The following is a 114,866-nucleotide window of genomic DNA, read 5'->3' on the forward strand; positions in this document are numbered from 1 at the left end:
GCTTCAGCCTCGCGGAGAATACTGATGATCTGTTGGTCGGAAAAACGCTTCTTCATGGGGATGTCCTCATGTGGCTTATGAAGACATTACTAACATCGGTGTGTACTAATCAACGGGGAGCAGGTCAATTAATATCACGTTCGACGGGCGAATCTTGAAGAACTAACGTAATTGCATAGTCTGACATTGGCTCGATGCTATGTAATTCTTCAAAATTAACGTAATATATTTCCCCCGAGTTTATTTGAAACTCGTCAATCAAGACGATATTTTTTACTTCCAGGTTTTGTACATTTGGCTCACAATGAGGTCCTGCAGCCATGAATGTTTGTCGATAATATTCTTCGCCATTCTCGTGTAGATTGAACCTCCTGGAAAGTAGAGTTCCATGCAGAACTCTGGAAGCAATAGAAGCAATATGGTCATGTACATCCTTTCCTATTTTACCTAGTTTCCAGAAATGTAGACGTATTCGGCGAGGATATGCCCCCGGGATCTCTGCAATTACAAATTTGTAAAAACCGAGTTGATGCTCATACCCTATAATATCCAAGTCATTCTGAGCTAACAGAGAATATATGTATTCCTGCATTTCTATTGGACTTACATAGTCTGTCAGTATATCAATAAGCCTTTTATCGCTTAGCTCTTCATTGTGCCATTTATTAAGTTCATTAATCAATCGCTTCATTATTTAACTCCAAATGATGAGGTATTGATATACCTGGCCTGCCGTTTGCAAAAATTCGTTGCTCTACATGTTCAATGACATCAAGGTTTCTTTCAAAAGTACGATTATCTTCTTTCAATTCGCCAATCGTCTTCCATGAATATTTCCCGCCGGGGAGGGTTAAGTCCATTGTTAGCATTTTTCTTGAAAGTTTTTCTGATATTTTTACAAAGAAAATGTCGAAATAGTACGTGGTAAGACTATTGCTTTTGTAAGATATTTTTGTACTAATCAAATCATCATTAACGGGTGTGACTGTGATATCTTCGCTAGAAGCACCCCATTTATCTGCTAATGCACTGCTTAGCTTATCAGTTGAGTCAAAATCAGCAGATCTACTCTTTCCAAAATTAGGGAGCAGCCAACAGTCCCATATTTTAGAATACTCTACTAACAATCTCAAAGAATCATCTTTATCAATTGCTAGTATCAAAAATGCAAATCGGCGTTCGTCTCGGGTTGTGGACTGTCCTGCTAATACCTGAAGGAATTTTTCGTAACTTGGCGTCACTAATATTTTATATACTATATATATAAACCATATTATTAAAGACGAAAAGACGAATATAGACAAAAACATCCAAATACCCTTGTCAATACCCCATTTAGAACTTATGTCAGATACAAGCATAGTGTACCCTATGGTAACAAGAATACTGATTTGCGATAGCAGAATCCCTATGTTGGCTGACTTGTTGTCGAAATAAGGACGAAGAAAACTTTTAAGATATTTTCGATCATAAAGTAACTTGTCAGGAGCTAAGTCATTTTTGCTATTACGAGAGATGCTAAATTTTATTTTCCAGATATTAAATTCCAATTAAGGCACCTTATATAATTTAACTTTTTGGGTTTAATAGAAACTAAACGATAGGATTTAGACATTGACTTTATCAGATAATAGATTGATTTAATATACACCTCCCCAATTTTTGAAATAATTCGGGTTTGAAGCTAGTTAGGGCTTTGTTGGATAAAGCCGGTATCGGGCGAGTATCTCTTTAGCTGGTTGATTTTTTAAGCTATACGCACGCTTTCAGACAGGCCTGTCTTCGTCATTTTTGTTCAACGCAGGCACCATATCCAAAGCCTTTGCACACGGCTCATCTTAATCACGCAGCGTCAGCGTGTAAGCATCCCGCTTAACCCAACCATTCACTTTTCGAGATCTTCAACATGAGTGCTATGCATAAGTTTCGATTCTAACACTCTGAACCCCTCTCAAATCCCCCAAAACATAAGATTAATAGCATCCTTGATCTCATCCGCGCAGTCGCCAAGATCCGCAATCACTTCACCAATGACCTCAACGGGAACGCTCGATAGTTCAGTCGTCATCAGCCGATAATCTTCGTCGTCGATGCGGATCAGCGGGAACAGTGTTTTATTCACTTTCTCAGAGAGGTGATGCGCTTCGATAATCGGAATGACCATGCGCCGCTTTGGTGTCTCGACAATATCGCTTTGCACATCGATAAACATTTTGTAGTGACTGGCTCTTTTGTATTCATAAACAATGAATTGCATGATCACCAGTTCCTGTTTTCATCCGCAAAGGAGCCATTCTGCGCGATAAATCTGGCGACTTCTTCCATCCCTTCACGGTTTTCCTTCTTCCACTCTTCAGCCTTGATACGGCGGGCTTCTTTGCCAATGGCATCGTTCACCAGACTGGAAATATTGACTCCGGCAGCACTCAGAACCTGATAATTGTCTTTGTCCACGGTAAGGCTGACACGGTGTTTCATGATAGTGATCCTCTTCTATGTATACTCTGAGTATATACTCAGCATGGTTGTTCAGCAATTAGCCAAGATTGAACTCCAACCTAACCAACTGTGCCAGATGTCGGGTCTCAATCAGAGCAATATCCATCGCGCCGATATCAGGGAAAACGTAGCGTTTCAGGCAGGTGAGGATCTTATCAGCGTGAACGCCCGACCAGAGCTTAAGACAACTGGTGTGCCATGCGGTGGCGATGTATTGAAAGGTGTGGGATTCATCAACTATGGTGTTATCCGTTTTGCGGATCAGGGCAGGGCTGATGCCGGACGCCAGCAGCTTACGCGCCGCGTCGCGCTTTTCGCGGGCTTCCGCCAGCGTAGTCTGAGGGTAAGGGCCAAAGGCCAGACGATTTTCTTTACCGGCGAAGCGATAGCGGAAATACCATAGCTTAGCGCCGCTGGCGGATACCGTCAGGTACAGACCTTGCGAATCGGAAAGTTTGTAGGATTTTGCGCGGGATTTGGCTGCGCGGATTTTACTGTCATTCAGGGCCATAGATGGGTCTCTCCGTTTCATCGAACTGAAAGACCCGCAATCTGACCCCAAATTTTCCAGATACGAAGGGATAAACCAAAACGCATCGGGAAAGATTTTTACGCCAACTTATTGAATTACATACAAATGGGGATTTATAAGGAGGCATAAAAAAGGAAAGATGGTGCCGGACTCGGAATCATACTCACGATTAACATACTGTTAATTATCTATTTTGTTGATATTTATCGTAAACAGCGCCCCCGCGAAAGCCCCCATAAAAAATCGTTTTGTTTTTGTGATGGTTGTCACGATGAATCGGTGTTTTAGCGGTTAATGGCGCTAAAAACGTGGTTTCATCTCCTGTGCAGGCAACAGCCGATACCTCTCTGTGTTGAATATCTTTTAAACGTAGACTTGATATGTAGGATTGGTAATTTTTGAGATAATAATAAATGATGTGATCTATAATATATGGATTATATTGGTATTTTTGCTATTATTTTGAGATGTTCTCATACTCTATTTGAGATAACTACATATCATGGCTCAATTTAATCACTTTGAACTTTCGCTTCTGAACCCCAACTTTGACTCCCCTTTGGTCGATGCGCTGACGGAACTGGAGATCCTCCGGCATCTGAGGCTGGAAACGGATGTTCACCCTATCCTGTTTGCGCAATTGAAAGCCGTTTTCCACATGCTGGAGAGTCTGGGTTCTGCGAGGATTGAGGGAAACCACACGACACTTGCCGACTATGTGGAAAGCAAAGTCGAAGGAACACAGAGTTCGACGGATCAGCTCAAAGAAATCAACAATATTGAAGCCGCGATGGAATTCATCGACGAGCATCTAAATAATGGTGATGAGATAACGGAATATTTTATCCGCGAGCTACATAGTCTGGCGGTTGTCGGGTTGCAACAGGAAGGCGACAGAACGCCCGGTGCCTATCGACAACATAACGTCAGCATCGCTCAGTCTGACCATTTACCGCCGGATCATATCCACGTTCCTGACTATATGTCAGAACTGACCAGCTTTATTAACCGTGCTGATAAACCAAAATATGATCTGATGAAAATTGCACTGGTGCATCACCGTTTTGGCTGGATACACCCATTCGGTAACGGTAATGGCAGAACGGTCAGACTGCTAACCTATGCGTTATTGATCAAGTATGGTTTTAATGTTCAGGCAGGTGGACGGGTTCTTAATCCGACAGCGGTATTCTGTAATGATCGTGAGCGTTATTATGCCATGCTTTCGTTAGCGGATAAGGGAACAGAGCGGGGCTTAGAAGAATGGTGTTTATATGTACTTTCGGGAATTTCATCTGAGTTGAAGAAAGTCGATCAACTGACAAACCATGCTTTTTTGAGTACGAAAATACTGTATCCGGCGATCGACTTTTCATCTGAAAGAGGGCTAATAAACCGGTTGGAATCTAAAGTTCTGAAACGCGTTGTCGAGTTGGGGACGATAAAAGCGGGTGATCTCCGTACCGCTTTACCTGATCTAAAACCAGCGCAGGTGACTTATCAGCTCGGTAAATTGATTGACCGGGGACTGCTCCAACCAGTGGAAGAGGGGGCTCGTACCTATACGGCGAAGTTTTCTAACTCATATCTGATCCGCGGGGTGATTAAGGTACTACGTGAAGAAGGGTTTATTCCTGATTTGTGATTTAAATATTTTCTGCTGTGGAGCAGGGGAAAATAGTTGATCTTAATGCACTATGTCATTTGTACCAGAAAGTAAATGTAGCTGTACTTAGTGTTTTAATGGTCTTAGTATGAAATGGAAAGATAGGTGGTAGCCTATTTTAAGGCTACCAAAAATATTATCTATATCATGCTTGTTCGGCTATTAAATTTGGTGAAACTTCAGTTATTCCTATCATGAGTTCATAATGGCCAATTTGTTTTGATTTTGTGAATATATCTTTGAATATACGTAAGTAAACCTCATTTGTTCTTTCTCCATGATTAATATATAAGTCATCATGTATTGAATGAGAACCATCATTTACCCAAGAGAATAATGACTGACAAATTAATTTATCTCTTCCCTGAAATAGTTCGCATATATTATCCTTTGACATGCCACCCCACATAGTGAAGTAATTTTCTAGAATTCTCCTCAAAGTATTTTGTAATGTTATACTGGATAGATTAGGTTTTTTTACTTCTTCCCAAAGTAATTCATAAGCAGATCTAATAGGATTGCTATCACATCTCTCTATATATGAGGTGTCTGCTTGTTTTTTTACCATCCAGAAAGTTTCCTCAGCCAGAACATTATCACGAGGGCGTTTAGGGTGATAGCTGATTTCTTTATGAAAATAGACATTGTGTGTCAATATGAAAACTTGCCTAATGTATCCTTTATTATTTCTTATCTCGTCAAAAATACCCTTAATTAAGCTGCTAACGATATATAGTATGTCGCTATCTAAACTGGATATTGGATCATCAAAAGCAACCACTCTTGGCTGAGTTATTCCAGATGATGCTTGCGCACCTTTAATTAGTGAGTAAAAATACAGAAATGTAATGAATGTTTTTTCACCTTCACTAAGTGAACGGCTGGCATCATCTCCGTTGCTGCGGCATATTTTATAATGACCTTTTTCATCTACAATGTCGATACTGAATGATGTGAATCCAAATGAATTTAGTAAAGCATTGATAGTATCTTTGGTAGGCAATATTGATGTTGAACTTTTTTCCTGCTCTTTAATCTGTCGATCAATATCATTCCGTCTGCGTTTTTTTTCTTCGAGACTGGATTGCATCCCATTTACTACATTCTGTAACTGTATCTTATTGGAATTATAGGTGTTTAAATGAGGATTAAGTTCTTCTAAAATAAATTTCCATACCTGATTTGTAAGCTTTTTTTTCTCTGTCTGTAGATTATCAACTGTGAGATTATGTTTGGTTATTGCTGCATTTGCAGCATCTATCTGTTCGCTTAATGGGTTAAAAAAATGGTCAAGAGGTTCTAACGTTATTTTCCTGCTGGGCTCCCGTTGCTTTTCGTGAATAAGTTTGAGATTGCTCTCCATTCGTTCTTTTAATGCTCTAACAGAAACGTCGAAAAGGGTATGATCTAAGTGAACGGATTGAATGGTAATGATAGTCTGAAGAGTAGATGAAATTTCTTCAATCGCTTTCTGATAACTATGAGCTAACTGTGTTATTACGCGTAATTCAGCTTCATAACTATCATTAAAGAAATCTTTAAGGCTTTGCGCGAATATTTTATCGGTTGGTTGCTGGCAGAAAGGGCAATGATTATCATTATGTTGATGGAAGTATATCCCCTGCTTGACCCAGTCACTATTACCTAACTTATTAATCATTGCTGCAATATCAATATCCTGACTGCCGACGATCGATTTTTTTAGAATATCTAATAATGCCATGTCCATTAATGGTTGTGCGTTAATTATTGGTAGTATCTCTCTTTTATCCGGATTTTCTGAGAAAATAGTTTCCGATTTCTCTTTAAGAATATCAAAACTAACAACCTCTGCATTATTTGATGATTTTTCTATTAGTACTTTTTGTTTAAATTTATCAGCACTACCACGAAAGCCAGTAAAAGCCTGTTGAAAGATAGTGTCGTATTTTTGTTTCATTTTCCAGCATTGATTTTGAAGGGAGTTTTCTAATTCGATGACTTCTTTTTTCTTTCCTCCAGACTGGTTTTCACCCTCAAGTTGAATATTAAGCTTGTTTATATCTTTATCTAATTTTTCCAATTCAGGCTTTAGTTTGGCTATTTCTTTTTCAGCTTCAACTTGATTGTCACCCAAAGTAAAAATACCTTTGATTGTATTTTCCTGATTGAAATTGCGATCCACGAAATCCTTGTTATATACCATCACCTCTAGAGGTGTTCCGCCAGTCCATTGACAGAAGCAATGTTCATGACCTGTAGCTTGCTCAATCACACGACTAATTGTTGTCTTTCCTGTACCATTTGCTCCAAATATGAAGTTAATTTTTCGTAGATCATTAAGTATGGAAGGCCTAGTATAAGTTGCGATATTCTGAATATTAATGCTCGTTATCATGTTAATACCTTCTAGTCAGCTACAGGAACGATGATCCATGTCATTTATTATACGATGGGGAATTCTGAGCGGGCAATGGTCGATAAAGCATAAATGAGATAATTATTTTACCATTATGTGTTATCTTAAATGTGACTTAAGACACATTTTTGTATGCGATAATTATATTGACTCGTCTCACTATAGATCTTGAGTGAGTCAAAATTTTTTGCCGTCAATTACTCGTAGCTTTAGGCATATCTGCCTGCCTGAAAATTCAGGTGCCAGGATTCGCCTCCCGAATACTACATTAGTGATATATGACTCGCCTTACGTATTTTTTATGTCGCAATGCTTAGCTATGCCGAATTATGGTGAGCTCGGGGGGAGTGTCGCAACCAGCTCTACCCGGTTCCACTACTCTTAAGATTTCTCCCCTAACTGGTTGTTAAAAAATTATTTATTATATTATTAGTTTAATTTTCAAAATAATCATATGGACTAATTTATTTTTCCCACTGAACTATTTCACCATTATGTAATTTTAAAATTATTTCAGCAAAATTATCATCAACCGTATAAAAATAACACTCCGGCACATTAAGCACTTTAGCAAACGCGCACATCATCTCAAATGTTGGGCGATGTATACCGCTTTCATATTGGGATATGCGTGATCGTGCAGTGGCTTCCTCAATGCCAGCCAGTACGCCTAGCTTTTCCTGAGTGAGATTGGCTTGTAAACGAGCCGTTTTAAGGCGAATGGGCAACATGATGGCACCATCAATAAGGATATTGATAGCATGTTTAGCACTACTTTACATGTAGGTTGCTTAGACTTCCTGAACAATAGGGGAGGGGATTTATTTGCATTCGTTAAGAATGACTCTGATGTTTAAGGTAAAGCTCCAGAACCATCTCAGCAAAATCATCGTTAACGGTGTAAAAGTAGCATTCCGGCACATTAAGTACCTTTGCAAATGCGCACATCATTTCAAATGTTGGACGATGTATCCCACCTTCATATTGAGACACGCGGGACCGCGCAGTTTCTTCTTCAATGCCAGCAAGAACTCCCAATTTTTCCTGAGTTAGATTAGCCCGTAGTCGGGCGGCTTTGAGACGAGTAGGCAGCATCCATTACACCATCAATGATCATACATTGACTTAGTGTTTAGCATTACTTAACATCGTAGTTGTTTAGACTATCTGAACAGATGATGTTTAATGTGAGGCCACAAAATAAGGATCATGGAGATGATTGATAAGGATTGGCACCCGGCAGATATCATCGCCGGGTTAAGAAAGAAGGGAACAACATTGGCAGCGGTTTCCCGAGAAGCGGGGTTAGCGTCTTCCACGCTGGCAAACGCGTTAACAAAACACTGGCCGAAAGGGGAAAAGCTGATTGCGGAAGCGCTGGGGGTTTCACCGGCGGAAATCTGGCCTTCCCGTTACCGCAAGTCAGAAGATCGTTAAAGTAAAACAGGATCTCCCGAACCGTTATCAACCTAGGTCGGTAACGGTTCGGGAGAAGGCAAGCGAAGCACGGCAGTTTACTTTTGTTGTTCGCCCCATGCTCTCACACCATGACTTCGCCCCATGGTATGGGGCAAGTATATGCGGCGAGCGTATGAGGCGAATGCAGTGGCAGCAATGCAGCCCTGTGCCGGAAAATATATTTCCCGGCACAAAACGGCGTGCTCCAGTTCATGCGGGCTGGACGCCCTTATTGCCTGGCACATGAGGGTAATGTCGCGGCTGGACGCCACGCCAAAACCCCCAACGTCAACGGCGGCACACCGTCGCGCGCTACGCGCGACCAACCCCTTTAAGACGCGCGTTTTAGCCTGTTATTTCTTTTCCTCGCTGGCTCGGTGCGAAATAACGGGAAACGCTGCTTTAAATGGGTTGGTCGCGCCTCGCTACCGGCTTGTGGCCGGAGACTTAGCGGCGACGGTGTGCGGGGCAAGCCCCCCAAATAAACCGACGCGTGGGCGCGTCTTTTTGCTCGCTGGGGCGGCAAAATTTATTCGGCTCCCCCCGGCCTGCTCGGTTTCCCTTGGGGGAAACGCTCGCGGGTGGGTTCGGACGACGCAAATTAGCCATTTCTGCGAAATGGAATTTACTCGCCTCACGCCACTTTTTAATTTCTGCTGTTCGCATCCATTAAAAAGCCATACAAGCGCAGCCTGTCATATCACTTGTCCCTGTAAACACGGGTAATTGCGATGGTGAAAAATCCGCTGTTGTATCAGGGATGTTCGGTGCTCGCTCTGCTGCGCTCCGCCTCAGCCCTGATACAACAGCGGCGTAGAGAAACAAGATAAGTCGCCTCTGTTCGATTAGAAGCGACTTATTCCATCGGTGTATCAGTCTGGCTCAGGCAACCTTAATCGACTTCTCAAAGCGATAAGCCGGGATGAATTGATGCTGGCAGGCATCGAGATAATCTGACCACCATTGCATCATCTGAGTCCGTTCGTCGAGGTGTTCCGCTTTGTGAATATAGGCGGCACGGACGTGATTGCGCTCCTGATGGCTCATCTGCCGCTCCACAGCATCTTTTGACCAGCGACCTGATTCGATCAACGCACTACACGCTATCGTGCGGAAGCCATGTCCGCAGATATCCACCTGTGTGTCATAACCCATTGTGCGCAGCGCCTTGTTGATGGTGTTCTCACTCATTGGCTTACGGGCATCGTGATCGCCGGGAAAGAGTAATTCCCCGTTGCCGGACAACAGTTTTAGCTGCTTCAGTATCGTTACCGCCTGTTTTGACAGCGGCACCAGATGCGGTGTTTTCATTTTTGCGCCGCGCTCTGAGTGACGCACGCCAGCGATAGCTTCCCGCTGTGCGGGAAGTGTCCACATGGCGTTATCCAGATCGATCTCCGTCCAACGGGCAAAACGCAATTCACTGGAGCGGATAAAGATCAGTAAATTAAGCTGTACCGCCAACCTTGTTAGCAGTCTGCCTGAATAGCCTTCTATTCTTTCCAGCAGTTCCGGCAACTTTTCCAGCGGCAGGGCAGGGTAATGGTTTTTCGGCGGCGGGGTGATAGCGCCGCAGAGATCATTGGCCGGATTGCTGGCAATCAGTCCTTCCTGTACGGCGTAACGCATGATGACTGTCGTACGTTGCTGTATTCGTGCAGCCGTTTCCAGACAACCCTTTTTCTCCGCTACCCGCAGCGGGATCAGCAGGTTGGCGGTTTTCAGGTCGGTGACAAGGACATTGCCGATGAGCGGAAAAGCGTGCAGTTCCAGTGAACGCAGGACTTTGGCAGCGTGTGCCTCACTCCAGCGAATATTAGCGCCCACCCACTGACGGGCAATGGCTTCAAAGGTATTGCCGTTTTTCTTCGCCTGTTTGTCGTGCTGTTTTTTTACGCCGGGATCGTCCCTAGCGCTGAGAATAGTCCGGGCTTCTTCACGCAGTTTACGGGCACTGGCAAGCGATACCGTCGGGTAAGCACCAAACGCCAGCTTCTTCTCCTTGCCGCCGAAGCGGTACTTAAGATGCCAGAGCTTGGAACCGTTAGGTTTAATCAGCAGGTACAGGCCCTGCGCGTCGCTGAGTTTGTAAGGTTTATCGAGCGGCTTGGCGTTGCGGATGGCGGTATCAGTCAGAGGCATGGTGGGGGCTCCGTAGTTTATCGAACCGACAGGCCCCCAATTAAGCCCCCAAAAACTATGGATGTCAAAAAATCTGGTAGTACCTTGAGGTACTCCAGATTTTCATCAACTCACTGATTTTTCTATGTTCCCGGACGCATAGGAACGTCCCAAAACAAAAATATGGTGCCCGGACTCGGAATCGAACCAAGGACACGAGGATTTTCAATCCTCTGCTCTACCGACTGAGCTATCCGGGCAACGGGGCGCATTAAACCGTATTGCCTGCGCGTCGTCAACGGGTTTATGCGCTAAAGCGCGGAAAACACTGCTGACTGCCGACTTTTCAGCCAAAGCACAAGCCGCGCATCACGCATTGTTGCCGATATCAGGTCAATGCGCCATTCTTGCGACATAATGAAAAGCGCAATACGTCTTCAGCCAGCCGCTGGGCTGTCTCTATGCTGGATATCTGACGCTTTACCAACAGTCTGCTCAGGCATCCTTCCAAAATAAGTTCCATCTGCTGCGCCACCATTTCCGGATCGTCCGTCTCCAACGCTTCCAGTAAATCGCGAGTATAGCGGTAAGAGGCCAGTTTTTGCTGTTCCGCAATCTGATGAATCGGATGAGTAATATCAGGAAAGAAGCTACAGGCGGCGATAAACAGGCAGCCGGGATAACGGCCCTGTTTTACCGAGTCATACAGAACCTGATATCGCGCCAGAAGTTTTTGCTCAATACTTTTCGCCTCGTCCAACAGCAGTTGCCGCCGCCAGGTATCCACCTGTTGGCCGTGATAGCGCAGGCTGTCATAAAGCAGGGCTTCGCGATCGGGCCAAAAAGGCTGTAACTCTGTTACCGATAGATCCAGTTTTTGCGCCAGCATCTCCAGAGTGGTCATGGCGAAACCGTGCTGCTCTAGCAGAGTGAGGGCATGTTCAAGAACTTCTTCCCGTTGCATGGGTTCTCCTTCAGAAGAGCGGTTATCAGATAAGAAGTGTCGTTTAAGGGACGAACTTCTGCAAATGCGCCCGAAATCTTTCCGCATCCATAAAGCCGGTCACGCGTGAGCCGGGGATCTCTTTCCCCTGCGCATCAAAAAATAAAATCGTCGGCAGCCCCAAAACCTGTAATTTTTTCAGCAGCGCATTTTGCTCCGCGCGGTTTGCGGTAACATCCGCCTGTAATAACCGCATGCGCGATAAATGACGTTGCACGTTACCGTCGCTGAACGTGTATTTTTCAAACTCTTTACAGGCAACGCACCAGTCAGCGTAAAGATCGAGCATGACGGGTTGATGGCTTTCCGTCAGCGCATTTTCCAGCCCGACAATCGTGGTTACCGGCATAAAATCCAAAGCGGAGGACGAATGTCGCTGTTCTGAACCCAGGGGAGGGAATACCCAGTCCTGTAAAGGGCGAGCGGCGATTAACGATCCCGCCAACAGCAATAACTGCACGCCGCGTATCCAGCCTTTATGGCTGCGCAAACTCAGCGTGAACGCCCAGCCGAAGAACGCGACGGCAAGCAGACTCCATAGCCGCATCCCCCAACTTTCACCCAGTATGCGCTCAAGAAGAAAGACGGGCAGTGCCAGAATGACGAAACCGAACGCTTCTTTGACGTATTGCATCCACGGGCCGCTACGCGGCAACAGGCGATTGCCGAACAAAGCGATCAGGATCAGAGGCAGCCCCATACCTGACGCGTACAGATACAGCGAGCCGCCGCCGGCCAGCAGATTACCGCTCTGGGCGATATAGAGCAGGATCGCGCTGAGCGGCGCGGTGGTGCAGGGGGAGCAAATTAACCCAGCCAGCGCGCCCATGCCGAACACGCCCGTCAGCGATCCTCCCTGTTGGCGATTGCTCCATTCAGTCAGCCGGGTTTGCATGGAAGAAGGCAGTTGCAACGTGTACAGACCAAACATCGACAGCGCCAGCGCGATGAACAGCACCGACAGGCCGATCAACACATAAGGATGTTGCAGCGCGGCCTGAAAACGCAGCCCGGCGGCGGCGACAATCAACCCCAGCAGCGTGTAGGTCAGCGCCATTCCCTGAACATAGGTCATGGCGAGCAGGAAAGTTCGGCGAAGCGTAAGTTGTTCTTTTCTGCCGAGCACCAGCGCGGAGATCAGCGGATACATCGGCAGTACGCAAGGGGTAAAGGCGACGCCGATACCCATTAACAACGCCCACCAGGGAGAGAAAGGCAATGGCGTTTCCCGCGGTGGTTGAGAGGGGCGCGCGCCGCCGTCAGATGCCGGTAAAATCTGGCTTATGGGGATAACCCGCGTTTCCGGCGGATAACAGAAACCCGCATCAGCGCAACCCTGATAGGTGACCTGAACCGTTGCGGCGTTATCCGCCCGAATCAGCGGAATATTCAGCGCCAGCTGGTGTTTAAAGATGAATACCTCACCGAAAAACGCATCCTGATGACTGAGGCCGGCAGGAACATCAAGCTGGCCGATAACCGCCCGGTTTCCTTCAATCTTGATCTGCTGCCGATACAGATAATAGCCCGGCTGGATATCCCAGCGGACAACCAGTTGGTTATCCCGCTGCTGGAAATCAAAGGCGAAAGCCCGATCGACAGGCAAAAACTGCGCAGGCGCGTTTTGCGCAAACGGCGCCGCCGTGATCGTGGCGCCAAATGTCGCCCAAATCAGGAAAATCAGCGTAAAGATGCGTTGAGCCATGTCAGATAATCGCTATCGCCACCCAATACCGGCAACACCAGCAGTTCCGGCGTCTGATAGGGATGGCGTTGTTTCAGATGAGCCAGCAAAGCCTGTTGATGTGACGTGTCGCTTTTGATCAGCATTTGTATTTCTGATTGCCGCTCAAGCTTGCCTTCCCAGTGATAAAACGAGCGGGCGCCGGGCAAGAGGGTGACGCAGGCGGCGAGCCGTTCTTCCAACAGCGATGCGGCAAGCCGTTGTGCGCAAGACTCGTCAGGCGCGGTGCAGAGTATGACGACGGCATCGCAGGCAGGGCGGTCGGACATCGTGGCCTCGGTTTCAGGTGAACGTGCGGACACTATACCTTGCTTTGTGACGTGAGGGGAATGGTGCGGATCGACGCGCCCGGCCGATCCGCCCAAGGGTTACAACAGAATATTGCCGAGGATAAACCCGAATATCACTGACAGCGAAATGGCCAGTACGCCCGGTATCAGGAAAGAGTGGTTAAACACATATTTTCCGATGCGGGTTGAACCGGTATCGTCCATTTCAACGGCGGCCAGCAGCGTCGGATAGGTCGGCAATACAAACAGCGCGGAAACCGCCGCAAACGATGCGACCGCGGTAACCGGCGATACGCCGAGCAACAACGCTGCGGGCATCAGCGCTTTTGCCGTCGCCGCCTGCGAATAAAGCAGGGTGGCGGCAAAGAACAGCACCACCGCAAGCATCCACGGATAGTTTTGCAACAATCCGCCGGCGGTTGCCTGAATATCGGAAATATGGGCCTTAACAAAGGTATCGCCCAGCCAGGCGACGCCCATGACGCAAATACATGCGCTCATGCCGGATTTAAACGTGCTGGCGGAAAGGATCCGTGTCGTATCTACCTTGCAGGTGATGCAAATCAGCGTGGCGACCGTCAGCATAAATACCACAATCGCTTCGTTACGCGGTAAAACCGGGTTCTGAATCAAGCCGACCGTATCGCTGATGGCGGTGGCGTACAGCACTACGGCGACGATGCCAAACAGGAACAACGCCACGGAACGTCTGGCGCCGGGTTTCACCTCCAGCTTGCTGGCGCCGCGCAGCACGGTTTCGCCTTTTTTCAGGCGTTCCTGATACACTTCGTCATGTTCGAGCTCTTTGCCCAGAAAGTTGCTCACGATAGCGGTCAACAGTACGGCCGTCAGCGTGGTGGGGATACAAATCCCCAGCAGCATCAGATAGCTGACGCCCACGGGTTCCAGGATGCCCGCCACGAACACCACCGCCGCTGAAATGGGGGAAGCGGTGATGGCAATTTGTGACGCCACGACGGCGATCGACAAAGGCCGGGAAGGGCGAATCCCCTGCTCTTTGGCGACTTCGGCGATAACGGGCAGGGTAGAGAAGGCGGTGTGGCCGGTTCCCGCCAGGATCGTCATGAAATAGGTTACCAGCGGAGCCAGAAAGGTCACGTACTTGGGCTGGCGACGCAGTAGTTTCTCAGCCAGGCCGACCAGATAATCCATTCCGCCGGCGACCTGCATGGCGGCAATCGCCGCGATAACCGCCATGATGATTTCAATCACATCAAAGGGAATAACGCCGGGTTTTATCTGTAACCCGAGGGTAAGTACCAACACGCCCAGACCGCCGGCAAAGCCAATACCGATGCCTCCGAGTCTCGCTCCCAGGTATATGGCGAGCAGAACGATAAGAAGTTCCAGGGTAAGCATAAAGATGCTCCTTTACTATTTGAATGTAATGTATTTGGTATAAGATTTTCTTATAGTTATACAAAGCATAAAACAAAGGCACGCAGCTTTTTAGAACAGGCGTGCCTGATGGGACTATCAGATTACGATTTTAGGGTTGTTCACTCTCGTCGGTGTAGCGTTTGGCTTTATATTCCGGGTGCATCAGGTTCTGAATAGAGAAAATATCATCCAGTTCGGCCTCCGTCAGCAGACCGCGTTCCAAGACAACTTCACGAACGCTTTTGCCGGTTTCCGCACAGATCTTGCCGATGATATCACCGTTATGGTGGCCGATGAACGGGTTAAGATACGTGACGATGCCGATAGAGTTAAAGACATAAGCTTCGCAGACTTCTTTGTTGGCGGTAATGCCGTTAACGCATTTTTCCAGCAGGTTGTAGCAGGCGCTGGTTAGAATATAGGTTGACTCGAACATCGCCTGGCCGATGACCGGTTCCATTACGTTGAGCTGAAGCTGCCCTGCTTCGGAAGCCATGGTGACGCAGGTATCGTTGCCGATGACTTTAAAGCACACCTGATTGACCACTTCCGGCACCACCGGGTTGACTTTGGCCGGCATGATGGAAGAACCGGCTTGCAACTGCGGCAGGTTGATTTCGTTAAGACCGGCGCGCGGCCCGGAAGAGAGCAAACGCAGGTCGTTACAGATTTTCGACATTTTCACCGCCAGCCGCTTCAGCGCGCTGTGCACCATCACGTAAGCGCCGCAGTCAGAGGTGGCTTCAATCAGATCTTCCGCCGGGACGCACGGCAGGCCGCTGACTTCCGCCAGGCGCTGTACCGCCAGTTGCTGGTAACCATCCGGCGTGTTTAGACGGGTGCCGATAGCCGTCGCCCCCAGATTAACTTCCAATAACAATTCAGCGGTGCGCAGCAGATTTTTGTTTTCTTCTTTCAGTAACACATTGAAAGCATGGAACTCCTGACCTAAAGTCATCGGAACCGCATCCTGCAACTGGGTTCGTCCCATTTTCAATACGCTTTCAAATTCTTTGGCTTTACGCTCGAAACCGTCGCCAAGTTGGGTCAGCGCATCAACCAATTTCAGAATGGCGGCATAAACGGCGATACGGAACCCGGTCGGGTAGGCGTCGTTAGTCGATTGGCACTTGTTCAGATGATCGTTCGGATTCAGGTACTGGTATTCGCCTTTGCGGTGCCCCATTAATTCCAGGCCGATGTTGGCTAACACCTCGTTGGTATTCATGTTTACCGAGGTGCCGGCGCCGCCCTGATAAACATCAATCGGAAATTGATCCATGCATTTGCCGTTGTTCAATACCTCATCACAGGCCTGGATGATGACATCGGCAATTTTACGGGGGATAGTTTGCAATTCTTTATTCGCCAGAGCGGCCGCCTTTTTGACCATCACCATGCCGCGCACAAACTCCGGGATATCGCTTATCCTGCTATTGCTGATATAAAAATTTTCGACAGCCCGTAACGTGTGAACGCCATAATACGCATCGGCGGGAACTTCTTTGCTACCTAACAGGTCTTCTTCAATACGAATGTTGTCTGACATGAGAGCCTTCTCTTATTCTGCTGCTGACTAGAACTTGTGTAAACTAATTGTATTACCAGAGGCAACAGTCGCAGAATGTTTAACCATAACTGCATCCGTTGTCATGATGATATTCTGTACGGCGAAAAAAAATCGTAGCCTGGATCACTATCTGATCTTTCCCTTATGTTCAGATAAATGAACTGTGATAGTCATCACGCGCGACTATTTTCGGATAATAAATGGTGCCGGCATAGCTTGAAAATAGCCGGTCGCGCTACCATCTCAGTATAATGTGCAGAGCAGTGATGCCTGGTCATATTTGTTTTCAATAACATAATTTGTTTACAACAATTGCGTTTGTTTTTAACAGCATGCGTTTTCAAAAACAGGAGAATCAGGTGCGCTGGTTGCCGTTACTATTAATCTTTCTTTTTGCCTACGTAGAGATATCGCTGTTCATTCAGGTGGCGGAGGTGCTCGGCGTGGCGATGACCCTGTTGTTGGTGGTCTTCACGTCTTGTGTCGGCGTGTCGCTGGTGCGTAACCAGGGCATGAAAACCATTGTCCAGATGCAGCAGAAAATGGCGTCGGGTGAAAGTCCGGCGGCGGAGATGGTGAAAAGCGTGTCGCTGGTGCTGGCGGGTTTTCTGCTGCTGATCCCGGGATTCTTTACGGATTTCCTCGGGTTGCTGCTCCTGTTGCCGCCGGTACAGAAGCGTTTAACGCTGAAACTGATGCCGCATTTACACATTTGGCGTTCCGGTCCCGGCGCTTCTTCCGACGGTAATACGTTCGAGGGCGAGTATCAGCGCAAAGACGGCGGCCATAGAAATATTGAGCATCGGGATGAAAAAGACGATCGCTGAACCCTGATCGAACAGCAAAATAAGCCGGTAATATTGTATTGATATTGCTGGCTTTTTATTTTCATTAGCACAAAAAAGCATCATCTGATGCAAAAAAAGTAAATTTCTTCCCTTGAAGGGATGAGAAACGCCCCCACTTAGAACACCACAAGGCCGGATATGAGGGCATATCTGGTGTTCATCCTAAAACTGATATGGACTTTCTCAAAGGAGAGCTATCAATGAAAATTCGTCCATTGCATGACCGCGTGATCGTCAAGCGCAAAGAAGTAGAATCCAAATCTGCTGGCGGCATCGTTCTGACCGGCTCCGCCGCAGGTAAATCTACCCGTGGCGAAGTTCTGGCCATCGGCCATGGGCGCATCCTGGAAAACGGCGAAGTGAAGCCGCTGGATGTGAAAGTAGGCGATATCGTCATTTTCAATGATGGCTATGGCGTGAAGGCGGAGAAGATCGATAACGAAGAAGTGTTGATCATGTCTGAAAGCGACATTCTGGCAATTGTTGAAGCGTAATAATTGCGCGTAATCATCTGAACTGAACGAATTTAAGGGAAATACACCAATGGCAGCTAAAGACGTAAAATTCGGTAATGACGCTCGCGTAAAAATGCTGCGCGGCGTAAACGTACTGGCCGATGCAGTGAAAGTTACCCTGGGTCCTAAAGGCCGTAACGTTGTATTGGATAAATCCTTCGGCGCTCCCACCATTACTAAAGACGGCGTGTCCGTTGCGCGTGAAATCGAGCTGGAAGACAAGTTCGAAAACATGGGCGCACAGATGGTGAAAGAAGTCGCCTCCAAAGCGAATGACGCAGCGGGCGACGGCACCACCACGGCCACCGTACTGGCTCAGTCCATCATCACTGAAGGCCTGAAAGCCGTAGCCGCGGGCATGAACCCGATGGATTTGAAACGCGGTATCGATAAAGCCGTTATCGCCGCGGTTGAAGAATTGAAAAAACAATCTGTCCCTTGTTCTGATTTCAAAGCTATCGCACAGGTTGGCACCATCTCCGCAAACTCCGACGAAACCGTGGGTAAACTGATTGCGGAAGCGATGGAAAAAGTCGGCAAAGAAGGTGTTATCACCGTTGAAGAAGGCACCGGTCTGCAAGACGAGCTGGACGTTGTTGAAGGTATGCAGTTCGATCGCGGTTACCTGTCCCCTTACTTCATCAACAAACCGGAAACCGGTTCTGTTGAGCTGGAAAGCCCGTTCATCCTGCTGGCTGACAAAAAGATCTCCAATATCCGCGAAATGCTGCCGGTGCTGGAAGCCGTTGCCAAAGCCGGTAAACCCCTGCTGATCATCGCCGAAGACGTTGAAGGCGAAGCGTTGGCGACGCTGGTGGTCAACACCATGCGCGGCATCGTGAAAGTGGCGGCGGTTAAAGCGCCGGGCTTCGGCGATCGTCGTAAAGCCATGCTGCAAGATATCGCCACCCTGACTGCGGGTACGGTGATTTCTGAAGAGATCGGTCTGGAGCTGGAAAAAGCGACGCTGGAAGATCTGGGTCAGGCCAAACGCGTGGTGATCAACAAAGACACCACCACCATCATTGATGGCGTGGGCGACGAAGGCGCAATCCAGGGCCGTGTGACCCAGATTCGTCAGCAGATTGAAGATGCGACGTCTGACTACGACAAAGAAAAACTGCAAGAGCGTGTGGCTAAACTGGCTGGCGGCGTAGCCGTTATCAAGGTTGGCGCGGCGACTGAAGTTGAAATGAAAGAGAAGAAAGCCCGCGTTGAAGATGCGCTGCACGCGACCCGCGCGGCAGTGGAAGAAGGCGTGGTTGCCGGCGGCGGCGTTGCGCTGATTCGCGCCGCTTCCTCCATCACGGCTTCCGGCCTGAAAGGCGATAACGAAGACCAGAACGTGGGTATCAAAGTTGCGCTGCGCGCAATGGAATCTCCGCTGCGTCAGATCGTAATTAACGCCGGTGAAGAAGCTTCCGTGATTGCCAATACCGTCAAAGGCGGTGAAGGCAGCTACGGCTATAACGCTTACACGGAAGAATACGGCGATATGATCGGCATGGGTATCCTGGATCCAACCAAAGTAACCCGTTCCGCTCTGCAATACGCCGCGTCTATCGCTGGTCTGATGATTACCACCGAATGCATGGTTACCGATCTGCCGAAAGAAGATAAGGTGGATTTAGGCGCCGCCGGCGGTATGGGCGGCATGGGTGGTATGGGCGGCATGATGTGATGAGCCGCGATCGTCATTCTGACGATCGCCGCATCCTGTGCATACCGGCGTAATGCAGGTATTCCATAGTACCTTGTAATCTCAAGTATTTTGTAATCTCAGCCGATGACCAAAGAATAAACGTTCTTGTCATCGGCTTTTTTCATCTGATAAACAGCTTACCGTTTCACTCCGCTTTTTTGTGCCCCGCATCTTTTTTTTCCGGACAACGGCATGGAACTTTTTGGCATAAATCTCCACTCATCGAAATTGTATTCACGGCCGACGCTGCGGTTCAGGCGCAGTTGCGAAAGCCGTTCACCTATGACGTCGCTCCGTATCCGCTGATGTATCGGCAGGTCATCAGCCAATAATCAATAAGGAAATCCATCGTGCGTATCACTTCCGTACCCCATATTCAGTCTCCGGTCGGATACAGCGGCGAATCGGCGCAGGCGGGTGGTTCTTCTCTGCGGGGAAGCCATCAGGCGGCCGGTAGTAGCAGCGCGGCGTCGGGCGCATCACCGGCGGCATTGGAACAACCTTCTGATCTACGGCACGCGCTTGCCGGGACAACGGCGTTTAATCGCTTGGAACAGATACCAAAGCATCAAGGTTTGCTCTCGTCGTCGCTCCACTGTTTTACTATTCCGCCGGAAGTTCCGCTACACGGGCCGGGGTTTGGGCGTTTTATGGCGAATGTCGCCGCTGATGTCGCAGGAGTGGCCCGTGATATGAACATCCCGAAAAGCGCGGCGGCAGAAACGATGCGCCAGGCTATCGTAGATGGCGAGTTTGGCGGTAGAGCCAGGGCGGAAAACAAAGCGCGCATGATGCTGGCGCTCTATTCGATCAGAGAAATGGAAGAGGCGAAAGGCGAGCTGCAATCCGTGATGTCCGAACATCCGGTGTTCAGGATGGTGGATATCAAAAACATTTGGCGAATGCTGCTTGATGGCAAGGCGCACGACGATGGAAAACATCAGGGTTTGCGTTTTGACAATGAGCCGGGATATATGGCCGGTATGTATCGCGGATTAACACAGGTGTTACGCAATGATTTGCAGCGTGATGACCGCGTATCGCCGGAAACGATGTTGGCGCAACTTCATGATAAAGCCATCGGCGGCGTAGTGGACATTAACAGTGTGAAATTGCTTACTGAAGAGCTGAAAATAAGCGATGAACCCCACACAAGCAGTTTATTGGTGAGCCTCGGGCGTGAAACCAGCCGGAACGATAGCGCCGAATCAGATGATGATTATAGTAATATTTTGAGTTTTATGGAAAAAGGTTACCGTTCTCAAGCAGTTTCCTTCGTTCTCCTTAAAAATGATAACCTGACTAAGGAGGGCTTTAATGAACTTAAGCAGCGTTATACAGGGAATGAGCCATTTCCGTTTATGCTGTTTTCATCGGCAACCGGAGAGGATGTGAATCCTCAAACCCGGTTTGGCGGAATTAGCTGGATAAGTCTTAACAGCTTGTCGCCAGCAATACTCCCAGAAGAACTGCATCCGGCGGCGTACGCCCAAACGCAGATAAGCCATTATCGTCAGAATATCGGCCAGATAAGCGATGAAAAAGGAAAGTTGACCGAAATTGCCAGGCTGTGCCAGACGTTGGAACAGGCGCATTGTTTTACTGATGGCAACGCGCGAACGCTCGGTTTTCTCTTCGTGAATCAGTTATTGCTGGAAAATAAGCTCAGTCCGTCGGTGATTTATGATCCTAACCGTTTTGACGGTTTTTCCCATCAGCAGCTGGTGGCGGAAATCCAGAAAGGGCAGCGGCTTTTTGAACGGCTTTAACCCGTCCGCGCGGGCGTTTACCGCGCCTGTTATCTGAACCGCGCCGAAAAATCTCTCACCTCTGGCCGCGCTTGGCGTCGGTCGGCACATCCTGATCGTATAAAAAGCCCCCTTATAGTTAACCACACGTTCAGAACGTGTTATCGGAGTGCGATTCTGCGCTACAATATGAGACGTTTACTTTATTTACAAATCAACCCCGAGTGGAGTAGGGATAATGTCTGATGATGCGCCAATTTCCCTGCGTGCTCTTGAATGGTTTACCGAAAAGCCCGCAATAATTCCTGCGCACATCGAGGACTGGCTGATGGAAACCGATTCAATGACGCAGCGCCTTGATGGCTATTGCGCTCAACTGACGGTGACTATCCGCAATGAACGTTTTCTCTCTCCTGAGGCGTTGACCGATGAACGCGCGCACCTGCCCGTCAGTGAGCGTTATTGGCTGCGTGAGGTTGTGTTGTATGGCGACGGGCGTCCCTGGTTATTCGGCCGCACCCTGATCCCCCAACAAACGCTGGATGGCGCAGGCGCGGCGCTGACGAAAATCGGTAATGTGCCGCTGGGGCGTTATCTGTTTCAACACGATGCCCTGACGCGTGACTATATCCGCATCGGCTGCGGTGAGAGTCTGTGGGCGCGTCGTTCCCGTTTGTGCCTTTCTGGTCATCCTTTGTTGTTGACCGAGCTTTTTTTACCTGAGGCACCGCTTTATTTTTCGGATAGCCGTGAAGGCTAGCCGGTAATTGAGGAGATCAGTCCGTTGGAAAGAAGTGTAACAGCGGGGAAATGGCTGGCTTACTGTCGGTTGATGCGTATTGATAAGCCGATAGGTTCTCTGCTGCTGCTGTGGCCGACCTTATGGGCATTATGGCTGGCAGGGCGAGGAGCGCCGGAACCGTGGATATTGTTTGTTTTCGTCGCGGGCGTCTTTTTGATGCGGGCGGCGGGGTGCGTCATCAATGATTACGCCGATCGGCATTTTGACGGACACGTAAAGCGCACGGCTTCGCGTCCGCTGCCCAGCGGGATGGTCAGCGAGCAATCGGCCAAAGTATTGTTTGTGGTGTTGGTTCTGCTGGCGTTTGGTCTGGTCCTGACGTTGAATAAAATGACCATCTGGCTTTCCGTCGCCGGGCTGGCGTTGGCATGGGTCTATCCGTTTATGAAGCGTGTCAGCCACTTGCCCCAGCTTGTTCTGGGGGCGGCGTTCGGCTGGTCGATACCCATGGCCTATGCGGCGGTGAGCGAGGCATTGCCGCTAACCTGCTGGATGATGTTTCTGGCTTATGTCTGCTGGACGGTGGCCTACGACACGCAATACGCCATGGTGGATCGGGATGACGATCTCAAGATCGGCATCAAATCCACCGCCATCTTGTTCGGGCGTTTTGATACGTTGATTATCGGCCTGCTGCAAGCGGGCGTTTTGCTGCTGCTGGCGGTACTGGGCTACATGTCATCGTTAGGCCCGGTATTCTACGTGTCGCTGTTGGTTGCCGCCGGGCTGTTTGCGTACCAGCAAACGTTGATTGCCGGGCGCGAGCGGGATGCCTGTTTCCGGGCATTCAGAAATAACAACTATGTTGGAATGGTGCTGTTTGCCGGTGTGCTGTTCAGCCTATAAGCCGATGAAATAAAGACCGGCGGCGAAAGATATCGCCGCCGGTCTTTTTCAAGCTCTACTCTTGCGAGGGAACGTCTGCTGCTTTCAGCGTTTCTTTTTCAGCCACCGCAGGCGAGCTGGCGCTTTCAATCGTCAGCCTGACCTCCGGGGTGATCAGGTCGGCCAGAATGTTATATATCTCCAGGATATTTCCCCGCGCCGCCTCGCTGGTATCCGAGATGTAGCCTTCGCTGCGTAACGTGGCCACCAGGGTTGAAAATACGGCTTTGTCAAAGAACTCCGGCGCGTTAATGCCGTGCAGCACCGATAGCCGTTGCGCCATATTTCGGCTCTCTTTTTCCAGCGTCCCGCGATTGATCCCCGGATTTGCGCCCAGCAACGACAGCGTAATGGCATAGCGTTGCAGCGTCTCACGTACGCCGGCCGCCAGCAGCTGTAGCGTGCGGATACGCGCCGGGTTGATAAGCAAGTTACCTTCTTTGGCGCACAGTAGCTGCTGCCGCGTCAGTTCTTCGGTCAGCGTGGATAACACGTCCGGCAGTTGCTCTTTGGTGTAATACAGAAACAGTTCCGCCTGAAGCAGGGGATAAAGCAGCGTAATCTGCCGCACCAGTTCGTGCAGGGTAATGCGCCGATGATGGATCACTATGCTGGCAATAAGTGAAGGCAGTATCAGCAGATGCTGAATGTTATTGCGGTAATAGGTCATCAGCACGGCCTGTTCCCGCGGCAGAATAATGATGTCGCCGATATTGTCTTTCTCGACTTCAAATTTATTCATCCCCAGCGCGTGTTCCAGCAATTCATCAGGCGTCTTTTTCGGCGCGGTGATGTCTTTATGGTAAGGCACGTTGCGCAGCAGTTGCAGGTAACAATCCAACTGTTCGCACATTTGTTCGCGGGTCAAAGAACGCTGACGCGAGGCCAGCAATGCCGTCGAACAGAGATTCATGGCGTTCGCCGCCGCGGAATTGTTGATGCGCACCATGATATCCGTCGCGATATCCTGCACGGTCGGCGTGAGCCAGCTTGGGCGCTGGGCTTCAATCGGGTCGATGGCGTCACGCCATTGCGGCACATGCTGATTCAGATAGGCGGTCAGCGGCAGCGGTTCCCCGAAGTTCACATAGCCTTGTCCCAGGTTACGCAACTTACGCAGGCCGCGCACCATCTGCATAAAGCCTTCTTTTTCTTTCGTCGCGCCGCGCAGCTCTTTGGCATAAGTCCCGACTTCCATGACGTGCTCATAACCGACATAAATCGGCACCAGCGTAATCGGGCGCGTACCGCCGCGCAGCATGGCCTGAATGGTCATCGCCAGCGTACCGGTTTTCGGCTCCAGCAAACGGCCGGTACGTGAGCGGCCGCCTTCCATGAAGTATTCGACGGAATAGCCGCGGGAAAATAGCTCGCCCAGGTATTCGCGAAAAATGGTGGAATAGAGTTTATTGCCTTTGAACGTGCGGCGGATGAAGAAGGCCCCCAGACGTCGGAAGATCGGGCCGGCAGGCCAGAAATTCAGGTTGATCCCGGCGGCGATGTGCGGCGGCACCAGCCCCTGATGATAGAGCACATAGGAAAGCAGAAGATAATCCATATGGCTGCGATGGCAGGGAACATAGACGATTTCGTGCCCGTCCTGCGCCAGTTGGCGTACACGTTCGGCATTGTGAACATTGATGCCCTGGTAGAGGCGGTTCCATGTCCAGCTCAATACGCGGTCTGACAGGCGCACGGCTTCATAGGAGAAATCGGCGGCGATCTCTTCCATTAGGGCAATCGCGTTTTGCTGCGCTTTCTCATGCGATATTTTTTTGCTGCGCGCTTCGTCGTCAACGGCTTTTTTGATCGCTTTCGAATCCAGCAGCTTATTAAACAACTCCTGACGCACCGGCAGTCGCGGACCGACTGCGGCCAGACGTTGACGCGAGAAGTGCATGCGTGCGACGCGGGCGAGCTTGTGCGCGATGGTTTTATCCGTGCCGTGTTCGGTTGCCATATAGCGTAATGACACCGGGCTGGAAAAACGCACGAAACTGTCGCGACCAAGCCACAGTACGGCAAAGAACTTCTCAATACCGTTGAGCAGACGCAAATGAGGCGTCGCCTGATGTTGCCCTTCACGACCGGGAGAACGTCCGAACATCACCGATACCGGCACCATTTGCACGTCAAGATCGGGATTGGCGCTATGCAAGTCCAGATAGTCGTGAAATAGCTTGACGGATTTTTGTTTCGGAACGTAATAGCGGAAGACGCGCGGGCCGTCATTGATAAAGACATGACTGGGCAACTGCGTTCCGCCGATATCTACCGGCTGTAGTGGATCCGGCAGACCTAACGCCTGACATTTTGTTCTTAGTGTCAGTAAATCTGCCTGAGAATTGTAAGGCAACACATAGAGAACCGGGCGCGAGGGATCTAACCCCAACTCAGCCACGGGATCTATGGGGATGACTTTACTTTTCACTAACAGTTTGAGTGGGAAATTCAATAAGTTATAGTAAATTTTACGCCAACCTGACATAACAACTTGAAGCCTCTTGTTAGCAATGCGTCGCAAGGATACCAGAAACTGCGCCGGAGATCTGTTGTGATGAGACAACGGTTAAGCGTTAAAATGCGGTCGATCGCTTATAAATAATGGTGAATGGAGGAATAAAACAATGGGGCTGACCCGGATAATCAAGGCAATGGGCTATTCTCTGCAAGGATTAAAGCAGGCATGGCTGCATGAGGCGGCGTTCCGTCAGGAAACCGGGTTGACCATTATTGCCACGATTATCGCTTGCCTACTGCCCGTGACGCTGGTCGAGAAATTACTCCTGATCGCCGTCGTGGTATTGATTATGCTGTTTGAACTGGCGAACAGCGCGATTGAAGCGGTGGTCGATCGTATTGGTACTGAACGGCATGAGTTATCCGGTCGGGCAAAGGACATCGGTTCGGCCGCGGTGTTTGTCGCCATACTGTTGGCGGCTGTCGTCTGGGGCAGTATTCTTTGGCAAAATTTTGCCTGAAGGATTGCATAACTTAATAAAAACCGGCGCTTTACGCACATCCCGGTTCCCAATTGGCAATGACCTGTATATACTCACAGCGAAACTGTATAAACAACCAGGGGGCGGAATGAAAGCATTAACAGCCAGACAGCAGCAGGTTTATGACCTGATCCGCGATCATATTGCGCACACCGGTATGCCGCCAACACGTGCGGAAATCGCCCAGCAGCTAGGATTTCGTTCGCCGAACGCTGCCGAGGAGCATTTAAAAGCCTTGGCGCGTAAAGGCGTCATTGAAATTGTATCCGGCGCATCGCGCGGTATTCGCTTGCTGATGGAAGAAGAGGCTGGCATTCCGTTGATTGGTCGCGTCGCGGCAGGTGAGCCGCTTTTGGCGCAGCAGCACATTGAGTGTCATTACCAGGTCGATCCGTCAATGTTCAAGCCGAGTGCCGATTTCCTTCTACGCGTGAGCGGCATGTCGATGAAAGATATCGGCATTATGGATGGGGATTTGCTGGCCGTCCATAAAACGCAAGATGTCCGTAACGGGCAGGTTGTCGTGGCGCGCATTGAAGATGAAGTGACAGTAAAACGACTAAAAAAACAAGGTAATACCATTCATCTTCTGGCTGAAAACGATGAATTTTCACCTATCGTCGTCGATCTGCGCGAGCAGAATTTCTCTATTGAAGGTCTGGCCGTCGGCGTGATCCGCAATGGCGACTGGAGCTGATTGCCGTCTTTTACAACGGCGGCGCTGACGCGTCTTCTCTATCGCTTCGATTCCGGGGCGATATTGCTTAATCCCTTATATGCGCAAACGCCCCGATGCAACAGATCGCGCGGGGAAAATGAGGTATGTCGTGGAAGCCTGAAAACGCGGCGGAAGGATCTCATCATAGCGCGATATGAAAACGTAGGTTTCGTCCGGCAATTTCTTGTATGGTGTAGCGGGAGAATGAACCTCTTTATAATCACACCTGCATTAAGTGGAATTAGCCTATGTCGAAAAATTATGTCATTACCGTAAAAGATACGGAACAGCCTGAGAATGAAATCTCATTTCAGTTCACCTCGCATGATGATCTCATCAAAGTCATTTCTTTGTCCGATGGTAAAACAGCGCTTCCCGAAGAGCATATTTATCCATTTTTAATCGGTATGAAATTGTTTGGCGAGGTCGTCATGCTTAACAGGAAAGACGAGATGTTCAAAAAAATACATCCGGCTTTAAAAGAGTTTATTGGTGATTTTAAGAAGAGTATAAAAAACAGCCAGTAAACCAAATTCTGGCGGGGCACGGCGAACGTGCCCGATTCGCTGTTAAACAGGTCGGGCTAGCGCTTTTTGATTGGCACCGTATGGTCGTGATCGCAATGATCCGGCTGTTTGCACAAGGCGACTTCCTGACAACCCTCACAGAATCCATGTGCTTCAATAACGCTGTGGTGCAAGGTAAACCCGGCCTGTTGCGCCAAATCACGCAGCGTTTCTTCCACGCCTTCAGTCTGCCGTTCGGTCACCTGACCGCAACGATCGCAGATAAATAGCGCGGAGGTGTGACTGTGACTGTCGATATGATGGCAAAGCACATAGCTATTGTTTGACTCCACCCGGTGAATAAACCCCTGCTCCAGAAGAAAATCCAGCGCGCGGTATACCGTCGGCGGCTTGGCTTGCGGTTCGGATATCCGTAATAGATCAAGCAGGTCGTAAGCGCTGATAGCGCCGGCCTGTTGCATCATCAGGCGTAACACTTCCAGCCGCTGCGGCGTCAGCCGTACGCCACGGTGCTGACAAATCTGTTCAGCCTGGGCAAGTAGTTTGTCCTGATTGGTTGAATCCATCGCCGTATAACCCTGACGCGTTGAGAACAATAGGGATATCTTACCACGACTGAAAGAAAACGCAGAACCCGCGGCATTCACCGGCAGATATTGGCCAAGAGAGGTTAAACCACCAGATCGATCAGCAAGGCGCGCAGCGGTGTTGCAGCCTGCATGGTCAACTCGGTTTCCTGCTGGATAAAGGCGCCGTCGCCGCAGTACAGCGTCTCGCCACGATGTTGATGACCGCTACTAACGGCCATTGAACCATGGATCAACTGAAGATAAGCCTGATTGCCGTTCAGTTTAATGGCCTGTTGCGCATTTTTTTGCAGTTCCAGATGATGGATCCATACCTGCTGGCGGAGCTGCATGCTGCTTTGTTCCCCTTCTGGCGAAGCCAGTAAACTGTGGCCGCTTTTATTCAGCGTCAACCGTTGCAGCGGACTGTTTTCGCGCGTCGGGCAGGCATTCAGCCAAAGCTGCATGCGCGTCAGCGGCTTAGCGGGGCTGATGTTATGCTCGCTGTAGCTGACATTGGGCTGCGTTGCGAGCAATAGAGCATCACCTTCTTTGGCCTGGACATGGAGGCCATCGCTGCCGCGGTACTCCACTTCACCCTGAAGGATGATATTTAAAATATCCACGCGCGGATAAGTACGGGGCTGAAATGAAGACCCTGGCGTCAGCACTTCCTGATTTAGCACCCGCAATGATGCATACCCCAGCAGCTGTGGGTCGAAATAATGGCCGAAAGAAAAAGTATAGCGTGCCTGTAGCCAGCCATAGTCAGCTTGACCGCATTGTTCTGCCGCTCTTCTTATGATCATGGTAGTTTGACCTGGATAATTATTTCTGAAACCAATAGTAATTGTGTGGACGCTGGATTGTTAGCTAGTTAATCTGGTGGGTATATTCAAAATTCCTGAATGAGTACCAAAATGGCTAAAGAACGGGCATTGACGCTGGAAGCTTTAAGAGTCATGGATGCGATCGATCGTCGGGGAAGTTTTGCCGCCGCGGCGGACGAGTTGGGGCGGGTGCCTTCCGCGCTCAGCTATACCATGCAAAAGCTGGAAGAAGAGTTGGATGTCGTGCTGTTTGATCGTTCCGGGCACCGTACCAAATTCACCAATGTGGGACGGATGCTGCTGGAGCGCGGGCGTATTTTACTGGAAGCGGCGGATAAGATTACCACGGACGCGGAAGCGCTGGCCCGCGGCTGGGAAACGCATCTGACGATTGTGGTTGAAGGGCTGATCCCCACTGAAAAACTGTTTCCGCTGATCGATAAACTGGCGCTGAAGGCCAATACGCAGGTTTCTTTGCTGACCGAAATTCTGGCGGGCGCCTGGGAGCGTCTGGAGCAAGGGCGGGCGGATATCGTGATTGCGCCGGATATGCACTTCCGGGCGTCTTCTGAAGTAAACAGCCGCAAGCTTTATACGATGAATAACATCTACGTGGCCAGCCCGGATCATCCTATTCATCAGGAGTCGGAGCCGCTTTCTGAAGTTACCCGCTTGAAATACCGCGGGATTGCCGTTGCCGATACCGCCCGTGAGCGCCCGGTGCTAACCGTCCAACTGCTGGATAAGCAACCGCGGCTGACCGTGACGTCTCTTGATGATAAACGGCGGGCGCTGCTGGCCGGACTGGGGGTGGCGACCATGCCTTATCCGATGGTGGCGCAGGATATCGCCGAAGGCCGGTTACGTGTCGTCAGCCCTGAATATTCGATAGAAAGTCAGATTATCATGGCCTGGCGACGGGACAGTATGGGGGAGGCTAAATCCTGGTTTTTACGGGAAATTCCCAGATTGCTGAATCAGGCCTGAGTTGTGGGGCGCTGATTCGCAATAAGGTGCGACCCGCACACCTTATTGCCTGATCAGCCTTAGCGGGTGAATTGCGCGTCTCGTCCGTGCGGGCTATTCAGATCCTGCTCCGGCCCCAGCGATATTATCCCGTGTGGATTGATGGTGCCGTGACTCCGGTAATAGTGGTGACGGATGTGCGCCATATTCACCGTCTCCGCGATACCGGGCATCTGATAGATATCGCGTAAGAAACCGAACAGATTCGGGTAATCGCTCAGGCGGTATTTATCGCACTTGAAATGGGTGTGGTAGACCGGATCAAAGCGTATCAGCGTTGTCCACAGCCGCAGGTCTGCTTCCGTCAGCTGCGAACCCGTCAGGTAACGTTGCCGTTCAAGGCGGGATTCCAGCCGGGACAGGGCGGCGAAAACCTCGCTCGCCGCTTCATCATACGCAGACTGGCTGGTGGCAAAACCGGCTTTATAGACGCCGTTGTTCACTTTGTCATAGATCCAGCCGTTCAGTTCATCAATCTGCGAGCGTAGCGCGGCCGGGTAATAATCACCTTCCCTGGCGCCAACTCGATCGAACGCGCTGTTGAACATGCGGATGATATCGGCGGACTCGTTGCTGACGATAGTGTGTTGCTGCGTATCCCACAGCACCGGCACCGTAACCCGGCCGCTGTAATCCGGTCGGGCATGGAGATAGAGCTGATAAAGAAATTCGTGCTGATAAAGGGAATCGCCTGTCGCATCAGGGAAATTCGTATCGAATGTCCAGCCGTGATCCAGCATTAACGGATGAACGACAGAAATAGGAATATGTGTTTCCAGCCCTTTTAGCTGGCGCATTAACAGGGGGCGGTGCGCCCAGGGGCAGGCAAGCGAAACATACAAATGGTAGCGTCCCGACTGTGCCGGAAACCCGCCGTCGCCAGTAATCCCCGGTTTTCCGTCTGCGGTAATCCAGTTCCGGAATGCGGATTCTGAACGCTTGAAATGGCCGCCGGTAGATTTGGTTTCATACCAGGTATCATGCCATACGCCATCAACCAGTTGTCCCATAAATCCTCCCGTTAATGAAACCATGCGGAACGACGACAAGCGCTGTATGGCGGTACTTGTCGTCGTTCTTTTTAATTACTCAGTGTAGTACAGACAAGAAGATTCTCTGCTTTACCACTTTTTATTCAGCAGGCGGTCGATGCTGAATGCGCCCGGACCGGTGACGGCCAGTAAAATGAAGCCACCGGCGATAGTCAGGTTTTTCAGGAACATGACCTGGTTTACGCCTTCAGCAAAATTGGTGTGGAAAAGGAGCGCAGTCAGCAGCGTAAAGCCGGCGATAAATACCGCAACCGTGCGGGTCAGCAGGCCGAACAGGATTGCCAGACCGCCGCCCAGTTCCAACAGAATGGTCAGCGGCAGCAGAAAGGTCGGAACGCCCATGGCCTGCATATATTGTTGCGTACCGGCATAGGCGTCACCCAGTTTTCCATAACCTGCGACGATAAATAGCAGTGGCATTAAAATACGCGCAGCCAACAGAACGGTACTTTCTAAATTTTTCATCATATCTCCAATCAATTTTTTATAAAACTTACTTACCCGTTGTGTTTTGGTGACAGGCTCGATATGGGATATCGCTCTTGTCATCAACTTATGGCCAGATAGTATAGTGACCCCGCATGGCACGCCAGCGAGTATAATTGTTTGTTTATTTCAGAAAAATTGATGTTCTATCCAAATCGTGCGTATGCGATGCCGGTGGCATGTGTCGTCTGGCAACCGCAATACGTATTATAGGAGGAGGGGAAAGCTAGCGCAGAGAAAAGGTTTTGCGGAAAAGCCTGACGGTTCCCCAAAGCCCAATTGCGCGACGCCCCCAGCGAATCATGCGGCTTGGGTGGCGTACGCCATAAAGGGCGATGAAGCCGGAGCCAATAACCCAGTATTTGCGCCATTGCATCAGGTTTTGCCAGTAACGGTCACAGGTGGCGGTTGATTCCAGCCACTGTTTTTTACCCGCGGATAAATCCAGCCTTTGCTGCTGGATTTTACGTAAAAGCTGCGTTTTTTCTTTGTCGCGCGGCTGATGACTCATGTTGATTCATCCTCCAGCAGTTTCCGATCGGTCGCCAGCTCTTTGCGGGTTGCCTTGAGCAGGGTAGATCGCCGTACTTTCAGCAGCGTCCAAATCCCGCCAATGACCGCCAGGCCAAGCAAAGTTGCGGTAAGACAGCCCAGCGCAAACAGACGATGCTGCGGCTCGACTCCCCAGATGATCAAGGCAATCAGACTCATCAGACCAAATGCGGCGAAAAGCAGCGTCAACCCGGCCATAATCAGTAACTGAATCAGGTTGGCTTTCTCTTCTTCCAGCTCAATGACCGCCAGACGCAGGCGCGTTTCCACCATACCGACAATAATGGTGATGATGCGCTGAGCCGACGCTATAGCCCCGCTGGCGGGGCCTTGTCGTTGTTTATCAGTCATAATTGAAACTTAACGACGGGAAAGCAGAACACCGAGCACAACGCCAACGGCGGCGCCGATACCAACGCCGGTCCACGGATTCTCACGGACATAATCGTCTGCACATCCCACCGCTTCCCGTGTCTGGGAGGCGATACGTTCACCCGTATCACTCAGGCGAGAGCGGGTTTCTTTTAACGCTGACTCTGCTTTGCTGCGCAGTTTATCCAATTCGGCTTTGGATTTATCACCGGAATTGCTTAATACTTCTTCCAATGTATCTGCCAGTGATTTTAATTCGGCGCGTAAAAATTCAGCATTTTGATCTTTAGCCATATTAATAACCCTTATTGTTGCCATGAACCTGGAGTTTTAACTATAGCCTAAGTTTCAATTTATGCCCGTTAAACTGCGTGCGGATAATTCTGATAACTTATTGTAAATTTTAATAATTTACATATTGGTTACAAATTGAACGATGAATTGTCGGGGAAAGAAAATAATTTGCATCGGCGGGCGTTGTTCGAGATGTTTATTTTCTTTCCAGCGCTTGCAGTTCCTGTTGTTTTTCGGCCAGTTTCTTCTCATGTTTAAGGATTTTTTGCGTATCGCCGCGTTGCTGGCTTTCATTCAGTTCACGTTGGCGTTCAGCGACTTCCGCGCGTTTTTCCGCGATTTTTTGCTGACGCTCAGCGGCCAATCCGGCATCGGTGCAATTTGCTTTAACCTCTGCCAGTGCGCGTTGCAATCCCTGGACACGATGTTGATTGCCGTGTTGACGGGCATGATCGATCTGGCTTTGAATATCCTGTTCTTTTTGTAAACAACCGCCCTGCATATTCCCGGTCTGAGCCAGTGAACTGCCAGAGAGCGCCAATAAGATAGCGCCGATTAAATGATGTATTTTCAAATTCTTATCCTAAATTAGATTGTTTTTGCGTCAGCTTTTGCTGCCAGAATGATGCCGGTTTAGTCGTTTGTTGCGCCGTGATGTTCACTTTAGGCAATGAGACACGCAACACTTCTCTGGCTTCAATACTCTGCTCTGGTGAAACCAGACGCACGATAAGGCTGTCCTGCGCGGGCGTGATACTTTTTATCGCAATGCCATGCTCATTTAATTGCTGATAAATATAGAAGCCGTCAGGCAGCGCCGCACCGTGATGGAGCGGCTTGATATGCAACATGGCCTCATCCGGAGAACGATGCGGCGTCAGCGTCAGCGCCAGGATGGGCAGCGTCACCAGCAACAGTATGCGCCATATTTTTTTCGGGTAATACCGGCGGAGTGACACCGTTAATTTCCTTTCTCTGCGTTAGTGGTACGCTTTTTACGCCAAAGTACGAATAATGATCCGAACAGGCCGAGAAACAGCAGCGCCAGCGGCAACATCATCAGGAAAAACATCAGTTCGTCTTCATATTTCAAAAACACCGGAGTTTTTCCCAACGCGAAACCGAGTGAAACCAGAATCAGCACCCATAACAGCGCACTCATCCAATTAAAGAACTGGAAGCGGGCATTGTCCAGGCCCGACAGGCCGGCGATCGTGGGCAACAGAGTACGAACAAAAGCCAGAAAGCGCCCGATTAACAGCGCTGAAAGACCGTGACGATGGAAAAGCTGATGTGCGCGCTGGTGGTAGTGTGCGGGCAGATGCGACAGCCAGCTTTGTACTATTCGCGTATTGCCCAGCCATTTTCCCTGGATGTAACTGACCCAACATCCCAGACTGGCGGCGGTTGTCAGCAAAACGATGGTAAAGGGGAAATTCATGGTGCCTTTGGCAACCAGAACGCCAACCAGAATGAGTAGGCTATCGCCCGGCAAAAATGCGGCGGGCAGTAAACCATTTTCCAAAAAGAGGATCAAAAACAGCAATATGTAGATGGTCCAAACCAGTTTTGGGTCGGCCAAAACGTCGAAATCCTGATGCCAGAGTGCATTTAACAGTTCTTTAATTATATCCATCCGGTATTCCTAATACTGCTGCATTTCATTTAACCCGTGGCGCTATAAACGCTTCTGGTCATGATAGGGGTGAATACGGTTCACCAGGCGGCACATTCCAATTTTTTTCTTTATAGTTTATCAGAAGGTGATGTCTGTTTTGCGCCAGACTGATGATAACGCTGATTCCTGGGGTTGACTCATGTTTTCTGAGTGCGCAATCTGAATCTCCGGCAGAGAAACATCTTGAGTTAGGAATTGTCTGCCACTGACGCGTTTTACGCTTGAAACTGTGAATTAAGCGCCAAAAAACACGTTAACTGTAACAAAATAGGCGTTCCTGAAACAGAAAAATATCACAGCAACTGGGTTGATTTAAGGCATGTTATGGGGGAAACGTTGATCTTTCTGCCATATTTTACACTCACTGACAGAAATCGACGCTTTTTGACTTTTTGCCCTCGCTTCAGAGACCGAGGGCAACGGCGGTATGACGTGAAATCAGTGCTTATTGCTATGGCTCTGATCCAGATGGACGACCGGGTTTTCCGCAAACATATAGCGATCCACATTAAATTCAAAATCGTCGGTGGTGGCGCGAAACAGCATTTGTTTGGTGTTTTCCAGATGTTGCCACATGGCGAGTTTGGCGGCATGGGGATCTTTACGCATCAGCGCCTTGAGTATCTGGTCGTGCTCTTCGCACCAGCTTTCGATCGACTTGTCATCAATGTGTTCATGCAGTTTCCGCCAGTAGGGGTTGTGTATGCGCTGGCTCCACATTTTCTCGACGATGGCCGCCATCGCTGAGTTTTGGGTGGCCAGGGCGACCTGCACATGGAATTTCAGATCCCATTGTGAATCGCGGAAGCGATCTTCCTGCCGGGCATGTTCCTGAATCTCCATTAGTTGTACGATATCCTGGCGGGTAACCTGCGTCGCCGCAAATTCGGCGATATTGCTTTCAATCAACTGACGGGCCTGAAGGAGTTCAAACGGGCCGGCGGTGACGAATTCGGCATGCTCGCCAGGGGGCAGGCGGTGTTTCTGCTGGTTGGAAATGACATGAATACCCGAGCCTTTACGGACTTCCACATAGCCTTCCACTTCCAGCATAATGATGGCTTCACGCACCACGGTGCGGCTGACGTTCATTTCTTCTGCGATATAGCGCTCCGCAGGCAACTTTTCGCCTACGCGGTAAACACCGCTCTCAATACGCTGCTTTAATTCTGCGGCTAGCTGCCGGTATAGACGTCGGGGTTCTGTGAATTCCATGATGCCTGCTCTTGGATAGATAACGATCCGTGTGCCACGTCAAAGCCTGAAGCACTATCTTGTTAATTGCCGGATGATGATTTGTTATACCACTTAATGCCATCAGCAGCCAATGCGGCGATCACAATTATTAGGTAATCCCGGTATCTGGCGGCTGTTTATCAGATTTTGCGATCGTGAGCGCACTAATGATCGCGGATATCCAACATAATTGGTGTGATATCTTTAAGCGAGCAGCCAATTTGGCGCACAAATGGCACGGTGAGGAAGAAAAACATGCCCCAGTTTCTCAGTGAGGACTTTCTGCTAGATAGCGCATTTTCCCGGCGGTTATATTATGAATATGCCGCCGATCAGCCAATATTTGATTACCATTGCCATTTGCCGCCGGAGCAGATAGCCGAAAATTATCGGTTTGAAAACCTGTATGACATCTGGTTAAAAGGCGATCACTACAAGTGGCGTGCGATGCGAACTAACGGTGTGCCTGAGCGTCTTTGTACCGGGGATGCCGGGGATTGGGAAAAATTTGCCGCCTGGGCGGCAACCGTTCCTCATACTATCGGTAATCCGCTGTATCACTGGACGCATCTTGAACTGCGTCGTCCGTTTGGCATCACCGATACGCTGTTGTCCCCTGCAACCGCAAAAGCGATCTGGGATCGTGGTAATGCGCTGTTGGAGCGTGATGAATTCACCGCCCGTGGCATCATGCGGCAGATGAATGTGAAAATGGTGGGCACCACTGACGATCCGGTCGACGATCTGCGTCACCACAAAACCATCGCCCAGGACGACGGCTTCCCGATCAAAGTATTGCCGAGCTGGCGTCCGGACAAGGCGTTCAATATTGAACTGGAGACCTTTAGCGATTACATGGCGAAACTGGGCGCGGTGTCCGACATCGATATCCGTCGTTTCAACGATCTGCAAGCGGCGCTAAGCAAACGTCTGGATCATTTCGCCGCTCACGGTTGTAAAGTCTCCGATCACGCGCTGGATGTCGTGCTGTTCGCTGAAGCGGATGAGACAACGCTGGATGACATTCTGGCTCGCCGGCTGTCCGGGGAAACCTTGAGCGAACACCAAGTGGCGCAGTTCAAAACCGCCGTGCTGGTATGGCTGGGAGCGGAATATGCGCGTCGCGGCTGGGTGCAGCAATATCATATTGGCGCGCTGCGCAACAACAACCGGCGCCAGTTCAAACTACTGGGGCCGGATGTCGGTTTTGATTCCATCAACGATCGTCCTTTGGCGCAGGCGCTTTCCTGCCTGCTCAGCAAACAGAATGAAGAAAATCTGCTGCCGAAAACCATCCTGTACTGCCTGAACCCGCGTGATAACGAAGTGATCGGCACGATGGCGGGCAACTTCCAGGGAGAAGGCATGCCGGGCAAAATGCAGTTTGGTTCAGGCTGGTGGTTCAACGATCAAAAAGACGGCATGCAGCGCCAAATGACCCAGCTTGCGCAGCTTGGCCTATTAAGCCGCTTTATCGGCATGCTGACGGACAGCCGCAGCTTCCTATCTTACACCCGCCATGAATATTTCCGCCGCATTCTGTGCCAGATGATCGGGCGTTGGGTCGAGGAGGGCGAGGCGCCCGCCGACCTTCCTTTACTGGGCGAAATGGTGAAAAACATCTGTTTTGATAACGCCAAAAACTACTTTGCCATTGAGCTTTAACACCGTGGGCGAGGCCCGTATGGCGCCTCGCCGGTTATTGTCCGTTTTAGGCAAGGATGACGCTGGTTTGAGATCATTCATGCCCTGAATGCGATCGCTGCCCTGAGGTAATCTGCAAATGCAAACGTTGAATCGTGATAATTTTCCCGGTCGTCAGCATCCGGATCGGGTCATTCAATTTGGTGAAGGTAATTTCCTGCGCGCCTTTATCGATTGGCAGTTGGATTTGTTGAATGAACATACCGATCTGGATGCCGGTATCGTGGTGATTCGTCCGATAGACAGCGACTTCCCGCCCGCGCTGGATACGCAGGACGGTTTGTACACTACGTTTATCCGTGGTTTGAATGAACAAGGCGAAGCCGTGCGGGAAGCTCGTCTGATCCGCTCGGTAAACCGTGAAATAAACGTGTACCGCCAGTTTGACGACTATCTGGCGCTGGCGCGGGATGCGAATATTCGTTTTGTTTTTTCCAATACCACGGAAGCCGGCATCAGTTACCAGGCCGACGATCGGCTGACCGATACGCCGCCCGCCAGCTTTCCGGCCAAACTCACTCGGCTGCTGTATGAACGTTTTTGTCATTTTGAGGGGGCGGCTGATACCGGCTGGGTACTGCTGCCCTGCGAACTGATTGACTACAACGGCGAGGCATTGAAAACGCTGGTGTTGCGCTATGCACAACAGTGGAGGCTGTCGCCGGCATTTGTTGGCTGGCTAAATGAACACAATACTTTTTGTTCCACGCTGGTGGACAGAATCGTCACCGGTTATCCGCACGCTGAGGTTGACGAATTACAACAAGAATTAGGCTATCAGGATAGGTTCCTCGACACCGCTGAATACTTCTATCTGTTTGTTATTCAGGGGCCGCAGTGGCTGGCGGAAGCATTACGTCTGAACAAGCTGGCGCTGAATGTACGCATCGTTGACGACATCAAACCGTACAAAGAACGCAAAGTGGCGATTCTGAATGGCGCGCATACGGCGCTGGTGCCGGTGGCGTTTCTGGCGGGCCTGAATACCGTTGGGGAAGCGATGGATGATGCCCGGATCGGCAAATTTGTGGAAAAAACCATCGCGGAAGAGATTGTACCGGTGCTCGATTTGCCTCTCGACGAACTGACCTCATTTGCTCAGGCGGTATTAAGCCGGTTCCGCAATCCCTTTATCCAGCACCAACTGCTGTCTATTGCCTTGAACGGCATGACTAAATTCCGTACCCGCATTTTGCCGCAGCTGCTGGCCTACCATGAATGCCACGGCGCGCTGCCCGCGCGTCTGACATTCGCGCTGGCGGCGTTGATCGCATTCTACCGCGGCGAGCGCGACGGTGAAAACTACCCGTTGCAGGATGATGCGCACTGGCTGGAGCGCTATTCCACGCTTTGGCGCGGCGTGAAAGACGACAGCGTCAGCCTGGATGAGTTGGTGAATGCCGTATTAAGCGATGCTGAGCACTGGGAACAGGATTTAACGCAGGTTCCGGGGCTGGCGGCGCAGGTCACGCGGCAGTTGCAAACCATCGTTGAGCGCGGCATGCGAGCGGCGGTGGACGGTTATTGCTAACGGCAAAAAGGGTTATCCATGCAAAGTATTATAAAAATTCATCCGCTGGACAATGTGGCCGTCGCGCTGCGTGATTTGCAACCGGGGGAAACGGCGTCGGTGGATAATCATTCGGCGACGCTTCTGCAACCTGTCGCGCGCGGGCATAAGTTTGCGTTGCAAGCCATCGCGCCGGGAGAAATGATCACCAAGTACGGCCTGCCGATCGGTCATGCTCTGGCGGCTATTGCGCCTGGCGAATATATTCATTCCCAGAACGCGAAGACCAACCTGAGCGATGTGGATGAGTATCAGTACCAGCCTGAATTTATCGATCTGCCGCCGCAAATGGCCGATCGCGAGGTGCGGATTTATCGTCGTAAAAACGGCGATGTCGGTATCCGTAACGAATTATGGATCCTGCCGACGGTGGGCTGCGTCAATGGTATCGCCCGCCAGATCCAGCAACGTTTTCTGAAAGAAACCCAGGATGCGGCAGGCATTGACGGCGTTTATCTGTTCAGCCACCCATTCGGCTGTTCTCAGTTGGGGCAGGATCATGAGAATACGCGCACCATGCTGCAAAATATGGTGCGTCATCCGAATGCCGGCGCGGTGCTGGTGATCGGCCTGGGGTGTGAGAATAATCAGGTCGATGTCTTTCGCACCACGCTGGGCGAATACGATGCTGAGCGAGTCGCGTTTATGATCTGCCAGCAGCAGGACGATGAGGTGGAAGCCGGGCTGGAGCAGCTACATGCGCTTTATCAGGTGATGCGTCATGATAAGCGTGAGCCGGGCAAGCTCAGCGAACTGAAATTGGGTCTGGAATGCGGCGGGTCTGACGGCTTGTCGGGTATTACCGCCAACCCGCTATTGGGGCGTTTCTCCGATTATCTGATCGCCAATGGCGGCACCACGGTGCTGACCGAAGTCCCGGAAATGTTCGGCGCCGAGCGGATCCTGATGAGTCGTTGTCGTGATCAAAGCACGTTTGAAAAAACGGTGCGCATGGTTAATGACTTCAAACAGTATTTCATCGCCCACGATCAGCCGATTTATGAAAATCCCTCGCCAGGCAACAAGGCGGGCGGCATCACCACGCTAGAAGAAAAGTCGCTCGGCTGCACGCAAAAAGCCGGACAAAGCAAGGTAGTTGATGTATTGAGATATGGTGAGCGCTTACATACCCCGGGGCTTAACCTGCTCAGCGCGCCGGGCAATGATGCGGTAGCCACCAGCGCGTTGGCGGGGGCCGGTTGTCATATGGTGCTGTTCAGCACCGGACGCGGCACCCCTTACGGCGGGTTTGTGCCAACCGTGAAGCTGGCGACCAACAGTGAACTGGCGCAGAAAAAGCCGCACTGGATCGATTTTGATGCCGGCCGTCTGATCCACGGCATGCCGATGGATGAACTGCTGGCGCAGTTTATTGATCTTATCGTCGAGATAGCCGATGGCAAACCGGCTAAAAATGAAGTCAATGACTTCCGCGAGTTGGCGATATTTAAAAGCGGCGTGACGTTGTAAAACGAAAATATTCCATTTAAAATAAAACGGCATTTCATTTGGTTGGACGCCGTTTTGCTTTTTCTTCCGCCGCAAATTTTGCCGAGGCCGGGATCATGACACATTATTGGTTTGCCCAGTCGGTGGGCGTGCTGGCCTTTCTGGTCGGCATTACCATGTTCTTTAACCGTGACGAAAATAAATTCAAAATACAGCTTTCGGTATACAGCGCCGTCATCGGGTTACACTTTTTTCTAATGGGGGCGAATGCGGCGGGAGTCAGCGCCGTACTCAACTCGACGCGTACTCTGATTTCGCTGAAGACGCATAATATTGCCGTGATGTTTGTGTTTATTGTCCTGACGCTGGCGTTTGGCCTCTCCAACCTGAAACATGCTATCGAGCTATTGCCGATACTGGGAACCGTCGCCAGCACCTGGGCGCTGTTCCGTACTTCCGGTTTAACCATGCGCTGTATCATGTGGTGCTCCACGGCCTGTTGGGTTATACACAATATCTGGCTGGGTTCGATCGGCGGTTCGCTGATTGAGGGCAGTTTTCTGCTAATGAATGGTTTTAATATCATTCGCTTCCGAAGGATGCAGAAACGCGGCATCGATCCGTTTAAGGTAGAGAGGAAAGCCGGATAAAAAAAGTCCCTGCCTGGGCAGGGACGACCGAATTAAAGCAGATAGGGCGCCGTAAGGTTTACAGCATATTCAGACGTTCCTGTTCCGCCAGTTTCGCATCCTCAGCCTGACAAACCGCCGCGATAAAGATCACGTCCGTCGAGGAGTTTACCGCTGTTTCCGCGGAATCCTGCAACACGCCGATGATAAAACCAACGGCCACGACCTGCATGGCGATATCGTTTGAGATACCGAACATGCTGCAAGCCAGCGGGATCAACAGCAGCGAACCACCGGCGACGCCGGATGCGCCGCATGCGCAGAGCGATGCCACTATGCTGAGCAATAGCGCGGTGGGCAGATCGACGGGGATACCCAGGGTGTGGACGGCCGCCAGCGTCAGCACGGTGATGGTAATGGCCGCGCCCGCCATGTTAATGGTGGCTCCCAGCGGAATGGCGACGGAATAGGTGTCTTCATCCAGATTCAGCTTGCGGCACAGCTCCATGTTCACCGGAATATTGGCGGCGGAGCTACGGGTGAAAAAGGCGGTGACGCCGCTTTCACGCAGGCAACGGAGGACTAATGGATAAGGATTGCTGCGGGTTTTCCAGTAAACGATCAGCGGATTGACACCCAGCGCCACCAGCAGCATCCCGCCGATCAACACCATAAGCAGGTGAGCATAACCCCACAGCGCGCCAAAGCCGGTTTCGGCCAGCGTGGCGGCAACCAGACCGAAAATCCCCAGCGGGGCGAAACGGATGACCACGCGGACGATAAAGGTTACCGCATTGGACGCGTCGGTAATCAGGGCTTTCGTGCTCTGCGAACCGTGGCGGAACGCTATCCCCAAGCCGACGGCCCACACCAGAATACCGATGTAGTTCGCATTCAGCAGCGCATGGATCGGGTTGGCGATGATACTCATCAACAGCCCCTCCAGCACTTCCACAATCCCCGAAGGCGGCGTGATGTCTTCCGCCTGTGCGCTGAGCGCCAGAGTGGAAGGGAACAGCATACTTAGCACCACGGCAATCAGCGCGGCCGAGAATGTCCCGATCAGATAAAGCACCAGCACCGGCCGGATATTGGTTTTCTGCCCCTGCTGATGGTTGGCGATGGACGCCATAACCAGCACCAGCACCAGGAGCGGCGCAACGGCTTTCAGGGCGCCGACGAACAACGTGCCTAATAAACCCGCGGCAAGAGCGGCCGGCGTTGAAACCGATGCCAGAATAATCCCGGCGACCAGCCCCAGCAGTATCTGCTGAACCAGGCTACCGCGAGTAATGTACTGTAAAAAACGTGACTGTTGATTTTCCATAGTATTGACGGCGTGGCCGTTTCCGTTGAGTGATTGTGTTTTACGGCTGTGAAACCTCTGATGTCCGTGACGCCGGATTTCTTTCTATTCCGTAACTAAATGTGTTTGCGCGTATCAGTATATGAAAAAATGATAATAGGAGAAGAGGCAGTGACGGATTTTCTGCTGTGGGTCGGATTTTCTTAATAGCGGGTAGCGCCGTACAGAAGGATTTCCGTACGGCGGGAGCGAGAGAAGCGGGGCGGTTATTGCGCTATACGGCGGTTGACCCAAACGTTGACCAGCATGGTAATGACCAGAATACCGGCAACGACGCCCAACGAAATGGCGATAGGAATATGGAACACGTCGATCAGCAGCATTTTGATACCGATGAAAATCAGGATGACGGCCAGCCCGTATTTCAGCAGGGAGAAGCGTTCCGCCACGCCCGCCAACAGGAAGTACATGGCGCGCAGACCCAGAATGGCGAACAGGTTGGAGGTTAATACGATAAAGGGATCGGTGGTCACGGCGAAGATGGCCGGAATACTGTCAACGGCAAAAATCACGTCGCTGATCTCAACCAGTATCAGCACCAGAAACAGCGGCGTGGCGAACAGAATACCGTTGCGACGAATAAAAAACTTATCGTTCTCAATATTGTCCGTCATGCGCAGATGCCCGCGCAGCCAGCGTACCATCGGTTTGTCGCCGATGGCGTTGTCATCTTCTTTCGCCAGCGCCATTTTGATGCCGGTAAACAGCAAAAACGCGCCGAATACGTACAACAACCATTGGAACTGCGTCACCAGCCAGCTACCGCCGAACACCATCAGGGTTCTCAACACGATAGCGCCCAGTACGCCATAAATCAGCACCCGGCGCTGATATTGCGGCGGAACGGAGAAATAGCTGAAAAGCATCAGCCAGACAAACACGTTATCGACGGCCAGGGCTTTTTCAATCAGATAGCCGGTGAGGAAGGCCAGCGACTGCGTATTGGCGGCTTCACGCCCCAGCGTACCGTCCAGATACCACCAGAACCCGGCGTTGAACAGCAGGGAGAGCGTCACCCAGACAATCGACCACGCGGCCGCTTGTTTGAATGTCATTACCGTCGATCCTTTGCGTCCCTGATAGAGCAGGTCGATGGCCAGCATAACGATAACAATGACAGCAAAGCTGCCCCATAACCACGGCGTACCAATGGTATGCATAGCAATATCCTTAAATGAAAACAAAAACGGCCAACATCGGAAGACGCTGGCCGCTCATCATCAAAGCCGCAAATGCACCTCGCCTTCCGGCAAGGTCTCACTTACAACATTAATGCAGTAATCTGATTAAGGTTGCCCGGTAACCGGATGCGCTACGCACCGTAATGACGATTAACCGGCGGAAAAGTTACTCCCCTTTGCTTCACAGAAGATAGGTGAAAACTTGATCTGGGTCAAATAAATATTGACCCGGCTATCTCATGCCCTTAACCAACAACGTGACCACCACGATAACAGTGATCTGGTTTAGTCCGCTTTGTCCGATGTCGCAACATCCGCGGGAAAGATAACCCCGGTTTGGCGACGAATTTCCGTTAACAGGCCCGCCACCGCGCGTGAGCGCGCCAGTTCGGCATGATCGATATCATTATTCGCCACCCGCGTCGCAAAGGCTTCCGCCTCATACAGCATACTGTTGATATGCTGCGGCTGGCTGAGATCCAGCGGTTTCCCATCACGTGGAATAAACGTTACCCGCTGGCATTGGGACAGCTTTTCAATCACCAGAGAACCTTCTTCTCCCTGAATTTCACTGGCAATAACCGAGTTGCTGACTTTGGAGTGAATGATGACGACGTCGAAATCGCCGTAATGCATCACGATGCTGCCATGTGCGTCAACGCCGCTCTCCAGCAATGTCGCGCTGGCCTGTACCGTCGCCGGCATACCCCATTGCGCCACCGCAAAGGCCAGGCAATAGTAGCCAATGTCCATGACAGAACCGTTCGAAAATGCCGGGTTGAACGTATTCGGATTTTCGCCGGCCAGATACTTCGGATAACGTGAAGAATACTGACAGTAGTTCAACAGCACTTTACGCAATTTGCCGACTTTGGGCAGCGCCTGCCGTACCACGCTGAAATTCGGCAGGCTGGCGGTCTTAAAAGCCTCGAACAGCACCACCTGATGCGCGTTGGCGCAGGCGATCATCTGTTCGACTTCATACAGGTTGGAAGCCAATGGCTTCTCACAGATGACATGTTTGCCATGGCTCAGAAAGAGCAGCGACTGTTCACAGTGCAGCGAATTAGGGCTGGCGATATAAACGGCGTCAATCAGATCGGATTCGGCCATGGCTTCCAGAGAACTGAACAGCGTATCAACCAGATAGTCCGCCTGATATTGCTGCGCTTTCTCCGGGGTTCGCGCATAGATTGCAGTCAACTTCATTTTACCGGTTTCGTGCGCGGCATCGACAAACTGACGGGAGATCCAACTTGTTCCTACAATAGCAAAGCGAATCATAAAGGCTCGGTATCCTGCTGACATCGATGATGGAGGTTCAGATTATCATGGCGAAATAACGAGACAACATTACTGTTAAAGTACAGGTAAAGACGTCATTTGCCTGTCTGCCTGAGAAAAGCATTTACTGCCGGGCCATTTTAAGGGATAAACAGCGCAAATTTTGTGATTCAGGAGGGACGAATGAGCCAACTCGAACTGGAAACACGTAATCTGACGCTGGCGCGTTATCCTCAGGTAGCGGATAACGCGGCGCTCCAGGCGTGGGAGGCGGCGGATGAGTTCCTGCTGCGTGAGCTTGCCGTGATGGAAATCGCGCCCGGGCCGTGTCTGATTTTTAACGATGCATTCGGGGCGTTAGCCTGCGGATTGCAGACGCGGTCGCCGGTCAGCGTCAGCGACTCTTACATGAGCCAGTTGGCCACGCGGCATAATCTTGAACTGAACGGTTTTGCTGCGGACGCGGTGGAGCTGCTGGATAGTCTTGCCGACTTGCCTGCCGCGCCGGCTCTGGTGGTGATAAAAATCCCTAAAACCACGGCGTTGCTGGAACACCAACTGCGGATGCTGCGCAATGTGGTTACGCCGCAAACCCGCATTATCGCCGGCGCCAAAGCCCGTGATATCCATACCTCAACATTGCAACTGTTCGAGCGCATCCTGGGGCCGACAAAAACCTCATTGGCCTGGAAGAAAGCGCGCCTGATCCATTGTGAGGCCGCGGATATAAAAGTAAGTGAGCAGCCACTAACCAATCAGTGGGCGCTTGAAGAGTACGGCTATCGCATCCATAACTACGCGAACGTTTTTTCGCGTGGCGGACTGGATATCGGCGCCCGTTTCTTTATGCAACATTTACCCCGGCAGTTGGACGGTAAGATTATTGATTTAGGCTGCGGCAATGGCGTCATTGGGCTGGCCGCGTTATCCGCCAATCCGTCTGCGCCGGTCAGTTTCTTTGATGAATCCTATATGGCGATCGCTTCCAGCCGGATGAATGTTGAGATTAACCGCCCGCAGGATCGGGATCGCTGTGGTTTTGCGGTTAATCATGGCCTGTCCGGCGTGGGGCGTGACAGCCTACAGGCCGTGTTGTGTAATCCGCCGTTCCATCAGCAACAGGCCGTTACCGATAATATCGCCTGGCAAATGTTCCTCGATTCCCGCCGCTGCCTGCAAGTCGGCGGCGAGTTACGTATTGTGGGTAATCGCCATCTGGATTATTTCCACAAGCTGAAACGTTTGTTCGGCAACGCTGAAGTCATCGCCAGCAACGCCAAGTTCGTGGTGCTGCGGGCGGTGAAAACAGCCGCGGCAAAGTAAAATCCGTTCAGATGCTTAATGCCAGCCGGGTGGCTTGCGCTATTGCCCGGCGGGCGTCCAGTTCCTGAGCGACATCCGCGCCGCCAATCAGATGAACGCGGTAACCCGCGGCCAGCAGCGGGGAGTAAAGCTCGCGGCAGGGTTCCTGACCGGCGCAGATAATGACGTTATCCACGGGCAGGCAGCGCATTTGCTTTTGGTGCGCAATGTGCAATCCATCGTCGTCAATACGCTGGTAGCTAACGCCATCCAGCATGGTCACGCCATGGCGGAGTAAATTGGCCCGATGGATCCAGCCGGTGGTTTTACCTAATCCTTCGCCCGGTTTGCCGGTTTTACGCTGTAATAAGGTGATCTCACGGCGATGCTGGGTCGTCGCTGGTTTATTTCGCAGCAGGCCGCCTCGTTGCCGTAACTGGCGATCGATTCCCCATTGTTCATAGAAGTCGGCATCCGCTGGCTGGCTGAGGTAGTGAGCGGTATCAAAACCGATACCGCCGGCGCCGACGATCGCCACGCGCCGCCCGACCGGCTTTTTGTCGCGTAACACATCCAGGTAACTTAACACCCGGGGGTGTTCAATGCCTTCAATCGCCGGAATGCGCGGCACAATACCGCAGGCAAGGATCACTTCATCAAAATCAGCCAGATCTTCAACGGCGGCGCGCTTACCCAGCTTTACTGTCACGCCCTGTAACGCCAATTGCCGACGGTAATAGCGCAACGTTTGGTTAAATTCATCCTTACCGGGGATTTGCCGCGCCAGATTGAACTGGCCGCCGATTTGCGCGGCGGATTCAAACAGCGTGACTTGATGGCCGCGTCCGGCGGCATTGACGGCGAACGCCATACCGGCAGGGCCTGCGCCCACGACGGCAAGACGTTTCGGCGCGGGCGCGGGGGTGATTGGCATAACGGTTTCGTGACAGGCGCGCGGATTTACCAGACAGGAGCTGACTTTGCCGGCGAAGATCTGATCCAGACAGGCCTGATTGCAACCGATGCAGGTATTGATTTCATCGGCCCGTCCGTCGGCGGCCTTGTTCACCAGTTCCGCATCAGCCAGAAACGGGCGCGCCATCGAAATCATATCGGCGCAGCCTTCGGCCAGCAGTTGCTCTGCCACCTCAGGATCGTTGATTCGATTAGTGGCAATCAACGGAATGCTGACTTTCCCCATTAATCGCCTGGTTACCCAGCCAAAGGCGCCGCGCGGAACCAGGGTGGCGATAGTGGGGATGCGGGCCTCATGCCAGCCAATTCCGCTATTAATCAAAGTGGCGCCGGCTTCCTCAATGGCCTGCGCCAATTGTTCGATTTCTTGCCAGCTCGATCCGTCTTCCACCAGATCGAGCATCGACAATCGATAAATGATGATGAACCTGCATCCGGTTATTTGGCGCACGGCGCGGACGATCTCAACGGCGAAACGACTGCGGCGTTGAAAATCGCCGCCCCATTCGTCGTCCCGGTGATTGGTATGTGCGACAAGGAACTGGTTAATCAGATAGCCTTCCGAGCCCATAATTTCTACGCCATCGTAACCGGCCTGCTGTGCCAGCGCGGCGCAATGCGCAAAATCTTGGATCGTGCGTTGTATCTCTTGCCGGCGCATTGCCCGCGGGACAAACGGGCTGATGGGAGCCTGTAGCGCGGAAGGCGCCAGCGGTTCCGGTTGGTAGCTGTAGCGGCCGGCGTGGAGAATTTGCAGGGCGATTTTGCTTCCCGCCGCATGAACCGCCTGCGTCACCGCCTGATGGTGGGCAAGCTGTGATTCATCGTGCAGCGTAGCCCCGCCTTTTACCACCGCGCCTTTGGCGTTAGGCGCGATACCGCCGGTGACAATCAGGCCTACGCCGCCTTGTGCGCGTTCGCGGTAGAAAGCGGTCAACCTGGCTGTACCATCGGGGTGTTCTTCCAGACCGGTATGCATTGACCCCATGACGATCCGGTTCTTTAGCGTAGTGAATCCCAGATCGAGTGGAGAAAACAGATTGGGGTAGATCGTCATGGTTATCTCCGACAAACGGGATGGGGAAAGGGCTTAACTGGTCTGATGAGTTAACGTCATAAATTTAGCTGCATTTGGATGAATTGTGAAATTTATGTTTATTTATTGTGATTAATATCATTATCACCAGCAGGGAAAAACGCGCGAATGGATAATGAACGGTCAGATTGTTTGTTGTTAAGGCGCTGTGTCATTATAATTCGCAGGATCATCAGGCGAAGGAATCTCTAATGTGGGTTGAAGAGTTGGCGACACGGCTGGATGGCGCGTTTCAGGAATTGGAGCGCAGCGTTCAGCAGCAACAGCAGATTTGGCGCAGCGATTATCAGCAGCTACAACAGCAGCTGGAGCAGGCCAAACAGCGCGAAGCGCAACTTTGCGAGCAGATTGAGCAGCTTGTCGCCCGGTTGAACGCGATGGATAGCTCACCGGCGCGCAATCCGCTGCTGCAAAAAATCCAAATCATCAGCGCGCATATCGACGCGTTGGCGAAAGACGCGTCAGATTTTGTCCGCTCGCTACCCTGATCGGCTATCGGACATGACGGGTTATATGTGAAACAATCCGCGACTTCACGCAACGCTTAACGCAATTCTATCGATTCCTTACACATTTCACTCGTATTATTCATATTTGCCGCAAATGTGCCTTTATTACTTGCACACATTTACCGTTGCTCTAATTAACTGAAACAGTCAGGCCTATACTCTTTCTCGACAGCACGACAATGGTCGTCAATGCATTAAACCTGAGAGAAGGATAAATTATGCGTAAATTAACAGCACTTCTGGTTGCTTCTTCTTTGGCGCTGGGAACGGCAGGCATCGCTCATGCTACCGATGCGCCAAAAGGTCACCCCGAAGTAAGAATGGCAAAAGACGGGAAAGGGCCACGCGGCGACATGCACCATGAGATGATGTTTAAAGGGCTGAACCTGACCGAAGCTCAAAAACAGCAGGTGAAAGAGATTATGAAGGCATCTCATGACAATATGCGTAAGTCCATGCAGGATGAACGCCGTGAAATGCATAGTCTGATTGCCACCGACACGTTTGATGCGGCAAAGGTCCAGGCGCAGTTGGATAAAGCTGATGCCGCCCGCAAGGCGCAAACGCTGAACAGGCTGGAAACCCAGAATAAGATTTATAACATTCTGACGCCTGAGCAGAAGAAACAGTACAACGATAATTTTGAAAAACGTCTGACTCAACCGCCAAAACCTGACGCTAAACCCGCGCCGGCTGAGTAAGCAAACGTACTCCCCTTAAGACCGTCGGATTTATCCATCGCTGATTTTCATCACCGCGGTGGATAGGTCCGGCGGTTTTCCTTATTTGACGCTTTCTTCTTGACCTTCCCCTTAGGGGAAGGCCTATCTTTAGACAGGTATTCCAATTGGTCTGAGAGAGGTGATGATGAAAAGCATGAATTTACTGATTATCGGTAGCCTGGTGGCGCCCTTGTACGCATTCGCGGCCGACGGCGCGCATAGCGGCCATCATGCCGAGAATGCAACCGAGTCACAGCAGGCCTATATGCAGGGTATGGATCGGATGCATAGCCAGATGCAGGAAGGGATACAGTCCAGCGATCCTGACGTTGCGTTCGCCAAGGGGATGATCGCTCATCATCAGGGAGCGATTGATATGGCCAAAACGGAGTTGCAATACGGCAAAGATCCCGAGCTTCGCAAACTGGCGGAAGAGATTATCAGCGCTCAGCAACCGGAAATCGATCAGATGCAGGCATGGCTTAACAAGCATGGGAAGAAGTGATTGCGAGCGGTTAATCAATATTGGTTGAAGCATTAGTGATTGAGCGGCTAAACCATTAAAAAAACGCCCCACAGTGAGACGGGGCGATAAGTCATACCAAGCGAATCTGCAACTTCTTACCGACAGCGGCAGCGTATTTTTTAGGGGCGCGTAGCATGTACATTTGTAGCCGACGCTAAACCGCTTTCCAATCGGGTTATCGCCGTAGCTTTGGTTCCCTTACGCTTTGCGACTTGTGCCTGAGTCAATCCTGCGTTTTTACGTGCTTGCAGCAATTCATCCAGCAGGGAAAACTCAGCCTCAAGATTGTCATATTCGGCTTTGATCTCAGGGGCTGCCAGCATCCTTTTGATCATTTCGTCGTGAGTCATGACGTTCTTTTTACCAGTTATTCTTTACCTCCTTCATTCTGGCTTCGGCTTTTTAGCGATCGCGGGCGGGCGTTTTCTGTGTCTTCTTCACGAAGCTGTGCAGCATCATGATGCGGCTGGCTGCTGAGCGACTTACTCTTCTGGAACAATGCTCGATAATACTAGATGGTTTCTCATCTGGTTACCAGATTAATACCCTGGGTCAGCAAAAAATGATCGTGCAGATTAATTATATTTTTTTCCTTAATTCAAGTTCATTGCTATTTCGCTATTAATAGCAGAATAGCTATATGAGCATGACCAGTTAACTTAAAACAGGAGGTCAGATGTTGGGGGGAAATATATTCCCTTCAGGGAAACTATTATATTCATTGCCAGGGGTCGTGAAAGAGGTCAGAGATTTGACTCTAGCGCCAGAACCAATGATTGATAGGGCAGGATCGTCTACCGGGGTGGGGTCAGTCCACTTCAGTATAATTATTCTGAGGTTCATCAGGTGCGGAACTCATCGTGGTGCGATTCAGACGCCGGATAGATTTAAGTAAGCCAATGATATCGTCGAAAATCAGTGTTGCAAAAACGGGAGTGACCATAGATTCGATATCCAAACTGACCCCTGTAAACGCTAGTCAGGGACAACCAAAAGGGCGACAAATGCCGCCCCTTTTTAGTTAATTTTTTACATCTTCATCGCTTACACCAAGCATATCAAGATCAACAACTCTAACTATCTGCTTCGTGCGTTTATCTCTCAGAATAATTTGTGAGTGAGAATAAAAGCCTATATTGATGGTCTCAGTTGATACAACCGAATTACTTATATTAGTCTCGCTCATCATCCTGGATAAAACGCCCCGCCAGAAATGATGGCCGTTATGAGGCGGGTTGTAGTTTGCCGCTGCATGCCCTTGAAGGGATGCGATATATTCAACTTGAATTCGCATCGTTCCACGGGTAGCAACTAATTCCGCAGTTACTGCTTGCCCCGGCCCTAACGGTATCGTCACGCCAGATTGCATACCTAATGTTACAGACGTTGAGCGGGAGCCTCCAACCCCCCATTCTTGTGTATAAGAAATAGAGCTATTCCCGGTAACGCCAGTCCCTAAGAAGTTAATTCCATATTCAACAGAATGCCCAACCGTTAATGCACCACCTGTACTCCAGGTTGAGGTCACTGTATTCTCTACAGTTTGAGAGATACTGGCGTCAAAGGTTCCAGCAACTGAACTATTGTTAATAAAATCTTGTGTTAACACGATTTCCGGGCGTGATGTCTGGCTTAGAACTCGGATATTTCTGGGACGCAGTGTTCGTTGTACTTGTTGCCAATTAAATCTATCATATAAATCGCCCCACGGCGTGGGGCTTCGCAAGAAAGCATCGTTAGGCCAGCGCCCAAGAGTTATTTCAAATGCACGTTTTAATTGGTTGTCATTCAATTGAAATGTATTACGTTCCGTATCACTAATGATGTTTCTAACAACACCTACAGCACTGGTAGAAATTGAACTTTGTTCTCCAGATGTTGTTACATTAATCCTTATCGACATATATTCTTTTGCTCCATGAGTGTTTTAGTTTAAATGCTGAATTAATAATAATAGACAAGTTTTCAATTTCACGCCCCCTCATTTCTTTACCAAAAATTACTGTTCTATAATAATTCATGGATGATGCATCTAATTAGTAGAACATATACTTTTCGATGAAGGAGCCGATGACTTTTTCGTGGACCTCGATGGAGCGTGAGAAGCAAATCGTTTTGCGTGCCAGACGTTTGATTCGGGTACGGAGTGTCAGATTATTACGCTCAATCCGTTGCGTAAAAATCTTTCCTTTCAGGTGCTTCTCCTTCGGCACTTCTCTGGCATAACTTCCCCAGTCGTCGCTGGTTATCATAGCAACATCAGGTGACCATCCATCTTGCTGAATTCACCTGCATAGCAGATACCTGTGCCAGTTGCGGTTACGTTTATATCGCTATTTATCCTCAAGCTTCAGCAACCCAGTAACGGCCTCACTCTTCTTCTTTTATCAGGACTTAACCCATGCGCATTTCATCAGTACCGGCCACGGTGCCGGTTTCGTCACGCCTGTCGCCTGTGCAAGGCTTAACGTATCTGCTGGAGTACCATTACGGTCTCACGCTCAACGACACGCCCTTCCATAACGACACGCCCTTCCATAACGACGCAGCCATTCAGGAACATATTGAAGCGGGAATAACACTTGCCGATGCAGTGAATTTCCTGGTGGAACGTTATGAACTGGTACGCACTGATCGTAAGGGTTTCAGTTGGCAGGAGCAGACGCCATTCCTGATTTTTATCTCCGCACTTTCCACTCTTTTTATTCATCGCATAATGCGTCTTGCCACTCCCGGCAGGTGTGTTTGCTTTTATGGATGTTGAAATCCGGCATGATGGCCTTGATGGATGCTGAGGCCCGTGACCAGTGGCATAAGAACCTGGAGGAAGGCGACCTCCCTGCAATCAGCTTGGCGAATATACTCACTACGTTTGAGCAGCTACATCTGAACAAAATGGATGTCTTTGAGCGTGGCATCATTAACATATTCAAAGGGCTGTCGTGGGATTACAAAACCAATAGCCCATGCAGCTTCGGTAAAAAGATCATCGTCAACAATCTGGTGACGCATAACCGCTGGGGCTTTAGCTTAAACTGGGGCTGGCGGCGGGATCAACTGGCGGACCTGGAAAGAATGCTGTTTCTGCTTGATGGCAAACCGATTCCCGACAACCGTGGCGATGTTACTATCCGATTGATGGATCATATTCGGGACAACCCTTCGAAGGATGTTTACGAAGATAAGTTTTTTAGCATTCGTTACTTTCAGAAGGGAACTGCGCACATCACTTTTAAACGGGGCGACCTGACAGAAAAGATGAATGATATCGTAGTGAAGCACTATCCGGGGATGCTGGCAGCGAGATGAAGAGGGCAGGGAGGCAATTCCTTACCTGATCCATTACCTGACCCAATTCATATAAAACGAAAAAGGAGTCAGACGATTTCTCATCTAACTCCTTGAAATTCTGGTGGCCCCTGTTGGGTTTGAACCAACGACCAATCGATTATGAGTCGACTGCTCTAACCACTGAGCTAAGGGGCCGAACGGGCGACGATTATACGGTAATGTGCAGGGGAAGGTCTATAGTTGTTCGGCTGGATGGCTGTTTTCTATGCAAGATAGCTTGTTGTTATTATTGTCAGATTTTGCGATAACAGCGGAAAACATAGCGTAAAGAGGCAGTATGATCGCGGATATTCTGGCAACAAATCTTCAGGTTGTTTTCTGTGGCATCAATCCGGGATTATCGACGGCCCATCATGGCTACCATTTTGCCAATCCCAGTAACCGCTTCTGGAAGGTGATTTATCAGGCCGGGTTTACCGAACGTTTGCTCATGCCACAGGAGGAGGAGCATTTGTTGGATACCGGATGCGGGATCACCATGCTGGTGGAGCGGCCGACGACAGAAGCGACCGAACTGGCGCGCAATGAACTCTTGCAGGGCGGTGAAGCCATTGTTGAAAAGATGAGGCGTTATCAGCCGCAGGCTCTTGCGGTGCTGGGAAAGCAGGCGTTCAGTCAGGCGTTTGGTGTTAATAAGGTCGCATGGGGACGTCAGGCGTTGACGATTGGCGAAACTCAGGTGTGGGTACTGCCCAATCCCAGCGGGCTGAACCGCGCTACGCTGGCGTCGCTGGTCGCGTCTTATCAGGCGTTGTATCAGGCATTACACGCCAGCCGATAAGCGCTGGGCAAAAGGCTGCGACAAAAAATAACCCCGGGAGACCGGGGTTATTTTCAGAGACGACAATCTGGATATCGGTTAATCATCCAGGAAGCTGCGCAGCACTTCTGAACGGCTTGGGTGGCGCAGTTTACGCAACGCTTTCGCTTCGATCTGACGAATACGTTCACGGGTGACATCAAACTGCTTGCCGACTTCTTCCAGCGTATGGTCGGTATTCATGTCGATACCGAAACGCATACGCAGCACTTTCGCTTCACGCGCGGTCAGACCAGCCAATACGTCGTGCGTTGCCGAACGCAGGCTTTCCGATGTGGCGGAATCCAGCGGCAGCTCCAGCGTGGTGTCTTCGATAAAGTCACCCAGATGCGAATCTTCGTCATCACCAATCGGGGTTTCCATCGAAATCGGCTCTTTGGCGATCTTCAGCACTTTACGGATCTTGTCTTCCGGCATCAGCATACGTTCAGCCAGCTCTTCCGGCGTCGGCTCACGTCCCATTTCCTGTAGCATCTGGCGCGATATACGGTTGAGTTTGTTGATGGTCTCAATCATATGTACCGGAATACGGATGGTGCGCGCCTGATCGGCGATCGAGCGGGTAATAGCCTGACGGATCCACCAGGTCGCATAGGTTGAGAACTTATAACCACGGCGATATTCAAACTTGTCCACCGCTTTCATCAGGCCGATGTTGCCTTCCTGAATCAGGTCGAGGAACTGCAAGCCGCGGTTGGTATATTTCTTGGCGATGGAAATAACCAGACGTAAGTTTGCTTCAACCATCTCTTTTTTGGCGCGGCGGGCTTTCGCCTCGCCGATCGACATACGACGGTTGATGTCTTTAACCTGCTCAATGGTTAAACCGGTCTCTTCTTCGATCTGATGCAACTTCTGTAAGCTGCGTTTGACGTCATCTTCTACGTCATGCAGTTTTTCAGACCACGGTTTAGCCATTGCAATGGCTGCGCTAAACCAGGAGTCATTGGTCTCGTTGCCGGCGAACAGGGTGACGAAGTTTTTCTTCGGCATTTTGCACTGTTCGATGCACAGTTTCATGATCAGACGTTCCTGAGTACGAACGCGGTCCATCATGGAGCGCATGCTGCTGACCAGGAAATCAAACTGTTTGGGCACCAGGCGGAATTGCTTAAAGACTTCAGACAGATTCAGAATTTCTTGTGCCGATTTTGCATGACTGCGACCGTGGGTCTTGATGACCTGACGCGTCGTTTCATATTGCTCACGCAATTCAGTAAATTTCTGACGCGCCAGTTCCGGATCGATGCTGTTATCGTCATCGCTGTCGTCATCTTCTTCTTCCTCGTCATCGTCGTCATCCATCTCCTCGCTGGAAAGCTCAGAGCCAACGTGCGTCGCGGTTGGCGCAATGTCTTCTTCCGCGTTGGGATCGACAAATCCGGTGATCAGATCGGATAAGCGGCTTTCGCCGGCTTCAACACGATCGTACTGTTCCAGCAGATAGGTAATCGCTTCCGGGTACTCTGCGACAGAACATTGAACCTGATTGATACCGTCTTCAATACGTTTGGCGATATCGATCTCGCCTTCACGCGTCAGCAATTCGACGGTACCCATTTCACGCATGTACATACGAACCGGATCGGTGGTACGACCGATTTCCGATTCAACGCTGGATAACACTTGAGCAGCAGCCTCTGCCGCATCTTCGTCTGCGTCATTGGTATTTTCTGCCAGCAACAGATCATCCGCATCCGGCGCTTCTTCCATCACCTGGATGCCCATGTCATTAATCATCTGGATGATGTCTTCGATCTGGTCGGAGTCGATGATATCTTCCGGCAGATGGTCATTGACCTCAGCATAGGTCAGGTAGCCTTGCTCCTTACCACGGGTGACAAGTAGCTTTAGCTGTGACTGCGGGTTTTGCTCCATAAGACGGTATCCACACTTCAGAGTATTTGGGTTGGTGTCGGTCGGCGTAATATGCCAACAATAGCATTAGGGCATTTTTTCTTATCGCCGCGGACCCCGTAGCGGCTCTTTGCAGGGCTCGACCCTGCTATTTATCGGCAATTAAGCCGCAATAATCAGTTTTTTCTGGTTAAGGCCAGTTGCAACGACCAAAGCTCTTTTCTTTCTTTGGCGTTAAGCCCGTGCGTTCTCTCACGGGCGATTAATGTTTCCTGACGTTGTTTCAACAGTTGATCGTAGAGTTCCGCCAGGCTTATTCTGAACTTATCGTCCAGCTCATCTTCTTCGATCATATGGTTCCAGGAAGCCATGGTTTCAAGTTGCTTCCGGTATTTGCTGTCTCTATATTTCTCAAGCAGCAGACCCATATTCATTCCGGGGCTGGCGTTGCAGGTTTTAACCAGATCCTGAAACAGGGACAGGCCAGCCACTTTGCTCTCTTCTATGTCTTCCAGCGCCAGTTCGGGAACTTCCGCTGAAAGTCTTGGGTTCTGAACTAATAGCCCTATAAGTATACGCATAGTTGTGACTTTTAGCTGCGGAGGCTGATAGGGCTGAGCATGTTCAGCCACTTTGGGCAACAGCCTGTCTAACTGGCTGTCATCCAGGATACCCAGCTTATTGCCCAACTGCTGGCGTAAATATAAGCGTAACGTTTCACCTGGCACCTGACCAATCAAGGGCAGCGCCAACGTGCTGAGCTTCGTGCGTCCATCAGGAGAACTCATGTCCACCTGCTGTTGCAGCGTTTCAAACATAAACTGCGACAGTGGCAAAGCCTGCTCCATTCGCTGTTCGAAAAGGGCTTTGCCTTCTTTGCGCACCAGCGTGTCGGGATCTTCGCCATCCGGCAGAAACATAAAGCGTAACTGACGGCCATCATTTAAATAGGGTAGCGCGGTTTCCAGCGCCCGCCATGCCGCTTCCCGCCCGGCCCGGTCGCCGTCGTAACAGCAGACGACCTGATCGGTGGCGCGAAAGAGTAACTGAATATGATCGGCTGTGGTGGAGGTTCCCAGCGACGCAACCGCATAATCAATACCAAACTGCGCCAGGGCGACGACATCCATATACCCTTCAACCACCAGCAACCGCTTCAGTTCCGGATGGTTTTGCTGCGCTTCATACAGGCCATAGAGCTGGCGGCCTTTATGGAAAATTTCCGTTTCCGGCGAGTTCAGATACTTCGGCACGCCATCGCCTAATACCCGTCCGCCAAATGCGATGACCCGCCCCCGCTTATCCCGAATAGGGAACATCACGCGTTCACGGAAACGATCGTAAGTACGGCCCTGATCGTTAGTCACCAGCATGCCGGCATCGTTCAATGTGCTGCGATCGTCATTATTGCGTCCGAAACGCTTTAAGGCGTTATCCCAGCCGGCCGGCGCGAAACCAATCGCAAAATGACTAATTACTTCGGCGCTCAATCCTCGCTGTTGCAAGTACTGCAACGCGGGAGCGCCGACAGGCTGGCTTAGCGTTTGCTGATAAAACGAACTCAGTTGCCCCATCAGTTCATACAGGCTTTGCCGCTGATGACGCTCAAACTGGGTTGGCCCGGTGCCGGTTTCATACGGCACTTCAAGACCATAGATGGTGGCTAATTCTTCAATGCTTTCAACGAATTCGAGACGATCGTAATTCATTAAAAAGTCAATGGCGTTACCGTGTGCGCCACAGCCAAAACAATGGTAGAACTGCTTGTCGCCGTTTACGGTGAACGAGGGAGTTTTTTCGTGGTGAAACGGACAGCACGCATGGTGATTCTTGCCCTGCTTTTTCAGTTTGACGCGCGCGTCAATGAGATCGACGATGTCGGTGCGAGCCAGCAGGTCATTAATAAATACGCGTGGAATTCGTCCAGCCATAAGCCCCTGTTAACGATAGCTTATAAACGACAACAAGCCGCGCATTCCTTGCGGAAATGCACGGCCTTCGTATGCAACTACTAAGTCTGCGGATTAATCACGCGGTGGAGGAAGCCCTCCTGAAAATTAATACAGACGAGTGCGGCGTGCGTTTTCTCGAGCCAACTTCTTCGCGTGGCGTTTTACCGCGGATGCTTTAGCGCGTTTACGTTCAGTTGTCGGTTTTTCATAAAACTCACGACGACGAACTTCGGCCAGAACACCTGCTTTTTCGCAGGAACGCTTGAAGCGACGCAAAGCTACGTCGAACGGCTCGTTTTCACGTACTTTAATTACCGGCATGTGCCTCTCACCTTAATAAATTCGGTTTGCCGCTGGCCTTGTGCCAGCCTTTTCAAAATGGTGCGGAATTCTACTGCAAACAGGGCGTCCTTGTAAAGGGCTGGGCGATCATAAAACGCTCAGCGCACCGTCAGCGCAGAAACCGGGGGGCTTATGGTAGACTATCTGCCGTATGAAGCAAGCTGCATCGTCGGGATGCTTGCACCGTAATATAAAGTAGGAACAGCAATGCGCGTATTGGGTATCGAAACATCCTGTGATGAAACCGGCGTGGCCATCTATGACACTCAGGCCGGTTTACTCGCTAATCAGTTGTACAGCCAGGTAAAACTCCATGCGGATTATGGCGGCGTCGTTCCCGAACTGGCTTCACGCGATCACGTCCGTAAAACGGTGCCGTTGATCCAGGCGGCGCTGCGCGAAGCGGATTTAAAAGCCGGTGATATTGACGGCGTGGCCTATACTGCCGGCCCCGGACTGGTGGGGGCGCTGTTGGTCGGGGCGACGATAGGCCGCTCGCTGGCGTTTGCCTGGAATGTTCCGGCGGTCGCGGTGCATCATATGGAAGGGCACCTGCTGGCGCCGATGCTGGAAGACAATCCGCCTGAATTTCCTTTTGTGGCGTTGCTGGTTTCCGGCGGTCATACGCAGCTAATCAGCGTCACCGGCATCGGCGAGTATCGGCTGCTTGGCGAGTCAATCGATGATGCCGCGGGCGAGGCGTTTGATAAAACGGCAAAATTGCTGGGGCTGGATTACCCGGGCGGGCCGATGCTGTCAAAAATGGCTCAGGCCGGCGACGCCGCGCGTTTTACGTTCCCGCGTCCGATGACCGATCGCCCCGGGCTGGATTTCAGTTTCTCCGGTTTAAAAACCTTCGCGGCCAATACGATCCGCAATAACGATGATGATGCACAAACCCGGGCGGACATTGCCCGAGCTTTCGAGGATGCGGTGGTGGATACGCTGGCGATAAAATGCCGTCGTGCGCTGGATGAAACCGGCTTCAAAAGGCTGGTGATAGCCGGGGGCGTGAGCGCCAACCGTACGCTGCGTCAGCGTCTGGGCGAGATGATGACAAAACGGGGCGGGGCGGTATTTTATGCCCGGCCGGAGTTTTGCACGGATAATGGCGCCATGATCGCTTACGCGGGAACGGTTCGCCTGCAACAGGGAGAACGGCGGGAACTCGGCATCACGGTGCGACCGCGCTGGCCGCTGGCTGAATTGCCGGCCATTTAAGCCGAATCATCCATAGCCCGCGTCGCTGGCGACATCGCGGCTTTCATCAACATCATCAAGGCGCGGGCGATGTTGTTACGGCTGTTCGGCTACAGTTCCTGCTCGAACAGCACCAAAATAGCCTCGTAAAGCTGTTTGACGCTGAACCCTCTGGCTGGGGTGGTGAAGATGGTGTCATCGCCCGCGATGGTGCCGAGAATCCCTTCTGATTTACCCAACGAGTCGAGCAAACGCGCGATCAACTGCGCTGCGCCCGGGCTGGTATGGATAACCACTACGGCATCATTAAAGTCGACGTCCAGCACCAGATTCTTGAGTGGGCTGGTGGTGGTGGGAACGCCAAGCTCGGCGGGCAGACAGTAAACCATTTCCATTTTGGCGTTACGTGTCCGTACCGCACCAAATTTAGTCAGCATGCGTGAGACTTTGGACTGATTGATGTTTTCAAATCCGTCATCTTGCAAAGCTTGAACGATCTCACTTTGAGAGCTGAACTTTTCTTCTTTCAGCAGCGCTTTGAACGCCTTAACTAAGTCTTCCTGTTTTGTCGTGTTACGCATTCTGCACCGGATTCATAGGGTTATTTGTGTCGTTATTATGCAGATAAGTGAATTTTTATGCAATCATAATGCGTATAATAGCGCCGTTCATCCGTTATGATCCGGATGAATAAAAAAATAAAAATTCCGCCAAGCCGGCGAGTCTGAAAACTGTGTTGCAGGTCACATAAAAGTGAACCAAATGTTATCAGAATGATGTTGTTTGCAGACCGACGATCGGTGTAATGTAGTCCCCTAGTTGACTGGCCATAAATGTGCGCCGCATTTTTAACTCAAAAGCCCATTAACTTTACTTACCTTTCAAATTATTAGCCGTTTTTGATTTATTATTAGAGACATAGGATATTTTCAGTCTTTAAGCGCTATCCGTTGACGGTAAGTAAATGCGCTTCATTTTTTCTTCTAGTGTTAATTCTATAATTATATGAATTCACAAAATTTTTGTACTTTACGATAATAAGGAGTTTAGGATGAAAGTTGCAGTTCTTGGTGCAGCAGGCGGTATTGGTCAGGCCCTTGCGCTCCTCCTCAAAACCCAGCTTCCTTCAGGTTCGGAATTATCGCTTTATGACATTGCTCCGGTAACCCCGGGCGTTGCGGTTGATCTGAGCCATATTCCTACCGCAGTCAAAATCAAAGGCTATAGCGGCGAAGACGCGACCCCGGCGCTGGTTGGCGCCGACATCGTGTTGATATCTGCTGGCGTGGCCCGTAAGCCGGGTATGGACCGTTCAGATTTATTCAATGTAAATGCCGGGATTGTGCGCAATCTGGTTGAGCAAATCGCCAGTACCTGCCCCAAAGCCTGCATTGGCATCATCACCAACCCGGTGAATACGACAGTGGCTATCGCCGCCGAAGTGTTGAAAAAAGCGGGCGTTTACGACAGAAACAAACTGTTCGGCGTCACCACGCTGGATATCATCCGTTCTAATACGTTTGTGGCTGAACTGAAAGGCAAACAACCGCAGGACATCAATGTTCCTGTTATCGGCGGCCATTCCGGCGTGACGATTCTGCCTTTGCTGTCGCAAATCCCCGGCGTAAGCTTCAGCGAGCAGGAAGCCGCCGACCTGACAAAGCGCATCCAGAATGCCGGTACCGAAGTTGTGGAAGCGAAAGCCGGCGGCGGATCGGCGACCTTGTCGATGGGGCAGGCAGCTGCCCGATTCGGCCTGTCTCTGGTTCGTGCCTTGCAGGGTGAAAGCAACGTTGTTGAATGCGCCTATGTAGAAAGCGACGGCAAATATGCCCGTTTCTTTGCTCAGCCTGTGCTGTTGGGTAAAGAGGGTATTGTTGAACGTAAAGACATTGGTACGTTAAGCGCGTTTGAGCAAGCGTCGCTCACGAATATGTTGGATACGCTAAATCAGGATATCGAACTGGGCGAGTCTTTCATAAAAGGCTAATGAACGCTGCGATTTCGTCATCATGAGTCTACAAGCCGGAGAGTGTCTCTCCGGCTTTTGTCTTTACTGGGGGCGAATCAGTTTCTTTCTGTCAATAAGCTCGTTGGTTTCCGGATCATAATAACGACTTGGCCAGATTTCTGATGGGTGGATCCCCAACGCATCAGCTATCAACCACTCTCCTTTAGGCCAGGGGCGCGTCAACGCATTAGCCAGTGTTGATGAACTTAATCCGGCAGCACGTGATACCGCAGCCAGCGTTGTGCCTTTTTTGCGCAAGGCGGCAATGATATCAGCGGGATGCCAGTCATGTTTCCTTAAAGTCATAATCCTTCCCTTATTGCTATAAGACGACTGTGTATTAGTGGTATAAATAACGAATGTGAGTTATATGCCAGGCTAACGTGATACTATTATTTGGAAATAATATAGCATTAATTTTCTAAAAGATTCTCAATTAATTTCCAAATAAATTGGTTTTTGTTAGGCATGGCACTATCAGGATGAAAGGCTATGAAAAAAGAGTGGTTTGCTACCAGCGAGCTGGTTGGTGTCGGCGGCCTCCCGAAATCAAGACAGGGATTGAATAAACGCGCTCGTGAAGATGGATGGGAAAAGCGCCGTCGTAAAGGCGTTCAGGGGAGAGGTGTGGAGTATTCGATTCATAGTCTTCCCGATACGGTAAAAAAATCCTTATTACTCGAAAGCGATTCCCCGGCATATTCCGTAAAACAGCCCGCCACGCTGGCCGTTTGGTTGCAGATATATTATCAACTCTCTGAAAAAGAAAGAGACGAGCTGATTGGCTATATTTTGAGAGTCGGCGTCTCCGCCACGCTGAGCCAGCTTGGCGTGTCTACTGAGAACGCCGATCCAGATAGGATCGCCGAGTAAATGCCGGCCTTCTATTGCCATCTGTTCAGATGGCGATACGCCTTATTCCTCTGTTTTTACTCTTTCCTGATGATTCATATGAAATGCCTGCGATGGCGCGCCGTTTACAGCTTTAGTGATACCAATAACGCGTGAACGTTAGATGTTTAGGTAATTATAGTCTATTATATGGAAACTTTTGGGGCGCGCGACCGGCGTTGCCTCAGGAATAAACAAGGAGTAGTGAGTATGGACAAAGAGTGGTTTGCGACTAATGAACTGATTGGCGTGGGCGGGCTGCCTAAAACTCCGCAGGGATTAAACAAACGGGCCCGCGAGGACGGTTGGGAGAGAAGGCGGCGCAAAGGTGTTCAAGGGCGCGGCGTTGAGTATTCCATCCGCAGTTTGCCTGATGAGGTGAAAGATTCGCTGTTGCTGAAAGAAAGCGAGGTGCTGGAGTATCAGGCAAAAAAAGAACCCGCATTGCTGGCGTCATGGATTCATATTTTTCATCAGCTTTCGGAAAGCGAACAATCCCGGTTGATTAATTTTATTTTGCGTGAAGGCACCTTAGCTATGCTGTCTCGTCTGGATGATGTCGCCGATGACCAGACAGCATAATTGCTAATCACCACAAGGCGACGTTGTCAGAAATCACGTTGCACTGCCAGGTGAGCTAGCCCCTCAAGCGCAATGCGGAAGGGGGTTTCCGATAACGGTTGCAGCGCTGCAATCGCTTTATCCGCCTCTTCCTCTGCGCGCAGACGGGTATAGTCGAGCGAACCGCACTGCTGCATGGCCGCAAGTACGGGATCAAGCAGGTGGCGTCCGTTGCCGTTTTCAATCGCCTGGCGAATCATGGCGCTTTGTTCCGCATTGCCGTTATGCATCGCATGCAGCAAAGGCAAGGTCGGTTTGCCTTCATTAAGGTCATCGCCGGTATTTTTACCCAGCGTTTTGCCGTCAGCGTTATAATCCAGTAAATCATCAATTAGCTGAAACGCCGTGCCCAGATAGCGGCCGTAATCCTGCAATGCTTTTTCCTGTTCCGGCGTCGCACCGGCTAGAATCGCCGATGATTGGGCGGCAGCCTCGAACAATCGTGCGGTTTTACTGTAAATGACCCGCATATAGCTTTCTTCGGTGATATTGGGATCGTTGCAGTTCATCAACTGTAGTACTTCGCCTTCGGCTATCACGTTGACGGCTTCGGACATCAGCGCCAGTACGCGCAGCGACTCCAGGCTGGTCATCATTTGAAACGCGCGGGTATAGATAAAGTCGCCGACCAGTACGCTGGCCGCATTGCCAAAAGCCGCATTTGCCGTCGCTTTGCCGCGGCGCATGTCGGACTCATCCACAACGTCATCGTGCAGTAAGGTGGCGGTGTGGATGAACTCGATCAATGCCGCCACGGTAATATGCTTATGACCGTCATAGGCGAGCGCGCGGGCGGCGAGCACGGCAATCATCGGTCTGATACGTTTGCCGCCGCCGCTGATGATATAGTGGCCGAGTTGATTAATGAGTACGACATCCGAGTTCAGTTGCTCAAGAATGACTTCATTAACGGCGGTCATGTCCTGAGTGGTTAACGCTGTGATTTGCTCTAGATTCATTGTTTGTGCCAGCTAATATCTTCAACATCGCCGTAAGATTGCTGTTTCATATCGGCATATGAGGGAACTTGTTGAGTAGATTGTACTGGAAAAATGAGAGAGATAAACGGCAGTTAATACGTTGTATTCTTTTTCTTCACAACGTTTGATTCTGCACTTGTCATCCTCAGTATTTTTGCGTAGAATTCGCGCCCTATTGTGAATATTTATAGTGCGCTCTGGATAATCATACGTTGAGTGCGCGGAAAGCGGAGTTTTTTATGTACGCAGTTTTCCAAAGTGGTGGTAAACAACACCGAGTAAGCGAAGGTCAAACCGTTCGCTTGGAAAAGCTGGACATCGCAACTGGTGAAGCTATTGAGTTTGATCAGGTTCTGATGGTTGCCAATGGTGAAGAAATCAAAATCGGCGTTCCTTTCGTCGATGGCGGTAAGATCAAAGCTGAAGTTGTTGCTCACGGTCGCGGCGAGAAAGTTAAGATTGTTAAGTTTCGTCGTCGTAAACACTACCGTAAGCAAGCGGGCCATCGTCAGTGGTTCACTGACGTGAAAATCACCGGCATCAGCGCTTAAGATTTAGGAGAGCGGATTAATGGCACACAAGAAAGCTGGCGGTTCAACTCGTAACGGCCGTGACTCAGAAAGCAAACGCCTGGGCGTAAAACGTTTCGGCGGAGAAGCTGTATTAGCTGGCAGCATCATCGTTCGTCAGCGCGGAACCAAATTCCACGCCGGTAGCAATGTAGGCTGCGGAAAAGACCATACGCTGTTCGCTTTGGCTGACGGTAAAGTGCAGTTTGAAGTGAAAGGCCCTAAAAACCGTAAATATATCAGTATCGTTGCTGAATAATTTTTCGCGTCAGGTCTTATAGATTTAAGCCCCGCAATTCGTTGCGGGGCTTTTTACATTCTGCTTCCTGGTGATCATCTGAGACGAACATGAATACGCAACAACAGACGGGCATCGGTCTCTGTCTGGCGCTGATTACGGCGATTTGCTGGGGCGCGCTGCCGATCGCCATGAAGCAGGTTCTGGTTGTCATGGAGCCGTACACCATTGTTTGGTACCGATTCCTCATCGCTTCATTCGGTCTGGGGATCGTGCTGTTTTCACGAAAACAATTACCGCCGTTGCGGATCTTTCGGCGGCGCCGGTGGTGGGTTGTGTTATTGATAGCGACCTGCGGGCTATTGGGAAATTTCGTTTTTTTCAGTTCGTCATTGCAATATCTCAGCCCGACTGCGTCTCAGGTTATCGGTCAGCTTTCGCCGGTCGGTATGATGTTTGCCAGCGTGCTTATCTTAAAAGAAAAGATGCGCATTACGCAGGTTATTGGCGCCGTGATGCTGGTTTGCGGACTGGTATTGTTTTTTAACGCCAGCCTGATTGAAATCTTCACGCGTCTTACCGATTACACACTGGGCGTATTGCTGGGCGTTTGCGCCGCCGCGGTGTGGGTGACATACGGCGTGGCGCAAAAAGTGCTGTTGCGCCGTCTGACGTCACAGCAGATTCTGTTGCTGCTTTATGTGCTTTGCGTTCTGTTTATTACGCCATTGGCGCGCCCTGCGGTTATTCTGCAACTTGATGGTTGGCAGCTTGTTTGTCTATTGTTTTGCGGCGCCAATACGCTGATAGGTTATGGGGCGCTGGCAGAGGCGATGGCGCGTTGGCAGGCGGCGCAGGTAAGCGCGGTTATTACGCTCACCCCGTTATTTACCCTGCTTTTTTCCGATTTGCTGGCATTGGCTTGGCCGACGTTCTTTGCGCCGCCGGTGCTGAATTTGCTAGGGTATATCGGCGCTTTGGTCGTGGTGGCCGGGGCGATGTTTTCTGCAATCGGGCACCGTTTTTTCCCTGGAAGAAGAGAGCCGGTATCCATCGTCGTGCCAAAGTAAGTCGCCCGTGTAAAATACAAGCGGCGCTAACCTGTAAAGGTCATCATGATGGCGACGTTTTGACATCCCGTCTGTACTGTTTATTTTTAATACAGATGAAAATATTGAGGTAAGCGGGTACAATCCGCCCCTTTGCCGGAACAGGTTCTGGCGCGTCAGTTTTTAATGGTGAATGGCGAAGCATGCCACACACCTTAAAATCAATAGGTTACGCCAAAAAGAACCAATAAATAGCCTAAAACAAGTAGATATTCTCTATTGGTTTTTTGCGGAGAGAATCGATGAAGTTTGTAGATGAAGCCACAATTCTGGTTGTGGCAGGTGATGGCGGTAATGGCTGCGTAAGCTTCCGCCGTGAAAAATATATTCCCAATGGTGGCCCTGACGGCGGCGACGGCGGCGACGGCGGCGACGTTTATCTGCTGGCGGATGAAAACCTGAATACGCTGATCGACTACCGTTTTGAAAAGTCATTCCGCGCCGAACGCGGACAAAACGGTCAGAGCCGTGACTGTACCGGGAAACGCGGTAAAGACATCACGATAAAGGTGCCTGTCGGCACTCGGGTGCTGGATCAGGGCACCGGCGAAGTGCTGGGCGATATGACGCGCCATCAGCAGAAACTGATGGTTGCCAAAGGCGGCTGGCATGGTTTGGGAAACTCCCGCTTCAAGTCTTCCGTCAATCGCGCGCCTCGCCAGAAAACCAACGGTACGCCGGGTGAAGAACGCGAACTGATGCTGGAGTTACTGTTGCTGGCGGATGTCGGCATGCTGGGGCTGCCTAATGCGGGTAAGTCGACGTTCATCCGCGCCGTTTCCGCCGCCAAGCCGAAAGTGGCTGACTATCCCTTTACCACATTGGTTCCAAGCCTCGGTGTCGTCCGTATGGACAGTGAACAAAGCTTTGTGGTCGCCGATATCCCCGGGTTGATTGAAGGGGCTTCTGACGGCGCGGGTTTAGGCATTCGCTTCCTGAAGCATCTGGAACGTTGCCGGGTGCTGTTGCATCTGGTTGATCTGGCGCCGATCGATGAGTCCGATCCGGTAGAAAACGCCAAAGTGATCGTGAATGAATTGCAGCAATACAGCGCCGGATTGTCTGAAAAACCACGCTGGCTGGTATTCAATAAAATCGATTTGATTGACAAAGCCGAAGCTGAGAAACGCGCCAAGGAAATCGCCGCCGCGCTGGGCTGGGAAGAGAAATATTATCTGATTTCCGCCGCCAATCGCGAAGGCGTCAATGCATTGTGCTGGGATGTGATGAACTTCCTGAAGGTACAGCCAAAAGCCATGGCGATAGAGGAAAGCGAACCGGAGAAAGTCGAGTTTATGTGGGACGACTATCACCGTGAGCAACTGGCGACGGCGGAAAGCGAAGCCGAAGAAGAGTGGGATGATGATTGGGACGACGATGACGAAGAGGGCGTCGAAACGATTTATCATCGCTGATTATCTATCCCGTCCGAAACAGATGCCCGCTTTCGCGGGCATGACGACGGTTATCGTTAGCCAAAAAACAGCGCATTCACTGCGCTGTTTTTGTTAGTTATTTTGATAAATATCTTTGTATAAACGACTTTCAAACCGCACCAGCGGGACGCGGCGTGAGCGTTGTTCTTCCGGTGGAACCGCGTAACCGGAAAGGAACTGGACGAAAGCCATTCGCTGACCGCTGGCCGTGGTGATAAAGCCCGCCAGATTATAAACCCCTTGCAATGCGCCGGTTTTGGCGGAAACCTTGCCGTTTACGCCCGCCTCATGCAACCCGCCGCGATAACGTAGCGTGCCGTCATATCCGGCCAGCGGCAGCATCGAAATATAATTCAGCTCCTGATCGTGTTGGGCAATGTACTGTAATGCCTGCATCATGGTTGCGGGGGAGATCAGATTATGGCGCGACAAACCGGAGCCATCCACCACAATACTGTTGCCCAAATCAACCCCGGCTTTCTGGCGTAATACCTGACGTACCGCATCGGCGCCCGCGCGCCACGTGCCCGGCACATTGAATCGCTCACGTCCGATGGTGCGAAAAACGGTATCGGCAATCATGTTGTCGGACTTTTTAAGCATAACGGTCAGCAGGTCATGCAGCGGGGCTGACTGGGTTTGCGCCAGTACGCTGCCGGCCGGGCCCGGTTGCGTCTGACGGCGTAAGCTGCCCTGGATTCGGATATCCGCCTGCAACAGTTCGTCTTTGACGATGGCGCCGGCAAAGCTGGCGCCATCCTGAATCGCAAAGGCCAGCGGCAGAGGATCCGCGCGCTGCGTCAGGCAGCCGGTTAGCGTAAAACGGTTCAGTTCGCCGGGGATGACATCCAGTTCGCAGTATTGCGCGTCAGGAGAGCCTTTGGCCAGCGTACGAACCTCGCTGAGCATTTGCACCGGGTAATATGACGCAACGCGGATAAACGCGTTATCGCCGGCTTTAGGCGCGCTATAAAGCGAAATAGAGAAACAGTTACGGTCAACGATGGCGGCCGACGGCGGGGCGCTGAAGCATTGGGTCATATCGTTCCAGGGCCAGCCGGGCGCCTTATCGTGGCTGGCGAAAACCGAGGTGTCGATCATCACGTCCCCGGCAATCTCCTGTACGCCGCGCTTTCTTAATTCCTGTACCATGTTGCGTATTTGCTGACGTTTCAGAGTAGGATCGCCGCTGAAGCGGACGATCAGGTTGCCGCGTAATATACCGTTAGTTACCGGGCCATGGCTTTCCATCGTGGTGACGAAGCGATAGTCCGGCCCCAACTGAAGGAGGGCGGCCAGCGCGGTCAACACTTTTTGCGTACTGGCCGGTAGCGCCATCTGCTGACTGTTAAAAGCCATTGTTGGCGTAGTAGCCCCAATCTTTTGCACCACCATCGCCAGATTGGCGCCATCGGGCAGGTATTGGATGTGATCTTCAACAGTTGCTGCATGGGAATGCAGAACAAAAGCGCAGGCAAGTCCGGTAAGAATCGATGAAAAACGCATAATCTCAGCTAACAACAGGGTAACGTGTGGTCATACTACGGTGCAATAAGGCCTAAAGTAAACGATGACCCTCATGGAACTCTGGGTTAAAATGCGTATCAAAATGCAAAATCGCTTCCGGCCTGGAAAATTTGTTCCGGGGCTGGTTACTTTTGTTTAATCGCCAGGAAGCACTGGCATGTAGTAGATCCTGCGTCGTATTTGATGATTAACGCGTCAGGATGACGATTATTTGAGTCGTACGGATTTTTTAGAGGTATAGACAATATGAAACAATTTCCGATGACGTTGCGTGGTGCCGAAAAATTACGCGAAGAACTGGATTTTTTGAAGAGTGTGCGCCGGCCCGAAATTATTGCCGCGATTGCCGAAGCCCGTGAGCATGGCGATCTGAAAGAAAATGCGGAATACCATGCCGCGCGCGAGCAGCAGGGTTTTTGTGAAGGGCGTATCCGGGATATTGAAGCCAAACTCTCCAACGCCCAGGTCATTGATGTGACGAAGATGTCTGCAACGGGCCGGGTTATTTTCGGTGCGACCGTCAAGGTGATCAACCTGGATACCGAAGAAGAACAAACCTATCGCATTGTGGGTGACGACGAGGCCGATTTTAAGCTGAATCTGATTTCAGTGAACTCGCCCATCGCCCGTGGGCTTATCGGTAAAGAGCAGGATGATATCGTGGTGATCCGCACGCCTGGCGGAGATGTGGAATACGAAATAACCAGTGTTGAATATCTGTAAAGATTGTTGTTTTGATGATAAAAACAGCAATCTTTGTAAAGAAAAGAAAAAGGCCGCTTGCGGCCTTTTCTCTAACAGACAGGCATGGCACCTTTCCGTTAAAACAGAGTATCCTGAAATAAAAAGTGTTATCGTGGTAACACAATTTTACGTTCTTTCGCGGGACGATAAAGCACCAGCGTATGACCGATAACCTGAACGTTGCTGGCTCCGGTTTCGCGAACAATCGCGTCGACAATCAAAGTTTTGGTTTCACGCTCTTCCGTAGCGATTTTCACTTTGATCAGTTCGTGATGTTCCAATGCTTGTTCGATCTCAGCCAGAACACCTTCGGTGAGGCCGTTATTGCCCAGCATGACAACCGGTTTTAACGGGTGCGCCAGACCTTTCAGGTGTTGTTTTTGTTTATTACTTAGGTTCATTGTCTTTTTTGCTTAGGTTGGGATTGAAAACGGCTCATTCTACCGCCATCTCATGATTATAACCAATCCGGCTGTGCTGATTGGGTATATGTGAGAAGTTTCTACTCACCGAGAGCGCCTTTACTAAGAATAGTTGGAAAATAGATGGCTAATAAAAAGCGTTCTGCAAGTTCCAGTCGATGGCTGCAGGAACACTTTAGCGATAAATATGTGCAACAGGCGCAGAAAAAAGGGCTCCGCTCGCGAGCTTGGTTTAAACTTGATGAGATACAACAGGGCGATAAGCTGTTTAAACCCGGCATGACGGTGGTTGACCTAGGCGCGGCCCCCGGGGGCTGGTCACAGTATGTGGTGACGCAGATTGGCGGTAAGGGGCGCATTATCGCCTGTGATATTTTACCGATGGATCCTATTGTTGGAGTCGATTTCCTGCAAGGGGATTTTCGTGATGAATTAGTCCTTAAAGCGCTTCTCGAAAGAGTCGGGGACAACAAAGTTCAGGTGGTGATGTCCGACATGGCCCCTAACATGAGTGGTACACCTGCGGTTGATATTCCGAAATCGATGTATCTGGTTGAATTAGCACTTGATATGTGTCGGGATGTATTAGCGCCAGGCGGAAGTTTCCTGGTTAAAGTGTTTCAGGGAGAAGGTTTTGATGAATACCTGCGGGAAATTCGCTCCCTGTTTACGAAGGTCAAGATTCGTAAGCCAGACGCTTCGCGTGCCAGATCACGGGAAGTGTATATCGTAGCGACAGGGCGCAAACTGTAGTACCCTAACGCTGTTTTTTAACACAGTTGTAATATGAGGTTAATCCCTTGAGTGACATGGCGAAAAACCTGATTCTCTGGTTAGTCATCGCAGTTGTGCTGATGTCCGTTTTCCAGAGCTTTGGGCCCAGCGAGTCGAATGGCCGTAGGGTGGATTATTCAACCTTCTTAACTGAGGTGAATCAGGATCAGGTCCGTGAAGCACGTATTAACGGGCGTGAGATCAGTGTTATCAAAAAAGATAGCAACAGATACACGACTTATATTCCTGTCAACGATCCCAAGCTGCTGGATAACCTGATAACGAAGAATGTAAAAGTCGTTGGTGAGCCACCGGAAGAGCCGAGCCTGCTGGCTTCGATCTTTATTTCCTGGTTCCCGATGCTGCTGCTGATTGGTGTCTGGATCTTCTTTATGCGTCAAATGCAAGGCGGTGGCGGTAAAGGCGCCATGTCTTTTGGCAAAAGCAAGGCGCGTATGTTGACGGAAGATCAGATCAAGACCACATTTGCCGACGTTGCCGGTTGCGACGAAGCAAAAGAAGAAGTAAGCGAACTGGTCGAATATCTGCGTGAGCCAAGCCGTTTCCAGAAACTGGGCGGCAAGATACCGAAAGGTATTCTGATGGTCGGCCCTCCGGGTACGGGTAAGACGTTGCTGGCAAAAGCGATCGCCGGTGAAGCCAAGGTGCCTTTCTTTACCATCTCTGGTTCAGACTTTGTCGAAATGTTCGTCGGCGTGGGCGCATCCCGCGTACGCGACATGTTTGAGCAAGCCAAGAAAGCCGCGCCTTGTATCATCTTTATCGATGAAATCGATGCGGTGGGTCGTCAGCGCGGCGCCGGTCTGGGCGGCGGTCACGATGAACGTGAACAGACCTTGAACCAGATGCTGGTTGAGATGGATGGTTTTGAAGGCAACGAAGGCATTATTGTCATCGCCGCGACCAACCGTCCCGACGTGCTCGACCCGGCGTTGCTGCGTCCGGGCCGTTTCGACCGTCAGGTGGTGGTTGGCCTGCCGGATGTTCGCGGCCGTGAACAGATTCTGAAAGTGCATATGCGCCGCGTACCTTTGTCTCCGGATATTGATGCCTCGGTTATTGCACGCGGTACGCCGGGCTTCTCCGGTGCTGATTTGGCGAACCTGGTCAATGAAGCGGCCTTGTTTGCCGCCCGGGGTAATAAACGCGTTGTGTCTATGGTGGAATTTGAAAAAGCCAAAGACAAAATCATGATGGGGGCGGAACGCCGCTCGATGGTGATGACTGAGCAGCAGAAAGAGTCGACCGCCTATCATGAAGCCGGGCACGCCATCATCGGCCGCTTGGTGCCTGAGCACGATCCGGTGCATAAAGTGACGATTATTCCGCGCGGCCGTGCGTTAGGGGTGACCTTCTTCCTGCCCGAAGGCGATGCTATCAGCGCCAGCCGTCAGAAATTGGAAAGTCAGATTTCGACGTTATACGGCGGCCGTCTGGCGGAGGAAATTATCTACGGCATGGAAAAAGTATCGACCGGTGCGTCAAACGATATCAAGGTCGCGACGTCGATTGCCCGCAACATGGTTACGCAATGGGGTTTCTCCGAGAAATTGGGTCCGTTGCTGTATGCCGAGGAAGACGGCGAAGTGTTCCTGGGGCGTTCCGTGGCTAAAGCCAAGCATATGTCTGATGAAACGGCCAGGATCATCGATCAGGAAGTGAAGTCCCTGATTGAACGTAACTATCAACGTGCTCGTGAATTACTGATGGCAAACATGGATATTCTTCATTCGATGAAAGACGCATTGATGAAGTATGAAACCATTGATGCGCCTCAGATTGACGACTTGATGTCGCGTAAAGACGTTCGTCCGCCTGCGGGCTGGGAAGAGCAACGCTCGGACGGTAATTCCGACAATGGCGGTTCGCCTCAGTCGCCGACGCCGGTTGATGAACCCCGTACGCCAAATCCGGGTAACACGATGTCCGAACAATTAGGCGAGAAATAAATTCGTCGGCGCTCAAGCGCTTTGCCGTTGTTGTTCCTGTAAACCCCGGACTTGTCCGGGGTTTTTTACTGTAGAATCTGTGGCATAAGTTTTAGCAGAGACCAACGATTTTGAGGGGAAAATCATGCAATTGATCGCCAGGGGATCGACTCTGGATCTTTCTTGTCCCAACGTTATGGGAATTCTTAACGTCACGCCTGATTCATTCTCTGACGGCGGCAAACATAATAAGCTGGATAAGGCGCTGTTTCATGCACAGGCGATGATTGCCGCCGGCGCCACGCTGATTGATATCGGGGGCGAGTCAACCCGTCCGGGCGCGGATGAGGTCAGCACGGAAGAAGAGTTGGAGCGCGTGATCCCTGTCGTTGAAGCGTTGTCTCTGCGTTTTGATACATGGATTTCCGTCGATACCTCAAAGCCGGAGGTGATCGCGGCTTCGGCGCAGGCGGGCGCCCACTTAATTAACGACGTTCGTTCGCTGCAAGAACCGGGAGCGTTGGAAGCCGCCGCCGCCGCCGGGCTGCCGGTTTGCCTGATGCATATGCAGGGATTGCCGAAAACCATGCAGCATAGTCCCCACTATGATGACCTGATGGTGGAAATCGGCGATTTTTTGCAACGGCAAATCGATCGTTGCGTGAACGGCAATATTCCGAAAAATAACTTATTACTGGATCCCGGGTTCGGATTTGGTAAAAATCTGGCGCATAATTATGAACTTCTGGCTCGCCTGAGCGAATTACACCGTTTCGGATTGCCCCTGCTGGTTGGAATGTCCAGAAAAACCATGATCGGACAACTGCTCAATCTCCCTCCCGCGCAACGGGTTCAGGGGAGTGTTGCATGTGCGGTGATTGCGGCTATGCAGGGTGCGCACATTATTCGCGTTCATGACGTAAAAGAAACGGTAGATGCCATGCGCATTGTCGAGGCCACTCTTTCAGCGAAGGAATAAAACTATTATGAGTAACCGTAAATATTTTGGGACGGATGGTGTACGGGGCAAAGTGGGCGACAGTCCGATTACGCCCGATTTTGTGCTGAAACTTGGTTGGGCGGCGGGTAAGGTGCTGGCACGCCATGGTTCTCGTAAAATCATCATCGGTAAAGATACCCGAATTTCCGGTTATATGCTGGAGTCAGCGCTAGAGGCCGGGCTGGCGGCGGCGGGATTATCCGCCTCTTTTACCGGCCCCATGCCGACACCGGCCGTGGCTTATCTGACACGCACCTTCAGAGCTGAGGCCGGTATTGTCATTTCCGCGTCGCACAATCCTTATTATGATAACGGTATTAAATTCTTCTCTATCGATGGCACCAAATTGCCTGACGAAGTGGAAGAAGCGATCGAAGCCGAGCTGGAGAAACCGCTGACCTGTGTTGAATCGGCGGAGCTCGGTAAGGCGAATCGCATCGTGGATGCGGCCGGGCGTTATATTGAATTCTGCAAGGGCACATTCCCAAGTGAACTGAATCTTAACGGGCTGAAAATCGTGGTCGATTGCGCCAACGGCGCAACGTATCACATCGCCCCCAGCGTATTGCGTGAACTGGGCGCCAACGTTATTTCCATTGGCTGTGATCCAGATGGCATGAACATCAATGAAGAATGCGGCGCAACCGATGTAAGGCAGTTACAGGCGCGGGTCGTCGCTGAAAAGGCCGATGCGGGGCTGGCATTTGACGGCGACGGCGACCGGCTGATTATGGTCGATCATCTCGGTAACAAAGTCGACGGCGATCAGATCCTGTATATCATCGCTCGCGAAGGTTTGCGTCAGGGGCAGTTGCGCGGTGGCGCAGTAGGAACCCTGATGAGCAATATGGGGTTGGAACTGGCCTTAAAACAATTGGGAATTCCGTTTGCCCGCGCTAAAGTCGGCGATCGCTATGTGCTGGAAATGATGCAGGCAAAAGGCTGGCGTATTGGCGCGGAAAATTCCGGTCATGTTATTCTTCTGGATAAAACGACGACGGGGGATGGGATTATCGCGGGTTTGCAAGTGCTTACTGCGATAGTCAGAAACCACATGAGTCTGCACGATCTGTGCAGCGGTATGAAGCTGTTCCCCCAAATTCTGGTTAATGTCCGTTTCTCGGGGGAGACCAATCCTCTTGAGGATAAAACGGTGCAACAGATAACACAGGATGTTGAAAAAGAACTGACCGGTCGTGGGCGAGTATTACTGAGAAAGTCAGGCACTGAGCCGCTGATCCGCGTCATGGTTGAGGGCGAGAATGAAGAGACGGTCATTGAAATGGCTAATCGGATAGCCGATGCGGTAAAAGCCGTGGATTAATACCCTTTGAATCACGTTCGCATTAGCCAGCAATGACTTCACGGTTACTCTGGCTATGCTGCTTTTTTAAAATGATCGGCCTTTATTTTTGCATCGGCTTACCATTAACTATCAAATAGATAAAGTGTTCAATTGCTGTGGTATCGCCAAAGCCGCTGTTTTTTTCTTCAATCAGCTTATGGCGACTAAATTACCCTTGCGTACGCTACAGCCTTTGGTTAGTATTCAGACCCGCTTAATAAGGGATGAATGTATTCATTCGCTTTGGCGGATTACACGCGGTTTTACCGCAAGAATCTAAAATCTCCATAAATTATGGGGAAAACGGTTACAGGTACAATTATGTACGAAGCTCTTTTAGTGATTTTCCTGTTGATAGCGATCGGGCTGGTGGCCTTGATTATGCTGCAACAAGGTAAAGGTGCTGATATGGGGGCCTCGTTCGGAGCAGGTGCTTCTGCCACTTTGTTCGGTTCGAGCGGCTCCGGTAATTTCATGACGCGCATGACAGCGGTATTGGCGACTCTGTTCTTCATTATCAGTTTGGCGCTGGGCAACATGAGCTCGTTGCAGAGTAAACAAGGCGGTGCATGGGAAAACCTGAGCCAGCCTGCGCAAGTAGAGCAGACCACGCCTGCTGCGCCTGCCGCACCCGCGAGCGATATTCCGAAGTAATCGTTGTAAAAAGTAGTTTTGATGCCGAGGTGGTGGAATTGGTAGACACGCTACCTTGAGGTGGTAGTGCCCGATTGGGCTTACGGGTTCAAGTCCCGTCCTCGGTACCAATACAAAATCAATAGACGTCAACCGACGTCTATTTTTTTTGTCTCAACCCCTTGTTCTTACCGGCTTTCCCTTCGTTTCAAGTTTTCCCGACGCCAGCCTGATTCAACCCGCCTCATCGGGTTTTCCGCTTTCTCGGCTCCGGCGGGAGCCGAGAAATGCTTAACAGACAATTTTTTCCGGTTTGTGAAATGCCATTAATATCATCGCATCATGGCGCTAAAGCGGCGTCGGTCTGCCGTTTAAGCAGTTCTGCCGCAAATTGTCGGCCAAACTGTTCCAGATATTGGCGTTGCAGCATGCATTCGTGCGGTGCCTCCACTTCGTATTCGATCAACTCACCTGATATGTACTGTAACCATAGCGCAGGTTGCTGATCCTTAGCTCTCAGGATATCGGAGGTGGCTCGAATGAAAACCAGATCGCCGTCATAAGCGGTATAGCGACATTCGGTCAGCAGCTTCAGCATCAGTTTGGCGTCTTTCACTAAACGGGTGAGGAACTCTTCACCGATGTTGTCGTTGCCCAGCGCCTCCGCCATTGCACTTTTTAGCCCTTTTATGCCGCTGCGCGGCGCGCCGGCAATAGCCCTTGTCATACGGGTGATGACGGTGGCGTCATCCAGTTTCAGCGAGTCCTGTCCGTTTTGCAGCGGGTAGCTATCAAACATACACAGGAATCTCACTTCTTGACCTTCGGCCTGCAACATCGTTGCTATGCGCAAGGCTATATTACCGCCCACGGACCAGCCGGTTAGGTGATACGGCCCTTGCGGTTGGATGGTGCGGATATGTTGCAGGTACTCTTTCGCCAATTCATCCAGTGAGTGGATCACACGGCGCGGATCGCGCAGGATAGGCGACTGAATAGCGTAGACCGGCTGGTCTTCCGGCAGGAAAGGCAGCAGGCCGGCGAATGACCAGGCGATGCCGCCGCCGGGATGAATGCAGAACAGCGGCGGACGCGCGCCCTTGGTGCGTAGAGGAAGGATCGCGTCGAACGGATCGTCGAGGCAGTCAGCGGGTTTAAGATGCTGCGCCAGCTGGCGCGGGGTGGGGGCGGTCAGGAAGTCGGAGATACTCAGCGAAACGCCGAACTCTTCCCTGATGCGACCGATTAACTGTAGACCCAGTAGGGAGTGGCCTCCCAGAGTAAAGAAGTTCTGGTTGGCGTATACCGTTTCACATTCCAGAATCGATTCGAACAGCCGGCAGATGATTTTCTCCTCCGGCGTACGTGGCGGTATCAGTTCGTTGTCGTCCTGTTGAACGGGAGGCGGCAGTTCGCGGGTCGCTAACTTGCCGTTAGGCGTCAGCGGGAAAGACGGTACGACCATGATAATGCTTGGCAGCATGTGTTGCGGCAACTGACGGCTAAGCGCCTTTTTCACACAGTCGCAGTCCAACTCTCCGCGGCTGTTAGCGACATAGGCAACGATAGCCGGGCCGTGAGCGAGGTTACACAACATGGCTACGGCATCCTCCACGCCGGAGCAGCCAAGAAGCGCGTTCTTTATTTCGCCCAGCTCGATGCGTAGACCGCGCAGCTTGATCTGACTGTCCTTGCGGCCCTGATAGAAGAGACGTCCGGCATGGTCGAAGAATACGCTGTCGCCGGAGCGGTACATGGTGGCGGCCGCATCCAGCAGATCGGGCACAAAGCCTTTGGCCGTCAGGTCCGGGCGATTACGATAGCCTCTGGCTACGCCGGGGCCGCCGATAAATAATTCGCCCCAACTGCCCGGCGGCAACAGGCGCTGCTGTTTATCCACCACGTACAAGCGGGTGTTGGCCGTGGCGGTGCCGATAGAGAAATCGCCGGTGCCGTAGTGGGCATTGATCGAGGTGGCAAACGAGGTTTCCGTCGGGCCGTAGACATTCAGCAGACGGCAGTGGGAGAAACGCGCCAGCAGCGCCGGGGGACAGGGTTCGCCGCCCAGGAGCAGCACGGTGCCCTGTGGAAAGTCCTCTGTCTCATGGTAGGCCAGCAAGCTGGGTGTCAGCACCAGTAGCCGGATATTTTCGCGGCGCACCAGCGTGGCGAGCGGCTTGCCGGGCGTGGTGGAAACTTTGTCGGCGATCGTCAGCGTCGCGCCGGCCAACAGCGTCATCATGATTTCCAACACCGACATGTCGAAACCTGCGGCTATGAATTGCAGCACTCGTTGTCCTGGTTGCAGCCCCGCAGCCTCAATAGCTGTCCGTGCGATAGGCTCCAGGTTGCGGTGAGTCACCTCAACGCCCTTTGGTTTTCCGGTTGAGCCGGAGGTGTAGATCATATAGGCAGACGTGCCCGAATCGAAATCAGCCAGCGGCCGGTCGGCAAGCGGCAGATTTTCCAGTACCTCGGTTGTCAAAAACAGCCGTTTTTCCTGGGGAACGGGGATATTGATCGCGCTGTCGCCAGTGATGATCACCATGGCGGGCGCGGCGTCGTTCAGGATGTATTCGATGCGGGCATCCGGCAGATCCGGAACCACCGGTATGTAGCAGGCGCCCAGTTTAAACAGCGCCACCGCCGCGACCACCCATTCGATACTGCGTGATGTCACCACCGCCACGTCGCTGCCGGGGCATACGCCGAGCGCCCGAAGCCGGCCGGCCAATCGGGTGGCGTAGTTGTCCAACTGAGCATAGCTTAGCGCGCGATCGTCCTGAAGCAGCGCGATCTGTTCGGCATGGGCATGAACCGTGTCGGCGAAAGCATCGCGGAACGTCGGCTGCGGATCGCCCGCGATCGGCAATGGATAAAAACGCTCGCGCTCGCCGGGCAATAGCAGGTCGTAATCGGCAGCCGGCGTGTCGGGCATATTCACGAAATGCTCCAGCAACAGGATAAGTCGCTGGTAGTGTTGTTCCAGAGCCTCGGGCGTATACAGGTCGGCGTTGGCGTCGAAGCCGATCTCCAGGTAACTGTTGTTGCGTTCGAATATATTGATATTCAGATGTCTTGCCGGGCCGTTGGCGACATTTACCACTGTCATTTCACAGTTGTCAAAGCGAATATCCCGATCATAAGACTGGATGTTAAGCAGCGTATTGAACAGCGGTTTATGACCGCGTTCGGCTTGGAGATCGCGGATCATGGTTTCGGAGCGGTAACTCTGGTGCAACAGGTGGTGACGCAACTGGTATTGAATGTTTATGGCAACTGAAAACACCGTGGATTCTGTGGTGAAAGACAGATGCAGCGGCAGGATGTTGGATACCATTGACGGAATGGTGCGAAGCGCCTTGAGCTTGCGGGCGGCGACCGGCATGCCTACGGCCAACTCCGTCTGTCCGGTCATTTTATGCAGGTAGGTTGCGCAGAGAGCCAGCAGTACGCTGGAAAGGCGAAGCTGATGCTCCGATACTGTGGCGCGAAGACGGTCCAGCGTTTTCCCAGTGAAGATCTTGCGCAGTCGGTTTAATGTGACCAGCGGCGCATCGCCCGGCACCAATTGGGTGGCATCCGGCATTTTCAGGCAATATTTGCGCCAGTAGGCCTGGTCTTTGACATAGACGTTGCTGGCATAATATTCCTGTTCCGCTTCGACGACGCTTTTCAGCGGCGACATCGGTAGCGGCGCTACGGTCTCCCCTCGCAGCAGCCGACCGTAGTAATCGGCTATATTGCTAAACAGAATACTGTGGCCGTAGCCATCCATAACGAGATGGGGTCCCAGCTCTATCATCCGGTAAAAGTTTTCCGCCAGTTTGATCAGCACATAGCGGCCCAACGGCGCTTGGGAAAGATCGATATCCTGGCTGAGTAATTCATTCAGAAGCGTTGTGTAAGCCTGTTCGGGATCGGGGATTTCTGAAAAGTCATGCCACTCTAAGAACGATAGCGGCGTATTGGGAAGAAAGTATTGCACACATTGGCTGGAGGTCGGATCGATTTCAAACACGGTATGTAATGCAGCTGTCTTGCCGCAAACGGTGTTAATTGCCTGTTCCAACAAGGGCAGTTGGAGCTGGCCTCTGAATTCGATGATGTCACACAGGTGGTAGTTTTTGTTGCTGCCTGCCTGGGCGATAGCGAGATAGACTTCTTGCTGAGCGGTACTCAGTGGGCAGGTTTCCTTTTCGGACATTAAGGTACTCCTCTTTGTGTGTAGTCTGCTAATTTCGAGCGTAAATTTGTTGATAAGAAGAAGGCATCAGAGGTCATTGAATCTTTTTACCGTTTTGATGGTTGTCAACAATGGGTTCACAAATGGATAGCGGAAGATTGGGCGGGATTGTGTACATCATTATTGCAGCGCTCTTTTAGTGGTAAATCATAATTTTTATTTATCATTTTTATGATAGAAGCAAATTCTCTATTGGCAAAGTTGGACGCGGATGTATTGTGTCCTATCAATGAAACGGCGTTTATTTTGCATGCGTTTGATTGTGTTGATATAAAACAAAGATTTCTTTCGATGAAATAAAAATCCATCTATTCACATGTAATTAATTGATTATTGGTTATTTTTTTGTGGGTGTGAGATGTGCCGATACAGCAAGGCGTTGCCATCGGTGGTATGCGTTTCTGTCTGAGTGCGGTGCGGCCGGATTTGTTGCCGATTCCATCTATCACGCACTTTAACAATTAGTTTAATTAATGTTTTTTTGAGGGGGTAAATGGGGTTTTGATTTTTCCCGACATCATGGGTATCATGCGGCCGCATACTCGAGGTTCAAAATTGATATTTATGATTACAACGCGAGTTTGATCGGCGTCTGTTGATGCATCGATGCAATGGGTTAAATATTCAAATTGGGTCCTCGTACCAATCCTATAGATAACTTGCTTTTTTGCAGTTGTCAGCGTAGTATTTGCCACGTTTTCGGACGCGGGGTGGAGCAGCATGGTAGCTCGTCGGGCTCATAACCCGAAGGTCGTCGGTTCAAATCCGGCCCCCGCAACCACTTAACTTTCCTGGTAGCGCTTTTTTTCAAATAGGCTGTTCAGTAAGTCTCCATCGCTTTCACAGTCATTTTTGAAAGAATCCTTAACTGAAAGTTATGCCGCGTGATTTAGCGGTAATAGGGTCCAGTTGCATAAAGCCCCGATATATCGGGGTTTTTTGTTATTTGGCAACAGAATTACTGGGCTATTAGGCCCTTTTTTTATGTCTTGGGGGTGGGCTTGTCCACATTAGAGCAAAAATTAACAGAGATGATTTCAGCGCCAGTCGAAGCCTTGGGCTACGAATTAGTCGGTATTGAGTTCATCCGGGGTCGCCAATCGACGCTGCGTATCTATATTGATAGTGAAGATGGGATCACTGTTGATGATTGTGCTGATGTCAGCCATCAAGTGAGTGCGGTTTTGGATGTTGAAGATCCTATTACCGTCGCCTACAACCTGGAGGTATCCTCTCCGGGACTTGAGCGTCCTCTGTTCACGGTAGAGCATTATGTGCGCTTCATCGGTGAAGAGGTGACGGTGGTACTGCGTATGGCAGTCCAGAATCGACGTAAATGGTTGGGGATTATCAAAGCCGTTGAGGGCGAGATGATCACCATTACAGTGGAAGGCAAAGACGAAGTGTTCGCGCTGAGCAACATCCAGAAAGCGAACCTGGTACCCCACTTTTAAAGTTTGGATGAGGCAACTAGGATGAATAAAGAGATTCTGGCTGTTGTTGAAGCAGTTTCCAATGAAAAAGCCCTTCCGCGTGAGAAGATTTTTGAAGCGTTGGAAACCGCGCTGGCGACAGCGACCAAGAAAAAATACGAGCAGGAAATTGATGTCCGCGTCAGTATCGATCGTAAAACCGGTGATTTCGATACTTTCCGTCGCTGGCTGATCGTCGACGAAGTTACCCAGCCAACGCGTGAAATTACCCTGGATGCGGCACAGTTCGAAGATCCTGCGCTTGATCTGGGGGATTATGTTGAAGACCAGATTGAGTCTGTGACATTCGACCGTATTACCACCCAAACCGCAAAACAGGTTATTGTGCAGAAAGTGCGCGAAGCCGAGCGCGCAATGGTGGTCGAGCAGTTCCGCGAACAGGAAGGCGAGATTGTCACCGGCGTGGTGAAGAAAGTTAACCGCGATAACATCTCGCTGGATTTAGGCAATAACGCTGAAGCGGTCATCGGTCGTGAAGATATGTTGCCGCGTGAAAACTTCCGCCCAGGCGATCGCATCCGCGGCGTGCTGTATGACGTTCGTCCTGAAGCCCGCGGCGCTCAACTGTTTGTCAGCCGTTCCCGTCCGGAAATGCTGATTGAACTTTTCCGTATTGAAGTGCCGGAAATTGGTGAAGAGGTCATTGAGATTAAGGCCGCCGCCCGCGATCCGGGTTCCCGTGCAAAAATTGCGGTGAAAACCAACGACAAACGTATCGATCCGGTTGGCGCCTGTGTCGGGATGCGCGGCGCGCGAGTGCAGGCGGTATCCAGCGAGCTTGGCGGCGAGCGCATTGATATTATTCTGTGGGATGATAATCCCGCTCAGTTTGTTATCAATGCCATGGCCCCGGCGGACGTGGTTTCCATCGTGGTTGACGAAGATACCTGTACGATGGACATCGCCGTTGAGTCCAGCAATCTGGCGCAGGCGATCGGCCGCAACGGTCAGAACGTGCGCCTGGCCTCTCAGTTACTGAAACAGCATCGTTCAGATGACCGCTGGGAACTGAACGTCATGACGGTGGAAGATCTTCAGGCTAAGCATCAGGCCGAAGCGCATGCCGCCATCGACGTGTTTACCAAGCACCTTGATATTGATGAAGAGTTCGCCACCGTGCTGGTTGAGGAAGGTTTCTCCTCCCTTGAAGAGTTGGCCTATGTGCCAATCAAAGAGCTGCTGGCGATTGAAGGCCTTGATGAAGAGACGGTCGAAGCATTGCGTGAGCGTGCGAAAGCCGCGTTAACCACGCTGGCATTGGCGCAGGAAGAAAGTCTCGGTGACGGCCAACCCGCAGACGATTTGCTCAGCTTACCTGGTCTGTCGCGTGATATGGCATTTAAGCTGGCTGCACGCGGTATTTGCACGCTGGAAGATCTTGCTGAGCAGGGCGTTGACGACCTGACGGATATTGAAGAGCTTAATGATGAAAAAGCCGGCGAGCTGATCATGGCCGCCCGTAATATCTGTTGGTTTGGCGACGACAACGAATAACGAACTGTAGCAGGAAAGGAACAGCATGACAGATGTAACCGTAAAATCGCTGGCCACAGAGATTCAGACTTCGGTTGACCGCCTGATACAGCAGTTTGCTGATGCGGGAATTACCAAGTCTGCATCAGATTCTGTGACTCAGCATGAAAAAGAAACATTATTGACGCACTTGAACCGCGATCGCGGAACTGCGCCAGGCAAATTGACGCTGCAACGTAAAACGCGTAGCACGTTAAACATTCCCAGCACTGGCGGCAAAAGTAAGTCAGTGCAGATCGAAGTCCGCAAGAAACGCACTTATGTAAAACGCGATCCTCTGGATGCCCAGCAGGCGGAAGAGGAAGAGCAGGCACGGCGTGAAGCGGAAGAACAGGCACAACGCGCTGCTGAAGAGCAGGCCAAACGCGAGGCTGAAGAAAAAGCCCGCCGTGAAGCCGCTGATAAAGCTAAACGTGCTGCCGAAGAGCAAGCCAAACGTGAGGCCGCCGAAAAAGCTAAGCGTGATGTAGCGGAAAAAGAAAAAGTGACCAATCAACAAAACGATAGTACCACCAAGCCTGCTCAGGCTGAAAAAGCGAAGCGCGAAGCCGAAGCCGCCGAACTGAAACGTAAAGCCGAAGAAACGGCGCGCCTTAAGGTTGAGGAAGAAGCCCGCCGCATCGCTGAAGAAGCCCGTCGTATGGCGGAAGAGAACGCCGGCCGTTGGGAAGCTGAAAGCGCCGCTAAACCTGAAGAATCCGCCGATTATCATGTGACCACGTCTCATCATGCCCGCGAAGCGGAAGATGAAAGCGATCGTCAGGTGGAAGGCGAACGTCGTACCCGCACCCGCGCGGCAAAAGTGACCAAACAGAAGAAAGGCAACCGCCAGTCCGAATCCAAAGCCGATCGCGAAGAAGCGCGCGCCGTTACCCGTGGCGGTAAAGGCAAGCGCAAGCCCAGCACCTTGCAGCAGAGCTTCAACAAGCCTGCTCAGGCGGTCAACCGCGATGTGGTGATCGGTGAGACGGTGACGGTGGCCGAACTGGCCAACAAGATGGCGGTGAAAGGCTCTCAGGTTATCAAAACGATGATGAAGCTGGGCGCCATGGCGACGATTAACCAGGTTATCGATCAGGAAACCGCGCAACTGGTGGCGGAAGAAATGGGCCACAAAGTCATCCTGCGTCGTGAGAACGAACTGGAAGAAGCGGTAATGAGCGACCGTGATACCGGCGCTGCCGCCGTATCCCGTGCGCCGGTGGTGACCATTATGGGCCACGTTGACCACGGTAAAACGTCGTTGCTGGATTACATCCGTTCAACCAAGGTCGCCGCTGGCGAAGCGGGTGGGATTACTCAGCACATCGGTGCTTACCACGTTGAAACCGACAACGGTATGATCACTTTCCTGGATACCCCGGGACACGCCGCATTTACCGCCATGCGCGCCCGCGGCGCTCAGGCGACGGATATCGTGGTGCTGGTCGTTGCCGCGGATGACGGCGTGATGCCTCAGACCATCGAAGCTATCCAGCATGCCAAGGCAGCGAAAGTGCCGGTGGTTGTCGCGGTGAACAAAATCGATAAACCGGAAGCCGATCCCGATCGGGTGAAAACCGAACTGTCGCAGTACGGTATCATGCCGGAAGAGTGGGGCGGCGAATCGCAGTTTGTGCATGTCTCCGCCAAAGCCGGAACCGGTATCGATGAACTGCTGGATGCCATTTTGTTGCAGGCTGAAGTGCTGGAACTGAAAGCAATCCGCAGCGGTATGGCCAGCGGCGTGGTGATCGAATCCTTCCTGGATAAAGGCCGCGGCCCGGTAGCCACCGTTCTGGTGCGCGAAGGAACGCTGAACAAAGGCGATATCGTGCTGTGCGGCTTTGAATACGGCCGTGTTCGTGCGATGCGCGACGAATTGGGACGTGAGATTACGGAAGCGGGCCCGTCGATTCCGGTGGAAATCCTGGGTCTGTCCGGCGTGCCGGCGGCGGGTGATGAAGCGACCGTGGTGCGTGACGAGAAGAAAGCGCGCGAAGTGGCGCTGTATCGTCAGGGCAAATTCCGTGAAGTCAAACTGGCCCGTCAGCAGAAATCCAAACTGGAAAACATGTTCGCCAACATGACGGAAGGTGAAGTTTCTGAACTGAATATCGTGCTCAAGTCTGACGTTCAGGGGTCTTGTGAAGCCATCTCCGACTCGCTGCAAAAACTGTCTACCGATGAAGTGAAAGTGAAAATTGTCGGTTCCGGCGTGGGCGGTATCACTGAAACGGACGCCACGCTGGCGGCGGCGTCGAATGCGATTATCCTTGGCTTTAACGTGCGTGCCGATGCTTCCGCTCGCCGTATCGTTGAATCCGAAAGTCTGGATCTGCGCTATTATTCAGTCATCTATGATTTGATTGATGAAGTCAAACAGGCGATGAGCGGCATGCTGGCGCCGGAATACAAGCAAGAGATCATCGGCCTGGCGGAAGTTCGCGATGTGTTCAAATCACCGAAATTCGGTGCGGTCGCCGGTTGTATGGTGACGGAAGGCGTGGTTAAACGTCATAACAAGATCCGCGTACTGCGTGAAAACGTGGTTATCTACGAAGGCGAGCTTGAATCCTTGCGTCGCTTTAAAGATGACGTCAACGAAGTCCGCAACGGTATGGAATGTGGTATCGGCGTTAAGAACTACAACGACGTTCGTGCCGGCGATGTGATCGAAGTCTTTGAAACGATTGAGATCAAACGCACAATCGCTTAAGTCGGCGTTAAGCGATGCGATAAGTTGTTCATAGGGGGGCCTTGCGCCCCCCGATTTTTACTTGAGGATTCAACATGGCAAAAGAATTCAGCCGCACCCAGCGCGTGGCGCAGGAAATGCAAAAAGAAATCGCCATTATTATTCAGCGGGAAGTGAAAGATCCGCGCATCGGAATGGCTACCGTATCCGGCGTGGAAGTTTCACGCGATCTGGCTTATGCCAAAGTTTTTGTGACATTTCTGAATGATAACGAACCGGAGCAGGTAAAGACGGCGGTTAAGGCATTGCAGGATGCGTCAGGTTTTATCCGCGTATTGCTGGGAAAAGCGATGCGTTTGCGTGTCGTCCCGGAATTGACGTTTTCCTACGACAATTCACTGGTTGAAGGGATGAGAATGTCTAATCTGGTCACCAACGTTGTCAGACATGATGCTGAACGCCGTTCTGCCACGGGCGAAGATCAGGAGGATTAATGAGTCGTCCTCGTCGCCGTGGCCGTGATGTTCACGGCGTGTTGTTATTAGATAAACCGCAGGGTATGTCTTCTAATGATGTTTTGCAGAAGGTAAAACGAATTTTCAACGCCAATAAAGCGGGCCATACCGGCGCGCTGGATCCGCTGGCAACCGGCATGCTGCCGATTTGTCTGGGGGAGGCGACAAAGTTTTCTCAGTATCTGCTGGATTCCGATAAGCGTTATCGCGTGATTGCCCGCCTTGGGCAGCGTACTGACACCTCCGATGCCGATGGCAATGTGATTGAAGAACGCGCGATGACTTTCTCTACGGCTGAGCTGGAACAGGCGCTGGAAAGTTTTCGCGGTACGACGCAACAGATTCCTTCGATGTATTCGGCGTTGAAGTATCAAGGGCGCCCGTTATACGAGTATGCGCGTCAGGGGCTGGTGGTTCCGCGTGAGGCGCGCGAAATTACCGTTTACGAACTGATATTTATCCGCTGCGAAGGCGATGAGCTTGAGCTGGAAATTCACTGCTCGAAAGGCACCTATATCCGGACCATCATCGATGATCTGGGGGAAAAGCTGGGCTGCGGCGCGCACGTTATTTATCTGCGTCGCTTACAGGTTGCGACTTATCCCATAGAGAGAATGGTGACGCTGGATCGGTTGAATTCCTTACTGGAACAGACACAGGCTGAGGCGTGCTCGCCGGCGCTGCGTCTCGATCCTTTGCTGATGCCGATGGAAAGCCCGGTAATGGATTTCCCTGAAGTCAATCTGAGTTCCGTGGTCGCCGGCTACCTCAAACTCGGCCAGCCGGTTCAGGCGGCGAATGTCCCGGCGGACGGCATGGTGCGTATCACCGAAGGCGAAGCGCGCAAGTTCATTGGCATGGGTGAAATCGACGACGACGGACGTGTCGCTCCCCGTCGTCTGGTGGTTGAATTCCAGGAGTAAGTCCGTCTGTTGCTGCCTTGCTATCGCAAGATGCTGAGAGTAGAATAGCGCGGCTTGACTATTGGGTGGCTGAATTAGAGATCGGCGCCTGTTTTTTTATCTATAATGTTTGGAGTATTACTATGTCTCTAAGTGTTGAAGCAAAAGCTAAAATCGTTGCGGAATTCGGTCGCGGTACTAACGACAGTGGCTCTACCGAAGTCCAGGTCGCTTTGCTGACCGCTCAGATCAACCATCTGCAAGGTCACTTTGCCGAGCACAAAAAGGATCACCACAGCCGTCGTGGTCTGCTGCGTATGGTTTCTCAGCGTCGTAAGCTGCTGGACTACCTGAAGCGTAAAGATGTAGCGCGTTACACTGATCTGATTGCACGTCTGGGTCTGCGTCGCTAAGTCTGCCGAGTTTCAGTGGGAAGGGGCCTCTTTTGGCCCCTTTCTTCTAGGAAGCGCCTGCAAGACAGGGTAATGTATCGTTGTTTTAATTATGATCTTTCATTACAGAGGTTCGCGCGGCTAATGAGAGGCTTTATCTGCATGAGCAGGGTAAAGGTTGTCATTAGTCGTGAGGATGTAGTGCAAAGATCGGAAGTTCACTGGCGCGTTTATCCATAAGTATGACGCGCCCCAGTTAAGGATATTATTTTGCTGAATCCGATCGTTCGTAAATTTCAATATGGTCAACATACCGTCACGTTAGAAACCGGTATGATGGCGCGCCAGGCTACCGCTGCCGTCATGGTAAGCATGGATGATACTGCCGTATTTGTTACCGTTGTCGGCGCCAAACAAGCGAAACCGGGTCAGGGATTCTTCCCGCTGACCGTTAACTATCAAGAGCGTACCTACGCGGCCGGGCGTATCCCAGGCGGTTTCTTCCGCCGTGAAGGGCGTCCGAGCGAAGGTGAAACGCTGATTTCCCGCCTGATTGACCGCCCGATTCGTCCGCTGTTCCCGGAAGGTTTCCTGAATGAAGTTCAGGTTATCGCCACCGTGGTTTCCGTTAACCCGCAGGTCAATCCCGATATCGTGGCGATGATCGGCGCCTCCGCCGCGCTGAGCCTGTCCGGTATCCCGTTCAGCGGGCCTATCGGCGCCGCGCGCGTGGGCTACCTGAACGATCAGTATGTGCTGAACCCGACGACCGACGAACTAAAAGAAAGCCGTCTGGATCTGGTGGTCGCCGGTACGGAAGGCGCGGTGCTGATGGTTGAGTCCGAAGCGGATCTGTTAAGTGAAGATGAAATGCTGGGCGCCGTTGTTTTCGGTCACGAACAACAGCAGATCGTGATTGAAAACATCAATGCGCTGGTTGCCGAAGCCGGTAAACCCAAATGGGAATGGCATGCGCCGGAAATCAACGTCTCCTTGCAGCAACGCGTAGAAGCGCTGTCCGAAGCGCGTCTGGGCGATGCGTACCGCATCACGGAAAAACAGGAGCGTTACGCTCAGGTTGATGCCATTAAAGCCGATGTCGAAGCGGCGTTGCTAGCGGAAGATGAAGCGTTGAACGCCGGCGAAATCCAGGAAATTCTGGGTAACGTAGAGAAAAATGTCGTCCGTAGCCGCGTGCTGCGCGGCGAGCCGCGTATCGACGGTCGCGAAAAAGATATGATCCGCGGTCTGGACGTGCGTACCGGCGTATTGCCGCGTACTCACGGCTCCGCGTTGTTCACCCGCGGCGAGACTCAGGCGCTGGTTACCGCCACGCTGGGTACTGAGCGTGATGCGCAGACCATTGACGAACTGACCGGCGAACGTACCGATCGTTTCCTGCTGCACTATAACTTCCCTCCGTACTCGGTTGGTGAAACCGGTATGGTCGGATCGCCGAAGCGTCGTGAAATCGGTCATGGTCGTCTGGCGAAACGCGGCGTGCTGGCGGTTATGCCTAACGCAAGTCAATTCCCGTACACCGTGCGTGTGGTTTCTGAGATCACCGAATCCAACGGTTCTTCTTCCATGGCGTCTGTCTGCGGCGCGTCTCTGGCGCTGATGGATGCGGGCGTGCCGATTAAAGCGGCCGTCGCGGGTATTGCGATGGGACTGGTAAAAGAAGGCGAAAACTTTGTCGTGCTGTCCGATATTCTGGGTGATGAAGATCATCTGGGCGATATGGACTTTAAAGTGGCCGGCAGCCGTGAAGGCATTACCGCCTTGCAGATGGATATCAAGATCGAGGGGATTACCCGCGAAATCATGCAGGTTGCCTTGAATCAGGCTAAAGGCGCCCGTCTGCACATTCTGGGCGTGATGGAGCAGGCAATCAGCACGCCGCGTGGCGATATTTCCGAATTTGCGCCGCGTATCCATACCATCAAGATCAGCACTGACAAGATCAAGGATGTTATCGGTAAAGGCGGTTCGGTTATCCGTGCGTTGACCGAAGAAACCGGCACCACCATCGAAATTGAAGACGATGGCACGGTGAAGATTGCTTCAACGGATGGCGAAAAAGCCAAACACGCGATTCGTCGTATCGAAGAGATCACGGCTGAAATCGAAGTGGGACGCATTTATCAGGGTAAAGTGACGCGTATCGTTGACTTTGGCGCCTTTGTCGCCATCGGCGGCGGCAAGGAAGGTCTGGTACATATTTCTCAGATCGCCGACAAGCGTGTCGAGAAAGTGACCGACTACCTGCAAATGGGTCAGGAAGTACCGGTTAAGGTACTGGAAGTCGATCGCCAGGGCCGTGTGCGTTTAAGCATTAAAGAAGCCAATGCTCAACCTCAGGAAGCTGCTGTACCGTCTTCTGAGGAAGAATAATCGGTAAAACAGTCACACAGCTCCTTACCGCGTAAGGAGCTGTGTATCGTAAGGAAGGGACATCCTTATGTCGAGCTGTCCGGGACAGGATGTTCATCCAATGTTTGTCTTCGGGAGTGGGAAATGAAGCCTTTCTTGCGTTGGTGTTATGTTGCGACAGCACTTATGCTGGCAGGATGCAGCAACACGGATTGGCGCAAAGACGCAGTATTGGCAGTTCCGTTACAGCCTACTTTGCAGCAGGAAGTGATTCTGGCGCGCATGGAACAAATCCTTGCCAGCCGGGCATTAACCGATGATGAGCGAGCACAGCTATTATATGAGCGCGGAGTGCTGTATGATAGCCTCGGGTTGAGAGCATTGGCGCGAAATGATTTTTCACAAGCGCTGGCGATTCGCCCTGATATACCAGAGGTTTTTAACTATCTGGGGATTTACTTAACGCAGGCAGGCAATTTTGATGCTGCCTATGAAGCGTTTGATTCTGTACTAGAGCTTGATCCAACTTACAATTACGCGCGTTTAAACCGGGGCATCGCTTTGTATTATGGCGGTCGCTACCTGTTAGCGCAGGATGATCTGCTGGCGTTTTATCGAGACGATCCAAATGATCCTTTCCGTTCGTTATGGCTGTATCTTGCGGAGCGAGAAATCAATCCGGAGAATGCCAGGGTAGCGTTGCAGAAACGCTATGACGGAGCGCAGAAAGGGCCGTGGGGATGGAATATTGTCGAATTCTACCTGAGCGGTATCAGTGAAAAAACGCTGATGCAACGTTTGCAGGAAGAGGCTACGGATAACACTTCGCTCGCTGAGCATCTCAGTGAAACTGACTTCTATTTAGGTAAGCACTACCTAAGTCTGGGGGACAAGAACACCGCCTTGGCGCTGTTCAAGCTGACGGTTGCCAACAATGTTCATAATTTTGTTGAGCACCGCTATGCATTGTTGGAATTGGCGCTATTAGGCCAAGAGCAAGACGACCTATCAGGATCGGACCAGCAATAGCTGACGAACAACACTATCAGCCTGAAAAAACTTCGGTTATCACCTTTGCGGGTGAGGGCTTTTTTGTTCGCTTTTTAATCCAATTTGAGCCGGTTCACACTTTTCAATGAAAATGACTGAAAATTTTCTCGACGAGTTATGTAGACTGGCCGCCATTTATGAGGCACGTGTACATGACTGAGTTTGAAACCACTTTTGCTGAGTTGGGGCTGTCTGCTCCAATCATTAATGCCCTGACCGATCTGGGCTACGAAAAACCCTCGCCGATTCAGGCGGAATGTATTCCCCACCTGCTGAGTGGTCGTGATGTGCTGGGTATGGCGCAGACCGGCAGCGGTAAAACCGCGGCGTTCGCGCTGCCCTTGCTGAACAATCTTAAACCTGAGCTGAAAGCGCCGCAGATGCTGGTGCTGGCCCCAACCCGCGAACTGGCGGTGCAGGTTGCTGAAGCCTGTAGTGATTTTGCCAAACACATGCACGGCGTGAACGTGGTTGCCCTATACGGCGGACAGCGTTACGACGTACAGCTGCGCGCGCTGCGCGGCGGCGCGCAGATCGTTGTCGGTACGCCGGGACGTCTGTTGGATCACCTGAAACGCGGCACGCTGAATTTGTCCAATCTGAGCGGCCTGGTGCTGGATGAAGCCGATGAAATGCTGCGTATGGGCTTTATCGACGATGTTGAAAACATCATGGCCCAGATCCCGGCGGAACATCAGACCGCGCTGTTCTCCGCCACCATGCCGGAAGCGATTCGCCGCATTACGCGTCGCTTCATGAAAGATCCGCAGGAAGTGCGTATCCAGTCCAGCATTACCACCCGTCCCGATATCAGCCAGAGCTACTGGACTGTTGCCGGTATGCGTAAAAATGAAGCGCTGGTGCGTTTCCTTGAAGCGGAAGATTTTGATGCGGCGATTATTTTCGTCCGTACCAAAAACGCCACGCTGGAAGTGGCTGAAGCCTTAGAGCGCAGCGGCTATAACAGCGCGGCGCTTAATGGTGATATGAATCAGGCGCTGCGTGAACAGACGCTGGAACGACTGAAAGACGGCCGTCTGGATATTCTGATCGCCACCGACGTTGCCGCCCGTGGTCTGGACGTTGAACGCATCAGCCTGGTGGTAAACTACGATATCCCTATGGATTCGGAGTCTTACGTTCACCGTATCGGCCGTACCGGTCGTGCCGGCCGCGCCGGCCGCGCGTTGCTGTTTGTCGAAAACCGCGAACGCCGTTTGCTGCGTAACATTGAACGCACCATGAAGCTGACTATTCCTGAAGTTGAGCTGCCGAATGCCGAGCTGCTGGGTCAACGTCGTCTGGCGAAATTCGCCGCCAAAGTACAGCAACAGCTGGAAAGCAGCGATCTGGATATGTACCGCGCGCTGCTGGCTAAATTGCAGCCGGAAGAAGAGCTGGATATCGAAACCCTGGCCGCCGCGTTGCTGAAAATGGCGCAGGGCGAGCGTCCGCTGATCCTGCCGCCGGATCCGGTGTTCGATCGTCGTCCGCGTCGTGAATTCCGCGATCGCGATGATGCGCGCGGCGACCGTCGCCGTGAACCTCGCGAAAGCCGTGATGGCGATCGTCCGCCGCGTCGTGAACGTCGTGATGCCGGCGATATGGAGCTGTATCGTATTGAAGTGGGTCGTGATGATGGTGTGGAAGTTCGCCACATTGTGGGGGCGATTGCCAACGAAGGCGATATCAGCAGCCGCTATATCGGCAACATCAAACTGTTCGCTTCTCACTCAACGATTGAGCTGCCAAAGGGAATGCCGGGCGACTTGCTGTCTCACTTCACCCGCACCCGTATCCTGAACAAACCGATGAACATGCAGTTGCTGGGTGATGCTCTGCCGCATGAACGTCGTGAAGGCAATGGCGGGGAGCGCCGTGGCGGTCGACCGGGCGCCGCGCCTCGTCGTTCCTATAGCAACGGCGAACGCCGCGAAGGGAATGGCGGTGAGCGTCGCGAACGTACTTTCAATCGCGACGCCGCGCCGCGTGCGCCACGCCGCCGGCCTGCCGATGCTTAAGGGCGGTTGGCGCAGGGGACGGAATATCTATGCTGTAGATGTTCGATAACCTGACAAATCAATCGCCCCTTATCGAAGGTGATAATGGAATGGAAGAGTAAAGCGTCCGCGCCAGGGATGGCGCGGTTCGAGCTTACAAGGACGTACTTGCAGCGTCTTTACGATCCATCCATTATCGCCGCTCACCGAAGGGATGCAGAAATGCATCCCTTTTTCAATTATGGCCGCATATCGTTCTGAACGCTTATCGCGATCTCAAACGATCGCAGACGAGCCTGATGGTCGAAAATCTGACCGTTGAGCATCACTTCATCGGCTTGCGTTTCGCGCAGCAAACTCTGCAAGCCATGGCGGACTTTTTGCCGATCGCCGACGATCGACAGGCGTAACGTTTGCTCCACGCCAAACTGTTCCGCCGGAGACCAGATGACATCCCTATTTTCCACCGGCGCGGGCAACGGGCCGGGGGTGCCGCGGCGCAGGTTGATGAATTGCTGCTGCATCGAGGTAAACAGGAAACCGGCCTCGCAGTCGCTGTCGGCGGCCACTACGTTGACGCACACCATGGCATAAGGCTTGGGATGCGCGGCCGACGGTTTAAAGGTTTCACGATAAACCTTTAGCGCTTGCAGCAGCAGGTCGGGGGCGAAGTGGGCGGCGAAGGCAAACGGCAGCCCTAAGGCGGCGGCCAGTTGCGCGCTGTACAGGCTCGAACCCAGCAGCCAGATGGGAACCTGTAAACCCTGACCGGGCACCGCCTGCACCGGCTGACCGGGTTCTACATCGGCAAAATAGCGTTGCAGTTCCTGTACGTCTTTGGGGAAATCATCGATTTCGGCGTTCAGATGACGCCGCAACGCCAACATGGTTCGCTGGTCGGTTCCCGGCGCACGGCCTAGCCCAAGGTCGATACGGCCCGGATAAAGCGACTCCAGCGTACCGAACTGTTCGGCGATCACCAGCGGGGAGTGATTCGGCAACATGATGCCGCCGGAACCAAGCCGGATACGTTGCGTGCCCGAGGCGAGATAGCCAATCAGCACCGAGGTGGCGGCGCTGGCAATGCCGGTCATATTGTGGTGTTCCGCCAGCCAGTAGCGATGGTAGCCCCATTTTTCCGCGTGTTGCGCCAGATCCAACGAGTGGCTGAAAGCATCCTGCGCTTTCAACCCGGTCGGTATCGGCGCTAAATCCAGAATAGAAAAGGGGACAGGCTGAAGATCTGTGGACATAGAGAACGCTCGCTTTATCAGGTTCCAGATGGGCTTGAGTATTACGCCGTTTGGCTTAAATTTATACCCGAATCTGAATTTACGGTTGTTAATCGACAGTGCGGAAACCGGATCGTCACCGATAAAACAGCCATACTATTTTATGTTTAAAGCGGGATTCGGTATCGCGTTACAATGTAAAAGGTTTGTTTTAATTTTGTTTAATTATTTTATGTGATGGCGGTGAGGCGTTTCGCGGATCGTGACCCAGCGATCGACACGGGGCGGCCTGGAGTTGATAAGTGAATAAAAAGACGAGATTTACGTTGTTATTGGTGGTGGCGGCCATTGCGCTGGCGGTGCTTTTTCGGGCCAATAATCAGGATATTCTGTTGCAGGGCGAAGTGGATGCGCCTGAGGTGATCGTATCTTCCAAGGCATCCGGACGGGTGACTGAACATCATGTGCGGCGCGGTGATGACGTCAAGTCGGGTCAACTGCTGATTTCGCTGGAGAATGCTGAATTGATCGCGCAGCAGCGCGCGGCGGAAGCCGCCAGAGATCAGGCGCAGGCGCTGCTGGATCAGTCTGAACACGGTACGCGGGAAGAGAGCGTTCGTCAGCTACGGGCGACGCTGGCTCAGGCGCAGGCGCAATACCAGCAGGCTCTGCATGAATATAACCGTCAGAGCAGTATCGCGACAAGAGGCTATGCTTCCGCTTCGGCGCTGGACAGCGCCCGGCAGGCGCGTGATAGCGCCTGGCAGCAGGTGCAGGCCGCGCAGGCCAATCTGGATGAAGGTTTACACGGCGATCGGCCCGAGCAGCGGGAAAACTACGCGGCGGCGCTGCGTCAGGCTGAGCAGCAATTGCAGGAAATCAATGTCCTGGTGGACGAATTGCAGGTGAGAGCGCCGGTGGACGGCGAGGTCGGGCCAATTCCGGCGGAGGTGGGCGTGCTGCTCAACGCCGCCAGTCCGCTTATCACGCTGGTGCGCGTACCGCAGGCCTGGTTGGTGTTTAATTTGCGTGAGGATATTCTGGCCGGCGTACGCAAAGGCGACCGCATCGCCCTGCGAGTGCCTGCGTTGAATAACCGGATGATCGACGCCGAGGTGCGTTATATCGCCCCGTTGGGCGACTACGCCACTAAACGCGCCACGCGGGCCACGGGTGATTTCGACCTGAAGACGTTCGAGGTCAGGCTGTACCCGTTGCAGCCGCAGGAAGGACTGAGGCCGGGAATGAGCGCGCTATGGCAGTGGAAAGAGTAAACGCCGCCTGGCGCAGTTTCAGGGCGTCATTCCGGCTGGAGGTCAACACGGCGCTGCGCAGTCCGGTGGTGCACTGGCTTGTCTGGTGTTTTCCGCTCTTACTGTTCATTCTGCTGGGCAGCATTTTTTCTGTCGGCACGATGCAGGATCTGCCGGTATCGGTGATCGATAACGATCACAGTACGCTGTCTCGCGATCTGATCCGTAAGCTGGATGCCGGATCCCACGCCCGTGTCGTACCGGTTACGGGCGGACTGGATGAGGCGCTGCAACGATTGCGCAGCGCGCAGGATTACGGCCTGCTGTATATTCCGGCGGATTTTGAGGCCGGGGTGCTGGCGGGTCATCAACCCAGCGTGATTTTTTATTACAATGCGCTGTTTTATGGCGCGGGATTTTATTCCACTCTGGATTTCAGCACGTTGATAGCCGAATTCAACGGCCGCTATCGCGGCATTATCGCGCAGGAGTCCGGACATACTCTGCCGGCATTGGGCGATGTCAGCATGGCTTATGGCAGCCTGTTCAACGCCAGCGGCAGCTACGTTTATTATCAGCAGTTCGCCGCCACCATTCATCTGTTACAGCTGTTTGCCGTCACCTGCATGATCTATGTGCTGGAGCGCAGCGGAAGTATTGTCGAACGCCGGCCTTTTATACCGGCGATGCTGGGGAAACTGGCCCCCTACACCCTGTGTTATACCCTGTTGCTGATCGTCGAAATGGCCGTCCTGGTATGGCTTTCGGATGCGCATATGAGCGGGAACCCGTTGTATATGCTGCTGGTGGGATTTTTCTATGTGATGGCGGCGCAGAGCATCGGGGTGCTGCTGTTTACCTTTACCCGCACGGCGCTGACGGCCTATACCATGATGGGGATTATCGTCAGTATCGCGCTGACGTTTTCCGGTCTGGCGGTGCCCGAACTTTCCATGCCGTTGCCGGCGCAGATCATTGCGCAAATTGAGCCGTTGACGCACGCGCTGTATGCGATGTTCGATATCTTCCTGCGTCAGGTATCGCTGTATTCGATCCTCGGGGTGTGTTGCCTGCTGTCGGCTTATCCGCTGGTGACCGGTCTGCTGGTGCGTAACCGGCTTTATCAGCGCCTGAGCCAGCGGGAGGAAAAGCGGTGAAAAGCTACTGGCAAACATTCAGCCGGGTGCTGATGGGGATGCTGGAACGTCCTATGTGGCTGATGCTGCTGGCGTCGCTGTGCGTGATGAGTCTGGTTTACGCCAATCACACGGTGTGGGATTTGCCGGTGGCGGTGATCGATCAGGATCACAGTCGCGCCAGCCGCCTGCTGACCCGTGAGCTGGACGCCACGCCGAAGATCGCGGTAATCGGCTATGACAATCTTCCGCAGGCGCAGCGCGATTTAGTGCGACGCCAGCTATTTGCCGTCATTATCCTGCCGCCGGATCTGGAAAAAAAACTGCTGGCCAGCGCGGCCATTATTATACCGGCCTACGGCGATGCCACTAACCGGCTGGCAAACGGGCAGATTCAGCAGGATGTGCTGGCCGCCTGGCAGCAACTGCTGGCGGTTTATCACCGGGATCTGCTGCTGCGCAGCGGATTCAGCAGCCAGCAGGCTGAGGTGATTCTGATGCCGATGGTGGGGCAGACGCAGGGGTTGTTTAACCCTGGCGTCAGTTTTGCGGCGATTATTTTCCCCGGTTTGCTGGTGATGCTGTTGCAGCACTCCCTGCTGATCGCCTGCGTGCGGGTGAGCATCGCGCTGAAGAGCTCCCCGCAGGGAAAACCCTCCATTGCGGTTTATCTCGGCGGCCTGTCGGCGCTGCTGCCGATCTGGTTTTTCTTGTCGATTGTGCTGTTCGTACTGTGGCCCTGGGTATTGGGCTACCGGCAGACGGCCAATATCGGTGAAATTCTGCTGCTGACTTTTCCGTTTCTGCTGGCGGTGCTGGGGCTGGGCAAACTGCTGACCGAGTGTCTGCGCCGCGTGGAAATGATTTATCTGACGCTGTCGTTTATTACCATGCCGGTTTTTTATCTTTCCGGCACCATCTGGCCCGTCCAGTCGATGCCGGGCTGGGTACAGGCGATCTCAGCGATATTGCCTTCAACCTGGGCGACCAGAGCGATCGCCGGCATCAACCAGATGGATCTGCCGCTGCGCGAAGTAGGGCGCGATGTGGTGATGCTGCTGGTGCTGGGAATGGTGTATACCTTGCTTGGTATTGGCGTGGGATTGCTGCATAACACGGCGCAACTGCGCCGGATATTACGCCGCCGCTTCTGATTCGCGGACGTCTTTGGCGTGTGAGGCCGGCGGCGCGCCGGCTCCGTTTATCCGTCAGCCGCTATTGCACCAGTTCCAGTCCGGCCACCCGTCGCCAGTAGCCGTTGCAGTCCGCGTTTTTCTCCAGCCTCAGCGGCGCCGCGCCGTTTTCGTTGGCGCGGAAGGCATCGACCATCGCCAGCGTCTCTGTCCCTTGAGGCGATAAACGAACGATATCCACCAGCCCGGCCATACCGGCAAGTTCGTTCCCCAGATTGTAGCAATAGCCGCTCTGCGTCTGGATGCCGTTGAGCACGAAAACCTGCTGATTTTCCTGCGACAGCACCTTACGGCCCTGCGGATAATTGATGCAGCAGGTTTCGCATTCATCCTTGGCGCGGTTTTCCGAGCGGGCGGTAAAGCAGCGGGCGGAATAGGCCAGCGGCAGGTGGCCGTAACTCAGCACTTCGACTTCAAACTGATGACGGAATCCAAGCTCGTCGCACTGGTTCAGCAGATGCTGTAGCCAGTCGCGGGACAGCTCCACCGGCATACACCAGCGCACCATGCCCTGTTTGTGCAGCAGGCGCAGGGTATAAGCGTTGTAGCAGTTGAGGGCGTGACCGGCGACAAAAGGCAGATGACGATCGGCGGCCATATTCACGGCGCCCAGATCGTTCGCTTCCAGCAGGAAATCGCCGTTTTCAACGTAGCGCTTTAGTTCATTCAGTTCTGATGGCGCCTGAAGCAGCGCCAGCGTGGAGATCGCCACCTGTTTGCCGCCGGATGCGACCTGACGGGCGAGATCAAGCCAGTCGCCGACTTTCATTGAGCGGCGTTTGCTGCATACCGTCTCGCCGAGATAAACGATGTCCGCGCTGCTGTTCATCGCCGCCTGATAAAACGCTTCGATATCGCTTTTGGGCCAGTAGTAGAGGATGGCGCCTAATGCATATTTCATATTGTCTCCTGCTACTGCCATTTGCGGTGATAGGCGCCCAGCGTGGTTTGCGTGCCTTCCGCCACCGCGCCGAGCGCATCCATCCATTCCTGCGTGGGGCTGAACGTCGCGGGATTGGACAGACAGCGATCGATCGCCTGACGCCAGACGCGGGTTATCTGGCTGACATAGGCGGGGCTGCGCTGGCGTCCTTCTATTTTTACCGAGGCAATATTGGCCGCCAGCAGCTCGGGCAGCAGTTCCAACGTATTCAGGCTGGTGGGTTCTTCGAGCGCATGATAGCGTTGCCCGTCGACCAGATAACGTCCTTTACACAGCGTCGGGTAGCCGGCGTTTTCGTTGTCCTGATAACGGTCAATCAGCACGTTATTGAGGCGGGACTCCATGCCTTTTTCAGTTTGCTGCCAGCGCACAAAGCGCGCCGGCGAGCAGGCGCCCACGGTATTCGGCGATTCGCCGGTCAGATAAGACGAGAGATAGCAGCGGCCTTCCGCCATGATGCACAGGCTGCCGAACGCAAACACTTCCAGCGGCACCGGGCTGGTGCGGGCCAGCTGTTTTACCTGATGAATCGAAAGTACCCGGGGCAGAACAATGCGCGAGACATCGAAGTGGCGCTGGTAAAAATGAATCGCTTCCGTATTGGTGGCGGAAGCCTGTACCGAGACGTGGCGCTCAATATCGGGATAGCGTTCCGCGGCATACTCCAGCATCGCCAGATCGGCCAGGATCAGGGCATCCGCGCCAATTTGCGCCGCCAGGTCGACGGCGCGCTGCCAGCGCGCGAAACCATCGGGATGCGCAAAGGTATTGATGGCGATATGAAGCTTACGCCGATGTCGCCGCACGTACTCACAGGCTTCCTGTAGTTTCTTGTCGGTAAAGTTAAGTCCGGCGAAATGGCGTGCGTTAGTGTCATCTTTCAGGCCGATATAGACGGCGTCTGCGCCATTATCGATAGCGGCTTTCAGTGCCGGTAGGTTTCCGGCGGGGCAAAGCAGTTCCATACACGATCCTTCATTAATCAAAGCGCTCAGAAGAGTCAACGCGCCGATACGATCAATGATGTTGGTGGACTAATGAGATTTGTTATCAGTCGATGAATGTTTTTAACGATAGAGAATCTTAATTAACCTGATACGGCGGGACTTTGATTTAAACCAGCTAATCGTGTAATGAAAGAAGACAGCTTGCATCTGCATTGGCGGGATAGGCGAAGAACAGACTAAATTATTGACATAGACCTCGGCTGCCTTTGTGTGATGTGGCAGAATGGCTATAGATTGTCTGAACGGACAGATCGCGTTAAGAGGAGTACGCCAGTGTTGGAAAAACTACGGGCGCAGATTGTGCGCCAGGGGCCGGGCTTATTGGGTAAGCCATTAAAGTTCACTCCTTTTGCCTTACAGCGTCAGGTTCTGGAGCAAATGTTGAGCTGGCAGTTTCGTCAGGCGCTGGAGGACGGCGATCTGGCGTTTCTGGCCGATCGCTGGTTAAAGATTGAGGTTCGGGACATCGGCTTGCAGTGGTGTATGACGCTGCGCGATAACCGGCTGGTGGTGAGCAATCAGGAAGTGGCGGACGTCAGCTTCAGCGCCGATGCGAACGATCTCATCCTGATCGCGGCGCGTAAGGAAGATCCGGATACGCTGTTTTTTCAGCGTCGATTGCGTATCGAGGGCGACACCGAACTCGGGCTGTATGTCAAAAACCTGATGGACGCCATTGAACTGGAAGCTATGCCGGCGCCATTGCGTATCGGGTTGTTGCAGCTGGCCGATTTTGTCGAGGCGGGTTTACAAGAGGGCGTGGTTCAATCCGCTAATCATGCATCTGTCTCATGTTAGTGCGTGTTGAAATACCGGTCGATGCGGCGGGGATCGATAGCCTGTTGCGTCGGGTATTTCCGACGGAGGCCGAGGCCGATCTGATCCATCAACTGCGTGAAGATGGGCAGCTAACGTTAGGCATTGTCGCGACGGATGATGAAGGCGGCGTGGTGGGATATGCCGCATTCAGCCCGGTACTCATTGAAGGAGAAGATCGTCAATGGGTGGCGCTGGCCCCGTTGGCGGTGGAAGAAAGCCTGCGTCGGCAAGGGTTGGGCGAACAACTGGTGTATGAGGGTCTGGATGCGCTCAATGAGTTCGGCTACACCGCAGTGGTGGTATTGGGCGATCCGGCCTATTATGCCCGGTTTGGTTTCGTTCCGGCGGCGGAACAACAGTTGTATTGCCGTTGGCCTGAGAGCGACGCCGCCTTTCAGGTGTATCCGCTGGCGGATAACCATTTCGAAGGGGCGAGCGGGCTGGTGCAATATGCCGAGCCCTTTAATCGTTTCTAGGATAAACGGTCGGATAGCGATACGGGCTGGTCTTGCACCAGCCGTTCTTTTTGCTCTTTGCTTAACTGCTTGATACGGTATTCCAGCTTTAACGCGCTTGAGCGATCGCCCGCCAGACACTGGAACGCCAGCGTCAATTCGCCTTTTCCCCGCAGTGCTTTCGCCCCCTTTCCTGACTGATGCTGAGCCAGCCGGCGGGTCACATCCGTGGTGATGCCGGTGTAGAGCAGGCCGGTTGCCGTACGCAGCATATACAAATACCAGTGGGGAGCGGCGGAGTGTGCGGTCATGGTTTTATTTATCGCTTTTGTCGCATGGGTCTGCGGGCATTCTACGACGCCTGCGCGACAGATTGAAGTCGGGCGGCGTCTGTTGGAAAAAACGTGTCTGACGATGCCCGCAGGTTAGCGCTGCGTTATACTCTGCTTCATGATTAATGGTATATCCGGGGGAAGGTATGTCGCATACCATTAAGGGTAAGAAAAAGCTGCTGGCGCGCGTCAGGCGTATAAAAGGCCAGACCGAATCGATTGAAAAAGCGCTGGAAAGCGGGATGCCCTGCCTGAATATTTTGCAGCAGATAGCGGCGGTGCGCGGCGCGGTCAATGGTCTGATGACGGAAGTGCTGGAAGGGCATATCCGTGAGCATTTAATGGATGAAAGCCACTCATCGCAAGAGCGCAGCAGCGATCTTGAAGAGATTGTCTCCGTGATCCGATCCTACCTCAAATAAAGATTCCGCACCCGGCGGGCGGCGTAGTGTCGTCCGCGGTATTCCTCTTGTTATCCGGCTATTTTGCTTTTCGCTGATGATTAGGTTCACTGTTTCATTAAGTGTAATATACTGGGGGGGAGTATATTACAGGGGCGAGGGAGCAGGTGATGTCATTGACACAGGTAAGCGGATCGCATTCACATGTTTTTGATGAGGGGAATCCTCTGGCGGAAAGAAACACCCGCTATGCCACATTGCTGACGGCGGTGATGATGGTGGTTGAGATTCTGGGCGGCTGGTATTTCAACTCCATGGCGCTGCTGGCCGACGGTTGGCATATGAGCTCCCACGCGCTGGCGCTGGGGCTTTCCGCGCTGGCATATGCAACCGCCCGAAGGCTGGCCTCTGATACGCGTTTTACTTTCGGCACCTGGAAGATCGAAATTCTCGGGGGCTTCACCAGCGCCATTCTGCTGGCGATCGTGGCGCTGGTTATGCTGTATGAGTCGGTAGAACGGTTATTCTATCCGACTGCGATCCAATACGATCAGGCGATTGCGATTGCTGTGGTCGGTTTGCTGGTTAATCTGGCCTGCGCCTGGCTGCTGCGCGGCCACCATTCACATGGCGATGGTCACTCGCACGGACATCGCCATGCACATGACGACCCTCATTCGCACCACGATCCTCATTCACATCACCCTCATCCCGAGCACCAGGCGCATACGTCCCATGAGGGGCATCAGGATCTGAATCTGCGTTCGGCCTATCTCCACGTGATCGCCGATGCGGCGACGTCCGTTCTGGCGATTGTGGCGCTGATCGGCGGCAAGCTGTGGGGCGCCGCCTGGTTGGATCCGGTTATGGGGATTGTGGGCGCCATCTTGGTTGCCGTATGGGCTTATGGCTTGATTCGCCAGACGAGTCGCGTTTTGCTGGATGCGGAAATGGATGCGCCGGTAGTCAATGAAATCAAGGACGTTATCGAAGCCAGTCCCATTGCCGCTGAGCTAACCGATCTACACGTATGGCGGGTGGGAACGGCAAAATATGCCTGTATCCTGAGTTTGACGACCGAACAGCCCGTCAGCCCCGACTATTACAAGCGGCAGTTGGCCATACATGAGGAACTGGTTCACATCACCGTTGAAGTTAACGCCATCCCTGCGGGATAACCTGCCTGTCTGCTTCATCGAGGGCTGAGGCTGGGCCTTTCCTGCCCGCTATTCGAATTATTTAGGGTATATATGTGATCAAAATCACATATAATCTTATTCCATTACATCACTTTTACATTAAGTGTGAATCGTAACGCAAAATAACCCGGCGCTGCGTGTTCAAATACCAGGATGTTCTCCGGTATTTTATCTGCTATACCCTAAATAATTCGAGTTGGAGTGTTGTATGACAACGTTGACTGCCGCCGCGCAGCGTGCGCTGGGGCTGATGGATTTAACCACCCTTAATGATGACGATACGGATGAGAAAGTCACTGCGCTTTGCCGCCAGGCCAACAGCCCGGCAGGGGAGACGGCGGCTATCTGCATCTATCCGCGTTTTATCCCGCTGGCCCGGAAAGTGCTGCGCGAGCAGGGAACGCCGGAAATTCGTATCGCGACCGTGACGAACTTCCCTCACGGCGATGATGATATCGCTATCGCGCTGGCGGAAACCAACGCGGCGATTGCCTATGGGGCGGATGAAGTGGATGTCGTGTTCCCTTATCGCGCGCTGATTGCCGGTAATGCCCAGGTGGGTTTTGATCTGGTGCAGGCATGTAAATCGGTTTGTCAGGCGGCCAATGTGCTACTGAAAGTGATTATTGAAACCGGGGAACTGAAACAGGAGGCGCTGATCCGTCAGGCGAGTGAAATCGCCATTGACGCCGGCGCTGATTTTATCAAAACCTCCACCGGCAAGGTGGCGGTGAATGCCACGCCTCAGAGCGCGGAAATCATGTTGAAAGTAATACGTGATAAAGGCGTGGGAGAACGCATGGGGTTCAAGGCGGCGGGCGGCGTGCGTAGTGCCGACGACGCCGCAATTTATCTGCAACTGGCTGACGATATTATGGGGCCGGAGTGGGTCAGCGCGCGGCATTTCCGCTTCGGGGCATCGAGTTTGTTGACCAGCCTGCTGGCGGCGTTAGGTCATCAAACCACAGGTCAATCCGGCGGTTATTGAGCGTGATGCGGCTGCCAACCCTTTCTTCATCGACTCATCAGGAGAGCAGGCTTTGTTTCTGATTCAGGAAATCATTCGCAAGAAGCGTGACGGCAACCCGTTGAGCGATGAGGAGATCCGCTTCTTTATCAACGGCGTCCGTGATAATACGGTGTCGGAAGGGCAGATTGCCGCGCTGGCAATGACCATCTACTTTCATGATATGTCGATGGCGGAGCGTGTTTCCCTGACGCTGGCGATGCGTGATTCCGGTACGGTTCTCGACTGGAAACGCCTTAATCTGAATGGCCCGCTGGTGGATAAACACTCTACCGGCGGCGTCGGCGATGTCACTTCGCTGATGCTGGGGCCGATGGTCGCCGCCTGCGGGGGATACGTGCCGATGATTTCCGGGCGTGGGTTGGGGCATACCGGCGGCACGCTGGATAAGCTGGAATCCATTCCGGGGCTGAACATCTTCCCTGATGACAGCGCGTTCCGACAAATCATTCAACAGGTCGGCGTGGCGATTATCGGCCAGACCAGTTCACTGGCGCCTGCGGATAAACGCTTCTACGCTACGCGCGATATTACTGCCACGGTGGATTCCATACCGCTAATCACCGCCTCTATTCTGGCGAAAAAACTGGCCGAAGGGCTGGATGCGCTGGTGATGGATGTGAAGGTCGGCTCCGGCGCATTTATGCCGAGCTATGATCTTTCGGAGCAGCTGGCGCAGGCGATCGTCGGGGTCGCCAATAATGCCGGTTGCCGCACCAGCGCGCTGCTTACCGATATGAATCAGGTGCTGGCCTCCAGCGCCGGTAATGCGCTGGAGGTGCGGGAGGCGGTACGATTCCTGACCGGGGAGCAGCGCAACCCACGCTTGTATGAAGTCACGATGGCGCTGTGCGAAGAAATGCTGTTGGCCGGCGGTCTGGCCGATTCCGCGGCGGATGCCCGCGCGCGTTTGCAAACTGCGCTGGATAGCGGCGACGCGGCCGATGTTTTTGGCCGGATGGTGGCGGCTCAGCATGGCCCTGTTGACTTTGTTGAGCATTATGAGCGTTATTTACCCGCCGCTATCCTGAGTAAACCCGTTTTTGCCGAACGTGGGGGGATCGTGACCGCCATGGATACCCGGGCGTTGGGCATGGCGGTCGTGGCCTTGGGCGGAGGTCGCCGTCAGGCCGGCGATGCGATTGATTACAGCGTGGGGATGAACGAAATCGCCTGTCTGGGCGAGCGTGCCGACAGCCAGCGCCCGCTGGCGGTGATCCATGCCAATACGGAAGCGCAATGGCAACAGGCGGCAAACGCCGTGCGGGCGGCCATTACGCTGGGCGATAAGGCCGTGCAAAAAACACCGATTATCTATCGTCGCATGAGCGCCGATGATGTGTGATATCTATTTCCAACGCCGACAGGCTTTGCCTGCGGCGTGTAACAACGCAGGAGATGAACAATGAAACGTGCCTATATTATGGTGCTTGACTCGTTTGGCATCGGCAGCAGCGCCGATGCGGATCGTTTCGGCGATGCCGGTTCGGATACGCTGGGCCATATCGCACAGGCTTGTGCGGCGGGAAAGGCCGATCGGGGGCGCAAAGGCGCGTTGCATTTGCCGAACCTCAGCCGGTTAGGATTGGGAAAAGCGGCCGAGGAATCAACGGGTACTTTTCCTGCGGGGCTGGATCCACAGGCCGAGATTATCGGCGCTTATGTGCATGCCGCCGAAATTTCGTCCGGCAAGGATACCCCGTCAGGGCACTGGGAAATTGCCGGCGTACCGGTACTGTTCGACTGGGGTTATTTCAAGGATGAAGAAAACAGCTTCCCGCAAGCGCTGTTGGATACGCTGGTGAAGCGTGCCAATTTGCCGGGATATCTGGGCAACTGCCACTCTTCCGGCACGGTGATCCTCGATCAACTGGGCGAAGAGCACATGAAAACCGGCAAGCCGATTTTCTATACCTCCGCCGATTCGGTATTCCAGATTGCCTGCCATGAGGAAACGTTCGGTCTGGATAAACTGTATGAACTGTGTGAAATCGCCCGTGAAGAGTTGACCGAAGGCGGTTATAACATTGGGCGGGTGATTGCCCGTCCGTTTGTCGGCGATAAGCCTGGAAATTTCCAGCGTACCGGCAATCGACACGATCTGGCGGTGGAACCGCCGGCGCCGACCATGTTGAAAAAACTGGTGGCGGAAAAGGGCGGCGAGGTGGTGTCCGTCGGTAAGATTGCGGATATTTACGCCAATGTCGGTATTACCCGCAAAGTCAAAGCCACGGGCATCGACGCGCTGTTTGACGCCACGCTGCAAGAAATGGATCAGGCGGGGGATAACACCATCGTGTTTACCAACTTTGTCGATTTTGACTCATCGTACGGCCACCGCCGTGACGTGGCGGGCTATGCCGCGGCGCTGGAACTGTTCGATCGCCGTCTGCCGGAGATGCTCTCGCGGGTGACAGGGGATGATGTTCTGATCCTCACCGCCGACCACGGCTGCGATCCCACCTGGCCTGGCACCGATCATACGCGCGAGCATGTGCCGGTGTTGATTTACGGGCCGAAAGTGAAACCCGGTTCGTATGGGCATCGTGATACCTTTGCGGATATCGGACAGACAGTGGCGAAGTACTTTGATTTATCGCCGATGGATTACGGTAAATCCATCCTGTAACCGCGCCGATTAAATTTTTTTATGCTGATTGATAAGGAATAAGAGCATGGCTACGCCACATATTAATGCGGAAATGGGTGACTTTGCGGACGTCGTACTGATGCCGGGCGATCCGCTGCGCGCCAAATATATTGCCGAAACCTTTCTGGAACAGGCCCGCGAAGTGAACAACGTGCGCGGCATGTTGGGTTTTACCGGAACGTATAAAGGCCGCAAGATTTCAGTGATGGGGCACGGAATGGGCATCCCTTCCTGCTCTATCTATGCCAAAGAATTGATTACCGAGTTTGGCGTGAAGAAAATCATTCGTGTGGGTTCCTGCGGCTCGGTGCGCAGCGATGTAAAACTGCGCGATGTGGTGATCGGCATGGGCGCCTGTACGGATTCCAAAGTGAACCGCCTGCGTTTTAAGGATCACGATTATGCGGCCATTGCGGATTTTGATCTGGTGCGTCATGCCGTGGATGCGGCGAAAGCGCGCGGCGTGTCCGTGCGCGTCGGCAATCTTTTCTCCGCCGATCTGTTCTATACGCCGGACCCGCAAATGTTCGACGTAATGGAAAAGTACGGCATTCTGGGCGTCGAAATGGAAGCCGCCGGCATTTATGGCGTGGCGGCCGAGTTCGGCGCCAAAGCGTTGGCGATCTGTACCGTATCCGATCATATCCGCACCCATGAACAAACCACGGCGGAAGAGCGTCAGACGACGTTCAATGAAATGATCGAAATCGCGCTGGAATCTATTCTGCTGGGCGATAGCGAGTAAATAACCGCCGTCAGTCCCTGCCGCCGTCAACGGCGGCAGGGCGTCAGAGAGAAGCGATGCTCAAACCGGGCGCACACCGCGGGCTGATGGCTGACGGCCAACACAATCATCCGCGGCAGCGCCTGCCTTAACCGGGTGAGCAGTTGCAGGGCGGCGTCATCATCCAACTGGCTGGTGGCTTCATCCAGACACAGCAGCGTAGGATGCAGCAATAACACGCGAGCCAGCGACAACCGTTGTTGCTCGCCGCCGGACAACTCCCGGCTCCAGTTGGATGATTCATCCAGTCTGGCGATCAGCGACGGCAGGCCGACCTGCTTTAGCGCCCGATGCAGCGAGGCGTTATCCGGCGTCTCCGTCAGCGGGTAGCAAAGCGCCCGGCGCAAGGTATCCTGCGGCAGATAGGGCTTTTGCGGCAAAAACAGCGTCTTGCCTGCCGGAAGTCGCCATTGCCCCTGTACCGCGGGCCACAGACCGGCAAGAGCGCGCAGTAATGTGGTTTTTCCGCTGCCGCTGGCCGCCGACAGCACGGCCCAGTCTCCCGCTTTCAGGGTGGCGGTGAGCGGCGCAAACAGAGGAGCGCCGTCGGGGAGCTGGACGCTAAGCGCCTCAATGTGCAAGGCATCGCCTGCGCGGGGCGCTACGTTCAAGTTCGGCAACCGCCGCAGGCTGTGCTGGAACTCCCATAACCGCTCGATGGTGGCGGACCAGGCCACCAACTGACGATAGGCGTCGATAAACCAGCCGAAGGCGTCCAGCACATAGCCGAAAGCGGTACTGGCTTGCATGACTGCGCCCAACGTGATTTGACGCGCCAGATAAACCGGCAGAATGGCAAAGACCGGGATCATCAGGCTGAGGCGAAAATAGCTGGTGATAAAGCTTTCCAGCCGGAATTCACGTCCCATCAGGCTGCGCCAGTTATTGACGATCGCCTGAAAGCGCTGACTCATCCGCGTTTGCTCCGCCTCTTCCCCTCGGTAAAAGGCAATCTGTTCGGTATGCTCACGCACCCGCAGCAGCGTGGTACGGTAATTTGCCTCGGCGCGCTGTTTTTCCACATTCAGCCCGTGCAGCCGATGCCCCAGCAGATGGGCGAACAGGCTGTTGACGAGCGCGTAACCCAACGCAATCCATACCAGATAGCCATGAACCGTTATGCCGTGGCCGCCGACAGTGAACGTCTGCACGCCGGACAACTGCCACAGAATGACGATAAAGGAAAAGAAGCGGGCGATGTTTTTCAGCAGCGAAAGCAGCAGTTCCAGACTTTGTTCAATCAACAGCCGGATATCTTCCGCAATGCGCTGATCCGGGTTATCCGGTTCGCCGCGCAGGCTGAGCCGGTAGTGGGCGCAGCGGGTTAGCCACGCCTGTGAAAAATGCTGCGTCATGTCCTGACGGCAGCGGATAATCAGCAGTTTTTTCAGCCAGTTGCCGCAGACTATCACCAACACGAACAGAGCGGTATAGCCCGCATAGCGCCAGGCCAGCGCCTGGATGGAGGCGTGCTGAAAGTAGTCGGCCAGCGCATCGTAAAAGTCTTTACTCCAGTTGTTATACAGCACGCTGATCCAGACGACGGATAGCGTCAATGCGATAATGGTCAGCAGCAGCAGCCAGCTATACACCGCCCGGCGGGTAAACCAGAACGGCGCGATTAACTGATAAAAGCGTTTTAATGTCGGCATCAGGTTAGTCAACCCGCGGCCTGCCGTTTGCAGGCCACGTTCTGTCGGTAAGTGAGGTCAGGCAATCAGAAGGTATATTTCGCCGTCAGCATAAAATTACGCGGGTCGCCGTAGAAGTTGTAGCCGCCGCGATGGCGATTGTTCAGCGTGCGGTAATACACTTTATCGCCCAGGTTATTGCCCACCAGATTAAAGCTGAGGTTTTTGCTGTACTGATAGGTGATGTTGGCGTTAAACAGGGTGTAACCGCCCTGAGAGACGTTATATGTGGTGTTGGTGTCGGTTTGCGCCGTCAGCCCCGCGCCCAGAGTCCAGGGATTCAGGCTGCCGGGAAGGTTGTAGCTGCTATACAGTTTGAACATATGCTGCGGTGTATGCGGGCTGTAGCGTTGTCCCTGTTCATCCTCTTCTCCGTGCAGATATTGGGTATTGGTCAGCGTATAGCCGGCAAATAACTGCCAGCCTTCGGCCAGCTTGCCCGAGACTTCCATCTCAACGCCCTGGCTGCGCACTTTGCCTTCGGCGCGAGAGCAGTAATCGCTGGTCAGACATCCGCTATCCGCCACGGCGCGGTTGGCCTGGATAATGCGGTAGAGCGCAACCGAGGCATTCAGATCGCCATCAAAAAACTCGCCTTTAATACCGGTCTCATAGTTTTTTCCGGTCACGGCCGGCAGCAGACTGCCGGTGCGGGTTATGGCTTCCTGCGGCTTATAGATATCGCTGTAGCTGGCATACCAGGTGTAATGTTCCGCGAAATCCCACAGCAGACCGCCGTAAGGAATCAGTTTGTCGCGAACTTTGTAGCTGCTGCCGTGGCTGGTTTTACCGGTGGTGCGGTTGGTGTTGTACATATCATAGCTGAAGGCGCTGTAGCGGCTGCCGACAATCAGCTTCCAGTCGTCGGCCAGTTCCAGCCGGGTGGTGGCGAACAGCGCGCGCTGATAGATGCCGTACTGGTAGCGGCGGGTATAATCCGGCCAGTCGGGTTCGGGCAGCGAGGCCGGCTCCCAGTCGTAGACATTGACGGTGCCGGTATTGGCGACAACGCCAAACAAATTATCAAAATTCTCTTTTTGATAGTCTCCGCCGACGACCAACTCATGATTACGGTTCAGCAACGTAAAGGGGCCGCTCAGGCTCAGGTTGTAGCTCCATTGATCCGATCGGTTATCCCGCTGGATAGCATTATTCAGTTTTGCGCTGCCGCTATTGCTGTCCACGCCGTTAGAGCCGTTGCCAAATATTCCGATGGCCTTGCTTTCGGCGCTGGCATGCGTGTAGTTCAGGGCGCTGTTAAGCCTCCAGTCGTTATTAAATATGTGCTCGATTTCGGCAAAGGGATTGATTTTTTCAAAAGTGATACGGTTCCAACTGGCCCCGAGGAAGGTTGAGCGCGGCAAGTTAAGATTGGCGTAGCGTGTGGACATCGGTATCCCGTATAAATCGGGCACGGTATGGGTTTTCTGCCAGTTGATACCCGTCGTGAGGGTGGTATCGGGCGTCATATCCCAGGCCAGCGTACCGAATAGCACCTGGCGGTCGCTGTCGACATAATCGACGGCGCTCTGTTTATCCTGATAAGCGCCGACAAAGCGGCCGCGCAGGCTGGCATCGTCATTGAGCGGCCCGGACACGTCCATTTCGCTACGGTAGTTGTCCCAACTCCCGACGCCGGTACTGGCCGACGCCTGAAAACCATAGGTAGGCTTTTTCCGCACCAGATTGACGGTGCCGCCCGGTTCACCGTTACCCTGCGTCAGGCCGGATGCGCCACGCAGGATCTCCACTCGATCGTAAATCGCCAGATCGGGCGATTCGCTGGCGGCTTCGGAAAACCCCATGCCGGACACGCTGTTCTGGAAAGACGAACTTACGCCGTCTTCCTTGACGTTATCCATAGTAAAACCGCGCGACTGAAACTTGACCTGGTAAGAGCTTTGATTGACCACATTCACCCCGGTGGTCTGGCTCATGGCTTCATCCAGCGAGGTCATATTTTGATCGTTCATCCGCTGGCGGGTGACCACGCTCACCGACTGCGGCGTTTCGCGCGGCGACAGGTTTAACTGCGTGGCGGTATTCATACTGCGGGTGGTGTAGGAGTCGGTGCCTTCGGTGATGCCGTTACGGTTAACCGCGGCCACCACCAGCATCTCATCGCCCGCCGGTATTTGCTGTAACATATAGGCGCCGCCGGACTGTCTCACCGCCTGCAAACCGCTACCGGCGAGCAGGGCGCTGAATCCTGCCTCCACACTGTAGTTTCCCTGTAACGCGACGCCCATCTTGCCGTTTGCCAGACTGGCGTCGCCCGCCAGATACACGCCGGACTGAGCGGCAAACTGGTTTAACTGCTGACTTAGCGGCCCTGCCGGAATGGCGTAGGCGTGCGGTGCCTGAACCTCTGCCAGCGCGATGCCGGACGACAGTACCAGCGGCGCGCCGCACAGCAGCCGGACGGCAAGCGCGAGGGGAGTTGCTGCCCGGCTCGCGCCGGATAGTGAGAGAAACGATGGAAATGACATATTGATTTGCCTTCTAACCCAGAGTGAAGAAATTGTGCTTTTACTGTGAATCGAAGGACGGCGTTAAAAAGGGAACAAGAATGATAACTATTTTTTCTCCACCGTTACCCACCAGGAAAAACGCCGGTGAATGCGGATAGGAAATGTCTGCGCCAGCATCGCCAGAGCGGCATCCGTATCCGTCAGCGGGAACGTCCCCATCACCCGCAGCGCGGCAACGTCGGGCTGACAGGCCAGATAGCCGTGGCGGTAGCGCGAGAGCTGCGCGATAACCTCGCCCAGCGACAGGTTATCCGCCTGTAGCAGCCCCCGCGACCAGTCGGCGTCGGTTCGTGCGGTCGGTAACTGCCGCCCCTGTCCCTGAAAATTGAATTCCAGCCGCTGACCGGCATCAACCCGGCGCGCCGCTTGAGCATGGCGAGCGGTGACCTCGACGGCGCCTTTATAGACGGCTAAATGCGTCGTGCCGTCATGTTGCTCTACGCTGAAGCGGGTGCCGAGCGCCAGCATTTGTCCCTCGGCGCTGGATACCGATAACGGACGGGGATCCGCGGCGGTATCAACCATGATGTCGCCGGCCAGCAGAACCAGCTGTCTCCGTTGGCTGTCGAATTGCACGTCGACTACGCTGGCGGTATTCAGCCAGAGGCGGGTGCCGTCCTGTAGCACAAGACGTTTAATTTCGCCGGTGGCGCTGTGATGGTCTGCCGTCATCGCCAACAGAGAACCCCGCAGCGGCGTATAGCGATAGGTCGCCCAGGATAGCAGTGAGCCGGTACTCAACAGCGCCGCCAGTTTGAGGGCGCGGCGGCGGTTCATGTCGGCGGGCTGATGCAGCAAGGCGTTGATGGCGGGTTGTTGGCTGTCGCCGCGTAACGGTTGAAAGCGCTGGCTGACTTTCCGCACATATTCCCAGGCGCAGCGGTTTTCCTCGCTTTCATCCATCCAGCGTTGCCAGTGGTGATGGTGTTCATGGTCGCCTTCAAGCTCGCAGAGCTGGGCATACCACTGCGAGGCCTGCTGTAATGCGATAAAACCGGGTTTGTTCATCAGGTGGCGGTCTTCTGGCAAGCGAGGGTGGTTTCTTCTATTTCTGCTTCCAGCAATACGCAGTGCAGCATGGCCTGCGCCATGTATTTCTTCACCATGCGTTCCGAGACGCTGAGGACGCTGGCGATTTCCCGGTAGGTTAATCCCTGAATCTGCGCCATGACGAACGCGGCGCGGACTTTCTCCGGCAGCGCCCGCAGCATGGCATCGACCTGATACAGGGTTTCAAGAATGATATTGCTGTGTTCCGCCGACAGCACGACCGGTTCCGGCCGGGCAGCCAGCGAATTCAGCCAGGCGCGCTCAATTTCCCGCCGCCGCCATAAATCCACGCACATTCCCTGCGCCATCACGCTCAGATAGGCGCGTGCTCCGGCATGGCTGTCGAACTGACGCGGTTTGATCAGCAGACGTAAAAAAACATCCTGAGCCAGATCGGCGGCATCGTACAGATTTCCCAGCCGTTTGCGCAACAGCCCTTGCAGCCAGCCGTGATGCTGGCGGTAGAGCAGATGAATGTCTGCTGCGGTATCGATTTGGGCTGATGACATATCAATGGCCTGAAAACGGGATAGCCGGGAAAACAAGACGTGTGTCACATTTTAAGTGAGAATGATTTTTATTTCAATGGGGTATTGACACACGCAACGCCTGCCATACCAGACGCCGCCGATTACTGTCTCAGTCATAACGCCAGACGGTATGCGGATTGATGATAAACTCCGAGGCTAGCTGAGCCTGTGCAGATAAGGCGGCAATATGGGAACCGGCAGAACCGACAGCACTTTCAGTTTTTGCAGCGTGCGTATCTGCGCACGCTCAAGATGCTCATGGAGGCTCATCGCCGCCAGTTCCCAGCTTTCCTGAAGCAGCATTTCATAGATCAGGCGGTGTTCGTTGATGGTGGCATGATCAACGGCGATCGACAGCGTCTCATAGAAAATGCGGGTGACGATAAGCGGAGATTGGCTCTGACGCAGAATTTCGATCAGCGCCCGGTTGCCCGCCGGCTCCAGACAAAAAAGGTGAAGATCGTCCTCGACGCGTTCCAGCTCGGCGGCGGTCACTTTGCCCTTTTTCAGTTTTTCCAGACGTTCCAGATTTTCGGCGATCTGACGCTGTGTAATATAGGGCGCCGCCTGACGCAGCGCCGCCGGTTCGAGACAGGCGCGGATCTGGTAATGATCCTTGATCTCTCTGGCCGTCAACGGCCCGGCCAACCATTGCGAATAGGGTTCTTTTTCCACTAGCCCTCGATCGCGCAGGCGCACCAGACTTTCACGAATAATATTGCGGCTGACGTTGTAAAACTCGGCGGCTTGACCTTCGTTAAGCTGGTAATGACCGAATACCATGCAGGTCGACAGCGCTTCTTGCAGATCGCTCAATACCTTTTCCCCGGCGCTGCGGGTATCGACCAGGGCATGATCCTGATCGAGCCCCAGCACGGTCCGGTTTAACGCCAGGCGCTGAGGCTCAATATCCTCTCCCTCGGCGGCGACGATAAACCCCCGGCCTTCAAAACGGGCGATCAGTCCCTCTTCATGCAGCAGACCCAGCGCCCGACGCACCGGAACCCGGCTGGTGCCAAACAGCTCGGCCAACGGGCCTTCCAGCAGCACTAATCCGGCCGGTACGGTTTGCGCCTCTATGATTGCCTTCCTGAGAACCTGATGGATCATCTCATATCGCGCCGCGCCGCGGGCTTCGGTTCTTACGTCTTTGCTTTCGTTAAGCATCCTTTGGCTCATTGATCCTCGCCTGAGTGAATACTGCATTATTGCATACCCTCTGATTAAGTTGATCGTTCCTATCGGGTAAACAAAATGCATTCATATGGTGCGCCTGCACGATAATGAATCATGAAATCAAATATCCATTTTTATATATATTTCGCCTTTATCCGTTAAACCGCGGGTTATCGCTTGAGTTAAGTCGATTAAAAGCCGTTTAAGGACAACGCGTTTTGATGTTATCCCTTATTTTAGAACAAATAATCGACATTTTCGTTAAGCGTTGGCATTTTATTTGCAGGTATAAAATGTATTTTTTATATAAACATACGTTTTTTTGATAGAAAAATGAGCGCTGGCGCCAACCCGCATTTTTTATGTCATGCCGTACGGCGGGGGGAATCCCGTCAGCTTGCCGCTTTCTTCCCTGTCGTAACCTGTAATGGAGAAATAACATGGCTAAAGAGATCCTTTGTGCTTTCGGTGTTGATGTTGATGCGGTCGCGGGGTGGTTGGGTTCCTATGGCGGAGAAGACTCCCCGGATGATATTTCGCGCGGCCTGTTTGCCGGTGAAGTCGGCGCGCCGCGACTGCTTAAGCTGTTTGCGGATCACCAACTGCGAACGACATGGTTTATTCCCGGTCACTCCATCGAAACGTTTCCTGAACAGATGAAGGCGGTTGCC

General features: G+C 52.3%; 107 protein-coding genes, 4 tRNA genes and 4 pseudogenes (1 of these 115 running past the window's edge). 62 read left to right on the top strand and 53 right to left on the bottom strand.

The genetic code is table 11. The features are described 5' to 3' along the window. Positions 1-124: 124 nt before the first annotated feature. The 5 genes and pseudogenes from JG725_RS11665 to JG725_RS11685 form a co-directional block, all read right to left on the bottom strand. Entirely contained in the window at positions 125-691 is a 567-nt protein-coding gene (locus JG725_RS11665) for a hypothetical protein (RefSeq protein ID WP_199378117.1), read from the bottom strand. Next, on the bottom strand, positions 675-1,550 hold the full coding sequence (locus JG725_RS11670) for a hypothetical protein (RefSeq protein ID WP_199378119.1): 876 nt from the start codon (positions 1,548-1,550) through the stop codon (positions 675-677). The genes JG725_RS11665 and JG725_RS11670 overlap by 17 nt, the downstream gene beginning before the upstream one ends. 401 nt (positions 1,551-1,951) lie before the next feature. After that, complete coding sequence (ccdB, locus tag JG725_RS11675; protein WP_199378120.1) at positions 1,952-2,257, bottom strand: type II toxin-antitoxin system toxin CcdB; 306 nt, start codon at positions 2,255-2,257, stop codon at positions 1,952-1,954. Between the two features lie 2 nt (positions 2,258-2,259). After that, positions 2,260-2,478 carry a type II toxin-antitoxin system antitoxin CcdA gene (gene ccdA / locus JG725_RS11680; protein WP_199378122.1) on the bottom strand — a complete coding sequence of 73 codons (219 nt, stop codon included), beginning with the start codon at positions 2,476-2,478 and terminating at the stop codon, positions 2,260-2,262. 79 nt (positions 2,479-2,557) lie between these two features. Further along, positions 2,558-3,010: pseudogene (locus tag JG725_RS11685) on the bottom strand (tyrosine-type recombinase/integrase); the annotation flags it as partial. 523 nt (positions 3,011-3,533) lie between these two features. On the opposite strand from JG725_RS11685, the gene JG725_RS11690 reads away from it, so the two are divergent. After that, positions 3,534-4,676: a Fic family protein gene (locus tag JG725_RS11690; protein ID WP_130640106.1), complete on the top strand. Its 1,143-nt coding sequence runs from the start codon at positions 3,534-3,536 to the stop codon at positions 4,674-4,676. Positions 4,677-4,842: 166 nt separating this feature from the next. Here JG725_RS11690 and JG725_RS11695 read toward each other — a convergent pair whose 3' ends face one another. From JG725_RS11695 to JG725_RS11705, 3 genes are all read right to left on the bottom strand, one after another. Beyond that, positions 4,843-7,074 (bottom strand): AAA family ATPase, encoded by a 2,232-nt coding sequence (locus JG725_RS11695; RefSeq protein ID WP_125232379.1) that lies wholly within the window; start codon positions 7,072-7,074, stop codon positions 4,843-4,845. A gap of 485 nt (positions 7,075-7,559) precedes the next feature. Beyond that, positions 7,560-7,826, bottom strand: a complete 267-nt coding sequence (locus tag JG725_RS11700) for a helix-turn-helix domain-containing protein (protein ID WP_116227391.1) — start codon at positions 7,824-7,826, stop codon at positions 7,560-7,562. Positions 7,827-7,929: 103 nt separating this feature from the next. After that, positions 7,930-8,190, bottom strand: coding sequence for a helix-turn-helix transcriptional regulator (locus tag JG725_RS11705; protein ID WP_039477842.1), 261 nt, complete (start codon positions 8,188-8,190; stop codon positions 7,930-7,932). A gap of 120 nt (positions 8,191-8,310) precedes the next feature. On the opposite strand from JG725_RS11705, the gene JG725_RS11710 reads away from it, so the two are divergent. Further along, positions 8,311-8,532: a helix-turn-helix transcriptional regulator gene (locus JG725_RS11710; protein ID WP_010301503.1), complete on the top strand. Its 222-nt coding sequence runs from the start codon at positions 8,311-8,313 to the stop codon at positions 8,530-8,532. A 903-nt stretch (positions 8,533-9,435) separates the two neighbouring features. Here JG725_RS11710 and JG725_RS11715 read toward each other — a convergent pair. From JG725_RS11715 to aspA, 7 genes are all read right to left on the bottom strand, one after another. Next, positions 9,436-10,695, bottom strand: a complete 1,260-nt coding sequence (locus JG725_RS11715; protein WP_199378124.1) for an integrase arm-type DNA-binding domain-containing protein — start codon at positions 10,693-10,695, stop codon at positions 9,436-9,438. A 163-nt stretch (positions 10,696-10,858) separates the two neighbouring features. Next, positions 10,859-10,934, bottom strand: a tRNA-Phe gene (locus JG725_RS11720). A 128-nt stretch (positions 10,935-11,062) separates the two neighbouring features. Next, positions 11,063-11,638 carry a transcriptional regulator gene (locus tag JG725_RS11725; protein ID WP_172290222.1) on the bottom strand — a complete coding sequence of 192 codons (576 nt, stop codon included), beginning with the start codon at positions 11,636-11,638 and terminating at the stop codon, positions 11,063-11,065. A 43-nt stretch (positions 11,639-11,681) separates the two neighbouring features. After that, complete coding sequence (locus tag JG725_RS11730; protein ID WP_199378127.1) at positions 11,682-13,382, bottom strand: protein-disulfide reductase DsbD; 1,701 nt, start codon at positions 13,380-13,382, stop codon at positions 11,682-11,684. Further along, complete coding sequence (cutA, locus tag JG725_RS11735) at positions 13,358-13,690, bottom strand: divalent cation tolerance protein CutA (protein WP_172290220.1); 333 nt, start codon at positions 13,688-13,690, stop codon at positions 13,358-13,360. The genes JG725_RS11730 and cutA overlap by 25 nt, the downstream gene beginning before the upstream one ends. 99 nt (positions 13,691-13,789) lie before the next feature. Further along, positions 13,790-15,091, bottom strand: coding sequence for an anaerobic C4-dicarboxylate transporter (locus JG725_RS11740; protein ID WP_172290219.1), 1,302 nt, complete (start codon positions 15,089-15,091; stop codon positions 13,790-13,792). A gap of 130 nt (positions 15,092-15,221) precedes the next feature. Beyond that, positions 15,222-16,661: an aspartate ammonia-lyase gene (gene aspA / locus JG725_RS11745; protein ID WP_199378129.1), complete on the bottom strand. Its 1,440-nt coding sequence runs from the start codon at positions 16,659-16,661 to the stop codon at positions 15,222-15,224. Between the two features lie 380 nt (positions 16,662-17,041). Here aspA and JG725_RS11750 point away from each other — a divergent pair, with 380 nt between their 5' ends. From JG725_RS11750 to ubiA, 6 genes are all read left to right on the top strand, one after another. Continuing rightward, entirely contained in the window at positions 17,042-17,509 is a 468-nt protein-coding gene (locus tag JG725_RS11750; protein WP_172290217.1) for an FxsA family protein, read from the top strand. A 221-nt stretch (positions 17,510-17,730) separates the two neighbouring features. Beyond that, positions 17,731-18,024, top strand: coding sequence for a co-chaperone GroES (locus JG725_RS11755; RefSeq protein ID WP_048636335.1), 294 nt, complete (start codon positions 17,731-17,733; stop codon positions 18,022-18,024). Positions 18,025-18,073: 49 nt separating this feature from the next. After that, a complete protein-coding gene (gene groL / locus JG725_RS11760; RefSeq protein ID WP_199378130.1) occupies positions 18,074-19,726 on the top strand; it encodes a chaperonin GroEL in 1,653 nt (550 codons plus the stop codon). A 671-nt stretch (positions 19,727-20,397) separates the two neighbouring features. Further along, positions 20,398-21,516 carry a Fic family protein gene (locus tag JG725_RS11765; RefSeq protein ID WP_199378133.1) on the top strand — a complete coding sequence of 373 codons (1,119 nt, stop codon included), beginning with the start codon at positions 20,398-20,400 and terminating at the stop codon, positions 21,514-21,516. A gap of 217 nt (positions 21,517-21,733) precedes the next feature. Further along, positions 21,734-22,255, top strand: coding sequence for a chorismate lyase (gene ubiC / locus JG725_RS11770; protein ID WP_172290214.1), 522 nt, complete (start codon positions 21,734-21,736; stop codon positions 22,253-22,255). A 24-nt stretch (positions 22,256-22,279) separates the two neighbouring features. Further along, the gene (gene ubiA, locus JG725_RS11775; RefSeq protein WP_172290213.1) at positions 22,280-23,143 is read left to right on the top strand and encodes a 4-hydroxybenzoate octaprenyltransferase; all 864 of its coding nucleotides are present in this window, start codon (positions 22,280-22,282) and stop codon (positions 23,141-23,143) included. Between the two features lie 55 nt (positions 23,144-23,198). Here the strand turns inward: ubiA and plsB are convergent, their stop codons facing one another. Further along, positions 23,199-25,670 (bottom strand): glycerol-3-phosphate 1-O-acyltransferase PlsB, encoded by a 2,472-nt coding sequence (gene plsB / locus JG725_RS11780; protein WP_172290212.1) that lies wholly within the window; start codon positions 25,668-25,670, stop codon positions 23,199-23,201. Positions 25,671-25,809: 139 nt separating this feature from the next. Between plsB and JG725_RS11785 the strand changes: the two genes are divergently transcribed. The 3 genes from JG725_RS11785 to JG725_RS11795 all read left to right on the top strand — a co-directional run bounded on the left by JG725_RS11785 (position 25,810) and on the right by JG725_RS11795 (position 27,429). Next, positions 25,810-26,163 carry a diacylglycerol kinase gene (locus tag JG725_RS11785; protein WP_172290211.1) on the top strand — a complete coding sequence of 118 codons (354 nt, stop codon included), beginning with the start codon at positions 25,810-25,812 and terminating at the stop codon, positions 26,161-26,163. Positions 26,164-26,272: 109 nt separating this feature from the next. Further along, positions 26,273-26,881, top strand: a complete 609-nt coding sequence (gene lexA, locus JG725_RS11790; protein ID WP_172290210.1) for a transcriptional repressor LexA — start codon at positions 26,273-26,275, stop codon at positions 26,879-26,881. A 269-nt stretch (positions 26,882-27,150) separates the two neighbouring features. Continuing rightward, the gene (locus JG725_RS11795; RefSeq protein WP_172290209.1) at positions 27,151-27,429 is read left to right on the top strand and encodes a DUF3861 family protein; all 279 of its coding nucleotides are present in this window, start codon (positions 27,151-27,153) and stop codon (positions 27,427-27,429) included. Positions 27,430-27,485: 56 nt separating this feature from the next. On the opposite strand, the gene zur is transcribed toward JG725_RS11795, so the two are convergent. Both zur and JG725_RS11805 read right to left on the bottom strand, forming a co-directional pair. After that, positions 27,486-27,995 carry a zinc uptake transcriptional repressor Zur gene (zur, locus tag JG725_RS11800; RefSeq protein ID WP_199378135.1) on the bottom strand — a complete coding sequence of 170 codons (510 nt, stop codon included), beginning with the start codon at positions 27,993-27,995 and terminating at the stop codon, positions 27,486-27,488. Between the two features lie 104 nt (positions 27,996-28,099). Continuing rightward, positions 28,100-28,804, bottom strand: coding sequence for a pirin family protein (locus JG725_RS11805; protein WP_172290207.1), 705 nt, complete (start codon positions 28,802-28,804; stop codon positions 28,100-28,102). 111 nt (positions 28,805-28,915) lie between these two features. Between JG725_RS11805 and JG725_RS11810 the strand changes: the two genes are divergently transcribed. Beyond that, a complete protein-coding gene (locus tag JG725_RS11810; RefSeq protein WP_172290206.1) occupies positions 28,916-29,812 on the top strand; it encodes a LysR family transcriptional regulator in 897 nt (298 codons plus the stop codon). A 59-nt stretch (positions 29,813-29,871) separates the two neighbouring features. On the opposite strand, the gene JG725_RS11815 is transcribed toward JG725_RS11810, so the two are convergent. The 9 genes from JG725_RS11815 to exuR all read right to left on the bottom strand — a co-directional run bounded on the left by JG725_RS11815 (position 29,872) and on the right by exuR (position 35,500). Next, entirely contained in the window at positions 29,872-30,861 is a 990-nt protein-coding gene (locus JG725_RS11815) for a glutathione S-transferase family protein (protein WP_199378137.1), read from the bottom strand. Between the two features lie 111 nt (positions 30,862-30,972). Then, positions 30,973-31,368 (bottom strand): DoxX family protein, encoded by a 396-nt coding sequence (locus tag JG725_RS11820; RefSeq protein WP_199378139.1) that lies wholly within the window; start codon positions 31,366-31,368, stop codon positions 30,973-30,975. 247 nt (positions 31,369-31,615) lie between these two features. Continuing rightward, positions 31,616-31,900 (bottom strand): YqjK-like family protein, encoded by a 285-nt coding sequence (locus JG725_RS11825; protein WP_199378141.1) that lies wholly within the window; start codon positions 31,898-31,900, stop codon positions 31,616-31,618. Next, positions 31,897-32,292: a phage holin family protein gene (locus JG725_RS11830; RefSeq protein ID WP_172290202.1), complete on the bottom strand. Its 396-nt coding sequence runs from the start codon at positions 32,290-32,292 to the stop codon at positions 31,897-31,899. The genes JG725_RS11825 and JG725_RS11830 overlap by 4 nt, the downstream gene beginning before the upstream one ends. A gap of 9 nt (positions 32,293-32,301) precedes the next feature. Beyond that, positions 32,302-32,607, bottom strand: coding sequence for a YqjD family protein (locus JG725_RS11835; RefSeq protein ID WP_172290201.1), 306 nt, complete (start codon positions 32,605-32,607; stop codon positions 32,302-32,304). Between the two features lie 196 nt (positions 32,608-32,803). Next, positions 32,804-33,181 (bottom strand): DUF1090 domain-containing protein, encoded by a 378-nt coding sequence (locus JG725_RS11840; RefSeq protein WP_199378142.1) that lies wholly within the window; start codon positions 33,179-33,181, stop codon positions 32,804-32,806. Between the two features lie 4 nt (positions 33,182-33,185). After that, positions 33,186-33,566 (bottom strand): EnvZ/OmpR regulon moderator MzrA, encoded by a 381-nt coding sequence (gene mzrA / locus JG725_RS11845; RefSeq protein WP_199378144.1) that lies wholly within the window; start codon positions 33,564-33,566, stop codon positions 33,186-33,188. Positions 33,567-33,568: 2 nt separating this feature from the next. After that, positions 33,569-34,243 carry a DedA family protein gene (locus JG725_RS11850; protein WP_172290198.1) on the bottom strand — a complete coding sequence of 225 codons (675 nt, stop codon included), beginning with the start codon at positions 34,241-34,243 and terminating at the stop codon, positions 33,569-33,571. A 480-nt stretch (positions 34,244-34,723) separates the two neighbouring features. Then, positions 34,724-35,500 (bottom strand): transcriptional regulator ExuR, encoded by a 777-nt coding sequence (gene exuR, locus JG725_RS11855; protein ID WP_199378146.1) that lies wholly within the window; start codon positions 35,498-35,500, stop codon positions 34,724-34,726. Between the two features lie 276 nt (positions 35,501-35,776). Here exuR and uxaC point away from each other — a divergent pair, with 276 nt between their 5' ends. The 4 genes from uxaC to JG725_RS11875 all read left to right on the top strand — a co-directional run bounded on the left by uxaC (position 35,777) and on the right by JG725_RS11875 (position 40,894). Next, positions 35,777-37,186, top strand: a complete 1,410-nt coding sequence (uxaC, locus tag JG725_RS11860; RefSeq protein ID WP_199378148.1) for a glucuronate isomerase — start codon at positions 35,777-35,779, stop codon at positions 37,184-37,186. Positions 37,187-37,304: 118 nt separating this feature from the next. Further along, positions 37,305-38,756: a tagaturonate reductase gene (locus tag JG725_RS11865; RefSeq protein WP_199378150.1), complete on the top strand. Its 1,452-nt coding sequence runs from the start codon at positions 37,305-37,307 to the stop codon at positions 38,754-38,756. 18 nt (positions 38,757-38,774) lie between these two features. After that, a complete protein-coding gene (locus tag JG725_RS11870; RefSeq protein ID WP_199378152.1) occupies positions 38,775-40,265 on the top strand; it encodes a UxaA family hydrolase in 1,491 nt (496 codons plus the stop codon). Between the two features lie 95 nt (positions 40,266-40,360). After that, on the top strand, positions 40,361-40,894 hold the full coding sequence (locus tag JG725_RS11875; RefSeq protein WP_172290193.1) for a YgjV family protein: 534 nt from the start codon (positions 40,361-40,363) through the stop codon (positions 40,892-40,894). Positions 40,895-40,952: 58 nt separating this feature from the next. Here the strand turns inward: JG725_RS11875 and sstT are convergent, their stop codons facing one another. The 3 genes from sstT to JG725_RS11890 form a co-directional block, all read right to left on the bottom strand. Then, entirely contained in the window at positions 40,953-42,200 is a 1,248-nt protein-coding gene (sstT, locus tag JG725_RS11880; RefSeq protein WP_172290192.1) for a serine/threonine transporter SstT, read from the bottom strand. Positions 42,201-42,445: 245 nt separating this feature from the next. After that, on the bottom strand, positions 42,446-43,399 hold the full coding sequence (locus tag JG725_RS11885; RefSeq protein ID WP_172290191.1) for a TerC family protein: 954 nt from the start codon (positions 43,397-43,399) through the stop codon (positions 42,446-42,448). Between the two features lie 306 nt (positions 43,400-43,705). Continuing rightward, positions 43,706-44,704 (bottom strand): Gfo/Idh/MocA family protein, encoded by a 999-nt coding sequence (locus JG725_RS11890; RefSeq protein WP_172290190.1) that lies wholly within the window; start codon positions 44,702-44,704, stop codon positions 43,706-43,708. 183 nt (positions 44,705-44,887) lie between these two features. On the opposite strand from JG725_RS11890, the gene rlmG reads away from it, so the two are divergent. Further along, the gene (gene rlmG, locus JG725_RS11895; protein WP_199378154.1) at positions 44,888-46,027 is read left to right on the top strand and encodes a 23S rRNA (guanine(1835)-N(2))-methyltransferase RlmG; all 1,140 of its coding nucleotides are present in this window, start codon (positions 44,888-44,890) and stop codon (positions 46,025-46,027) included. A 7-nt stretch (positions 46,028-46,034) separates the two neighbouring features. On the opposite strand, the gene JG725_RS11900 is transcribed toward rlmG, so the two are convergent. After that, positions 46,035-48,038, bottom strand: coding sequence for an NADPH-dependent 2,4-dienoyl-CoA reductase (locus tag JG725_RS11900; RefSeq protein ID WP_199378156.1), 2,004 nt, complete (start codon positions 48,036-48,038; stop codon positions 46,035-46,037). 230 nt (positions 48,039-48,268) lie between these two features. On the opposite strand from JG725_RS11900, the gene JG725_RS11905 reads away from it, so the two are divergent. From JG725_RS11905 to JG725_RS11915, 3 genes are all read left to right on the top strand, one after another. Then, on the top strand, positions 48,269-48,565 hold the full coding sequence (locus tag JG725_RS11905; protein ID WP_199378157.1) for a hypothetical protein: 297 nt from the start codon (positions 48,269-48,271) through the stop codon (positions 48,563-48,565). A gap of 239 nt (positions 48,566-48,804) precedes the next feature. Further along, the gene (gene spy / locus JG725_RS11910; protein WP_199378159.1) at positions 48,805-49,287 is read left to right on the top strand and encodes an ATP-independent periplasmic protein-refolding chaperone Spy; all 483 of its coding nucleotides are present in this window, start codon (positions 48,805-48,807) and stop codon (positions 49,285-49,287) included. 166 nt (positions 49,288-49,453) lie between these two features. After that, a complete protein-coding gene (locus JG725_RS11915; protein WP_172290419.1) occupies positions 49,454-49,813 on the top strand; it encodes a DUF305 domain-containing protein in 360 nt (119 codons plus the stop codon). 140 nt (positions 49,814-49,953) lie between these two features. On the opposite strand, the gene JG725_RS11920 is transcribed toward JG725_RS11915, so the two are convergent. From JG725_RS11920 to JG725_RS11930, 3 genes and pseudogenes are all read right to left on the bottom strand, one after another. Next, positions 49,954-50,184 (bottom strand): helix-turn-helix domain-containing protein, encoded by a 231-nt coding sequence (locus JG725_RS11920; RefSeq protein WP_233356412.1) that lies wholly within the window; start codon positions 50,182-50,184, stop codon positions 49,954-49,956. Positions 50,185-50,855: 671 nt separating this feature from the next. Next, complete coding sequence (locus JG725_RS11925) at positions 50,856-51,737, bottom strand: MspA family porin (RefSeq protein ID WP_172290185.1); 882 nt, start codon at positions 51,735-51,737, stop codon at positions 50,856-50,858. Between the two features lie 133 nt (positions 51,738-51,870). Further along, positions 51,871-52,092, bottom strand: a pseudogene (locus tag JG725_RS11930) (IS1 family transposase); the annotation flags it as partial. On the opposite strand from JG725_RS11930, the pseudogene JG725_RS11935 reads away from it, so the two are divergent. The 3 genes and pseudogenes from JG725_RS11935 to JG725_RS11945 all read left to right on the top strand — a co-directional run. Continuing rightward, positions 52,089-52,199 (top strand): annotated as a pseudogene (locus tag JG725_RS11935) (type IV toxin-antitoxin system YeeU family antitoxin); the annotation flags it as partial. The pseudogenes JG725_RS11930 and JG725_RS11935 overlap by 4 nt on opposite strands. A gap of 36 nt (positions 52,200-52,235) precedes the next feature. Then, the gene (locus tag JG725_RS11940; protein WP_199378161.1) at positions 52,236-52,598 is read left to right on the top strand and encodes a TA system toxin CbtA family protein; all 363 of its coding nucleotides are present in this window, start codon (positions 52,236-52,238) and stop codon (positions 52,596-52,598) included. Continuing rightward, a pseudogene (locus tag JG725_RS11945) lies at positions 52,592-53,143 on the top strand (DUF4942 domain-containing protein); the annotation flags it as partial. The gene JG725_RS11940 and the pseudogene JG725_RS11945, both read left to right, overlap by 7 nt. 101 nt (positions 53,144-53,244) lie before the next feature. Here JG725_RS11945 and JG725_RS11950 read toward each other — a convergent pair. Further along, a tRNA-Ile gene (locus JG725_RS11950) sits at positions 53,245-53,320 on the bottom strand. A 142-nt stretch (positions 53,321-53,462) separates the two neighbouring features. On the opposite strand from JG725_RS11950, the gene mug reads away from it, so the two are divergent. Then, positions 53,463-53,966, top strand: a complete 504-nt coding sequence (gene mug / locus JG725_RS11955) for a G/U mismatch-specific DNA glycosylase (protein WP_172290182.1) — start codon at positions 53,463-53,465, stop codon at positions 53,964-53,966. Between the two features lie 78 nt (positions 53,967-54,044). Here the strand turns inward: mug and rpoD are convergent, their stop codons facing one another. The 3 genes from rpoD to rpsU form a co-directional block, all read right to left on the bottom strand. After that, complete coding sequence (gene rpoD / locus JG725_RS11960) at positions 54,045-55,883, bottom strand: RNA polymerase sigma factor RpoD (RefSeq protein WP_172290181.1); 1,839 nt, start codon at positions 55,881-55,883, stop codon at positions 54,045-54,047. A 155-nt stretch (positions 55,884-56,038) separates the two neighbouring features. Further along, on the bottom strand, positions 56,039-57,793 hold the full coding sequence (gene dnaG, locus JG725_RS11965; protein ID WP_172290180.1) for a DNA primase: 1,755 nt from the start codon (positions 57,791-57,793) through the stop codon (positions 56,039-56,041). Between the two features lie 126 nt (positions 57,794-57,919). After that, a complete protein-coding gene (rpsU, locus tag JG725_RS11970; protein ID WP_001144069.1) occupies positions 57,920-58,135 on the bottom strand; it encodes a 30S ribosomal protein S21 in 216 nt (71 codons plus the stop codon). A 228-nt stretch (positions 58,136-58,363) separates the two neighbouring features. Here rpsU and tsaD point away from each other — a divergent pair, with 228 nt between their 5' ends. Further along, entirely contained in the window at positions 58,364-59,377 is a 1,014-nt protein-coding gene (gene tsaD, locus JG725_RS11975; protein WP_172290179.1) for a tRNA (adenosine(37)-N6)-threonylcarbamoyltransferase complex transferase subunit TsaD, read from the top strand. 89 nt (positions 59,378-59,466) lie between these two features. Here the strand turns inward: tsaD and argR are convergent, their stop codons facing one another. Then, positions 59,467-59,937 carry a transcriptional regulator ArgR gene (argR, locus tag JG725_RS11980; protein WP_172290178.1) on the bottom strand — a complete coding sequence of 157 codons (471 nt, stop codon included), beginning with the start codon at positions 59,935-59,937 and terminating at the stop codon, positions 59,467-59,469. A gap of 470 nt (positions 59,938-60,407) precedes the next feature. Here argR and mdh point away from each other — a divergent pair, with 470 nt between their 5' ends. Then, positions 60,408-61,346, top strand: a complete 939-nt coding sequence (gene mdh / locus JG725_RS11985; protein WP_172290177.1) for a malate dehydrogenase — start codon at positions 60,408-60,410, stop codon at positions 61,344-61,346. Between the two features lie 63 nt (positions 61,347-61,409). Here mdh and JG725_RS11990 read toward each other — a convergent pair whose 3' ends face one another. Continuing rightward, on the bottom strand, positions 61,410-61,673 hold the full coding sequence (locus tag JG725_RS11990) for a helix-turn-helix transcriptional regulator (protein ID WP_172290176.1): 264 nt from the start codon (positions 61,671-61,673) through the stop codon (positions 61,410-61,412). A gap of 186 nt (positions 61,674-61,859) precedes the next feature. On the opposite strand from JG725_RS11990, the gene JG725_RS11995 reads away from it, so the two are divergent. Together JG725_RS11995 and JG725_RS12000 are read left to right on the top strand one after the other, a co-directional pair. Continuing rightward, entirely contained in the window at positions 61,860-62,240 is a 381-nt protein-coding gene (locus tag JG725_RS11995; protein ID WP_172290175.1) for a DNA-binding protein, read from the top strand. Between the two features lie 228 nt (positions 62,241-62,468). After that, a complete protein-coding gene (locus JG725_RS12000; protein ID WP_172290174.1) occupies positions 62,469-62,840 on the top strand; it encodes a DNA-binding protein in 372 nt (123 codons plus the stop codon). Between the two features lie 26 nt (positions 62,841-62,866). Here the strand turns inward: JG725_RS12000 and ispB are convergent, their stop codons facing one another. Next, entirely contained in the window at positions 62,867-63,838 is a 972-nt protein-coding gene (ispB, locus tag JG725_RS12005; RefSeq protein WP_199378163.1) for an octaprenyl diphosphate synthase, read from the bottom strand. Positions 63,839-64,098: 260 nt separating this feature from the next. Between ispB and rplU the strand changes: the two genes are divergently transcribed. The 4 genes from rplU to cgtA all read left to right on the top strand — a co-directional run bounded on the left by rplU (position 64,099) and on the right by cgtA (position 67,190). Next, positions 64,099-64,410, top strand: coding sequence for a 50S ribosomal protein L21 (gene rplU, locus JG725_RS12010; protein WP_009114476.1), 312 nt, complete (start codon positions 64,099-64,101; stop codon positions 64,408-64,410). A gap of 19 nt (positions 64,411-64,429) precedes the next feature. Continuing rightward, on the top strand, positions 64,430-64,687 hold the full coding sequence (gene rpmA / locus JG725_RS12015) for a 50S ribosomal protein L27 (RefSeq protein WP_109491399.1): 258 nt from the start codon (positions 64,430-64,432) through the stop codon (positions 64,685-64,687). 89 nt (positions 64,688-64,776) lie between these two features. Beyond that, positions 64,777-65,736: a DMT family transporter gene (locus tag JG725_RS12020; RefSeq protein WP_199378165.1), complete on the top strand. Its 960-nt coding sequence runs from the start codon at positions 64,777-64,779 to the stop codon at positions 65,734-65,736. A 281-nt stretch (positions 65,737-66,017) separates the two neighbouring features. Next, a complete protein-coding gene (gene cgtA, locus JG725_RS12025; RefSeq protein ID WP_172290171.1) occupies positions 66,018-67,190 on the top strand; it encodes an Obg family GTPase CgtA in 1,173 nt (390 codons plus the stop codon). Positions 67,191-67,283: 93 nt separating this feature from the next. Here the strand turns inward: cgtA and dacB are convergent, their stop codons facing one another. After that, positions 67,284-68,717 (bottom strand): serine-type D-Ala-D-Ala carboxypeptidase, encoded by a 1,434-nt coding sequence (gene dacB, locus JG725_RS12030; RefSeq protein ID WP_199378167.1) that lies wholly within the window; start codon positions 68,715-68,717, stop codon positions 67,284-67,286. A 267-nt stretch (positions 68,718-68,984) separates the two neighbouring features. On the opposite strand from dacB, the gene greA reads away from it, so the two are divergent. Beyond that, positions 68,985-69,461, top strand: a complete 477-nt coding sequence (gene greA / locus JG725_RS12035; protein ID WP_172290169.1) for a transcription elongation factor GreA — start codon at positions 68,985-68,987, stop codon at positions 69,459-69,461. 128 nt (positions 69,462-69,589) lie between these two features. Here greA and yhbY read toward each other — a convergent pair whose 3' ends face one another. Beyond that, positions 69,590-69,883 carry a ribosome assembly RNA-binding protein YhbY gene (gene yhbY / locus JG725_RS12040; RefSeq protein WP_172290168.1) on the bottom strand — a complete coding sequence of 98 codons (294 nt, stop codon included), beginning with the start codon at positions 69,881-69,883 and terminating at the stop codon, positions 69,590-69,592. A 144-nt stretch (positions 69,884-70,027) separates the two neighbouring features. Between yhbY and rlmE the strand changes: the two genes are divergently transcribed. The 6 genes from rlmE (at position 70,028) to JG725_RS12070 (ending at position 75,736) form a co-directional block, all read left to right on the top strand. Continuing rightward, on the top strand, positions 70,028-70,657 hold the full coding sequence (rlmE, locus tag JG725_RS12045; RefSeq protein ID WP_172290167.1) for a 23S rRNA (uridine(2552)-2'-O)-methyltransferase RlmE: 630 nt from the start codon (positions 70,028-70,030) through the stop codon (positions 70,655-70,657). A 56-nt stretch (positions 70,658-70,713) separates the two neighbouring features. Beyond that, on the top strand, positions 70,714-72,648 hold the full coding sequence (ftsH, locus tag JG725_RS12050; protein WP_172290166.1) for an ATP-dependent zinc metalloprotease FtsH: 1,935 nt from the start codon (positions 70,714-70,716) through the stop codon (positions 72,646-72,648). Between the two features lie 124 nt (positions 72,649-72,772). Then, complete coding sequence (gene folP / locus JG725_RS12055) at positions 72,773-73,606, top strand: dihydropteroate synthase (RefSeq protein ID WP_199378168.1); 834 nt, start codon at positions 72,773-72,775, stop codon at positions 73,604-73,606. A gap of 7 nt (positions 73,607-73,613) precedes the next feature. Further along, positions 73,614-74,951 carry a phosphoglucosamine mutase gene (gene glmM / locus JG725_RS12060; protein WP_172290164.1) on the top strand — a complete coding sequence of 446 codons (1,338 nt, stop codon included), beginning with the start codon at positions 73,614-73,616 and terminating at the stop codon, positions 74,949-74,951. 342 nt (positions 74,952-75,293) lie between these two features. Beyond that, positions 75,294-75,626 carry a preprotein translocase subunit SecG gene (gene secG, locus JG725_RS12065; RefSeq protein ID WP_172290163.1) on the top strand — a complete coding sequence of 111 codons (333 nt, stop codon included), beginning with the start codon at positions 75,294-75,296 and terminating at the stop codon, positions 75,624-75,626. Between the two features lie 23 nt (positions 75,627-75,649). Next, a tRNA-Leu gene (locus JG725_RS12070) sits at positions 75,650-75,736 on the top strand. Positions 75,737-75,945: 209 nt separating this feature from the next. On the opposite strand, the gene JG725_RS12075 is transcribed toward JG725_RS12070, so the two are convergent. Next, positions 75,946-79,812, bottom strand: coding sequence for a non-ribosomal peptide synthetase (locus JG725_RS12075; RefSeq protein WP_199378170.1), 3,867 nt, complete (start codon positions 79,810-79,812; stop codon positions 75,946-75,948). Between the two features lie 743 nt (positions 79,813-80,555). Here JG725_RS12075 and JG725_RS12080 point away from each other — a divergent pair. From JG725_RS12080 to JG725_RS12130, 11 genes are all read left to right on the top strand, one after another. Next, positions 80,556-80,632, top strand: a tRNA-Met gene (locus JG725_RS12080). Positions 80,633-80,852: 220 nt separating this feature from the next. Continuing rightward, the gene (gene rimP, locus JG725_RS12085) at positions 80,853-81,305 is read left to right on the top strand and encodes a ribosome maturation factor RimP (protein ID WP_172290161.1); all 453 of its coding nucleotides are present in this window, start codon (positions 80,853-80,855) and stop codon (positions 81,303-81,305) included. Between the two features lie 21 nt (positions 81,306-81,326). Beyond that, the gene (nusA, locus tag JG725_RS12090; RefSeq protein ID WP_172290160.1) at positions 81,327-82,838 is read left to right on the top strand and encodes a transcription termination factor NusA; all 1,512 of its coding nucleotides are present in this window, start codon (positions 81,327-81,329) and stop codon (positions 82,836-82,838) included. A 25-nt stretch (positions 82,839-82,863) separates the two neighbouring features. Next, on the top strand, positions 82,864-85,575 hold the full coding sequence (gene infB / locus JG725_RS12095; RefSeq protein ID WP_172290159.1) for a translation initiation factor IF-2: 2,712 nt from the start codon (positions 82,864-82,866) through the stop codon (positions 85,573-85,575). A 74-nt stretch (positions 85,576-85,649) separates the two neighbouring features. Further along, a complete protein-coding gene (rbfA, locus tag JG725_RS12100; protein WP_172290158.1) occupies positions 85,650-86,048 on the top strand; it encodes a 30S ribosome-binding factor RbfA in 399 nt (132 codons plus the stop codon). Continuing rightward, complete coding sequence (truB, locus tag JG725_RS12105) at positions 86,048-86,992, top strand: tRNA pseudouridine(55) synthase TruB (RefSeq protein ID WP_199378172.1); 945 nt, start codon at positions 86,048-86,050, stop codon at positions 86,990-86,992. Before rbfA ends, truB begins: the two co-directional genes overlap by 1 nt. A 122-nt stretch (positions 86,993-87,114) precedes the next feature. Next, positions 87,115-87,384 carry a 30S ribosomal protein S15 gene (rpsO, locus tag JG725_RS12110; RefSeq protein ID WP_172290156.1) on the top strand — a complete coding sequence of 90 codons (270 nt, stop codon included), beginning with the start codon at positions 87,115-87,117 and terminating at the stop codon, positions 87,382-87,384. A 249-nt stretch (positions 87,385-87,633) separates the two neighbouring features. Next, the gene (gene pnp, locus JG725_RS12115) at positions 87,634-89,757 is read left to right on the top strand and encodes a polyribonucleotide nucleotidyltransferase (RefSeq protein WP_172290155.1); all 2,124 of its coding nucleotides are present in this window, start codon (positions 87,634-87,636) and stop codon (positions 89,755-89,757) included. Positions 89,758-89,880: 123 nt separating this feature from the next. Continuing rightward, entirely contained in the window at positions 89,881-90,765 is an 885-nt protein-coding gene (nlpI, locus tag JG725_RS12120) for a lipoprotein NlpI (RefSeq protein WP_172290154.1), read from the top strand. A 112-nt stretch (positions 90,766-90,877) separates the two neighbouring features. Beyond that, entirely contained in the window at positions 90,878-90,946 is a 69-nt protein-coding gene (gene yrbN / locus JG725_RS20880) for a protein YrbN (protein ID WP_368073407.1), read from the top strand. Further along, positions 90,939-92,807, top strand: a complete 1,869-nt coding sequence (locus tag JG725_RS12130; protein ID WP_172290153.1) for a DEAD/DEAH family ATP-dependent RNA helicase — start codon at positions 90,939-90,941, stop codon at positions 92,805-92,807. Before yrbN ends, JG725_RS12130 begins: the two co-directional genes overlap by 8 nt. 218 nt (positions 92,808-93,025) lie before the next feature. Here the strand turns inward: JG725_RS12130 and JG725_RS12135 are convergent, their stop codons facing one another. Beyond that, entirely contained in the window at positions 93,026-94,039 is a 1,014-nt protein-coding gene (locus JG725_RS12135) for a luciferase-like monooxygenase (RefSeq protein ID WP_199378174.1), read from the bottom strand. Between the two features lie 281 nt (positions 94,040-94,320). Here JG725_RS12135 and JG725_RS12140 point away from each other — a divergent pair, with 281 nt between their 5' ends. Genes JG725_RS12140 through JG725_RS12150 form a run of 3 tightly spaced genes read left to right on the top strand, consistent with a single transcriptional unit; the run spans position 94,321 to position 97,561 of the window. Beyond that, on the top strand, positions 94,321-95,292 hold the full coding sequence (locus JG725_RS12140) for an HlyD family secretion protein (protein WP_199378176.1): 972 nt from the start codon (positions 94,321-94,323) through the stop codon (positions 95,290-95,292). Next, entirely contained in the window at positions 95,274-96,428 is a 1,155-nt protein-coding gene (locus tag JG725_RS12145) for an ABC transporter permease (RefSeq protein WP_199378178.1), read from the top strand. Before JG725_RS12140 ends, JG725_RS12145 begins: the two co-directional genes overlap by 19 nt. Next, complete coding sequence (locus tag JG725_RS12150) at positions 96,425-97,561, top strand: ABC transporter permease (RefSeq protein ID WP_199378180.1); 1,137 nt, start codon at positions 96,425-96,427, stop codon at positions 97,559-97,561. The genes JG725_RS12145 and JG725_RS12150 overlap by 4 nt, the downstream gene beginning before the upstream one ends. Positions 97,562-97,622: 61 nt before the next feature. On the opposite strand, the gene JG725_RS12155 is transcribed toward JG725_RS12150, so the two are convergent. Both JG725_RS12155 and JG725_RS12160 read right to left on the bottom strand, forming a co-directional pair. After that, entirely contained in the window at positions 97,623-98,501 is an 879-nt protein-coding gene (locus tag JG725_RS12155) for a U32 family peptidase (RefSeq protein WP_172290148.1), read from the bottom strand. 11 nt (positions 98,502-98,512) lie between these two features. Beyond that, positions 98,513-99,508, bottom strand: a complete 996-nt coding sequence (locus tag JG725_RS12160) for a peptidase U32 family protein (protein ID WP_172290147.1) — start codon at positions 99,506-99,508, stop codon at positions 98,513-98,515. A 315-nt stretch (positions 99,509-99,823) separates the two neighbouring features. Between JG725_RS12160 and JG725_RS12165 the strand changes: the two genes are divergently transcribed. Together JG725_RS12165 and JG725_RS12170 are read left to right on the top strand one after the other, a co-directional pair. Further along, on the top strand, positions 99,824-100,348 hold the full coding sequence (locus JG725_RS12165; protein ID WP_172290146.1) for an SCP2 domain-containing protein: 525 nt from the start codon (positions 99,824-99,826) through the stop codon (positions 100,346-100,348). Next, on the top strand, positions 100,342-100,845 hold the full coding sequence (locus JG725_RS12170; RefSeq protein ID WP_172290145.1) for a GNAT family N-acetyltransferase: 504 nt from the start codon (positions 100,342-100,344) through the stop codon (positions 100,843-100,845). Before JG725_RS12165 ends, JG725_RS12170 begins: the two co-directional genes overlap by 7 nt. Here the strand turns inward: JG725_RS12170 and JG725_RS12175 are convergent. Further along, on the bottom strand, positions 100,842-101,135 hold the full coding sequence (locus JG725_RS12175) for a GIY-YIG nuclease family protein (RefSeq protein ID WP_172290418.1): 294 nt from the start codon (positions 101,133-101,135) through the stop codon (positions 100,842-100,844). The genes JG725_RS12170 and JG725_RS12175 overlap by 4 nt on opposite strands. Before the next feature lie 167 nt (positions 101,136-101,302). On the opposite strand from JG725_RS12175, the gene JG725_RS12180 reads away from it, so the two are divergent. The 6 genes from JG725_RS12180 to deoD all read left to right on the top strand — a co-directional run bounded on the left by JG725_RS12180 (position 101,303) and on the right by deoD (position 107,178). After that, positions 101,303-101,578 carry a metal/formaldehyde-sensitive transcriptional repressor gene (locus JG725_RS12180; RefSeq protein ID WP_172290144.1) on the top strand — a complete coding sequence of 92 codons (276 nt, stop codon included), beginning with the start codon at positions 101,303-101,305 and terminating at the stop codon, positions 101,576-101,578. A gap of 149 nt (positions 101,579-101,727) precedes the next feature. Beyond that, positions 101,728-102,735, top strand: a complete 1,008-nt coding sequence (dmeF, locus tag JG725_RS12185; RefSeq protein ID WP_172290143.1) for a CDF family Co(II)/Ni(II) efflux transporter DmeF — start codon at positions 101,728-101,730, stop codon at positions 102,733-102,735. Between the two features lie 229 nt (positions 102,736-102,964). Then, positions 102,965-103,744 carry a deoxyribose-phosphate aldolase gene (gene deoC / locus JG725_RS12190; protein WP_199378182.1) on the top strand — a complete coding sequence of 260 codons (780 nt, stop codon included), beginning with the start codon at positions 102,965-102,967 and terminating at the stop codon, positions 103,742-103,744. Positions 103,745-103,796: 52 nt separating this feature from the next. After that, the gene (gene deoA, locus JG725_RS12195; RefSeq protein ID WP_172290141.1) at positions 103,797-105,128 is read left to right on the top strand and encodes a thymidine phosphorylase; all 1,332 of its coding nucleotides are present in this window, start codon (positions 103,797-103,799) and stop codon (positions 105,126-105,128) included. Positions 105,129-105,188: 60 nt separating this feature from the next. Further along, complete coding sequence (gene deoB, locus JG725_RS12200; RefSeq protein WP_199378183.1) at positions 105,189-106,412, top strand: phosphopentomutase; 1,224 nt, start codon at positions 105,189-105,191, stop codon at positions 106,410-106,412. 46 nt (positions 106,413-106,458) lie between these two features. Then, positions 106,459-107,178, top strand: coding sequence for a purine-nucleoside phosphorylase (gene deoD, locus JG725_RS12205; RefSeq protein ID WP_199378185.1), 720 nt, complete (start codon positions 106,459-106,461; stop codon positions 107,176-107,178). A gap of 26 nt (positions 107,179-107,204) precedes the next feature. Here deoD and JG725_RS12210 read toward each other — a convergent pair whose 3' ends face one another. From JG725_RS12210 to JG725_RS12230, 5 genes are all read right to left on the bottom strand, one after another. Next, positions 107,205-108,869, bottom strand: coding sequence for an ABC transporter ATP-binding protein/permease (locus JG725_RS12210; RefSeq protein ID WP_172290138.1), 1,665 nt, complete (start codon positions 108,867-108,869; stop codon positions 107,205-107,207). Between the two features lie 65 nt (positions 108,870-108,934). Continuing rightward, positions 108,935-111,397 carry a TonB-dependent siderophore receptor gene (locus JG725_RS12215; protein WP_199378187.1) on the bottom strand — a complete coding sequence of 821 codons (2,463 nt, stop codon included), beginning with the start codon at positions 111,395-111,397 and terminating at the stop codon, positions 108,935-108,937. A gap of 87 nt (positions 111,398-111,484) precedes the next feature. After that, positions 111,485-112,447, bottom strand: coding sequence for a FecR domain-containing protein (locus JG725_RS12220; protein WP_199378189.1), 963 nt, complete (start codon positions 112,445-112,447; stop codon positions 111,485-111,487). Beyond that, on the bottom strand, positions 112,447-112,998 hold the full coding sequence (locus JG725_RS12225; RefSeq protein ID WP_172290135.1) for a sigma-70 family RNA polymerase sigma factor: 552 nt from the start codon (positions 112,996-112,998) through the stop codon (positions 112,447-112,449). The genes JG725_RS12220 and JG725_RS12225 overlap by 1 nt, the downstream gene beginning before the upstream one ends. 177 nt (positions 112,999-113,175) lie before the next feature. Further along, positions 113,176-114,198 (bottom strand): GntR family transcriptional regulator, encoded by a 1,023-nt coding sequence (locus JG725_RS12230; protein ID WP_233356413.1) that lies wholly within the window; start codon positions 114,196-114,198, stop codon positions 113,176-113,178. A 437-nt stretch (positions 114,199-114,635) separates the two neighbouring features. Here JG725_RS12230 and JG725_RS12235 point away from each other — a divergent pair, with 437 nt between their 5' ends. Next, positions 114,636-114,866: the beginning of a polysaccharide deacetylase gene (locus JG725_RS12235; protein ID WP_172290134.1), read on the top strand. The gene runs 651 nt beyond the window's last position; only the first 231 of its 882 coding nucleotides appear in the window; its start codon is at positions 114,636-114,638; its stop codon lies beyond the right edge, outside the window.

Source organism: Brenneria sp. L3-3C-1, from assembly GCF_016456245.1.
GTDB lineage: Bacteria > Pseudomonadota > Gammaproteobacteria > Enterobacterales > Enterobacteriaceae > Brenneria.

Excerpts from the sequence above, each read along its gene's own strand:
- greA (WP_172290169.1), top strand. The coding sequence starts at position 68,985 with ATGAAACAATTTCCGATGACGTTGCGTGGTGCCGAAAAATTACGCGAA.
- cutA (WP_172290220.1), bottom strand. The coding sequence starts at position 13,690 with ATGTCCGACCGCCCTGCCTGCGATGCCGTCGTCATACTCTGCACCGCG.
- JG725_RS11890 (WP_172290190.1), bottom strand. The coding sequence starts at position 44,704 with ATGATTCGCTTTGCTATTGTAGGAACAAGTTGGATCTCCCGTCAGTTT.
- JG725_RS11990 (WP_172290176.1), bottom strand. The coding sequence starts at position 61,673 with ATGACTTTAAGGAAACATGACTGGCATCCCGCTGATATCATTGCCGCC.
- JG725_RS11820 (WP_199378139.1), bottom strand. The coding sequence starts at position 31,368 with ATGAAAAATTTAGAAAGTACCGTTCTGTTGGCTGCGCGTATTTTAATG.
- tsaD (WP_172290179.1), top strand. The coding sequence starts at position 58,364 with ATGCGCGTATTGGGTATCGAAACATCCTGTGATGAAACCGGCGTGGCC.
- JG725_RS11740 (WP_172290219.1), bottom strand. The coding sequence starts at position 15,091 with ATGCTTACCCTGGAACTTCTTATCGTTCTGCTCGCCATATACCTGGGA.
- JG725_RS11705 (WP_039477842.1), bottom strand. The coding sequence starts at position 8,190 with ATGCTGCCTACTCGTCTCAAAGCCGCCCGACTACGGGCTAATCTAACT.
- JG725_RS11815 (WP_199378137.1), bottom strand. The coding sequence starts at position 30,861 with ATGGGACAACTGGTTGATGGCGTATGGCATGATACCTGGTATGAAACC.
- JG725_RS12170 (WP_172290145.1), top strand. The coding sequence starts at position 100,342 with ATGTTAGTGCGTGTTGAAATACCGGTCGATGCGGCGGGGATCGATAGC.
- JG725_RS11885 (WP_172290191.1), bottom strand. The coding sequence starts at position 43,399 with ATGCATACCATTGGTACGCCGTGGTTATGGGGCAGCTTTGCTGTCATT.
- spy (WP_199378159.1), top strand. The coding sequence starts at position 48,805 with ATGCGTAAATTAACAGCACTTCTGGTTGCTTCTTCTTTGGCGCTGGGA.
- JG725_RS11805 (WP_172290207.1), bottom strand. The coding sequence starts at position 28,804 with ATGATCATAAGAAGAGCGGCAGAACAATGCGGTCAAGCTGACTATGGC.
- JG725_RS12145 (WP_199378178.1), top strand. The coding sequence starts at position 95,274 with ATGGCAGTGGAAAGAGTAAACGCCGCCTGGCGCAGTTTCAGGGCGTCA.
- JG725_RS11710 (WP_010301503.1), top strand. The coding sequence starts at position 8,311 with ATGATTGATAAGGATTGGCACCCGGCAGATATCATCGCCGGGTTAAGA.
- JG725_RS11690 (WP_130640106.1), top strand. The coding sequence starts at position 3,534 with ATGGCTCAATTTAATCACTTTGAACTTTCGCTTCTGAACCCCAACTTT.
- deoB (WP_199378183.1), top strand. The coding sequence starts at position 105,189 with ATGAAACGTGCCTATATTATGGTGCTTGACTCGTTTGGCATCGGCAGC.
- deoD (WP_199378185.1), top strand. The coding sequence starts at position 106,459 with ATGGCTACGCCACATATTAATGCGGAAATGGGTGACTTTGCGGACGTC.
- JG725_RS11825 (WP_199378141.1), bottom strand. The coding sequence starts at position 31,900 with ATGAGTCATCAGCCGCGCGACAAAGAAAAAACGCAGCTTTTACGTAAA.
- plsB (WP_172290212.1), bottom strand. The coding sequence starts at position 25,670 with ATGTCAGGTTGGCGTAAAATTTACTATAACTTATTGAATTTCCCACTC.
- rlmE (WP_172290167.1), top strand. The coding sequence starts at position 70,028 with ATGGCTAATAAAAAGCGTTCTGCAAGTTCCAGTCGATGGCTGCAGGAA.
- JG725_RS11730 (WP_199378127.1), bottom strand. The coding sequence starts at position 13,382 with ATGGCTCAACGCATCTTTACGCTGATTTTCCTGATTTGGGCGACATTT.
- JG725_RS12180 (WP_172290144.1), top strand. The coding sequence starts at position 101,303 with ATGTCGCATACCATTAAGGGTAAGAAAAAGCTGCTGGCGCGCGTCAGG.
- dacB (WP_199378167.1), bottom strand. The coding sequence starts at position 68,717 with ATGCGTTTTTCATCGATTCTTACCGGACTTGCCTGCGCTTTTGTTCTG.
- JG725_RS11835 (WP_172290201.1), bottom strand. The coding sequence starts at position 32,607 with ATGGCTAAAGATCAAAATGCTGAATTTTTACGCGCCGAATTAAAATCA.
- JG725_RS11920 (WP_233356412.1), bottom strand. The coding sequence starts at position 50,184 with ATGACTCACGACGAAATGATCAAAAGGATGCTGGCAGCCCCTGAGATC.
- secG (WP_172290163.1), top strand. The coding sequence starts at position 75,294 with ATGTACGAAGCTCTTTTAGTGATTTTCCTGTTGATAGCGATCGGGCTG.
- JG725_RS11995 (WP_172290175.1), top strand. The coding sequence starts at position 61,860 with ATGAAAAAAGAGTGGTTTGCTACCAGCGAGCTGGTTGGTGTCGGCGGC.
- JG725_RS11850 (WP_172290198.1), bottom strand. The coding sequence starts at position 34,243 with ATGGATATAATTAAAGAACTGTTAAATGCACTCTGGCATCAGGATTTC.
- JG725_RS11900 (WP_199378156.1), bottom strand. The coding sequence starts at position 48,038 with ATGACGATCTACCCCAATCTGTTTTCTCCACTCGATCTGGGATTCACT.
- dnaG (WP_172290180.1), bottom strand. The coding sequence starts at position 57,793 with ATGGCTGGACGAATTCCACGCGTATTTATTAATGACCTGCTGGCTCGC.
- truB (WP_199378172.1), top strand. The coding sequence starts at position 86,048 with ATGAGTCGTCCTCGTCGCCGTGGCCGTGATGTTCACGGCGTGTTGTTA.
- JG725_RS12000 (WP_172290174.1), top strand. The coding sequence starts at position 62,469 with ATGGACAAAGAGTGGTTTGCGACTAATGAACTGATTGGCGTGGGCGGG.
- JG725_RS12210 (WP_172290138.1), bottom strand. The coding sequence starts at position 108,869 with ATGCCGACATTAAAACGCTTTTATCAGTTAATCGCGCCGTTCTGGTTT.
- rpmA (WP_109491399.1), top strand. The coding sequence starts at position 64,430 with ATGGCACACAAGAAAGCTGGCGGTTCAACTCGTAACGGCCGTGACTCA.
- JG725_RS12175 (WP_172290418.1), bottom strand. The coding sequence starts at position 101,135 with ATGACCGCACACTCCGCCGCTCCCCACTGGTATTTGTATATGCTGCGT.
- JG725_RS11665 (WP_199378117.1), bottom strand. The coding sequence starts at position 691 with ATGAAGCGATTGATTAATGAACTTAATAAATGGCACAATGAAGAGCTA.
- JG725_RS11795 (WP_172290209.1), top strand. The coding sequence starts at position 27,151 with ATGTCGAAAAATTATGTCATTACCGTAAAAGATACGGAACAGCCTGAG.
- JG725_RS11725 (WP_172290222.1), bottom strand. The coding sequence starts at position 11,638 with ATGCAACGGGAAGAAGTTCTTGAACATGCCCTCACTCTGCTAGAGCAG.
- aspA (WP_199378129.1), bottom strand. The coding sequence starts at position 16,661 with ATGTCAGACAACATTCGTATTGAAGAAGACCTGTTAGGTAGCAAAGAA.
- rbfA (WP_172290158.1), top strand. The coding sequence starts at position 85,650 with ATGGCAAAAGAATTCAGCCGCACCCAGCGCGTGGCGCAGGAAATGCAA.
- glmM (WP_172290164.1), top strand. The coding sequence starts at position 73,614 with ATGAGTAACCGTAAATATTTTGGGACGGATGGTGTACGGGGCAAAGTG.
- uxaC (WP_199378148.1), top strand. The coding sequence starts at position 35,777 with ATGCCCCAGTTTCTCAGTGAGGACTTTCTGCTAGATAGCGCATTTTCC.
- JG725_RS11715 (WP_199378124.1), bottom strand. The coding sequence starts at position 10,695 with ATGCCTCTGACTGATACCGCCATCCGCAACGCCAAGCCGCTCGATAAA.
- JG725_RS11940 (WP_199378161.1), top strand. The coding sequence starts at position 52,236 with ATGCGCATTTCATCAGTACCGGCCACGGTGCCGGTTTCGTCACGCCTG.
- rlmG (WP_199378154.1), top strand. The coding sequence starts at position 44,888 with ATGAGCCAACTCGAACTGGAAACACGTAATCTGACGCTGGCGCGTTAT.
- cgtA (WP_172290171.1), top strand. The coding sequence starts at position 66,018 with ATGAAGTTTGTAGATGAAGCCACAATTCTGGTTGTGGCAGGTGATGGC.
- yhbY (WP_172290168.1), bottom strand. The coding sequence starts at position 69,883 with ATGAACCTAAGTAATAAACAAAAACAACACCTGAAAGGTCTGGCGCAC.
- JG725_RS12020 (WP_199378165.1), top strand. The coding sequence starts at position 64,777 with ATGAATACGCAACAACAGACGGGCATCGGTCTCTGTCTGGCGCTGATT.
- groL (WP_199378130.1), top strand. The coding sequence starts at position 18,074 with ATGGCAGCTAAAGACGTAAAATTCGGTAATGACGCTCGCGTAAAAATG.
- JG725_RS11785 (WP_172290211.1), top strand. The coding sequence starts at position 25,810 with ATGGGGCTGACCCGGATAATCAAGGCAATGGGCTATTCTCTGCAAGGA.
- JG725_RS12220 (WP_199378189.1), bottom strand. The coding sequence starts at position 112,447 with ATGAACAAACCCGGTTTTATCGCATTACAGCAGGCCTCGCAGTGGTAT.
- ftsH (WP_172290166.1), top strand. The coding sequence starts at position 70,714 with ATGGCGAAAAACCTGATTCTCTGGTTAGTCATCGCAGTTGTGCTGATG.
- JG725_RS11875 (WP_172290193.1), top strand. The coding sequence starts at position 40,361 with ATGACACATTATTGGTTTGCCCAGTCGGTGGGCGTGCTGGCCTTTCTG.
- JG725_RS11830 (WP_172290202.1), bottom strand. The coding sequence starts at position 32,292 with ATGACTGATAAACAACGACAAGGCCCCGCCAGCGGGGCTATAGCGTCG.
- deoC (WP_199378182.1), top strand. The coding sequence starts at position 102,965 with ATGACAACGTTGACTGCCGCCGCGCAGCGTGCGCTGGGGCTGATGGAT.
- JG725_RS11810 (WP_172290206.1), top strand. The coding sequence starts at position 28,916 with ATGGCTAAAGAACGGGCATTGACGCTGGAAGCTTTAAGAGTCATGGAT.
- mdh (WP_172290177.1), top strand. The coding sequence starts at position 60,408 with ATGAAAGTTGCAGTTCTTGGTGCAGCAGGCGGTATTGGTCAGGCCCTT.
- JG725_RS12155 (WP_172290148.1), bottom strand. The coding sequence starts at position 98,501 with ATGAAATATGCATTAGGCGCCATCCTCTACTACTGGCCCAAAAGCGAT.
- lexA (WP_172290210.1), top strand. The coding sequence starts at position 26,273 with ATGAAAGCATTAACAGCCAGACAGCAGCAGGTTTATGACCTGATCCGC.
- JG725_RS11915 (WP_172290419.1), top strand. The coding sequence starts at position 49,454 with ATGAAAAGCATGAATTTACTGATTATCGGTAGCCTGGTGGCGCCCTTG.
- ccdB (WP_199378120.1), bottom strand. The coding sequence starts at position 2,257 with ATGCAATTCATTGTTTATGAATACAAAAGAGCCAGTCACTACAAAATG.
- JG725_RS12225 (WP_172290135.1), bottom strand. The coding sequence starts at position 112,998 with ATGTCATCAGCCCAAATCGATACCGCAGCAGACATTCATCTGCTCTAC.
- JG725_RS12230 (WP_233356413.1), bottom strand. The coding sequence starts at position 114,198 with ATGAGCCAAAGGATGCTTAACGAAAGCAAAGACGTAAGAACCGAAGCC.
- ispB (WP_199378163.1), bottom strand. The coding sequence starts at position 63,838 with ATGAATCTAGAGCAAATCACAGCGTTAACCACTCAGGACATGACCGCC.
- rpsU (WP_001144069.1), bottom strand. The coding sequence starts at position 58,135 with ATGCCGGTAATTAAAGTACGTGAAAACGAGCCGTTCGACGTAGCTTTG.
- JG725_RS11695 (WP_125232379.1), bottom strand. The coding sequence starts at position 7,074 with ATGATAACGAGCATTAATATTCAGAATATCGCAACTTATACTAGGCCT.
- rpoD (WP_172290181.1), bottom strand. The coding sequence starts at position 55,883 with ATGGAGCAAAACCCGCAGTCACAGCTAAAGCTACTTGTCACCCGTGGT.
- nusA (WP_172290160.1), top strand. The coding sequence starts at position 81,327 with ATGAATAAAGAGATTCTGGCTGTTGTTGAAGCAGTTTCCAATGAAAAA.
- JG725_RS12160 (WP_172290147.1), bottom strand. The coding sequence starts at position 99,508 with ATGGAACTGCTTTGCCCCGCCGGAAACCTACCGGCACTGAAAGCCGCT.
- nlpI (WP_172290154.1), top strand. The coding sequence starts at position 89,881 with ATGAAGCCTTTCTTGCGTTGGTGTTATGTTGCGACAGCACTTATGCTG.
- JG725_RS11865 (WP_199378150.1), top strand. The coding sequence starts at position 37,305 with ATGCAAACGTTGAATCGTGATAATTTTCCCGGTCGTCAGCATCCGGAT.
- exuR (WP_199378146.1), bottom strand. The coding sequence starts at position 35,500 with ATGGAATTCACAGAACCCCGACGTCTATACCGGCAGCTAGCCGCAGAA.
- argR (WP_172290178.1), bottom strand. The coding sequence starts at position 59,937 with ATGCGTAACACGACAAAACAGGAAGACTTAGTTAAGGCGTTCAAAGCG.
- JG725_RS11925 (WP_172290185.1), bottom strand. The coding sequence starts at position 51,737 with ATGTCGATAAGGATTAATGTAACAACATCTGGAGAACAAAGTTCAATT.
- JG725_RS11765 (WP_199378133.1), top strand. The coding sequence starts at position 20,398 with ATGGCGAATGTCGCCGCTGATGTCGCAGGAGTGGCCCGTGATATGAAC.
- rpsO (WP_172290156.1), top strand. The coding sequence starts at position 87,115 with ATGTCTCTAAGTGTTGAAGCAAAAGCTAAAATCGTTGCGGAATTCGGT.
- JG725_RS11905 (WP_199378157.1), top strand. The coding sequence starts at position 48,269 with ATGTGGGTTGAAGAGTTGGCGACACGGCTGGATGGCGCGTTTCAGGAA.
- dmeF (WP_172290143.1), top strand. The coding sequence starts at position 101,728 with ATGTCATTGACACAGGTAAGCGGATCGCATTCACATGTTTTTGATGAG.
- sstT (WP_172290192.1), bottom strand. The coding sequence starts at position 42,200 with ATGGAAAATCAACAGTCACGTTTTTTACAGTACATTACTCGCGGTAGC.
- ccdA (WP_199378122.1), bottom strand. The coding sequence starts at position 2,478 with ATGAAACACCGTGTCAGCCTTACCGTGGACAAAGACAATTATCAGGTT.
- JG725_RS12130 (WP_172290153.1), top strand. The coding sequence starts at position 90,939 with ATGACTGAGTTTGAAACCACTTTTGCTGAGTTGGGGCTGTCTGCTCCA.
- ubiC (WP_172290214.1), top strand. The coding sequence starts at position 21,734 with ATGTCTGATGATGCGCCAATTTCCCTGCGTGCTCTTGAATGGTTTACC.
- JG725_RS12075 (WP_199378170.1), bottom strand. The coding sequence starts at position 79,812 with ATGTCCGAAAAGGAAACCTGCCCACTGAGTACCGCTCAGCAAGAAGTC.
- infB (WP_172290159.1), top strand. The coding sequence starts at position 82,864 with ATGACAGATGTAACCGTAAAATCGCTGGCCACAGAGATTCAGACTTCG.
- JG725_RS11755 (WP_048636335.1), top strand. The coding sequence starts at position 17,731 with ATGAAAATTCGTCCATTGCATGACCGCGTGATCGTCAAGCGCAAAGAA.
- JG725_RS11700 (WP_116227391.1), bottom strand. The coding sequence starts at position 7,826 with ATGTTGCCCATTCGCCTTAAAACGGCTCGTTTACAAGCCAATCTCACT.
- mug (WP_172290182.1), top strand. The coding sequence starts at position 53,463 with ATGATCGCGGATATTCTGGCAACAAATCTTCAGGTTGTTTTCTGTGGC.
- folP (WP_199378168.1), top strand. The coding sequence starts at position 72,773 with ATGCAATTGATCGCCAGGGGATCGACTCTGGATCTTTCTTGTCCCAAC.
- JG725_RS12215 (WP_199378187.1), bottom strand. The coding sequence starts at position 111,397 with ATGTCATTTCCATCGTTTCTCTCACTATCCGGCGCGAGCCGGGCAGCA.
- JG725_RS12135 (WP_199378174.1), bottom strand. The coding sequence starts at position 94,039 with ATGTCCACAGATCTTCAGCCTGTCCCCTTTTCTATTCTGGATTTAGCG.
- zur (WP_199378135.1), bottom strand. The coding sequence starts at position 27,995 with ATGGATTCAACCAATCAGGACAAACTACTTGCCCAGGCTGAACAGATT.
- rplU (WP_009114476.1), top strand. The coding sequence starts at position 64,099 with ATGTACGCAGTTTTCCAAAGTGGTGGTAAACAACACCGAGTAAGCGAA.
- JG725_RS11870 (WP_199378152.1), top strand. The coding sequence starts at position 38,775 with ATGCAAAGTATTATAAAAATTCATCCGCTGGACAATGTGGCCGTCGCG.